The sequence below is a fragment of the Burkholderia sp. IT-111MI5 genome, assembly GCF_949752865.1.
In the GTDB taxonomy this organism is placed as follows: domain Bacteria; phylum Pseudomonadota; class Gammaproteobacteria; order Burkholderiales; family Burkholderiaceae; genus Burkholderia; species Burkholderia pyrrocinia_C.
In genome coordinates this window covers 56,133-170,152 of sequence record NZ_CATKIF010000033.1, presented here as the reverse complement: position 1 = coordinate 170,152, position 114,020 = coordinate 56,133, and the positions used below count along the sequence as shown (strand labels likewise).

General features: G+C 67.0%; 97 protein-coding genes (1 of these 97 only partly in view). 64 read left to right on the top strand and 33 right to left on the bottom strand.

Going from position 1 to position 114,020, the window contains the following annotated elements; genetic code table 11:
* The first annotated feature begins 243 nt into the window (after positions 1 to 243).
* On the top strand, positions 244 to 1,458 hold the full coding sequence (locus tag ACM6JT_RS22620) for a YcaO-like family protein (RefSeq protein WP_414857344.1): 1,215 nt from the start codon (positions 244 to 246) through the stop codon (positions 1,456 to 1,458).
* Between the two features lie 141 nt (positions 1,459 to 1,599).
* Positions 1,600 to 2,322: a hypothetical protein gene (locus tag ACM6JT_RS22615; protein ID WP_175769625.1), complete on the top strand. Its 723-nt coding sequence runs from the start codon at positions 1,600 to 1,602 to the stop codon at positions 2,320 to 2,322.
* Between the two features lie 104 nt (positions 2,323 to 2,426).
* On the opposite strand, the gene ACM6JT_RS22610 is transcribed toward ACM6JT_RS22615, so the two are convergent.
* The 6 genes from ACM6JT_RS22610 to tnpA form a co-directional block, all read right to left on the bottom strand.
* Positions 2,427 to 3,671, bottom strand: a complete 1,245-nt coding sequence (locus ACM6JT_RS22610) for a PAAR domain-containing protein (protein WP_414857343.1) — start codon at positions 3,669 to 3,671, stop codon at positions 2,427 to 2,429.
* Between the two features lie 83 nt (positions 3,672 to 3,754).
* Positions 3,755 to 5,335 carry an AbgT family transporter gene (locus tag ACM6JT_RS22605; protein ID WP_414857342.1) on the bottom strand — a complete coding sequence of 527 codons (1,581 nt, stop codon included), beginning with the start codon at positions 5,333 to 5,335 and terminating at the stop codon, positions 3,755 to 3,757.
* Positions 5,336 to 5,890: 555 nt separating this feature from the next.
* Positions 5,891 to 6,487, bottom strand: a complete 597-nt coding sequence (locus ACM6JT_RS22600; RefSeq protein WP_414857341.1) for a plasmid pRiA4b ORF-3 family protein — start codon at positions 6,485 to 6,487, stop codon at positions 5,891 to 5,893.
* A gap of 39 nt (positions 6,488 to 6,526) precedes the next feature.
* A complete protein-coding gene (tnpC, locus tag ACM6JT_RS22595; protein ID WP_414857340.1) occupies positions 6,527 to 8,089 on the bottom strand; it encodes an IS66 family transposase in 1,563 nt (520 codons plus the stop codon).
* A gap of 29 nt (positions 8,090 to 8,118) precedes the next feature.
* Positions 8,119 to 8,466: an IS66 family insertion sequence element accessory protein TnpB gene (gene tnpB, locus ACM6JT_RS22590; protein ID WP_175769615.1), complete on the bottom strand. Its 348-nt coding sequence runs from the start codon at positions 8,464 to 8,466 to the stop codon at positions 8,119 to 8,121.
* Positions 8,466 to 8,828: an IS66-like element accessory protein TnpA gene (tnpA, locus tag ACM6JT_RS22585; protein WP_200095532.1), complete on the bottom strand. Its 363-nt coding sequence runs from the start codon at positions 8,826 to 8,828 to the stop codon at positions 8,466 to 8,468. Before tnpA ends, tnpB begins: the two co-directional genes overlap by 1 nt.
* A 95-nt stretch (positions 8,829 to 8,923) precedes the next feature.
* On the opposite strand from tnpA, the gene ACM6JT_RS22580 reads away from it, so the two are divergent.
* Together ACM6JT_RS22580 and ACM6JT_RS22575 are read left to right on the top strand one after the other, a co-directional pair.
* Positions 8,924 to 9,487: a GNAT family N-acetyltransferase gene (locus tag ACM6JT_RS22580; protein ID WP_175769613.1), complete on the top strand. Its 564-nt coding sequence runs from the start codon at positions 8,924 to 8,926 to the stop codon at positions 9,485 to 9,487.
* Between the two features lie 246 nt (positions 9,488 to 9,733).
* Positions 9,734 to 10,024, top strand: a complete 291-nt coding sequence (locus ACM6JT_RS22575) for a hypothetical protein (protein ID WP_244099526.1) — start codon at positions 9,734 to 9,736, stop codon at positions 10,022 to 10,024.
* A gap of 201 nt (positions 10,025 to 10,225) precedes the next feature.
* Here the strand turns inward: ACM6JT_RS22575 and ACM6JT_RS22570 are convergent, their stop codons facing one another.
* From ACM6JT_RS22570 to ACM6JT_RS22560, 3 genes are all read right to left on the bottom strand, one after another.
* Complete coding sequence (locus tag ACM6JT_RS22570) at positions 10,226 to 10,990, bottom strand: hypothetical protein (RefSeq protein ID WP_175769612.1); 765 nt, start codon at positions 10,988 to 10,990, stop codon at positions 10,226 to 10,228.
* Between the two features lie 51 nt (positions 10,991 to 11,041).
* Positions 11,042 to 11,650, bottom strand: coding sequence for an acyl-homoserine-lactone synthase (locus tag ACM6JT_RS22565; RefSeq protein WP_131949441.1), 609 nt, complete (start codon positions 11,648 to 11,650; stop codon positions 11,042 to 11,044).
* A gap of 211 nt (positions 11,651 to 11,861) precedes the next feature.
* Positions 11,862 to 12,305 (bottom strand): DUF4902 domain-containing protein, encoded by a 444-nt coding sequence (locus ACM6JT_RS22560; protein ID WP_034180405.1) that lies wholly within the window; start codon positions 12,303 to 12,305, stop codon positions 11,862 to 11,864.
* Between the two features lie 73 nt (positions 12,306 to 12,378).
* Here ACM6JT_RS22560 and ACM6JT_RS22555 point away from each other — a divergent pair, with 73 nt between their 5' ends.
* On the top strand, positions 12,379 to 13,098 hold the full coding sequence (locus ACM6JT_RS22555; protein ID WP_034180404.1) for an autoinducer binding domain-containing protein: 720 nt from the start codon (positions 12,379 to 12,381) through the stop codon (positions 13,096 to 13,098).
* A 45-nt stretch (positions 13,099 to 13,143) separates the two neighbouring features.
* On the opposite strand, the gene ACM6JT_RS22550 is transcribed toward ACM6JT_RS22555, so the two are convergent.
* The 5 genes from ACM6JT_RS22550 to ACM6JT_RS22530 all read right to left on the bottom strand — a co-directional run bounded on the left by ACM6JT_RS22550 (position 13,144) and on the right by ACM6JT_RS22530 (position 19,061).
* Entirely contained in the window at positions 13,144 to 13,851 is a 708-nt protein-coding gene (locus ACM6JT_RS22550; protein WP_034180403.1) for an MgtC/SapB family protein, read from the bottom strand.
* A gap of 307 nt (positions 13,852 to 14,158) precedes the next feature.
* Entirely contained in the window at positions 14,159 to 15,703 is a 1,545-nt protein-coding gene (locus tag ACM6JT_RS22545) for a TolC family protein (protein WP_034180402.1), read from the bottom strand.
* Complete coding sequence (locus ACM6JT_RS22540; protein ID WP_414857339.1) at positions 15,690 to 17,741, bottom strand: FUSC family protein; 2,052 nt, start codon at positions 17,739 to 17,741, stop codon at positions 15,690 to 15,692. Before ACM6JT_RS22540 ends, ACM6JT_RS22545 begins: the two co-directional genes overlap by 14 nt.
* Positions 17,722 to 18,771, bottom strand: a complete 1,050-nt coding sequence (gene mdtN / locus ACM6JT_RS22535; protein ID WP_105392091.1) for a multidrug transporter subunit MdtN — start codon at positions 18,769 to 18,771, stop codon at positions 17,722 to 17,724. The genes ACM6JT_RS22540 and mdtN overlap by 20 nt, the downstream gene beginning before the upstream one ends.
* Entirely contained in the window at positions 18,768 to 19,061 is a 294-nt protein-coding gene (locus ACM6JT_RS22530) for a hypothetical protein (protein ID WP_034180399.1), read from the bottom strand. The genes mdtN and ACM6JT_RS22530 overlap by 4 nt, the downstream gene beginning before the upstream one ends.
* A gap of 508 nt (positions 19,062 to 19,569) precedes the next feature.
* On the opposite strand from ACM6JT_RS22530, the gene ACM6JT_RS22525 reads away from it, so the two are divergent.
* Positions 19,570 to 20,718 carry a metallophosphoesterase gene (locus tag ACM6JT_RS22525; RefSeq protein WP_414857338.1) on the top strand — a complete coding sequence of 383 codons (1,149 nt, stop codon included), beginning with the start codon at positions 19,570 to 19,572 and terminating at the stop codon, positions 20,716 to 20,718.
* 9 nt (positions 20,719 to 20,727) lie between these two features.
* On the opposite strand, the gene ACM6JT_RS22520 is transcribed toward ACM6JT_RS22525, so the two are convergent.
* Positions 20,728 to 21,315 carry a malonic semialdehyde reductase gene (locus ACM6JT_RS22520; protein ID WP_414857337.1) on the bottom strand — a complete coding sequence of 196 codons (588 nt, stop codon included), beginning with the start codon at positions 21,313 to 21,315 and terminating at the stop codon, positions 20,728 to 20,730.
* A gap of 236 nt (positions 21,316 to 21,551) precedes the next feature.
* Here ACM6JT_RS22520 and ACM6JT_RS22515 point away from each other — a divergent pair, with 236 nt between their 5' ends.
* From ACM6JT_RS22515 to ACM6JT_RS22480, 8 genes are all read left to right on the top strand, one after another.
* Positions 21,552 to 22,157 carry an alpha-ketoglutarate-dependent dioxygenase AlkB family protein gene (locus ACM6JT_RS22515; protein ID WP_051983664.1) on the top strand — a complete coding sequence of 202 codons (606 nt, stop codon included), beginning with the start codon at positions 21,552 to 21,554 and terminating at the stop codon, positions 22,155 to 22,157.
* Between the two features lie 342 nt (positions 22,158 to 22,499).
* Positions 22,500 to 22,706 carry a hypothetical protein gene (locus ACM6JT_RS22510; RefSeq protein ID WP_034180396.1) on the top strand — a complete coding sequence of 69 codons (207 nt, stop codon included), beginning with the start codon at positions 22,500 to 22,502 and terminating at the stop codon, positions 22,704 to 22,706.
* 306 nt (positions 22,707 to 23,012) lie between these two features.
* Positions 23,013 to 23,444, top strand: a complete 432-nt coding sequence (gene gspI, locus ACM6JT_RS22505) for a type II secretion system minor pseudopilin GspI (protein ID WP_414857336.1) — start codon at positions 23,013 to 23,015, stop codon at positions 23,442 to 23,444.
* Entirely contained in the window at positions 23,428 to 24,090 is a 663-nt protein-coding gene (locus ACM6JT_RS22500) for a type II secretion system protein J (RefSeq protein ID WP_414857335.1), read from the top strand. The genes gspI and ACM6JT_RS22500 overlap by 17 nt, the downstream gene beginning before the upstream one ends.
* A gap of 175 nt (positions 24,091 to 24,265) precedes the next feature.
* Positions 24,266 to 26,488 (top strand): tetratricopeptide repeat protein, encoded by a 2,223-nt coding sequence (locus tag ACM6JT_RS22495; protein WP_414857334.1) that lies wholly within the window; start codon positions 24,266 to 24,268, stop codon positions 26,486 to 26,488.
* 42 nt (positions 26,489 to 26,530) lie between these two features.
* Positions 26,531 to 28,774: a tetratricopeptide repeat protein gene (locus tag ACM6JT_RS22490; RefSeq protein WP_414857333.1), complete on the top strand. Its 2,244-nt coding sequence runs from the start codon at positions 26,531 to 26,533 to the stop codon at positions 28,772 to 28,774.
* Complete coding sequence (locus ACM6JT_RS22485; protein ID WP_414857332.1) at positions 28,771 to 31,023, top strand: tetratricopeptide repeat protein; 2,253 nt, start codon at positions 28,771 to 28,773, stop codon at positions 31,021 to 31,023. The genes ACM6JT_RS22490 and ACM6JT_RS22485 overlap by 4 nt, the downstream gene beginning before the upstream one ends.
* Positions 31,024 to 31,307: 284 nt before the next feature.
* The gene (locus ACM6JT_RS22480; protein WP_414857491.1) at positions 31,308 to 43,967 is read left to right on the top strand and encodes a filamentous haemagglutinin family protein; all 12,660 of its coding nucleotides are present in this window, start codon (positions 31,308 to 31,310) and stop codon (positions 43,965 to 43,967) included.
* Between the two features lie 337 nt (positions 43,968 to 44,304).
* Here ACM6JT_RS22480 and ACM6JT_RS22475 read toward each other — a convergent pair whose 3' ends face one another.
* Positions 44,305 to 45,630 (bottom strand): substrate-binding domain-containing protein, encoded by a 1,326-nt coding sequence (locus tag ACM6JT_RS22475; protein WP_111019956.1) that lies wholly within the window; start codon positions 45,628 to 45,630, stop codon positions 44,305 to 44,307.
* Between the two features lie 171 nt (positions 45,631 to 45,801).
* Positions 45,802 to 47,127, bottom strand: coding sequence for a substrate-binding domain-containing protein (locus ACM6JT_RS22470; RefSeq protein WP_111019957.1), 1,326 nt, complete (start codon positions 47,125 to 47,127; stop codon positions 45,802 to 45,804).
* Between the two features lie 681 nt (positions 47,128 to 47,808).
* Between ACM6JT_RS22470 and gspF the strand changes: the two genes are divergently transcribed.
* A complete protein-coding gene (gene gspF / locus ACM6JT_RS22465; RefSeq protein WP_414857331.1) occupies positions 47,809 to 49,026 on the top strand; it encodes a type II secretion system inner membrane protein GspF in 1,218 nt (405 codons plus the stop codon).
* 8 nt (positions 49,027 to 49,034) lie between these two features.
* Here the strand turns inward: gspF and ACM6JT_RS22460 are convergent, their stop codons facing one another.
* A complete protein-coding gene (locus tag ACM6JT_RS22460) occupies positions 49,035 to 49,481 on the bottom strand; it encodes a type II secretion system protein N (protein WP_414857330.1) in 447 nt (148 codons plus the stop codon).
* 54 nt (positions 49,482 to 49,535) lie between these two features.
* Here ACM6JT_RS22460 and ACM6JT_RS22455 point away from each other — a divergent pair, with 54 nt between their 5' ends.
* The 5 genes from ACM6JT_RS22455 to ACM6JT_RS22435 all read left to right on the top strand — a co-directional run bounded on the left by ACM6JT_RS22455 (position 49,536) and on the right by ACM6JT_RS22435 (position 53,068).
* Positions 49,536 to 50,063, top strand: a complete 528-nt coding sequence (locus tag ACM6JT_RS22455) for a GspH/FimT family pseudopilin (RefSeq protein ID WP_414857329.1) — start codon at positions 49,536 to 49,538, stop codon at positions 50,061 to 50,063.
* Between the two features lie 174 nt (positions 50,064 to 50,237).
* Positions 50,238 to 50,984 (top strand): secretin and TonB N-terminal domain-containing protein, encoded by a 747-nt coding sequence (locus ACM6JT_RS22450; RefSeq protein ID WP_414857328.1) that lies wholly within the window; start codon positions 50,238 to 50,240, stop codon positions 50,982 to 50,984.
* A 6-nt stretch (positions 50,985 to 50,990) separates the two neighbouring features.
* A complete protein-coding gene (locus tag ACM6JT_RS22445; protein ID WP_034180387.1) occupies positions 50,991 to 51,542 on the top strand; it encodes an RNA polymerase sigma factor in 552 nt (183 codons plus the stop codon).
* 11 nt (positions 51,543 to 51,553) lie between these two features.
* The gene (locus ACM6JT_RS22440; protein WP_414857327.1) at positions 51,554 to 52,549 is read left to right on the top strand and encodes a FecR family protein; all 996 of its coding nucleotides are present in this window, start codon (positions 51,554 to 51,556) and stop codon (positions 52,547 to 52,549) included.
* Positions 52,550 to 52,807: 258 nt separating this feature from the next.
* Positions 52,808 to 53,068, top strand: coding sequence for a FecR/PupR family sigma factor regulator (locus tag ACM6JT_RS22435; protein ID WP_414857326.1), 261 nt, complete (start codon positions 52,808 to 52,810; stop codon positions 53,066 to 53,068).
* A gap of 205 nt (positions 53,069 to 53,273) precedes the next feature.
* On the opposite strand, the gene ACM6JT_RS22430 is transcribed toward ACM6JT_RS22435, so the two are convergent.
* Positions 53,274 to 54,098, bottom strand: a complete 825-nt coding sequence (locus ACM6JT_RS22430) for a hypothetical protein (RefSeq protein ID WP_414857325.1) — start codon at positions 54,096 to 54,098, stop codon at positions 53,274 to 53,276.
* 182 nt (positions 54,099 to 54,280) lie between these two features.
* On the opposite strand from ACM6JT_RS22430, the gene ACM6JT_RS22425 reads away from it, so the two are divergent.
* The gene (locus tag ACM6JT_RS22425; protein WP_414857324.1) at positions 54,281 to 55,924 is read left to right on the top strand and encodes a transposase; all 1,644 of its coding nucleotides are present in this window, start codon (positions 54,281 to 54,283) and stop codon (positions 55,922 to 55,924) included.
* 76 nt (positions 55,925 to 56,000) lie between these two features.
* Here ACM6JT_RS22425 and gspK read toward each other — a convergent pair whose 3' ends face one another.
* Positions 56,001 to 56,996, bottom strand: coding sequence for a type II secretion system minor pseudopilin GspK (gene gspK, locus ACM6JT_RS22420; protein WP_414857323.1), 996 nt, complete (start codon positions 56,994 to 56,996; stop codon positions 56,001 to 56,003).
* A gap of 33 nt (positions 56,997 to 57,029) precedes the next feature.
* Positions 57,030 to 57,593: a hypothetical protein gene (locus ACM6JT_RS22415; RefSeq protein WP_414857322.1), complete on the bottom strand. Its 564-nt coding sequence runs from the start codon at positions 57,591 to 57,593 to the stop codon at positions 57,030 to 57,032.
* 697 nt (positions 57,594 to 58,290) lie between these two features.
* On the opposite strand from ACM6JT_RS22415, the gene ACM6JT_RS22410 reads away from it, so the two are divergent.
* The 17 genes from ACM6JT_RS22410 (at position 58,291) to ACM6JT_RS22330 (ending at position 74,757) form a co-directional block, all read left to right on the top strand.
* The gene (locus ACM6JT_RS22410) at positions 58,291 to 59,466 is read left to right on the top strand and encodes a TIGR03032 family protein (protein ID WP_414857321.1); all 1,176 of its coding nucleotides are present in this window, start codon (positions 58,291 to 58,293) and stop codon (positions 59,464 to 59,466) included.
* Complete coding sequence (cysC, locus tag ACM6JT_RS22405) at positions 59,463 to 60,110, top strand: adenylyl-sulfate kinase (RefSeq protein ID WP_414857320.1); 648 nt, start codon at positions 59,463 to 59,465, stop codon at positions 60,108 to 60,110. The genes ACM6JT_RS22410 and cysC overlap by 4 nt, the downstream gene beginning before the upstream one ends.
* A gap of 151 nt (positions 60,111 to 60,261) precedes the next feature.
* On the top strand, positions 60,262 to 61,914 hold the full coding sequence (locus tag ACM6JT_RS22400; protein ID WP_414857319.1) for a ShlB/FhaC/HecB family hemolysin secretion/activation protein: 1,653 nt from the start codon (positions 60,262 to 60,264) through the stop codon (positions 61,912 to 61,914).
* A gap of 67 nt (positions 61,915 to 61,981) precedes the next feature.
* The gene (locus ACM6JT_RS22395) at positions 61,982 to 63,787 is read left to right on the top strand and encodes a DUF2341 domain-containing protein (protein ID WP_414857318.1); all 1,806 of its coding nucleotides are present in this window, start codon (positions 61,982 to 61,984) and stop codon (positions 63,785 to 63,787) included.
* A gap of 19 nt (positions 63,788 to 63,806) precedes the next feature.
* Positions 63,807 to 64,217, top strand: a complete 411-nt coding sequence (locus ACM6JT_RS22390; RefSeq protein WP_027780971.1) for an ExbD/TolR family protein — start codon at positions 63,807 to 63,809, stop codon at positions 64,215 to 64,217.
* Between the two features lie 4 nt (positions 64,218 to 64,221).
* Positions 64,222 to 64,920, top strand: coding sequence for an energy transducer TonB family protein (locus ACM6JT_RS22385; RefSeq protein ID WP_414857317.1), 699 nt, complete (start codon positions 64,222 to 64,224; stop codon positions 64,918 to 64,920).
* A gap of 92 nt (positions 64,921 to 65,012) precedes the next feature.
* Positions 65,013 to 66,827 carry a putative porin gene (locus ACM6JT_RS22380; RefSeq protein ID WP_414857316.1) on the top strand — a complete coding sequence of 605 codons (1,815 nt, stop codon included), beginning with the start codon at positions 65,013 to 65,015 and terminating at the stop codon, positions 66,825 to 66,827.
* A 12-nt stretch (positions 66,828 to 66,839) separates the two neighbouring features.
* Positions 66,840 to 67,517: a hypothetical protein gene (locus ACM6JT_RS22375; RefSeq protein ID WP_414857315.1), complete on the top strand. Its 678-nt coding sequence runs from the start codon at positions 66,840 to 66,842 to the stop codon at positions 67,515 to 67,517.
* Positions 67,518 to 67,576: 59 nt separating this feature from the next.
* Positions 67,577 to 68,167, top strand: a complete 591-nt coding sequence (locus ACM6JT_RS22370) for a YbjN domain-containing protein (RefSeq protein WP_414857314.1) — start codon at positions 67,577 to 67,579, stop codon at positions 68,165 to 68,167.
* Complete coding sequence (locus tag ACM6JT_RS22365) at positions 68,164 to 68,625, top strand: hypothetical protein (RefSeq protein ID WP_414857313.1); 462 nt, start codon at positions 68,164 to 68,166, stop codon at positions 68,623 to 68,625. Before ACM6JT_RS22370 ends, ACM6JT_RS22365 begins: the two co-directional genes overlap by 4 nt.
* Before the next feature lie 89 nt (positions 68,626 to 68,714).
* Positions 68,715 to 69,605, top strand: a complete 891-nt coding sequence (locus tag ACM6JT_RS22360; protein WP_414857312.1) for a peptidylprolyl isomerase — start codon at positions 68,715 to 68,717, stop codon at positions 69,603 to 69,605.
* A gap of 8 nt (positions 69,606 to 69,613) precedes the next feature.
* Positions 69,614 to 70,474 carry a hypothetical protein gene (locus tag ACM6JT_RS22355; protein ID WP_414857311.1) on the top strand — a complete coding sequence of 287 codons (861 nt, stop codon included), beginning with the start codon at positions 69,614 to 69,616 and terminating at the stop codon, positions 70,472 to 70,474.
* A 46-nt stretch (positions 70,475 to 70,520) separates the two neighbouring features.
* Positions 70,521 to 70,904 (top strand): hypothetical protein, encoded by a 384-nt coding sequence (locus ACM6JT_RS22350; protein WP_034180377.1) that lies wholly within the window; start codon positions 70,521 to 70,523, stop codon positions 70,902 to 70,904.
* A 76-nt stretch (positions 70,905 to 70,980) separates the two neighbouring features.
* A complete protein-coding gene (locus ACM6JT_RS22345) occupies positions 70,981 to 72,396 on the top strand; it encodes a Do family serine endopeptidase (RefSeq protein ID WP_414857310.1) in 1,416 nt (471 codons plus the stop codon).
* A gap of 120 nt (positions 72,397 to 72,516) precedes the next feature.
* Entirely contained in the window at positions 72,517 to 72,999 is a 483-nt protein-coding gene (locus ACM6JT_RS22340; RefSeq protein ID WP_414857309.1) for a YbaB/EbfC family DNA-binding protein, read from the top strand.
* Positions 73,000 to 73,039: 40 nt separating this feature from the next.
* Positions 73,040 to 73,576, top strand: a complete 537-nt coding sequence (tecA, locus tag ACM6JT_RS22335; RefSeq protein WP_243712478.1) for a type 6 secretion system effector deamidase TecA — start codon at positions 73,040 to 73,042, stop codon at positions 73,574 to 73,576.
* 287 nt (positions 73,577 to 73,863) lie between these two features.
* Positions 73,864 to 74,757 carry an IclR family transcriptional regulator gene (locus ACM6JT_RS22330; RefSeq protein ID WP_034180374.1) on the top strand — a complete coding sequence of 298 codons (894 nt, stop codon included), beginning with the start codon at positions 73,864 to 73,866 and terminating at the stop codon, positions 74,755 to 74,757.
* An 84-nt stretch (positions 74,758 to 74,841) separates the two neighbouring features.
* On the opposite strand, the gene ACM6JT_RS22325 is transcribed toward ACM6JT_RS22330, so the two are convergent.
* A complete protein-coding gene (locus ACM6JT_RS22325) occupies positions 74,842 to 75,921 on the bottom strand; it encodes a porin (RefSeq protein ID WP_131949447.1) in 1,080 nt (359 codons plus the stop codon).
* A gap of 448 nt (positions 75,922 to 76,369) precedes the next feature.
* Between ACM6JT_RS22325 and ACM6JT_RS22320 the strand changes: the two genes are divergently transcribed.
* The 18 genes from ACM6JT_RS22320 to ACM6JT_RS22235 all read left to right on the top strand — a co-directional run bounded on the left by ACM6JT_RS22320 (position 76,370) and on the right by ACM6JT_RS22235 (position 93,562).
* Entirely contained in the window at positions 76,370 to 76,687 is a 318-nt protein-coding gene (locus ACM6JT_RS22320; protein ID WP_027789384.1) for a non-heme iron oxygenase ferredoxin subunit, read from the top strand.
* Between the two features lies 1 nt (position 76,688).
* Positions 76,689 to 77,000 (top strand): recombinase-like helix-turn-helix domain-containing protein, encoded by a 312-nt coding sequence (locus ACM6JT_RS22315; protein WP_034180372.1) that lies wholly within the window; start codon positions 76,689 to 76,691, stop codon positions 76,998 to 77,000.
* 55 nt (positions 77,001 to 77,055) lie between these two features.
* Positions 77,056 to 78,126 carry a Rieske 2Fe-2S domain-containing protein gene (locus ACM6JT_RS22310; protein WP_414857308.1) on the top strand — a complete coding sequence of 357 codons (1,071 nt, stop codon included), beginning with the start codon at positions 77,056 to 77,058 and terminating at the stop codon, positions 78,124 to 78,126.
* Complete coding sequence (locus ACM6JT_RS22305; RefSeq protein ID WP_414857307.1) at positions 78,119 to 78,889, top strand: SDR family oxidoreductase; 771 nt, start codon at positions 78,119 to 78,121, stop codon at positions 78,887 to 78,889. Before ACM6JT_RS22310 ends, ACM6JT_RS22305 begins: the two co-directional genes overlap by 8 nt.
* 29 nt (positions 78,890 to 78,918) lie before the next feature.
* Complete coding sequence (locus ACM6JT_RS22300; protein WP_034180369.1) at positions 78,919 to 79,446, top strand: cupin domain-containing protein; 528 nt, start codon at positions 78,919 to 78,921, stop codon at positions 79,444 to 79,446.
* An 18-nt stretch (positions 79,447 to 79,464) separates the two neighbouring features.
* Positions 79,465 to 80,361: an alpha/beta fold hydrolase gene (locus ACM6JT_RS22295; RefSeq protein WP_175747500.1), complete on the top strand. Its 897-nt coding sequence runs from the start codon at positions 79,465 to 79,467 to the stop codon at positions 80,359 to 80,361.
* Entirely contained in the window at positions 80,358 to 81,212 is an 855-nt protein-coding gene (locus ACM6JT_RS22290) for an IclR family transcriptional regulator (protein ID WP_131949451.1), read from the top strand. Before ACM6JT_RS22295 ends, ACM6JT_RS22290 begins: the two co-directional genes overlap by 4 nt.
* Complete coding sequence (locus ACM6JT_RS22285; RefSeq protein WP_414857306.1) at positions 81,209 to 82,006, top strand: SDR family oxidoreductase; 798 nt, start codon at positions 81,209 to 81,211, stop codon at positions 82,004 to 82,006. The genes ACM6JT_RS22290 and ACM6JT_RS22285 overlap by 4 nt, the downstream gene beginning before the upstream one ends.
* Positions 81,999 to 83,666 (top strand): thiamine pyrophosphate-binding protein, encoded by a 1,668-nt coding sequence (locus ACM6JT_RS22280; RefSeq protein WP_407972167.1) that lies wholly within the window; start codon positions 81,999 to 82,001, stop codon positions 83,664 to 83,666. The genes ACM6JT_RS22285 and ACM6JT_RS22280 overlap by 8 nt, the downstream gene beginning before the upstream one ends.
* Positions 83,659 to 84,474, top strand: a complete 816-nt coding sequence (locus ACM6JT_RS22275; protein ID WP_414857305.1) for an aspartate dehydrogenase — start codon at positions 83,659 to 83,661, stop codon at positions 84,472 to 84,474. Before ACM6JT_RS22280 ends, ACM6JT_RS22275 begins: the two co-directional genes overlap by 8 nt.
* Before the next feature lie 89 nt (positions 84,475 to 84,563).
* On the top strand, positions 84,564 to 86,054 hold the full coding sequence (locus ACM6JT_RS22270; protein ID WP_414857304.1) for an aldehyde dehydrogenase: 1,491 nt from the start codon (positions 84,564 to 84,566) through the stop codon (positions 86,052 to 86,054).
* Positions 86,055 to 86,072: 18 nt separating this feature from the next.
* On the top strand, positions 86,073 to 87,035 hold the full coding sequence (locus ACM6JT_RS22265; RefSeq protein ID WP_414857303.1) for a VOC family protein: 963 nt from the start codon (positions 86,073 to 86,075) through the stop codon (positions 87,033 to 87,035).
* Entirely contained in the window at positions 87,032 to 88,276 is a 1,245-nt protein-coding gene (locus ACM6JT_RS22260; RefSeq protein ID WP_414857302.1) for an NAD(P)/FAD-dependent oxidoreductase, read from the top strand. The genes ACM6JT_RS22265 and ACM6JT_RS22260 overlap by 4 nt, the downstream gene beginning before the upstream one ends.
* Before the next feature lie 24 nt (positions 88,277 to 88,300).
* Positions 88,301 to 89,701 carry an MFS transporter gene (locus ACM6JT_RS22255; protein ID WP_414857301.1) on the top strand — a complete coding sequence of 467 codons (1,401 nt, stop codon included), beginning with the start codon at positions 88,301 to 88,303 and terminating at the stop codon, positions 89,699 to 89,701.
* Positions 89,702 to 89,901: 200 nt separating this feature from the next.
* Entirely contained in the window at positions 89,902 to 90,120 is a 219-nt protein-coding gene (locus tag ACM6JT_RS22250) for a DUF3079 domain-containing protein (protein WP_258284007.1), read from the top strand.
* Positions 90,121 to 90,316: 196 nt separating this feature from the next.
* Positions 90,317 to 91,984 (top strand): hydroxylamine reductase, encoded by a 1,668-nt coding sequence (hcp, locus tag ACM6JT_RS22245; protein ID WP_414857300.1) that lies wholly within the window; start codon positions 90,317 to 90,319, stop codon positions 91,982 to 91,984.
* Positions 91,985 to 91,997: 13 nt separating this feature from the next.
* Positions 91,998 to 93,020: a 2Fe-2S iron-sulfur cluster-binding protein gene (locus ACM6JT_RS22240; protein WP_414857299.1), complete on the top strand. Its 1,023-nt coding sequence runs from the start codon at positions 91,998 to 92,000 to the stop codon at positions 93,018 to 93,020.
* Positions 93,021 to 93,148: 128 nt separating this feature from the next.
* The gene (locus tag ACM6JT_RS22235) at positions 93,149 to 93,562 is read left to right on the top strand and encodes a PPC domain-containing DNA-binding protein (protein WP_414857298.1); all 414 of its coding nucleotides are present in this window, start codon (positions 93,149 to 93,151) and stop codon (positions 93,560 to 93,562) included.
* 105 nt (positions 93,563 to 93,667) lie between these two features.
* On the opposite strand, the gene acnB is transcribed toward ACM6JT_RS22235, so the two are convergent.
* A complete protein-coding gene (acnB, locus tag ACM6JT_RS22230; RefSeq protein ID WP_105392112.1) occupies positions 93,668 to 96,253 on the bottom strand; it encodes a bifunctional aconitate hydratase 2/2-methylisocitrate dehydratase in 2,586 nt (861 codons plus the stop codon).
* A gap of 510 nt (positions 96,254 to 96,763) precedes the next feature.
* Positions 96,764 to 97,237 (bottom strand): nuclear transport factor 2 family protein, encoded by a 474-nt coding sequence (locus ACM6JT_RS22225; protein ID WP_414857297.1) that lies wholly within the window; start codon positions 97,235 to 97,237, stop codon positions 96,764 to 96,766.
* A 99-nt stretch (positions 97,238 to 97,336) separates the two neighbouring features.
* Here ACM6JT_RS22225 and ACM6JT_RS22220 point away from each other — a divergent pair, with 99 nt between their 5' ends.
* Positions 97,337 to 97,681 carry a hypothetical protein gene (locus ACM6JT_RS22220; protein WP_105392114.1) on the top strand — a complete coding sequence of 115 codons (345 nt, stop codon included), beginning with the start codon at positions 97,337 to 97,339 and terminating at the stop codon, positions 97,679 to 97,681.
* A 33-nt stretch (positions 97,682 to 97,714) separates the two neighbouring features.
* Here the strand turns inward: ACM6JT_RS22220 and ACM6JT_RS22215 are convergent, their stop codons facing one another.
* Complete coding sequence (locus tag ACM6JT_RS22215) at positions 97,715 to 97,963, bottom strand: adhesin (protein ID WP_069748545.1); 249 nt, start codon at positions 97,961 to 97,963, stop codon at positions 97,715 to 97,717.
* 630 nt (positions 97,964 to 98,593) lie between these two features.
* Positions 98,594 to 99,028 carry a universal stress protein gene (locus tag ACM6JT_RS22210; RefSeq protein WP_034180351.1) on the bottom strand — a complete coding sequence of 145 codons (435 nt, stop codon included), beginning with the start codon at positions 99,026 to 99,028 and terminating at the stop codon, positions 98,594 to 98,596.
* A 369-nt stretch (positions 99,029 to 99,397) separates the two neighbouring features.
* Between ACM6JT_RS22210 and ACM6JT_RS22205 the strand changes: the two genes are divergently transcribed.
* From ACM6JT_RS22205 to ACM6JT_RS22180, 6 genes are all read left to right on the top strand, one after another.
* A complete protein-coding gene (locus ACM6JT_RS22205) occupies positions 99,398 to 100,882 on the top strand; it encodes an amidase (protein ID WP_414857296.1) in 1,485 nt (494 codons plus the stop codon).
* A gap of 262 nt (positions 100,883 to 101,144) precedes the next feature.
* On the top strand, positions 101,145 to 101,831 hold the full coding sequence (locus ACM6JT_RS22200; RefSeq protein WP_034180349.1) for a hypothetical protein: 687 nt from the start codon (positions 101,145 to 101,147) through the stop codon (positions 101,829 to 101,831).
* A 123-nt stretch (positions 101,832 to 101,954) separates the two neighbouring features.
* A complete protein-coding gene (locus tag ACM6JT_RS22195) occupies positions 101,955 to 102,785 on the top strand; it encodes an arylamine N-acetyltransferase family protein (protein WP_414857295.1) in 831 nt (276 codons plus the stop codon).
* Positions 102,786 to 102,904: 119 nt separating this feature from the next.
* Complete coding sequence (locus tag ACM6JT_RS22190; protein WP_089475130.1) at positions 102,905 to 103,081, top strand: ribbon-helix-helix domain-containing protein; 177 nt, start codon at positions 102,905 to 102,907, stop codon at positions 103,079 to 103,081.
* Between the two features lies 1 nt (position 103,082).
* The gene (locus tag ACM6JT_RS22185) at positions 103,083 to 103,433 is read left to right on the top strand and encodes a VOC family protein (RefSeq protein ID WP_414857294.1); all 351 of its coding nucleotides are present in this window, start codon (positions 103,083 to 103,085) and stop codon (positions 103,431 to 103,433) included.
* Positions 103,434 to 103,440: 7 nt separating this feature from the next.
* A complete protein-coding gene (locus ACM6JT_RS22180; protein WP_414857293.1) occupies positions 103,441 to 104,301 on the top strand; it encodes a class I SAM-dependent methyltransferase in 861 nt (286 codons plus the stop codon).
* A 14-nt stretch (positions 104,302 to 104,315) separates the two neighbouring features.
* On the opposite strand, the gene ACM6JT_RS22175 is transcribed toward ACM6JT_RS22180, so the two are convergent.
* The 5 genes from ACM6JT_RS22175 to ACM6JT_RS22155 all read right to left on the bottom strand — a co-directional run bounded on the left by ACM6JT_RS22175 (position 104,316) and on the right by ACM6JT_RS22155 (position 111,521).
* On the bottom strand, positions 104,316 to 109,157 hold the full coding sequence (locus ACM6JT_RS22175) for an NAD-glutamate dehydrogenase (protein WP_414857292.1): 4,842 nt from the start codon (positions 109,155 to 109,157) through the stop codon (positions 104,316 to 104,318).
* A 143-nt stretch (positions 109,158 to 109,300) separates the two neighbouring features.
* A complete protein-coding gene (locus ACM6JT_RS22170) occupies positions 109,301 to 109,522 on the bottom strand; it encodes a hypothetical protein (protein ID WP_414857291.1) in 222 nt (73 codons plus the stop codon).
* A gap of 105 nt (positions 109,523 to 109,627) precedes the next feature.
* Entirely contained in the window at positions 109,628 to 109,816 is a 189-nt protein-coding gene (locus ACM6JT_RS22165; RefSeq protein WP_105392471.1) for a 4-oxalocrotonate tautomerase, read from the bottom strand.
* A gap of 60 nt (positions 109,817 to 109,876) precedes the next feature.
* Positions 109,877 to 110,653: a class II aldolase/adducin family protein gene (locus ACM6JT_RS22160; RefSeq protein ID WP_414857290.1), complete on the bottom strand. Its 777-nt coding sequence runs from the start codon at positions 110,651 to 110,653 to the stop codon at positions 109,877 to 109,879.
* Complete coding sequence (locus tag ACM6JT_RS22155; RefSeq protein WP_414857289.1) at positions 110,628 to 111,521, bottom strand: urea transporter; 894 nt, start codon at positions 111,519 to 111,521, stop codon at positions 110,628 to 110,630. Before ACM6JT_RS22155 ends, ACM6JT_RS22160 begins: the two co-directional genes overlap by 26 nt.
* A gap of 266 nt (positions 111,522 to 111,787) precedes the next feature.
* Here ACM6JT_RS22155 and ACM6JT_RS22150 point away from each other — a divergent pair, with 266 nt between their 5' ends.
* Positions 111,788 to 112,348, top strand: a complete 561-nt coding sequence (locus ACM6JT_RS22150) for a putative glycolipid-binding domain-containing protein (protein ID WP_105392474.1) — start codon at positions 111,788 to 111,790, stop codon at positions 112,346 to 112,348.
* Here ACM6JT_RS22150 and ACM6JT_RS22145 read toward each other — a convergent pair.
* Together ACM6JT_RS22145 and ACM6JT_RS22140 are read right to left on the bottom strand one after the other, a co-directional pair.
* Positions 112,303 to 113,214: an alpha/beta fold hydrolase gene (locus tag ACM6JT_RS22145; RefSeq protein ID WP_414857288.1), complete on the bottom strand. Its 912-nt coding sequence runs from the start codon at positions 113,212 to 113,214 to the stop codon at positions 112,303 to 112,305. The genes ACM6JT_RS22150 and ACM6JT_RS22145 overlap by 46 nt on opposite strands.
* Positions 113,215 to 113,218: 4 nt before the next feature.
* A protein-coding gene (locus tag ACM6JT_RS22140; RefSeq protein WP_175747537.1) for a metal-dependent hydrolase crosses the window boundary here: on the bottom strand, positions 113,219 to 114,020 show its 3' portion. It continues 104 nt past the right edge of the window; 802 of the gene's 906 nt are visible here — the last part of the coding sequence; the start codon falls outside the window, past its right edge; the stop codon is at positions 113,219 to 113,221.

The following is a 114,020-nucleotide window of genomic DNA, read 5'->3' as shown; positions in this document are numbered from 1 at the left end:
TGCATTACGGCTGTATATCACTATTAACCTCTTAATTTTTTTGGAGTTTGAAATGGGATATCTCATGTGCACGTATGCGAACGATTATCGGATGAGCGTTGAGCAAGAAATCAATCCGGAAGGGGTCGACGAGGTTCGCGAGAGCGACCTGACCGATCAGGAACAGGACGCAGTCGGCCAGTAAGGTAGTTCGCCTTCACCTCAGGGGCGGGCTTACCCGCCCCTCTCAACCTTGGTCAAGACATGATAGCCAGCGAACTGGAAAGAAAGGTTTCATTGCAAGATGCGGAGGGGCTGATCGACGAATATTTTAAAGAGAACCGGATCCGTGTAGAACTTTCGAGATTCGGCGACCCGCTGTCGAGTACGGTGGCAACCTTGCATCTCCCCGATGGTTCGACCTGCGTCGGCTGCGGTAAAGGTTACGAAGCAGAAGCTCGAGTCGGCGCGAAATTCGAAGCGTATGAACATCATGTTGGATTGGCAGGTATTCGAGCCCACGGCTCGGTAGTCCATTTTTCGGAAATGGCACGCCAAAGTGTCTGGGAGAACTTCCTGCCGCTCGACATGATAAGGAAGCAAAACCCCGAAAAAATTGCCGCAATTGAATTTGAAGCGAATATCGATGAACGGGGGGCGCTGCTATTTCCTCAATTTCTGATCGATTATTTATATGCAACCAATCGGCGTGGTGAGGACGACGTCGACTACCACGATGCGAAGCGCTACTCTTGCGGAACAGGTCTCGCGGTCGGCGTCGGATTTGAGGAGGCGGCGATTCATGCGTTGAGCGAAGTGATTGAGCGACATGCTGTTGGTCGCTTCCTCGCCGATTTATTTTTCTATCAAATTAGCCCTTCCATCAAGATCGTTTCTCGCGAAACATTTCCCGCTGGGCTTGTGGATCTGGTGGCCCATGCCGAAACATTGATCGGCGGTCGAGTCGATATTATTGATGTCGGGTCCGAGATCCGGGCTCCCGTTTTCGCCGCGTATTGTCAGGACCGAGACATTGCCGGCGTTCACGTCATTGGAGCAGGTTGCTCGCTTTACCCGACGCATGCCGCCGCGCGGGCCGTAAAAGAACTGGTTCAACAGTACAAGATCGCAGACGGCGTCGAGCTGGTTCGCAGAGAATGGGCCCGGCATTACATGCATCTTGAAAAATACCCCAAATTGTTGCGATGCCTGATCGCTGACATGAGCGCCATCCGACGCCAGGAAGTCGCTATGGCATATGATCCTCCGGCGATGAATTTGGCTTCCCATCTAGATCACCTTCTTGCCGCATGCCGTTTCGCAGGAACTTCCGCATGGGTCAAGCAACTGAGACTTGAAATGAATGGCATCTGTCTGGCGTGTGCAGTGATGCCAAAAATGGAAAGATTCTCGACTGTATCTCTCGGTAATTATGTGATTCCCACTTGCAATCCGGCAATGCGTGTCGAGATGGTGTAACGCATGCGGAATCAATTAACTACAACGATTCGCCTGCACAGGTCGAGGCTGCATGACTTGTTTCTGCTGAGGCGCGGCAGCGAGAGATGGATTGGGATCCGGGAAAGAAAATCTCGTGGGAGTCGATACAGCATCGTCGAAATGGATATGCTGCTGGGAAGGCTAATTGACAGCGAACCGGTCGACGAGCACACGATTTTTCATATTGTAGTGCCTCGTAATCAGAATTGGAAAGATGATATATTTCTCGCAATCACGAATTCCGCTGGATGGGATGTTCATTTCCCCTACGCCCCGTTGACCGAAAGTGGAACTGAATTCGTCTGCCCAGCCGGATTCTGGGAGGAATGTGCGAGCGTTCCGTACACGCTGGACGCGGAAGAGGCTCACTTCAGGCGTCACACGAGTGAAGTGCTGGGCTCGCTTGCGCGGCCGGGAGCAACGATCTACGATCCGGCATGCTCTACCGGAGCCTTTCTCGGTCACATCAAGGATCGACACCCCGGGTTCAGCTATATCGCCTCGGATGCCAGCAATAAAATGATCGAATTGGCCCGCGATCGCTTTGAAGACGCATTTGTCAGTGATGTTCTTGCTGCACAGCGATTGGCAGTCGATTGCGACATCATGATTTTCCGCTTTCTGAACCACGAAGTGATGTCATCGAGAGATGCAGAATTCGCCTTTTTGAATATGGCCGCCAACTGCAAGGCAAACGGAAAAATAATAGCCTTTGGCCACACCCCGCTTGCGATTGATCTACCCAAAATTGTGAGCGGAATGAAAGCGGAAGTGGTCGGCTCAATCGGAATTAGCGTCGACCCGGTCGGAATATTTCAATATTATATTGTTAATATTTTATAGGGTGCACCAGCACGCGCGCACCTTTTCCGGGTAAGGACATGTGTCGTGAGTCCCGATGCGAGCGTCTTCTGTGCGCGAATATCCATCGTCGTCAAAGATCGTCGCTATTTCGCGACCCGTGCGGCGCACGGTGTCGAATCGTTGAGTACCGTATCGATCCAATGGATCAGGCGAAGATTCTGTCTCAGTTGAGCATTGTCGATATGAACGACCAAAAGTCTCGCGTTGTTTCCGGGAATCGTTCTCGACCCGTTGCCGAAATTGAAGATGCGCCGTGCGCCAGGGCTATCGATATTGTCTACCAATGCAGCCCCGCGAAGGCGCTGCGCATCGATCCGATAGATATGAAACGGCCCGGTGAAGTAACGGCGGCCGTAAGCCATCGCCGCATGCGGAGTCGTCGACGCAGCTAACACATGGTCGCTCGGGAGCAGGCACGGTACTTCGAGGAACGCCTGTGAACCGGAATCCTGAAAACCGTCGCGCTGAACTGCATCGCGGGGCGTCTGTCTGGCGACGCAAACGGTAGCCCCTACGCCTCCCGATCTATAAATTCTCTCGGAGCTTCTCTGGGGGGGGGCGTCGAAAGCGCAATCCTTGGTGCCGTCATCTGTGGCAACGCAGGTTTGTCCGCGGACAACACTTTCATCCGGATGGCGCACGCCCGCCATGAATTGACTGAGGTCGTTGGAAGGGGGGGGCGGAGGCAGCGTCGGCCGCGTTGGCGATGTCGGCACATCGTTGGTCTCTCCGAACGCGATGGCGATCCTGAGTTCTCGCTGATATCGCGCGTAGTCGCGCTCGTACTGCTGCATTGCCGTCAGATAATCGCGATGCCTTTGTTCGTAGATTCGCGCTTCCAGCACCATCGAAATCTCGTCGGTGCTTCCCGCCAACGGAATGGACGGAGGGCTTTCCAGCGTGATTTCAGTCGTGCGGTTGTGATATGCCGGCGGGGGAAGATTGCGCGGAATGGTTGCGTCTTCGTATGACGGAAGCAGAGGGTCGGCCCGGGGCCTGAGCATCGGAATCGAGGGATCGTCGACGCCCCGTTTTTCCCGGCGGCGTGTGGTTTGCGTGCCGATGAAAACGGAACGTGCGCCCGTGACGGGGTGGTGATGATCGCTTGCAGCATGGGTTGCGCAAACGGCGGCGGGTCTGCCATTGATGAAGACCCCGTGGGAATTGTCGGGGTTCGTCAGTGTGCCGCCGCAATTGCATTTTTCCGTCAGCCGGGCGGCGGGCTCGCCTTCGATGATGACGTCGGTCGATCCGAAGGAAATTCGGGTGTGGCGACAGTGAGGGCAGGTGACGAAATCGCCTTTCCGAACCGCGGCGTAGTGCGACATGGATTGATCGCCTCATGACGGTGTTTTAGTGGAAAGCCTGCAATCGACGTGGTCGTGTACCGCAGTTCTAAAGCCATCCCGGCTCAGTTGGCGCCGGGATAGTAGAGCGGTGCCCCCGGCCCGACCGGCCATTCCAGCATGAACACCCACACGCAGAACATTGTGCTCCACGCCACTAGGAACAGCGCGGAATACGGCAGCATCGTCGACATCAGCGTGCCGACGCCGATATTCTTTCGATAGCGCGACGCGACAGCCACGACCAGCCCGAAATAGCTCATCATCGGCGTCACGAGATTGGTGACCGAATCGCCGATCCGGTAAGCCGCCTGCGTGATTTCCGGCGAAAAGCCGAGCAACATCAGCATGGGCACAAACACGGGCGCTGTCAGCGCCCATTGTGCGGACGCCGATCCGACCGCGAGGTTGGCCAATGCACAGATGGCGATGAAGCAGAAGAACAGCGCAGGCGCGGGGAGGTCGACGGCCTGCAGCAGATCGGCGCCGGTCACGGCGACGATGAGGCCGAGCTGACTTTGGCCGAAGCACGCGATGAATTGCGCGGCGAAGAACACCAGGACGATATAGGTGCCCATCGACGACATGGTTGCCGACATCGCATCGATCACATCACGATCGGAGCGAATGGTGCGGGTCGTCACGCCGTAGACGATTCCGGGCAGAAGGAAGAACAGGAAGATGAGCGCGACGACGGCGCCGTACAGCGGCGCTTTGGGGCCCAGTGCGCCGAGGTCGTCGCGCAGCGGCGAGCCGGGCCACATGACGGCAAAGGCGAGCAGCACCACGCCGGCGAGCATTACACAGCCGGCGTGCAGCAGCGCACGGTTTTCGCGCGGCGATAGTTGCGTCGGCATCGTGGCGGCGACGTCGCGTCCGGGCTGCGCTCCGGTTTCGTCCGGCCGGTAAACGCCAAGCCGCGGTTCGACGATGCGTTCCGTGATGAGCGCGCCGAGGACTGTGATCATGACGGTGCTTGCCGCCATGAAATACCAGTTGGCCGTCGCGCTGACGGCGTAGGTCGGATCAATGAGCCGCGCGGAGGTTTGCGTGATGCCGGCGAGCAACGGATCGGCGGTGCCGAGCAGCAGATTTGCGCTGTATCCGCCCGACACGCCTGCGAATGCGGCTGCGATTCCGGCGAGCGGATGGCGGCCTAGCGACTGAAATACGGTCGCCGCGAGCGGAATTAGAACGACGTAGCCGAGCTCGCCCGCAATGTTGGATATCACGGCGGCGAATACGACCGCATAGGTGACGGTGCGTTGGGGCGCGGCGAAAACCGTTTTCCGTACCGCGGCTGAAATCAGGCCGCTGCGCTCGGCGACGCCTACGCCGAGCAACGAGACCAAGACGGTGCCGAGCGGCGCGAAGCCCGTGAAGTTGCCGACGAGCGAGGTGAGCAGCAGGACGATCCTGTCGGCACTGAGCAGATCGACGGCGGCAATCGTGGCGCCGGATGTGGAAACGCGCGGGTCTGCGGCGTTGATTCCGAGCGCGGCGGCTAGCGAGGAGCCTACGAGCACGATGGCCCACATGCTCGCAAATAGCGTGACAGGGTGAGGCAGGAGATTGCCAAGTCGTTCGACCGTGCCAAGCAAGCTGCTTCGTTTTTTGGCCGGAGTGGGCGTAACGATTTCTTTCATAAGAGGCGGCTCGGCATAGGATGGGGAACGCATGAGCGGTTGGTCGACCCGCAGAATCTGCTTGCCATTGACGTGTGCATGTGAACTGCTCGCAAGTCGTTCGGGACAAGTCGGTGCGCCCGGACATAAAAAACCCCCCGCCTCGAAAAATGAGGCGAGGGAAACGGGGCCACTCCATGCTTGCCTAGTTAAACGCGTCAGGAGAGACGCCGTATCGATGATCGCGTACTGTATGTATTGGGAAAATCGGTTCAGGCTGAAAATTGTCGGCGTCGATATCTGAACCGTTGGCGGGTGCGATCGTCGTCCGCAATTCGTTCCCTTCTGTCTCTGAGGTCGGACGGAATTCTTCGAGGAAAACGAGTAATTACAGCGGGCGCATTGGCGCCCGTTTCTCGCTGCTTGTTCTTCCGATCGTCGTCGGCCGACGCGACGATCTCGATTTCCCCTTCATCCGTTCTGCATCCGGGTTCGTGACGTTACCTGCGTTGCACCGCAACCCGTACGATCCGTATCACCGTAAGCGTGGGGCCGATACCGTCTTGACGGCGTGAGTTACCGGTTTCCCCAACGATTGGATGCCATGCGCAGCAGCGTGGCATTGGCCGCACGCAGATCGAACCGATCGGCATCGAAGCCGGGGCCAACCCAGTTTCGGTAATGTTCTGCCTCTTCGCTATTCGGATCGTTAGATAGCGTGTTCAGGAACGCGTCGTAGCCAGGCGGGCCGCCCACATCTTCTGGCGGGCACGCGCGAGCACCATCGATGACCTGGGCCGCGCCCCACGGTTCGCTTTCAACGATTTCCACTTTCTCAACGACGATGGCGTGATCCCACCCGTCCCCGAAGTCGTACCGGTAGAGGAAGCGTGAGCCAGGTTTCAGGACCTTCTGCAGTCGAACCTTGCGGTCATCGGCGGTCGTGCCCGGATCGGCGAAGTCCAGCACGTCATCGACCTCGAACATGGCGTAGGTCATGCCGTCGATCAGGAAGTCGTGCAGGTGGGAGTCTTCCCAGCCGAAGGCCGCCTGCAGGATATGGTGCAGCTTGCGCAGTGACTCGGTTCCTTCGACCTCGATCCGGCGCCAGATGGGCGGCTCGATGTGTTGAAGCTGCACGTGCAGGGTAAAGCGCTGGAACGATTTCGCCATCTGATCTCCGGGGAACGGGAAGCCAGCGGCATTATCGCCTTACGATGCTGGGGTGGTCATTTTCCAGGGCAGCAGGCCTTCGACCTGGTTGATCGGATGGTCTGCAATGCGCGCAAGCACGGCGCGCAGATACGCCTCGGGATCGATGCCGTTGAGCTTGGCCGTCCCGATCAGGCTGTAGATCGCGGCAGCACGCTCCCCACCTGAGTCCGCGCCGGCGAACAGGTAGTTTCGGCGCCCGATAGCCACTCCGCGCAACGCGCGCTCGACCGGCAGGTTATCGATTTCGAGATGCCCGTCGTCGCAGTAGCGCGTGAGCGCTTCCCACCGATTCAGCGCGTAGAGGATCGCCCGACTCGTGTCGGATTTGCGCGAGAGCGTCTCCAGTGTGGCGCTCAGCCACGCATGGAGTTGATCGAGCAAGGGCCTGGCGCGAGTTTGTCGGTGCGCTCGCCGCTCATCGGGTGGTTTGCCACGGATCTGCTCTTCGACCTTGTAGAGCGCGCCGATACGTTCCAGCGCCTCGGTGTTCAATGCATTTGGGCGAGCCGCATGCAATTCGTAGAACTGCCGCCGTGCATGGGCCCAGCATGCTGCTTCGGCAACGCGTCCCGTTTCGTAAATCGCTTGGTAGCCGCCGTAGGCGTCGGCCTGCAACGTGCCATTGAACGATTCGAGATGCTGCTGCGGATGAATGCTCTTGCGGTCCGGCGTATAGGCAAACCAGACGGCCGGCGGAGTGGCGTCGCTGGACGCCCGATCGTCACGCACATACACCCACAGGCGTCCGGTTTTGGTCTTGCCGTTCCCTGGCGCAAGCACCGGCACTGGCGTATCGTCGGCATGGAGCTTCGTCGCTGCCATGACGTGGCGACGCAGTGCGTCGACGAGCGGTTGCAGCAGCGCCGCAGTGTGACCAACCCACTTCGCCAGCAGCGAGCGATCCAGCTCGACACCTTCCCGCGCATAGATCACCGACTGCCGGTAGAGCGGCAGGTGATCCGCGAACTTCGCGACCAGTACGTGAGCCAGCAGTCCCGGGCCAGCCATGCCTCGCTCGATGGGACGGCTTGGCGCAGCAGCCTGGGCGATGTGATCGCAGCATGAACATGCCAGCTTCGGCCGCACATGGCGGATGACCCGGAAGCTCGCCGGCACATACTCGAGTTGTTCGGCGACGTCCTCGCCAAGCTGCTTCATCGGCGCACCGCACGCCGTGCAGGTTTCACGTGATTCGGGCCAATGGATCTGGATCTCGCGCGGCAGGTGATCCGGCAACGGCTTGCGTTGTACCTGTTCCGGTGCCGTGCGTGGCGTCCTGGGAATCTCGATGGGGGCAGCGCCTTCGTCGGCCTCGAGTTCTTCCAGACGCAGCTCGAGCTGTTCGATCTGGCGGTCCAGTTTCTCCGAGCGGCGGCCGAACTGCATGCGGCGCAGCTTTGCGATCAGCAGCTTGAGATGCTCGATCTCCGCCTTGTCGGTTGCCGTCGCCGCCTTGTGCGATTCGACCACGTCTTCCAGATGCCCGATGCGGACATCGCGCTCGAGCAGTAGAGCCTTGAGCGCTTCGATGTCGTCCGGGTACGGGTTCGCCGTCGTCATGCCCGCAGTCTACGCGTCGGTGGGCGGGTTTACAACGCTGAGGTCGGCGCCGCCGTGCGCACCGGCTGCCGCCAGTCGATGCCTTCCAGCAACATGGACAACTGCGCCTGGCTCAAGCTGACGACGCCCCCATCCGCACGCGGCCAGACAAAGCGGCCGCGTTCAAGCCGTTTCATCAGCAGACACATGCCGTCGCCGCTCCACCACAGCACCTTGATCAGATCGCCGCGTCGGCCGCGGAACACAAACACGTGTCCGCTGAACGGGTCCCGCTCGAGCACGGTCTGCACCTTCGCGGCCAGGCTATTGAAGCCGGAACGCATATCGGTCACACCAGCAGCCAGCCACACCCGCGTCCCAGCGGGAAGGCCCAGCATCACGAACCCACCTCCAGCAAGCTCGTCAGCACAAGCCGCAGGACATCAGACTCCGGCTTGTCTTCGAAACACACGCGTACGCCACGACATTCGATGACCAGCCCGGATGATCTGACCGGTTCCGGTATCGGCGGTGATGCCATCTGAACAGGCAGGAATAATTCAACTGGCGCGGATGCGGACGTCGCCTCTTGCTCCTGATCCCGACGCCACTTCGACACGAGATTCGCGTTCAACCCATGCGCGCGTGCAACTTCCGCCAGTGAACGGGTCGGGTCTCGTGTTTCCGCCACGACCTGCGTGCGAAACTCATTCGTGTAATTCTTGGAGCCTCGTCGGCGGCCCTGCGCCTTGATTTCCATTTTTTCTGGTTCCCACTACATTCTGGTGGGAACCAGATTGCCGCCTATGAACCTTCATGAACAGACGGTGCTGGGGAAGCGCTTACGTATCACCCATGACCACGCCATCGAGGATCGAAACCGAACGCCTGATGCTGCGTCGCTGGCGACCGGCGGACGCGGACGCACTTGCGGCGATGCATGCGCATCCGGACGTGACCGCGTGGCTCGCACGCGGCCCGATGTCCATCGATGAGGCGAACGACGTCATCGCGCGCTTCGAAGCGCATTTCGATGCGCACGGTTTCGGGCTCTGGGCGGTCGAGCGTCGCGCCGACGCGATGCTGATCGGGCTGTGCGGCTTGTCGCACGAAGCGCGCGCAACGCATCCGGTGGCGCCGTGCGTCGAGATCATGTGGCGGCAGGCGCGTCCCGCATGGGGTCATGGTTATATTGCCGAAGCGGCGGCCGCGGCTTTGGTCGACGGATTCGACCGGATCGGACTCGGCGAGATCTTCGCATGGACGGCCGATACCAATCTGCGATCGCAACACGTGATGCAGCGGCTCGGTATGCTGCGCGAACCCGCGCGCGATTTCGATCATCCGGTGTTGCCGGAAGGGCATGCGCTGCGGCGGCACGTCGTGTATGTCGCGTGCCCCGGCGGCGGCGGCGCGTAATGGTTCACGTACATCGAGCCGTTAGCGCCATGCGGCGTTCTGCAGCACGATCCTGTAAATGTGGATCCGTTCCGGCCAAAACGCGCCGCCGAACCTCATCTCACGAAAGAAAACAGCATGATGCTCAGATCGCGTGCGCGAACCCCATCGCTGCAGTTGCTCTTCCGGAAAACTGTCGAATCCCTGCCTTCGACGGAGCCTGTCCGTCGACGTGCGGATACGCGCATGCCGTACGGGAGGTGAGGAATGGGTAAGCCCGACCTTCGTCGGCCGGTTGCCGGACCTTATCGCCAATCCCGATGGGCGGCCGTGCTGGATGCTGCCTTTGGGTGGGTGGCAAAGGGGACGATGGTGCTGGCCGGGCTGGCGATGGTCGCGTTGATGGCCCTGACGGGCGACCTGGGCGGTCTAACAGATCTGCCGACGACCAGAAAGGGTTGGCTGTACCTGCTGCTGATACTTGTCGTAGCGGTCGCGCTGATATTTGCGGTGCGCCATTACTGGTTGCCGCCGGCCAGTGCACGTCCGGCAGGTTAGCCGGAACGGAAGGCGATGCGGCCCCGCAATTCACGCAGGCAAGAAAAAGCCCGCTGCTTGAGCGGGCTGAATCCATGTTTGGAGACATGGAGGAGACAGACATAAATTTAAGGGAAAACCCGAGGGTTGGCAAGCCCCCGTTGTATCGATGCAACTTGCTGCCGTACCGGCCGCCTCGCGTCGATGCAACCGATACCGCACTCACATGCCGCCGGCCCGCGCGTGCGCGGCAAGCGTGCCGAACCGCTCCTGCGCGACAGGCAGCGCGTACTTGTCGCGCATCTCCGTCTCGATCCACGCACAGGCCTCGCGCGCGCAGTCGGTCAGCGCGTGCCGCGTCGCGTGTCCGTCGATGTCGTAGACGAAGCGCACGCCAACCTCGTCGTCGGCAACTTTCCGCTCGAGCTGATTGAGTTGCAGTTGCGGCCCGTGCTGTTGCGACAGCGCGCGCAGCTCGTCGAAGTGATATTCGAGCCAGTCCGCGAAGAACAGCGCGTCGCTGTGGCACGGCAGGCGGAAAGCCGCGCTGCGCGACGGGCGCGGCCCGGCTTCGCCGGCCGCCGCGCGCGGTTCGTTATTCGCGGCGAGGGGCGCGTCGACGGGCGCGAGCGGATGCTGAATTCGCCGGTACGGCGCATGGTCGCGCAGCGCATGCCACAGCAATTCGTCGCCGACGGCGCCGGACGGCTGCATCGTCAGGTCGTGGCGGCCGTCGCCGGCAGGGGCGATGTCGCGGATCACGAGGCGCAGCGAGCACAGCGGCTCGTCCGCGACCAGCAGCGTCGCCGCGCGCGGCAGCCCGCAGACGAGCGGCGCGGCGCCGGCGGCACGAAACACGAGCCCGCGGCGGTCGAGCCGAACGAGCGGCAGCGGCCTGGGAAACGACGGATAGGCGACCGCGATGCGGGCGCCGTTGGCGCTCGTCAACCCGGGCATCATCGCGCGAAAGACCTGAGACTGGTCCACGTTGGTTCTCCTTCGTTACGATGCCGCCCGGACGGAAACGCGCGTTCCGGCTCAGGCGGCGATGGCTTGCCGGGCTGCCTGCCCCGGCTTGATTCCTAATGCCGCAAACGTTTGCGGATCAATATCGATCCAGCATGCGACCACCAGACGTCCGTCCACCTGCTTCGGCGGGCCTGCGCGGTGCGCGTGTATGCCGATCCGGCGGAACAGCCGCTCCATGCTCGCGAACGTCACGCCGATCAGCTGCCGCGCGCCGAGCTGCGCCGCGCATTCGACCACGGCCGCGAGCATCGGCCGCACGGCCCACTCGGCATTGCCCGACCCGCCTTCGTCGTCGGTCGCCGCGAACCTGGACAGCTCCCAGACGGCCGCCGATTGCGGCAGCGGCATGTCTGCGGCAATCAGGTCGGCGAACAGCGACTGCAGCAGATACGGGCGCGTCGTGGGCAGCAGGCGCGCACATCCGCACACGTCGCCGCCGGCATTTCGCGCGAACACGTACACGGTATCGTCGCGATCGAACTGGTCGCGCTCGAAGCTTTCGTTCGCCGACGGGAGCTCCCAACCGAGTTGTTCGACGAACACGCGGCGCCGGTAGCGCCCGAGATCCGCTGCAAGTTCGTGTGGTAACCGCCCTTCTTCGTGAACGAAGGTCCGCATGGTGTCCTCGGATTTGTGCTTTTGTATGCATGCATTACATCGCGCGGCACGAGGGGGCGGTAACTGGTAACTCTTACAGGTTGGGCGGCGCAAAAGCGCCATTTAGGACGTGGTAACGGTTTCTTGATCGACGGGATTGAAAAACCGGGCGCTTTTGCTTATAAAGAGCGCCAGCATCTTGGAAATTGTCAGAGGAATGCGCAGCCGGTTGTCACTGGAGCGTCGGACCGGCATGATAGGCGTCGTTGCAACCGAGCAGGGCAGACGCGACCGCGGCGTGCCAGTCGATGCAGGCGAGCCGCGCGACGAGCGCGGCGGCCGTGCGGAACATGCCGATGTCGGCACCCGTGGCGTCGACGGCCATTACGTTGCTGCGGACGTCGCCGCCGGCGATGACGAACGTGCCCGTTGCGCGTTCGAGGTACCAGTCCCAGCCGACCGTCACGTAAGGGACGCCGGCACGGGCCGTGCGCTGCCATTCGGTATAGCCGGCGAGGCGTGCGTCGATCGCGTTGTCGCGCAGTTCCGCGAGCAGTGATGCGTCGAGGCCGCTTGTGACATGATCGAGTGCAAGCGCGGCCAGTGCGCCTTTTGACAGGCGCACGTAGCCGTCCGGGGACGGGCCGGGAACCGGGTGCAGCAAAGGTAAAGTCATGCGCGGAATGTATCAGCCTCGAACCGGAGCTGGCACCTGACAAGTATGACAGCGTGACGTTGTCGGAGAACGAATGGAACTGCGCTGGCAGGATGCCTATCAACAATTCAGCGCCGCGGAAGACGAGCAGCAGCTCTTCCAGCGGATCGCCACCTATTCCAGGCGGCTGGGATTCGAATATTGCTGTTACGGCATTCGCGTGCCGCTGCCGGTGTCGAAACCGTCGGTCGCGATCTTCGATACCTATCCGGACGGCTGGATGGCGCACTACCAGGCGCGGAACTACATCGAGATCGATTCGACGGTGCGCGACGGCGCGCACAGCACCAACATGATCGTCTGGCCGGATGTCGACCGGATCGATCCGAACCCGCTGTGGCAGGACGCGCGCGAATTCGGGCTGTCGGTGGGTGTCGCGCAGTCGAGCTGGGCGGCCCGCGGTGCGTTCGGGCTGCTGAGCATCGCGCGCCACGCCGACCGGCTCACGCCGGCCGAGATCAACATGCTGACGCTGCAGACGAACTGGCTCGCGAACCTGTCGCATTCGCTGATGAGCCGCTTCATGGTGCCGAAGCTGTCGCCCGCGGCGGGCGTCACGCTGACCGCGCGCGAGCGCGAGGTGCTGTGCTGGACCGCCGAAGGCAAGACCGCATGCGAAATCGGCCAGATCCTCAGCATCTCGGAGCGGACGGTCAACTTCCACGTCAACAACATCCTCGAGAAGCTCGGCGCGACGAACAAGGTCCAGGCGGTCGTCAAGGCGATCTCGGCCGGGCTCATCGAGGCACCCTGACGCAAGCGAGGGCGGCGGCGCCGAATCCGGCGGCCGCCATGCCGCTCACTCCATCAACGGCTCCGCTTCCTTCGCGGTCCAGCTCACGCTGGAAATGCTCTTCTCCATGCTCATCCGGCTCGCGATCTGCTCGAGCTTCTGCTGATCCTTCGGATGCAGCTTCAGCGTCGCGGTCACTTTCAGCCGGTCAGGCTGGTCGGGCACGTCCTCGCTCGTCAGGCTCTGGAACGACAGCGGCTTCGCGTACATCGCGTTCGACAGCAGCGTGCGGATGTGCACCTCGTCGGCGGCGAGGCAGATCACGGTGATCTGGTATTCGCGCACGAGATCGGCATTCGACACGGGCGTTGCGTTGATCGCCTGGCTGACGCCGCGCAGCAGGGTATTGGTGAGCAGCACGACGCCGGTGCCGGCGAGCGCGGGCACGTAATGGCCGGAGCCGGCCAGCACCCCGACGGCGGCCGAACACCACAGCGTCGCGGCCGTGTTGATGCCCTGGATCGAGCCCTTGTCGCGCATGATCACGCCGCCGCCGAGAAAGCCGACGCCCGACACGACGTACGCGGCGATCTGCGTGACGCCCGCGACGCCGTTGCCGGTCAGCACGCCGAGCGTGACGAACAGGCACGCGCCGCTCGCGACGAGCGTGATCGTGCGCAGGCCGGCCGTGCGCTGGCGCATCTGGCGCTCGAGGCCGATGGCGACGCCGCAGGCGAACGCGGTGAAAAGACGGAGTGCGAAATCGAAAGTCATGGTTGTCCTGCCGTGCAAGGCGCGCATAGCGGCTCGCATCGCCGTGGCGCAATGCCGAAGGCGACGCGAAGATAGCCGTCATCGCGCGGTACTGTACCGCGCGTATGCGTCATTCAGTGTGAAACGGTAGGCGTGCGGGCTCGCGGAACGCGAGCCGGGGCAGGAGAACTGCGTCGGACAGGCGTTCAGGCGGCAAGCGGCGCACGCAACGGAGTGCTGCAACTGTCCACGATGGTTCCTGAAGGAAGAATGGGCGGCATTCTAGTGGGCGGCGTGCGCATGCGTCAACCGCCCGGCGGCGGTTGCGCTACTGCGCGGAGCCGATCGTCCCGGTTGCGAGCGCGAGCGCGGCAGCCGCCGACAGCGCGCCGGCGTAGCTGTCGACCTCCGCATTCCGCGCTGCGAGCAGCTGGCTTTGCGCGATCGTCGTATCGGTGACCGAGCCGACGCCGTTCCGGTACGCGGTCAGCGCCGCATCGTAGCTCGTCTGCGCGGCATCGACGAGCGCGGTCGCGGCGTCGTGCGACGCGAGGCTCGTCTGCACCGCGTTCTGCGCGGCGACGACCTGGCGGACGGCTTCCTCCTTGGTCCGCGTGAGGCGCGCGGATGCGCTTTGCGCGTCGTTGCGCGCCTGCATCAGCACGGCCGAACGCAGGCCGCCGTCGTACAGCGGGATCGTCACGCCGAGGAACACGCCGCCGCCGTAGCGGCTGCCGTTCAGGTTGACGGTCGGCGCCTGGTCGCCGATCGCGGGCAGTGCGGTGATGGCCGTGCCGCCGCTCGCATACGACGTCGAAGCGGACAGGAATATCTTCGGCATGAACGCGGCTTCGGCGGCCTTGATCTTCGCGCGATTGGCTTTTTCGAGCGCAAACGCGCCCTGCAGGTCGGGGCGGCGCGCGATCGCGTCCGACACGATCGCGTCGACCGACGAACCGAGCGCGGGCGGCAGCGGCCGCTTCGGCAGCGCGGCGATCGTCGGTTTCGACAGCGGCGAGATGCCGAGCGCGGACACGAGGGCGAGGTAGCTGTCGCTCTCCGTGCCGCTCGCCTGTACGAGCGCGAGGTTCGCCTGCGCACGGTTCTGCGTCGCCTGCGCGAGCTCGACGACCGTGCCGACGCCATGCTTGAGCCGCGCGCGGGACGCCGCGAGGATCGCGTCCGCGTTCGCGAGGCCCTGCTGCGCGCTGAGTGCGCGCGAGCGCGCGGCTTCGTACCGGTAGTACGCGACGGTCACGTCGTGGATCACTTGCTGGTGCACGGCCGTGAACGCGACGTTCGATGCGATCGACGCCTGTTCGGCCGCTTCGACGCGCGCCGCGCGCCCGCCGAAATCGAACAGCAGCCATTGCAGCGACAGCGCCGAGATCGTGCCGTGCGCGGTCGTGTCGCTCGACGAGTCACCGAGTATCGTCGACGTCGAGCCGTGGCTCGCCTGGTACGCGCCCATGGCCGTTGCCGACAGCTTCGGCAGGTAGGCGGCTTTCGCGATGCCGACCGCGAGCGCCGCATTGCGCGCGTCGTTCCATGCGATGCGCGTCAGCGGGTTCGCCGATTCGGCGAGGTCGATCAGCTCGGGCAGCGTGTACGCATGCGCGGCATCGAGCGCGGCAGGCGGCGCTACCGACGCGAGCGCGGGCGTGGCCGGCAGCGTGTAGTCGTGCGCGCCTTGCGCGGTCGCGCGCGGCGGTGCGGGCACGATGTCGCCCGCGGCCGAGGTCTGCGGCTGCCACGGGCGATCGGACGCCTCCGGCGCCAGATCGATCGACGACGTCGCGCAGCCGGCCAGCGCGACGGCGGTCGCGAGGGCGGCGGCGGCGATCGACGCGGCCGGCGGTTCAGGTAGGCGCATGGGGGGCAGGCTCCTTCGGTGTGTCTTGACGGGCGGCGTCGGCGATGTGCGCGAGCCGCGTGTCGATCAGGTTCAGCAGCGCGTCGCGTGCGGGGTCGGTGGGGGCGGCATTCGGCGGTGGGGCCGGTGGCGCGGGGGAATCCGCGCGAGGCGCGGCTTCGTCGTCGTGCAGGTCGACCACGCGTGCGAGCCGCGCGCCGATCGCGGCGTCGCCCGGTGCGCGCTCGGCGAGCAGGAACAGCGGGCCTTCGAGCGCGCCGAGTTCCGCGAGTGCGCGCCGTCGCGCGGCGAGCCACGTGGCGGCCGGCCGCACCCACGACGGTTCGTAATGGATCAGGCCGAGCTCCTGCGCGATCGCGCCGTGGCGTGCGAACGCTTCGGCGGCCAGCGCGCGCCGTTCGGCCGGCTGTGCGATCTGCGCGACGCGCCGCCACTGGTCGAGCAGCGCCGCGAGCGCCGTGTCGATCTGCTTGCCGATGCTGACGGGCCAGATGCGCGTAAACACGAGATACACGACCACGTTGCCGAGCAGGATGCCGATCGTGCGATCGCGCGCGAGCGTCAGGTCGAAGCCGGGGCCCGCGCCCTGGATCACGCACAGGAAGAACGCGAATGCGACCTGGAAGCCAGCGTAGGCGATGCGCGGCGACCCGAACGCGATCCACGCGGCGAGCCATGCGCCGGCGAACACGAGCGCCATCAGCTCGCCGATCGACGACAGCGACGGCACGACGAACACGAGCGCGGCCGTACCGAGCAGCGCGCCGACGATGCAGCCGGCGATGCGCAGCGTGAGCTTCTCGACCGTTTCGGCCGTCGAGCCGAGCGACACCATGTAGCAGGTGATGAAGCAGGTATGGATGCCCGACCAGTCGAGCTGCGAGTACAGCAGGTAGCAGAACATCGCCGCTGCCGTCGTTTTCAGCGCATAGCGGACGTGGTCGGGATTGGTGCGCGCGTCGGGCAGGAAGAAGCCGCCGCCGGGGGCAGGCGGTGCGGCGGGTTCGGCAGGCGTGTCGGCGGCGTGCGCGTGGGCTGTGTCGGTCGAAGCATCGGCCTCGGCCGGTTCCGCGAAGAGTGTGATCGCCGTGTGCAGATCCGTCGCGACGACGCGCGCGAGCGGCGGCAGCGCATCGGCTGCCGGCAGCGTGAGCGTCACGTCGACCGGATAGCCGCCGCGTTCGAGGATGGCGGCCATCTCGTCGAGCGTCGTCGCGATCGGCTTGACAAACGCGTCGGGCAGCCGCGCGTCGGGTTCGCGGTCGGCGAGCGCGACCGCGACGAGCAGCGCGGTGCTCGATGCGATGGCCTGCCGCAGCGCGACGACGTCGGCGGTTGCCGACGAGCCTTCGAGCTTCGACAGCTTGAGCCGCGTGAGCAACTGCTTGTCGCCTTCGCGCAGGCTCGCGTCGAACGCGGTGCGAGAGTCGCCGCTGTCATCGCCGCGCAGCCGCCGCGCGGCGAGCCGCAGCCGTTTCGCGAGCTGCGCGTGTACGAGCTTGCGCGGCGACGGCGCGATCAGCAGGTTGACGACGATCGCGACACCGACCGGGATCGCGACCATCAGCCATGCATAGAGCAGCGCGCGCGTCGCGGCTTCGCCGAACGGCGCCAGTCCGAGCTGGTCGAGCCCGAAGCCGACGATCATCGCGAGGATCGCGCCGACCGGGCGCAGCTTGCTGGCGGATGTCAGGTAGAGCAAGCCGATCGACATCACGGTCATGCAGGCGACCCGCAGGATCGAATAATCGATGCTGAAGATCGCGACGCCCATCACGAGCGCGATCACGACCGTGACGAGCAGCAGCATCGCGACCGCGAGCACGACGCTCGTCACGCGGTCGGCACGGTTCAGGAAGAACACGACATACGCGGAGATCGCGGCTTCCGGCGTGCCGTAGCCGCTCGTCACGAGCACGACCAGCGCGCAGATCAGCGCGACGCGCACGGCGATCGCCGTGCGCCCCGGAAACGGTGCCAGCAGCCGCAGGACTTCGCGCGGGCCCGGCGAGCGGACGTCAGCGGCAGGCAGTGCCATGCCGGACCTCGACGATCGCGCTGGCGCCGACGCGCACGAGCTTGCCGTCGGGTTCGTCGAGCTTCACGCGCACGGGGAAGCGCTGCGCGACGTGCACCCAGTTCACCGAGTTCTGCACGATCGGCAGCGAGCGCGGCAGGTTGATGCGAGCACTGTCCGCGATGCCCGCGCCGATGCCGACGACCTTGCCCGTCATCGGGCGGCTGCGGTCGATCATCGAATAGACGGTCGCGCAGTCGCCGACCTCGATGCGGTTCAGCGACGTTTCGCGGAAATTGCCGACGGCGAACCATTCGCTCGCGTCGATCAGCGTAAAGATCGACTGGTTCGGCGCGAGGGTTTCGCCGGCGAGCACGGTCAGGCCCGTCACGAGCCCGTTGTGCGGCGCACGCACGATCGTATCGTCGAGCGCGTGCTGCGCGCGGGCCAGCGCGGCCTCGCGCGCATGCAGCGTCGCGATCGCGTCGGCTTCGTCGCCGATCGTCTGCGCGGACGCGCGCTGCTGTTCTTGCGCCTGCGCGAGCGACACGGCCGCGTCGCGCTGGCGGACCTTCGCCTGGTCGAACTGCTGCGCGCTGACGTAGCCCTGCGCGGCGAGCGGCGCGAGCCGGTTCACGTCGCGCGTCGCGAGGTCGGCGTTCTGCGTCGCGCGCTTGACCTGCTCGGCGGCGACCGCCGCGTTCGAGCGTTCGCCGATCAGCGAACGGCGGCGCGTGTCGAGCGATGCGCGCGCGAGCTCGAGATCGGCTTGCGCCTGCGCAACCGTCAGCCGGTACGGTACGGGATCGATTTCGTACAGCAGGTCGCCTTTCGCGACGCGCTGGTTTTCATGCACAGCGAGCCGCACGATGCGCCCGCCGACAGGCGATGCGACATGCACGACGTCCGCGTCGATCGATGCGTCGTCGGTGGACGGGTAGGCCGTCGTGCGGTGGTATGCATACGCGAGCGCCGCGATGCCGAGCGCGACGATCGCGAGCGCGATCACGCGGCCTTTGAAGGAGGGGCGGGCGGTTCCGGCGGCCTTCATGCGAACGGCCCCGTGCCGGTGAGCCAGACGATCACGGCGATCACGAGCCCGATCGCGGTGCAGACGGCAAGCTGGTAAGGGACCGTGGCGGCCCAGCCGGTCGCGACGAACACGCGGTGCGCAACGATCGCGCCGACGATGCCGACGATCGCGCTGACGAGCCAGAGCGGGAAATACGCGCCGAACAGCACGTACGACGGTGCGCCGCGCGATGCGCAGCCCGCGAGCGGCAGGGCTGGCGCCAGGACGGCGGCGACGCGCAGGGGCGCGCGCGGCGTTGTTTTTCTCATGGGGTGACGAGCTCGACGATGGGGGTGGATGCCGGGCACGGCGCAATGCGGTTCGTCGCCGCGACGACGATTCCGAGATACGGGGCCGATAATAAAGCAGCGCGATGCGGATCGCCAGCCGTCCGTCTCGAGGGGGGCGGCACGGGCCATGGCCGGTCGCGGTCGCGCTGGCGGTGGTGCCGGCCCGTCCGGCATCGCGTTTCGGCGGCGGGGCGGCCGGATCGCCGTGATTCTGCCAGCGCAAGCTCGTGTAGGGTTGCTAACGGACTGTAAAGGATCGTAAGACGAAAGAGGGCTGGCGAAATTTGCCGCGCCGATGCGGCGGAATCGGCGTGGAAACGGCCGATTACCGCGCGAAGCCGCGCGAGTCACCACCGGCGGCCGCGACCGGTCGTCGCGGCCGGGATCTGTGTACCATCGTGCGTATGGTGCGAAGCGCGGCCCGGGGCGTCACGGCCCCGTACGACGCGCGTCGCGGAAGCCGTATCGCAACGAAGGTGAGCGCTCCATGCGAAGTTTCTTTGTCCGGTTCATTGCAATCGGCGTGCTGTTCCATCTGTATGTCGGGATGCGGATCATTCCCGACGCGTTCGCGTCGCCGGTCGCGCGCACGATCGCGGCGCTCGTGCTGGCGAGCTTCGTCGTGCTGATCCCGGTCGGCATGTTCTCGCGCCGCTTCGACGAAGGCTGGGCCGCGACGCTGGCAGGCTGGACCGGCGCGCTCCTGATGGGTTTCTTTTCGTCGCTGCTGGTGCTGACGTTCCTGCGCGAGTTCGTGCTGCTCGGCGTGTTCGCTTGGCGGCAGCTCGGGCACGACGGCGCGTGGAGCGGCGCCGCGGCCGACACGGCGCTCGGCGTGCTCGCGGCCGCGGTGCTCGTCACCGCGATCGGGTTCGTCGGCGCGCGCCGCACGGCGGCGGTCAAGCGCGTGTCGATTCCGGTCGCCGGGCTGCCGGCCGCGCTCGACGGGCTGACGATCGTGCAACTGTCCGACATCCACGTCGGGCCGACGATCAAGCGGCCCTATATCGAACGGATCGTGCGTGCGGTCAATGCGCTCGATGCCGACCTCGTCGTCGTGACGGGCGACGTGGTCGATGGTTCGGTCAAGCGCCTGCGCGAACACACCGCGCCGCTCGGCCGCATGCAGTCGCGGCACGGCAGCTTTCTCGTGACGGGCAACCACGAGTATTACGCGGGCGCGCACGCGTGGATCGACGAATTCCGGCGCATCGGGCTGACGGTGCTGCTGAACGAGCACGTGCTGATCGAGCACGACGGCGCGCGCGCGGTGCTCGCGGGCGTGACCGACTTCACGGCGGGCGGGTTCGATCCCGCGCATCGGAGCGACCCCGAGCAGGCGCTGGCCGGCGCGCCGCACGACGTCGGCACCAAGATCCTGCTCGCGCACCAGCCGCGCAGCGCGGAAGCGGCGAGCCGCGCGGGTTTTACCGTGCAACTGTCGGGGCACACACACGGCGGCCAGTTCCTGCCGTGGCCGCCGTTCGTGCGGATGCAGCAGCCGGTGATCGGCGGGCTGAGCCGCTTCGGCGATCTGTGGCTCTATACGAGCCGCGGCACCGGATACTGGGGGCCGCCGAACCGCTTCGGCGTGCCGTCCGAGATCACGCTGATCCGGTTGACGAGCGGCGGCTAGCGAGCCCCGTCATTCGATGCGGGCGATATCGTCGAAGTCGAAGCGCGGGCTGCGCGGGAACAGGCCGGCCGGATCGCCGTAGCCGAGATTCACGAGGAAGTTGCTCTTGATCGCGGTGCCCGCGAAGAATTCGGCATCGACCTGCGCGTTGTCGAAGCCCGACATCGGGCCCGCATCGAGGCCGAGCGCGCGTGCGGCGAGGATCAGGTACGCGCCTTGCAGCGACGAATTGCGGAACGCGGTGGCCTCGATCAGCGCATCGTTGCCGGCGAACCAGCTGCGTGCGTCGGCGCGCGGGAACAGGCGCGGCAGGTGATCGAGGAACGCGAAATCCATCGCGACGATCACGGTGACGGGCGCGGCCATCGTCTTCGCGAGATTGCCTTTGGACAACGCGGGCTTCAGGCGCGCCTTCGCTTCGGGCGACTTGACGAACACGAAGCGCGCGGGGCTCGAGTTCGCCGACGTCGGGCCGAATTTAGTCAGGTCGATCAGCCGGTGCAGCAGCGCGTCGTCGACGGGTTTGTCCTGCCACGCGTTGTGCGTGCGCGCGGTGAGGAACAGTTGATCGAGGGCGGAATCGGAGAGCGTCGTCATGATGGGATCCGGAAAGAAAGCGGCCGGGTCGCGCCGGCAGGCATGGCGGAAGCAAGCGGCGCCTTGCGGCAGGGCGCCGCGACACGCCGCGATGATAGTGTGATGCGCGAACGCACAGTGCGGTGCGCGGCGGTTTCCTTGCATCGGCGAATGACAGCGCATGGCGGCGCGCGGCGCCGTTGGCTAGTATGCAGACATGCGCTGTTCGTCCCGCTCATCGCCCGTTTCCTCCCGACATGTCGACGTCCGATCTCTTCGCTGATACGCCCGCGCCAGACGTGGACTGGTACCCGGACTGGCTCGCGCAGCCCGACGCCGACCGCGCGCTGGCCGCGCTGATCGGCGAGGTCGCGTGGCGGCAGGACACGATCCGCACGCCGCGCGGACGCATTCCGTTGCCGAGGCTCACCGCGTGGCAGGGCGAGCCCGATGCCGTCTACGTGTATTCGGGGATCCGCAACGTGCCGGCGCCGTGGACGCCGGCCGTGCTCGACCTGAAGCACGCGGTCGAGGCGACGTGCGGCGCGCACTTCAACAGCGTGCTGCTCAATCGCTACCGCAACGGGCAGGACAGCCTGGGCTGGCACGCGGACAACGAGCCAGAGCTCGGCGATGCGCCGGTGATCGCGTCGGTGAGCCTCGGAGCGATGCGCGTGTTCGATCTTCGTCATCGCGCGACCGGCGTCACGCATGCATATCGCCTCGTGCATGGCAGCCTGCTGGTGATGCGCGGGCGCACGCAGGCCGAATGGCAGCATCGCGTGCCGAAGGCGCCGAGCGTGCAGGGCGAGCGCGTCAACCTGACATTCCGGCGCGTGATGCCCGCCGGTACGGGCCGGTAGCGGCAGGCTGTCACAGCGGTGCCCGGGTGGCCGGGCTATTCGCGCCCCGTTTTTGCGACCCACGAACGGCCGATGCAAGCAATCGGCTGCTCATGCGGCACGTTGCCGCATGAGCGTCGTGTCATGCGGCCTGAAGCGGCTCTGAGGCCCGTCCCATATGGGTTTCAGACATATTCGATCGACCGCCCGGTTCCGATAGATGAGTGAAACCTCTGATGGTGCGTCGCAACAATCATTGACTAGACTGTCGAATGGCTGAAACGCGTCGCATCCCGGCGCGATCTTTTCGACATGCCCCCGTGCGTTGCCGATGCAACGTGCAACGGGGCAGGAGCATAACGCGTGACCGTACTCGACCCTTCCTTCGAACCCTCGCTGCACGTCTTCGAACAAGACGGCGGATGGCAATGGGCGCTGACGGTGAAGCGGGCGACCGGCGTCGGTGTGAAAGTCGTCGCATTCAGCCGGGAAGGCTTTCGCGGCGAAGCCGAGGCGTACGCCGCCGGCCAGCTTGCCCGCGCCGAGTATGACGCCGCCGTGACGGCCTGACGCCGTCGCGTCGATCCCGCCCGAGGATCGCCTTCACCGCCCGCCGCCTGCCGCCGGACGGTTTTTCCCGACCGTTTCCCGTCTTCCGCCTGCCGTGATGCGCGCATAGCGCGATACCGCACGCGGTGCACCGGCGCGCCGGCCCCCCCGCGCTTGCCGTGCCAAATGGTCCGTACCATTCGACACGTGTGTGCCATACGCAACGCTTAACGTCCTCGCACGGCGCCTGTCGCGCCGGCGATGCGGCCTGCGCCGCGGTTTGAGCGCCGGACGGCGGGCGACGACCCATCGACAAGAATGCAGGTCATGTGCGACGACTACACCGACTACAACCGCCATGCGCGCGGCGGATCGCGCACGGCGCGGGCGCCGGAACGGGGATTCACGCTGATCGAGGTGCTGATCGCGCTGGCGATCGTGGCGGTGGCGCTGGGCGCCGTGATGCGCGCGATCGGCGCGCTCGCGTCGGATACCGATACGGCACGCATGCGCCTGCTCGCGTTGTGGAGCGCCGACAACGCGCTCGGCGAGATCCGCATCGCGTCGACCTGGCCGCCCGTCGGCACGAACACGTTTGCATGTCCGCAGGGCCGTTACCGGTTCGTGTGCCGCCAGTCGGTGGCCGCGCTGCCGAGCCCGCTCGTGCGTCGCGTGACGGTGAGCGTGTATCCGTCCGCGTCGAGCCGCAACATGCTCGCCGAAGTCGTCACGGTGGTCCAGAATGAAGCGCGCCGCTGAACCGCGCGCGGCGGCACGTGCCCGCGGCTTCACGTTGATCGAGATGCTGGTCGCGATCGCGCTGCTCGCCGTGATCGCGCTGCTGTCGTGGCGCGGCCTCGACGCGACGATCCGCGGTCGCGACGATATCGCGTCGAATCTGGCGCAAACGCGTCTGCTCGGGCGCTATTTCTCCCAGTTGCAGTTCGACCTGATGAACCTGGTGACGGCCGACGAAGTGTTCGGGCCGCCGCTGCGCATCCGCCCGAACGAACTGGTGATGGTGCGCCATCTGGGTGTCGGCGGCGGGCCGACGCAGATGCAGGTCGTGCGCTACCAGCTCAACGGGCGCGAGCTCGCGCGCAGCGCGTCGCAGCCGCTCGCGTCGCTGACCGAGGTCGAAGACGCGCTGCATCACATGGATGCGTTCGCGCGGGTGGTGGCCAGCAACGATGCACGGTCGATGCAGCTGGCCGTGTGGATTCCGCCGGGTGGCTGGACGACGAGCCAGACCGTCATCGAGCAGACCTACGCGCAGTTTCTCGCGCAGCACGGCATCAGCAACATCACGTCACTCGGGATGCCGCTGCCGCGCGGGGTGCGCTTCGCGGTCACGACGGGCTCGCCGGCGGTCGAATACGTGCGGACGATTCCGATCGGACAATGACGGCGGCGCGTGCCGCCCCGGCCCGAAACGCGTTCCGCCCCCGGGCAAAAAGGTCCGTAACTTTCGTCATACATCTGTTATTGCCCGTCCGTTAGTCTCGTGGCGAGCATGACCGCCGCGACCGGTTCCATCGGTCGGGTCAGCGGCGGCATCGGCAAACGGGAAGGGGGCGAACGTGACGGTCGAGCACCGGCATGATGCACACGCGGGCGCGTCGGGAAACGACGCGCGCGGGCAACAGCAAGCCGCGGCGATCCTGAGCCGCGCACAAAACTGGCACAGCGCCGGACGGTTCGACGACGCTGCGCGCGAATATCTCGCCGTGCTCGCGAAGGAGCCGGACAATCCCCACGCGCTGCACCTGTATGGCTTACTGCAGTTCCAGCGCGGCGCGGCGGACGACGCCGAAGCATTGCTGCGCCAGTCGATCGCGATCGCACCCGGCGCACGCGCGCTGTCGGATCTCGGCGCGATCGCCGGCGAGCGCGGCCGCGTCGACGAGGCGCTCGAGCATTTCGCGGCTGCGCTGCGCGCGACGCCCGACGACGTGCAGACGCTCGTGCGTCACGGCAATACGCTGATCGGGCTGCGCCGCTACGGCGACGCACTCGCATCGTTCGACCGCGCGCTCGCGGTGTCGCCGCTCGTGCTCGATGCGCTCTGCAATCGCGGTAGTGCGTTGCGTGCGCTGGGCCGCTTCGACGAAGCGCTCGACACCTACGATCGCGCACTGATGGTCGACCCGCGTTCGTTCGAATCGTGGTTCAACCGTGGCCTCGTGTTGCGCGAACTGCAGCGGCCGGCCGATGCGCTGCAGTGCTTCGATCGCGCCAACGCGATCCGGCCCGGCGTCGCCGCGATCGTGGCCGAGTGCGGCCGCACGCTGATCGAGCTCGATCGGCCGGGCGAAGCGCTCGCCGCCTTCAACGAAGCGATCGCGTCCGATCCCGCGCGCATCGACGTGCTCTACAACAGCGCGGTGGCGCTCGAACGGCTCGGTCGCGCCGACGAATCGCTCGCCCGCTGCGAGCGCGTGCTGATGCTCGATCCGGAGCATGTCCGCGCTCATGCGACCCGTGGCAATGCGTTGCTGCAGCTCAAGCGCTACGACGATGCGCTGGCCGGTTATGCGCGCGCGCTGGCGCTCGATCCGCACGCGGCTCAGACGTTGTGCAACCGCGGCACCGCGTTGCGTTATCTGAAACGTTACGACGATGCGCTGGCCAGCTACGACGCGGCGCTTGAGCGCGACGCACGGTTCGCCGAGGCGTGGACCAACCGCAGCAGCGTGTTGCAGGACCTGCATCGCTACGACGAAGCGATGGCGTCGCTCGACCGAGCGCTCGCGCTGCGTCCCGATCACGCGACGAACTGGCTCAATCGCGGCAACCTGCATTTCGAAACGGCACGTACGGACGACGCGCTCGCCGCGTACGACCGCGCGATCGCGCTGCGTCCCGACTACGCCGAAGCGCATTTCGCGCGCGCGTCGCTGTATCTGATCGAAGGCGATTTCGCGCGCGGCTGGCCCGAATACGAATGGCGGCTGCGCGATGCGCAGCTTGCGCGGCACTACCGGCCGTTCACGCAGCCGGCGTGGCAGGGCGACACGCCGCTCGACGGCAGGACCGTGCTGATTCATGCGGAACAGGGCTTCGGCGATACGCTGCAATTCTGTCGTTATGTGCCGCTGGTGGCCGCGCGCGGCGCACGGGTCGTGTTCGAGGTGCAGCCGGCGCTGCGCGCGCTGATGGCGTCGTTGCCCGGTACGGCCGACGTGATCGCACGCGGCGAGCTGCTGCCGGCATTCGACTGCCAGGCGCCGCTGTTGAGCCTGCCGCATGCGTTTCGCACCGAAGAAGCCACCATTCCACACGCCGATGCCTACCTGCAGGCGGACCCGCAGCGCACGCGAGAGTGGGATGCGCTGCTCGGCGAACGGCGCCGGCCGCGGATCGGGCTCGCATGGGCCGGCAATCCGGAGCATCGCAACGATCACAACCGGTCGATCGATTTCTCGCGGCTCGCGCCGCTGTTCGATCTCGACATCGACTGGATCAGCCTGCAGAAGCCCGTGCGCGAACCCGACGAGGTGCTGCTCGCGGATGCACCGGTTCGCCGCGTCGACGACGAACTCGGCGACTTCGCGGATACGGCCGCGCTGATCGGCGCGCTGGATCTCGTGATCGCGGTCGATTCCGCGATCGCGCATCTGGCGGGCGCGCTGGGCCGCCCTGTCTGGGTGCTGTTGCCCGATCCGCCGGAGTGGCGCTGGATGCGTACGCGCGGCGACAGCCCGTGGTATCCGTCCGCGCGGCTGTTCCGGCAGCCGGCGCCGGGGGACTGGACGGGCGCGATCGATGCGGTGCGAGCCGCGCTCGAGCCGATGACACGTTAGACACGACACGCGATGCGAACAGCGACCAGTGGGAGCCACACGATGACACCGAACGGGGAAGGGACGACATTCGCGAGCGCGCCGGTCGCGCCGGATCGCCGTCCGCCCGACGCCGCGCAGCTCGAACGGCTGCTCCTGCGTGCGCGCAAGGCGCACCACGACGGCGCGCTGCAGCATGCGGAGAACGCGTATGCCGAATTGCTGACGCTCGATCCCGAGCATCCGGAGGCGCTGCACCTGCTCGGCGCGGTGCGCTTCCAGCAGGGGCGGCTCGACGATGCCGAGCCGCTGATGCGACGCTCGGTCGAGCGCCGGCCGGTGCCGCTCGCGCTCGCGAATTACGCGGCGGTGCTGGCCGGGCTCGGGCGAGCGCACGATGCGCTCGCGCGCCTCGACGAGGCGCTTGCGATCAATCCCGTCCATCAGCGCGTATTGTTTCAGCGCGCCGGGCTGCTCGCGCAACTCGCGCGGCACGACGACGCACGCATGGCCTACGATCGCCTGCTCGAACTGACGCCCGGTTTCGCCGACGGCTATGTGAAGCGCAGCGACATGCTGCGCGCACTCGGCCGCCATGACGAAGCGCTTGCCGACTGCGACCGCTCGATCACGCTCGGCGGGCGTTCGTTCGACGCGATGCGCGCGCGCGGTCTCGCGCTGCGCGAACTCGGCCGTTTCCGCGATGCGGTCGACAGCTATGGCCACGCGCTCGCGCAGACGCCGGGCAGCGCCGAGGTGCTGTTCCTGCGCGGCGTCGCGTATCTGGACCTGCACGATCCCGAACGTGCGCTCGCGGATTTCAATGCGGCGATCGCGACGAGCCCGACCTTCATCGATGCGATCTTCAACAGTTCGATCGCGCTCGAGCAGCTCGGCCGGCACGACGAGGCGCTCGGACGCTGCGACCGCGTGCTCGCGATCGATCCGCGCCATGCGCGGGCGCTCGCGAACCGCGGCAACGCGGCCAGCCACCTGGAGCGCTACCGTGACGCGGTCGACAGCTATGCGCGCGCGCTCGAAGCGGAACCGCGCAGTACCGGCGTGCTGTGCAACTACGCGAGCGCGCTGATGCGCGTCGAACGTCACGACGATGCGCGCGACATGTGCGACCGCGCGCTCGCGCTCGATGCGAGTTTCGTACCCGCATGGTTCACGCGCGGCCGCGTGCAGCTCGAAACGCACCGCTACGAGGCCGCGCTCGACGATTTCGCGGGCGTGCTCGACGCGACGCCGCGCGACAAGCTCGCGCACTTTCACAAAGGCAACGCACTGCGCGCGCTGCGACGTCACGACGCCGCGCGGCAGGCGTATGCGGACGCGATCGAACTCGATCCCGACTATGTGCTCGCGCACTGCATGCGCGCATTCCTGTGCCTGTCGATCGGCGATTTCGAAGCGGGCTGGGCCGAGTACGAATGGCGCTGGCGCGACACGCAGCTCGACGCGAGCCGGCGCGCGTTCGCGCAGCCGCGCTGGACCCACGGGATGCCGCTCGACGGGAAGACGATTCTGCTGTACCCGGAACAGGGGCTCGGCGATACGTTGCAGTTCTGCCGCTATGTACCGCTCGTGAAAGCGCTCGGCGCACGCGTCGTGCTCGAAACGCCGGTCGAACTGAAGGCGCTGTTCGCGACGCTCGACGGCGTCGACACGCTCGTCGCGCGCGGCGAACCGCTGCCGCCGTTCGACCTGCATTGCCCGCTGCTGAGCCTGCCGCTCGAGTTCCGCACGGACCTGGCGTCGATTCCGGCGGACGTGCCGTATCTCGCCGCCGATCCCGCGCGCGTCGCGCGCTGGCGCGAACGGCTCGGCGCATCGACACGACCGCGCATCGGCCTCGTGTGGTCCGGCAACCCGCTGCACCTGAACGACCGCAATCGCTCGATGACGCTTGCGGATCTGCTGCCGCTGTTCGACGACCGCTACGAGTGGATCAGTCTGCAGAAGGTGGTCCGCGACGAGGATCGGCCGGTGCTCGATGCGAGCGCGGTCCGCTTCGTCGGCGACGATCTGGCGGACTTCGCCGACACGGCGGCGCTGACCGCGCTGATGGACGGCATCGTCAGCGTCGATACGTCCGTCGCGCACCTCGCCGGCGCGCTCGGCCGGCCGCTTGCGCTGATGATTCCGCATACGCCCGATTTCCGCTGGCTGCTCGAGCGTGACGACAGCCCGTGGTATCCGTCCGCGCGATTGTTCCGCCAGCCCGAGGGCGGGCAGTGGGCGCCCGTCGTCGAGCGGATCGCGGCCGATTTGCCGACGCTCGTTGGTGGGGGCGCGCGGTGAGTGCGCGCCGTGAAGCTGCGCCGCTCGCCGGATTCGGTGTCGGCGCCGTGCCGTTGAGCGCGGTGCTCGCCGATGCGCTACGCAATGCGCGCACGCGTCTCGAACAGCGCGACTTCGCGGGGGCCGGGCGGCTCTACGAAGGCGTGCTGACGATGGCGCCCGACCACGTCGAGGCATTGCACCTGCTCGGCCTCGTGCACCTGAAACTCGGCGATCCCGCGCGGGCGGAGCCGCTGATTGCGCGGTCGATGCGGTTCGGGCTGAACCAGCCGTGGAATCTCGCGAACCACGCGGCGGCGCTGACCGGCATCGGTCGTCATCGCGACGCGCTCGCGGTTGCCGACCGCGCGCTCGCGGCCGATCCGGACCATGCACCGTCGAATGCGGCGCGCGGCGATGCGCTGCTCGCGCTCGGACAATACGACGCAGCGCTCGCGGCCTACGATCGCGCGCTGGTGCGCGAACCGGCCCACGCCGCGGCGTGGTGCAAGCGAGGCGAGACGCTGAGGCGGCTCGAGCGGCCCGCCGATGCGCTGATCAGCATCGAGCGCGCGCTGCGGATCGATGCGAACGACCCGGCCGCGCATACCGAACGCGGGCATGCGCTGCGCGCGCTGGGTCATCGCGAGCAGGCGCTGCACAGCTATCAGCTCGCGATGGTCGTGCGCGGCAAGACCCCCGATCTCGTCTATGCGTGCGGCGTGGTGATGACCGAGCTCGGTCGGCCGGCCGACGCGCTCGCGTGTCTCGACGAAGGGCTTGCACGGCTACCGAACGACGAACAGTTGCTGTACGCGAGCTGCGTCGCGCTGGATCTGCTGCATGCCCGCGATGAATTGCTGAAGCGCTGCGACCGGCTGCTCGCGCTGAATCGCGGCAACGTCGCCGCATGGGTCGGGCGCGGCAATGCGCTGCTCGGGCTCGAACGCTACGACGAAGCCGCGTACGCGTATCGCGAAGCGCTGGCGCGCAAGCCCGACGACATCGACGCGCGACGCAACAGCGCGGCCGCGCTGCGCGCGCTCGGCCGGTACGACGATGCGCTTGCGGATTACGACGCGGCGCTCGCGCTGACGGGACCGCATGCGGAGCTGCATTACAACCGCGCGCTCGCATTGCAGCAGCTCGGCCGCTACGACGAAGCGCTCGCGAGCCACGCGGCCGCGGCCGCCGCGCCGGCGGAAGCGGCGCAGGCATTGTTTACGCGCGCCGTTGCGCGCCAGCATCTGGGCGACTACGACGCGGCGCTGGCGGACTACGCCGACGCGTGCCGGCGCGATCCGCACCACGGCGCCGCGCGCCGGTCGGAGGCGTTCTGCCGGCTGCTGATGGGCGATTTCGACGCGGGCTGGCGGCAGCACGAGACACGCTGGGACGCGGCCGACGTGATGCTGCGTCGGCGTCATGCGGACCGGCCGCTGTGGACCGGCGACGAACCGCTCGCAGGCCGCACGCTGCTGCTGCACGCGGAACAGGGTTACGGCGACACGCTGCAGTTCTGCCGCTATGCGAGCCTCGCGCACGACGCTGGCGCGACCGTGATCGTCGAAGCGCCGGCCGCGCTCGGCGAACTGCTCGGCACGCTGCGCGGCGTGAGCCGGATCGTCACCGAGGGGCAGCCGACGCCGGCGTTCGACCTGCAGTGTCCGCTGATGAGCCTGCCGTACGCGTTCCGCACGACGCTCGACACGGTGCCGGCCGACGTGCCGTACCTGCGCGCCGATGCGCGGCGGCGCGCTGCGTGGGCGCAGCGCCTCGACGCGCTTGTGCCGCCGGGCCGGCTGCGGGTCGGGCTCGCATGGTCCGGCAATCCGCGTCACGCGAACGACGAGAACCGCTCGATACCGTTCGCCGCGCTCGCGCCGCTCGTCGCATGCGATGCGACGTTTGTGAGCCTGCAGCCGCAGGTGCGTGCGCGCGACGTCGAGGCACTCGCCGCGAGCGGCGTGCTGTCGTTCGCGGACGCGCTGACGGATTTTGCCGAAACGGCCGCGCTGGTCGACACGCTCGATCTCGTGATCAGCGTCGACACGTCGGTCGCGCATCTGGCCGGTGCGCTCGGGCGGCCCGTGTGGGTGCTGCTGCCGCGCGTGCCGGACTGGCGCTGGCTGCTCGATCGCGACGACTGCCCGTGGTATCCGGCCGCGACGCTGTTCCGGCAGGCGCGGCCCGGCGACTGGCCGGCGGTGCTCGAGCGGGTGGCCGGGGCGCTCGACGCGGTGCACCGCACGCACCCCGAACCGGCGTGACCGGCCTTCCATGACAAAAGCTACGGACCTTTTCGCGGGGGCCGGAATGGTCCGTAACAGTCGCCATGTCGCTGCCATTCGCGCTTCGTATGGTCTTCGGATTCCAGCGGCCTGTTTCAGGCGCAACGACATGTGCGGTGCCGGACCGGCGCCGCGCGCAATTTCCTAGCATCGGGGTGGAAAGAATGGCAGCACGCGCACGTACGGATCGGCAAGTTCGCGCAACGGCCTCGCGGTCGGTCTTGAAATCGGAGCTGAGCCCGCTTTACCGGGCGGTCGTGCTGATGCTCGCGGCGGGCGTGTCCGCGCATGCGCATGCGGCGGGCATCATGAACCTCGGGCAGGCTACCGCGCGTGCGGCGGGCGGCGCCGCGGGCGGTGCCGGCGGCGTGCCGGGCATGCCGAATCTCGGCGTGTCGCCGCAGCAGGCGCTGCAGGCGAGCCAGCCGTCGATCCGCAACCTCGGTTATGCCGCGCACGCGATCGCCGCGCAGATCGCCGCGCAGCAGAACGCGGCCGCGGCGGCAGCGAAGCTGCCGTCGACGGTACCGAACGGGCTCGCGCCGGGCGGGCTGCAGGTCGCGGCGGGGGCGACGGGCGATACCAACAATCCGGTGCTGTGGTTCAACGCGAACGCGCCTCAGCAGAACGTCGACGCGAACGGGCACGTGAACGTCGACGTCAAGCAGACCGGGCAGAACGCGGTGCTGACGTGGGAGACGATGAACGTCGGCCGGCAGACGACACTGAACTTCGACCAGTCGGGCGGCACGCAGACGAACGGCGCGAACAACTGGGCGGTGTTGAACCGGATCAACGATCCGAGCGGCAGGCCTAGTCAGATTCTGGGGAACATCACCGCGCAGGGGGCGGTGTATGTGATCAACCGGAATGGCGTGCTGTTCGGGGCCGGGTCGCAGGTGAATGTGCATTCGCTGGTGGCGTCGTCGCTCGACGTGCTGAACATGAACAACTACAACCAGACCCTGCAGAACAAGGTGCCGGTTGTGGCGGACAGTACGCTTGCGCAGGATGCTGCCGGGATCGTCGCGAGCAACAAGCAGTTCCTGAGCCTGCCTGCCGGGACGACGGGCGGGCTCGCGTATCCGGAGTCGGGTAGTTCGACGGGGGTGAATGGCAGCAGCCAGGTTCCGAACGAAGTGCTTGGCCTTGGCAATCAGGTCAACCTTACGTCCGCAAGCCAGTATCAACCGTGGGGCGATGTCACCATCGAACAGGGTGCGTCGATCAGCACGCACGCGAACGGCAATGCGAGCGACGGCGGCTTCGTGATGATCGCGGCACCGAACGTGACGAACGCGGGGCACATCAAGGCGACGGACGGGCAGGTCGTGCTGGCGGCCGGTGTCGGCGTGAGCCTGCGGCCCAATAGTGGCGTCACGGCGAATCCTCAAGTGCTGCTGCCGGAACTGAGCGGGCAGATCATGCTGCTTGGGCCGAATGGCGCGACAACCGACGTCACGCCGGCCGGCACGCTGACCAATACCGGTATCGTCGAGGCCGCACGCGGCAACGTGAACCTGCTCGGCAGCCGCGTCGCGCAGAACGGGGTGGTCGGCGTGACGACGAGTGTCAACGCGCCCGGCACGATCACGATTTCCACGGTCGACGAATACAGTTCGAACAACCCTTCGGGTGCCAAATACTTCGGGCTGGGGCAGGCGACTGGTGGAATCGGCGGCGCGGACGACACGCATCGCGCCGGCCTGCTGAGCTTCGGCCCGGACTCGGTGACGACGGTGATGCCGGACGGCAACGGCCAGACGACGCCGTCGACGCCGGGCGCGACCTTCACGCCGGGCAGCATCGGCATGACGGCCGGCTCGATCTGGTTCCAGGGCGGCTCGCTGATCGAGGCGCCCGGGTCGAAGGTCACCGTCGCGGCGCTGACGCCGTCCACGTCGGGCGCGCAGGCGCCTGCCGGCCAGACTGCCGTACCGGGCCGCATCTATGTCGACAACGGCGCGACGATCGACGTGTCGGGCCTTGCGAACGTCGAAGTGCCGATCTCGCAGACACTGGTGACGGTCGACCGGATCGGACAGAACGAACTCGCGGATTCGCCCCTGCTGCGCAACGGGTTCCTGCTCGGGTACAAGAACCTCGTGTTCGACAGCACGCTGACGGGCACGCGCAGCGACGGCGTGCAGTGGGTCGGCAGCCCGATCCTGAACCTGTCGGGGTACGTGAACCTGATTCCGCGCACGGTCGACCAGTTGCTGACCAATGGCGGGTCGATCACGCTGTCGGGCAACGAGGTGATGACCGCCGCGGGTTCGTCGATGAACCTGAACGGCGGTTACGTCCATTACGACGGCGGGATGGTCAACACGACGCGCCTGGTCGACGCGAACGGCGCGATCGTCCCGATCGGGCGGGCGAGCCCGTACGACACCTACGTCGGTATCGCGGGCCAGTTCGTCGAATCGCATCCGCGCTGGGGCGTGACGAAGTCCTGGTACAACCCGCTGCAGACGGCGGGCGCGTATCAGGGCGACACCATCGTCGGCGGCAATGCGGGCACGCTCGACGTGTATGCGTCCCAGGCGACGGTGCTCGACGGCGACATCAGCGCGCAGGCGTTCGGCGGCGCGAAACAGATGCAGGGCAACAGCCTGCCGAGCGGCGGGACGTTCAACCTCGGGGCCGATCCGAAGCTCGGCAGCACTGCGCTGGTCAATCTGACGTCGAACAACCACGACGCGGGAACCGGCGCCACCGGCCTCGTCGTGCTGCAGGACCACGCGCCGTCGCTCGGCGAGATCGCGCGGGGTTTCTCCATCGATACGCCGCTCGATGCCAACGCCTTGCAGGCGCTGCCCGAGACGGACCCGCGCAACGTGTTGTCGACCACCGTCGTACCGGTCGCGACATTGAACAACGGCGGTTTCGCGAACCTGAACGTGACCGAGGACAAGGTCGGCGGCAAGGGAATCGTGGTGCCGCAAGGCACGCAATTGGAATTGCAGCCGGGAGGCTCCATTTCGCTCGGCAGCGCGCGTCCCGGCGCCGACGTCAATGTGGCAGGCAAGCTGATCGTGCCGTCGGGATCGATTTCGATTGCCAGCGGCGGCAACGTCATCGTAGGGCCGCAGGGGGTAATCAGTGCTGCCGGTCAATGGGTGAACAACGACTTGCAGGCGGCGCCCGGATCGACGCCGGGCAACAGCCAGTTCATCAACGGCGGCACGATCTCGCTGTCGGCAATCCAGAATTCGCTGATTGTGCCCGGCGCCGGTTATGCGGACGCGACCGGCTCGGTCCTGTTGCAGCCCGGCAGCGTGCTGGACGTGTCGAGCGGCGGCGAGATGCTGGCGAACGGCCAGATGCTGATGCAGAACGGCGTGCCGGCCGGGCGTGGCGGCAACGTGTCGTTGCAGACTTATGCGGGACCGCAATCGAAACAGTTTGGTCACACGACCGATGGCGGCGGCGGTGCGTACCTGCCCGCCACGCAGCCGACGGCCGGCACGCTTGCGCTGGGCGGCACGATCCTGAGCGAAGGTTTTTCGGGCGGCGGCACGCTGACGCTTCAGGCGCTCGGATTCCGGATCGGTGGCGATGCGGCGGCAGCGTCGCCGTTCGACGTGTATCTCCCGGAGACCTTCTTCGCGCGGCAAGGGTTCGGCAAGTACGTGCTGAACGCGTATTACGACGCGACCGTCGCGCCGGGCGCCATGGTCGGCGTGACGCAACTGAACCGCATCCCGGATGCGGTCGCGCTTCAACAGGCCGGTACGGGCGCGAACCTGTCGGCGGGCAGCCTGACGTCGATCGGCCAGCTCGATGCGTATCACCGGCAGGCGACGAACCTCGTGTTGACGGGCGGCAATTACACGTCGTGGCTGACTTCAGCCGGCGTGGTGCCAACGTACCCGGGCGGGACCGGCGCGGTCACTGTGTCGGAAGGCGCGTCGATCCATGCGGATGCCGGCGCGAGCGTCGGCCTCGGTTCGCCGACACAGGTCACGGTGCTCGGCTCGATCGTCGCGCCCGGTGGATCGATCACGCTGAGCGCGGACGGCGGCGGCACGTATGCGCCGGCCGGGCAGTTCAACACCGGTTTCCTGAGCGCGAGCCAGTCGGTGTGGCTGGGCGCGGATGCCTTGCTCGACGTATCGGGCACGGCATTGGCCAATCCACTCGCGGCGCCGGTCAAGATCGGCGCGACGACGGTCGTGCCGAACTCGGGCAAGGTGTTGCCCGGCGGCTCGGTGACGATGTCGAGCGACAAGGGCTACGTGGTGGCGCAGGCGGGCTCGAAGATCGACGTGTCCGGTACGTCTGCGAATTTCGACCGGTTGCAGGCCAATGGTACTTACGCGTCGCAGCCGGTCTGGAGCGATGCGGGCTCGATCACGCTGTTGGCGGCGAACGGCCTGTTTGCGGATGCGACGCTGGCGGGGCATCCGGGTGCCGCGCAGGCACGCGGCGGTACGTTGACGATCCTGCCGCATCAAAACGATGGCGCGAGCGGCACGGCATTGGTCGTGCGGCAAGACGGAACGCTCGTGCCCGCGGGACTGGCACCGGGACAGGATTTCACGTCGGCGATCGATCCGACGACCGGACTGCCGATCGGCCAGCCGACCGGGGTCATCCAGTTCGCGGCCGACCGGTTGACCGGGTCCGGCATCGCAAACCTGGTGCTCGGCAGTGCCACGCCGCCGAATCTGTTCGGCGTGTCACCGACACAGATGCTGTTTGCGGGCGACGTGACGCTGTCCTTGCCCGAATCGGTGACCCTGAATGCGGGACGCATTGCAGCCATCGGCATGGGACAGTTGTCGACGCTGCTGTCGACGCCGGTACGCAAGCCGGACGGGACGATTGCGTCGGCGGTCGACGCCGTGCTGGCACAGGCGCCGCAAACGCCGCTCGGCACGACGGTGGAAATCGATGCGCCCTACGTCGCGTTGTCGGGGCCGTTCATCCAGACGCAGGCACCCAAGTTCAAACCGGTCGCGACGCTGTCGGATGCGACGCTGAACGTGAATGCGTCGTTCATCGACCTGAAGAACCAGCTTCAGCTCAACAATTTCAGCCATGCGAACTTCACGAGCGGCGGCGACATCCGGCTGAGTTCGACGAATGCCGGCCAGACCTTGATGCCGGGCATCCTTTATACGCCTGGCGACCTGACGTTCAAGGCGGCTGGCCTGTATCCGGCGACCGGCAGCACGTTCATCGTCGACGCGGTCGGCCCGACCGATCCGGCAACCGGCAAGCCGGCGCCGACGACGGTCACGTTCGCGTCGAACGGCGCGTCGCGCACACCGTTGTCCGCAGGTGGCACGTTGCTCGTCGATGCGACGAACATCGTGCAGGGCGGCACGGTGCGCGCACCGTCCGGCACGCTCGTGTTCGGTATCGGCGATCCGTCGAATGCGGCGACGCAGGCGCAGTTTGCCGGTCTGCTGTTGGTCGCGACGGATTCGGTCAGGCTCGCAAGCGGCAGCGTGACGTCGGTGTCGAACGAAGGCGCAGTCATTCCGTATGGCACGACGGTCGACGGGGTCGAGTGGCAGTTCAATCCGGTCGCCGGCACGACGACGGCAGACCTGACCGCACCGCCCGCGAAATATGTCGGCGTGAACGGCGGCAACGTCGCGCTCGACAAGGGCGCGACGATCGACCTGTCCGGCGGCGGCGACCTGCAGGCGGTCGAATGGGTGCCGGGCACCGGCGGCACGCGCGACGTGCTGTCGCAATACAACGTGAGCTATGCAAGCGGCAAGGGCGCGACGGCAGTGCCGGTCAATGCCGGGGCCGGCAACGTCTATGCGATCCTGCCGGGCAAGCAATCACCGGTCGCGGCTTATGACCCGACCCTCGCGCAGACGGTACAGCCTTCCACCAATGAAAACGGTACGGCAACGACCGCGACGGCGACGATGGGAGTGGGACAGGCGAGCCTGACCGACCCGGTCGGCAAGGCCGTGTATCTGTCGGGCGTGCCGGGGCTGGCGGCCGGCTACTACACGCTGTTGCCGGGCAAGTACGCGACGGTGCCGGGCGCGTATCGCGTGACGGTGTCGAGCACGGCCGGCAACGTCGTACCGGGCGCGAGCCAGGTGCTGCAGGACGGCACGGTCGTGACGGCCGGCTATTTTGCCGACTCGCTGACGGGCAACCGCAGCGCGACGCCGACGTTGTTCAACGTGCAGTCGAACAGCGTGTGGCAGCAATACTCGCAATACACGCTGACGGGGGCGAACGCGTACTTCACGAAACTTGCCGCAAGCAAGGGCAACGTGACGCCGCCGTTGCCGGTGGACGGCGGCCAGCTGGTGCTGGCCGCGACGAAGGCGCTGACGCTCGGCGCGACGCTGAACGCGGCCGCCGGCGCGGGCGGCGCGCCGGCCGAGGTCGACATCGCATCGCAGGACATCCAGATCACCGGCAACGGCAGCGCGGTGCTGCCCGGCTATCTGCAGATCGGCAGCGATGCGCTCGATTCGCTGAACGCGGGCAGCCTGCTGATCGGCGGCACGCGTGCGGCGACGACGCGCGGCGTTACGATCACGCCGATTGCGAACAGCGTCGTCCTGTCGAACGACGGGAACACGACACTGAAGGGCCCCGAGATCCTGCTCGTCACGAAGACCGATGGCAGCGGCACCGATCCGAACGCGGCGAACGGTTTGCGTGTCGATGCGGGCGCATCGATTACCGCGCAGGGCGATTATCCGGCCGCGAAGGACCAGCCGATCTCGATCGCCGGCGACGGCGCGCTGCTGCGCGTGTCGAACGGCGCAATGGCACCGCTCACGCGCACGGGCGGCACGGGCACCGGTTTGCTGACGGTCGGCGCGGGTGCAACGCTCGCGGGTGGCCAGGCGCTGCTGCTCGATTCGTCCGGCGACCTGAAGGTCGATCCGTCTGCGGCGCTGTCGGCCAAGGCGATCACGGCGGACGGTGCCGCGATCACGTTCACGAACGCGAGCGGCGGCGCGGCCGCGAGCCTGCCGGGTTTCGTGATCGATCCGGCCGGCCTTGCGCAGTTCGCGAACGCGCAGCAGGTGGCGCTGCGTAGCTACGGCGCGATCGGCTTCGTCGGCGACGTGAACGCGACGTTCGGCAACAACGTCGATCTGAGCGCGGGCACCTTCACGAGCGACGGCGGCCACGTGACGCTGAACGCACAGCAGATCGCGTTCACGAACGAGATGGGCGCAACGCCCGGCACGGCGACGGCCGGCGGCGGCACGCTGACGGTCAACGCGAAGGAAATCGACTTCGGCACGGGTACGAAGAGCGCGAGCGGCTTCGGCTCGGCCGTGATGAATGCGACGGGCGGCATCGTGGGGCAGGGCACCGGGACGTTCGACTTCGGCGCGTTGCCGGTGACGCTCAATGCACCGGTTTATCTGGCCGATACGAGCTCGGCCGCTACCGTGAAGACCACGGGCGCACTGACGCTGAACGGTGCGTCGGGTGCCGCGTTGAAACGCGATGCGGTTGGCGGTGCATGGACCTTCATCGGCGGCACCGTGGCCGACAACGGCGCGACGATCAGCGCGCCGGCGGGCAACGTCACGCTCGAAGCGACGAGCGGCAACCTGACGATCGGCGGCGGCTCGACGGTCAGCTCGGCGGGCGTGTCGAAGCAGTTCTTCGACGTGACGCGTTACGCGCCGGCCGGGTCGATCACGCTGACGGCCGATGCGGGCACCGTCGACGTACAGGCAGGATCGACGCTCGATTTTTCCGGGGCGAGCGGCGGCGGTGCGGCGGGCAGCCTTGCGCTGTCGGCGCCGCAACAGGTCGTGAACCTGAACGGCACGCTCAAGGGCGGCGCGGCGAGCGGTTATGCGGGCGGCTCGTTCTCGTTGAATACGGGCGGCGCGGCCGATCTCGACGCGCTGTCGAAGACGCTTGCATCGAGCGGCGTGAACCAGGCGATCACGGTCCACACGAAGACGGGCAACCTGACGCTGTCGCAAGGCAACACGCTGACCGCGCATTCGGTGCTGCTCACGGCCGACGGCGGTTCGGGCAGTGCGGCGGATACGGCGAACGGCAACGTGAACGTGCTCGGAACGATCGACGCGTCGGGCAAGGCGGGCGGCGAGATCGACCTGTACGGCCGCAACGGCGTGGACATCGAAGGTACGCTGCTCGCGCGCGGCTCCGATCCGAACCAGCGCGGCGGCAAGGTCAACATCGGCACGACCGCGCTGTTCGATCCGACGATCGTCGATGCGAATGGCAACTCGATCGCGTACAACGCGACCTATGGTTACGAGAACATCCTGAGCGCGAATTCGGGCGCCATCACGCTCGGCGCGAATGCGCTGATCGACGTGTCGGGCGGGACGGCGGGAGGATTGTCGGGCGGCACGGTGAATTTCCGCGCACCGCTGCTGATCGACAACGGCGTGAATCTCAATCTGCCGGATACGTTCAACAACGGCAAGGGGATCGTCGGTTCGCGAGCGACGACGCTGGAAGCGTATGCGGTGTGGAGCACGACGGATGCGACGACGGGCGCGAAGCACTTCGACGGCGTCATCGATCCGGCGGGATGGTATGACAAGAGCGGGCATCTGCTGGGCGGCACGTTCACGGCGCAAGGCACATCCGGCACGCCGGCGACGTTCTCGTTCACGCCGGACGGATCGGGCGGCGGCACGCTGACGAATCAGGCGACCGGTGCATCGGCGAGCGTCACGCAGGCACAGCTTCAGAGCGGTAGTTCCGCGATCGGGTTCGGCGGGCTGAACAACATGTATTTCGCGCCTGCGAGCGGCGGCACGAATGCGGATCACCAGACCTTCTACGGATATCAGAACGGCGATGCGTCGACGACGGCGCCGGGCACGCTGATGGGGTTTGTACAGCACGGGCTCGATACGCTGGTCGATCCGTTCGCAGGAAAGAACATCGCGAATGCGCGCATCGTGCCGGGGATCGAGCTAGACAACCCGAGTGCGGCGATCAATGGCGGCGATATCCAGGTGCTGACGAACTGGAACCTCGGTGCGGGTGTGTCGCCGACGAATCTCGCGTTCCGGTTCGACGGGGAGGCGCCCGTCGTGACACTGCGCGCCGAGAACAATGTGAAGGTGAAGGCGAGCCTGTCGGACGGGTTCTTTCAGATTGCGAACCCGCTGGGTGGAGGCGGGACGATTCCGGTGCCGCCGTTGTCGACGCTGAATGCAGTACAGACAATTTTCAACGCGCCCGCGGGCTTTTTCGGGATTGCGTATGGCTATGGACTCTCGTATTTCGCGGGGAGCGGCCTGGCGTCCGGTCCGGGGCAACCGACCGGCGGCACGCCGGACGAGATTGCAGAGTACTACGCACTATATTCGGCGTATGCGAATTTTCTGGATCAGACCGCGACAAGCCTTTCGTCAGCGTTGACAGGTGTGCCGTTGACCAGTAGCAATATGGAGATCGTCTACAGACTACACGCGCAAAACTCTACGACGATGCTGCCCGGTCAGCCAGTGGCTCCGATTGCGCCGAGCACAGCCGAGCAGGCTTCGAATCCCGGCTCCTATCTGATCTATCTGAATCAATATCAGAAGTATCTGTCCGATTCAGTCCAGTTTGTGGTCCAGCATCAGCAGCAATGGCCGCTCGTGACTACTGTCACGGCGCCAAGCGTTCAACCGGTTTCGGTCATCGCGACCACGACGATCAGCTTGCCTGCCGTGACGGACAATTCGCCGGCCCCTACCTCCGTTGCGACCGTCCCGATTCCGCTTGTGTCTGCTTCACTGACGGGCGGATCGAGCAGTTCCTTCCGCGTCGTGGCTGGGGCGGATCTGAACAGCACGAACCCGCTGGCGCTTCAGGCGCCGACCGCAGGAGGCGGATCGAACGGCAAGAGCGTGATTTTCGACGGGCATACGACGTTCGTGGACGGCAATGGCCTGGCGTTGCTGGCCCCGACGATGATTCGCACGGGTACGGGTGCGATCGATATAGCGGCCGGCAACGACATTGCGTTGTTCGATGTCGATTCGATCCAGCCGGGCAACCCGGACGTGCTGGTTCCCGGCGTGATTTACACGGGCGGCGCGCCTGCCGCGGGGGCGCCAGCCCCGGGCACCGGCCTTTCGATCATTCATGGCGGGAGCGGCAATCCGGATATTCTGGTTACGTCCCCCGTCAATCCGGATTCGGCCGGCGATATCACGATTCACGCACAGGGAGATATCACCGGCGCGGAGTATTTGACCGATGTGAACGGCACGGTGACCGGAAAGAAGGGCGCCAACATCAGTCAATTCTGGTGGCAGTGGATGCAGATCGGCAATCCGACCGGGATGGTCGGGGCGACCAATCCCGCGACGCAGACCGTGCAGACGTCGATCAACTTCGGTGCGTTCGATCAAGGCGTGTTGAGCGCGGGCGGAAACGTCTCCGTGTCGGCGGGCGGGAATATTTCCGACCTGTCGGTGTCGTTGCCGACGACGTGGTATCTGACCGGCGCCAATACCGATAGCCCGACGGTCAATACCGTTGGAGGCGGCAATCTGACAGTACGGGCAAGCGGAGACATTCTGAGCGGCGGCTATTTCGTCGCGAAAGGATCGGGCACGATCACGGCGGGCGGGAAGATCGGGTCGGATATTGTGGTGCCCCCGAATTTCGACGGTGCGCGGACCGTGACGATGGATACGTTGCTGGCTATGCAGGATGGCGTACTCGACGTCAACGCGCGACAAGGCGCCAGCATCGGACGCGTGTTCGATCCGTCGTATGTGCAGGGCAATGCGCTGTTGTCCGCGTACAAGCAACAAGCCGACATGAAGGGCTATTCGTCGACATCCGCCGTCAATATCACGTCCACGACGGGCGATGTTGCAATCGGCACGCTTTCCAACGTCGGGTTGATCGGTGGCGGCAATTTCAGCCCGATGACGCCGGGTCAACTCGACCTGTCGTCCATTCTGCCGTCGTCGGTAGACCTGACCGCGTTCACTGGCGGCATTACGGTTGCGGCGAGCGGCGAGCTTTACCCGTCGGCATCGGGCAATCTGAATCTGATTGCCGACCAGACCATCGGTCTGTCGACCATCAACGGCATGGGGCCGCCCGTCGGGACGCCGTCATTCGGCATGCTCGATGTCGACCCGTCCGCGATGCCGTCACCGGCGAGGCCGAATGTATTCGTCGCGGATCCCACGGTTGCATCTGCGGCGGCACACGATTCCGCTGCGTTGCATGGCGATGATGCCGTACCGGCGCGAATCTACAGTTTGAATGGCGATATTGTCGATGGCGTTCTGCAGACAACCGGTGCTCGCGCAGGCTTGTTCGATTATCTTGTCCCTGTCGTGATTGACAAGCCTGCATTGATCCAGGCCGGGCGCGACATCGTCAATCTGTCGTTCCTGGGGCAAAACCTGCGCAAGTCGGATGTGACTCGTATCGTGGCTGGACGCGACATTTACGATACGCAGGGATTGATAGTGGGGCAGGGAACGGTTGCGCCGGTACTTGCGCTTGGCGGTCCGGGCACGTTCGATATCGAGGCGGGCAGGAATATCGGACCGCTGACGAATCAGCTGACCGTGAAGAATTCGAAAACGCTAACGGGTATCGACGCGATCGGCAACGCGAACAATCCGTACCTGCCGCACGAAAGCGCAGACGTCAATGTTCTTTTCGGCATTGGGCCGGGCATCGACACGTCATCGTTCGTCTCGACTTATATCGACCCCGCGGGTTCGGTGCCCGGTGTCGCAAGCAGTGCAGGCACGCTCGTCGCGTTCATGGAGCAATACGAGGCGGGTCTTTCGGTCGATACGGGCCTCGTCAACGATCAGCCGACGATCAAGCCGTTGACCTCGGACGAGGCATGGTCGAAATTCAAGGCGCTGCCGCAGTATGTCCAGCAGCTCTTTGCCGAACAGGTACTGTTCAAGGTGCTGACCAGCGTCGGCGAGGATTACAACAACCCCGGCAGTCCGTACTATCAGAAATATGCACGCGGATATGAGGCGCTCAATACGATGTTCCCAGCCGCGCTGGGCTACACGGCCAACAATCTCGGCGGGGGCAGCAACGGTGCGAACAGGTTGATCGATACGGGTGACCTGGACATTCGCAGCACGACCATCCAGACCCAGCAGGGCGGCAACGTATCGATTCTCGGCCCGGGAGGTCAGGCGCTGATCGGCAGTACATCCGCACCGCCGCAGATCGTCGATCCCACCACCGGCAAGGTGATTGCGGGGCCGGGGACGATGGGGATTCTCACGCTCGAGAAAGGGGATATCGACATCTTTACGGATCGCAGTGTCCTGCTGGCGCAGAGCCGGATCTTCACCGAGCAGGGCGGCGACATGACGATCTGGAGTTCAAACGGCGACATCAACGCGGGCAAGGGTGCGAAATCGTCGGCCGATACGCCTGCGCCGCAGTATGTGTGCGATGCGAACCACTACTGTACGGTCGACGCGCGTGGGCAGGTCACCGGAGCGGGCATCGCGACGCTGCAGAGCGTACCTGGCGTGCCGATTGGGACAATCAACCTGATCGCGCCGCGCGGCACGGTTGATGCGGGAGACGCCGGTATTCGCGCGGGGAACCTGAACGTCGCGGCGCTGCGCGTGGTGAATGCCGACAACATTCAGGTGACGGGAAAGGCGTCCGGTATCCCGCTCGTGCAGGCGGTGAATACCGGTGCGTTGACGGCCGCGAGCGCAGCTGCATCGGCCGCGACACAAGTCGCGCAGGATATCGCGAAGAACAACGCATCCGGCGGGTCAGTCCGTCGCTGGACGATTTCGGTGCAGGTCGAAGGTTTTGGCGACGCAGGCGGCGATGGCATGAAGAAACACAAGCAGCAAGTTGGCTACGATTCGTCGAACGCGGTGTCGATTCTTGGCTTCGGTCAAGCAGGCGCAACGCAACGGGCCACGTTGACGTCGGAGGAGCGCGCCAGGTTAGGCAAGATCTGATTCGGACGAACGTAAGGTGTGACGCGGGGCGCCGGTTGGATCGGTGACCCGCATTTTATTTTTCGTGCATGCATACATGCGTCGTGCGGGTCGTTCGACGAGCGGAGCGGAACGGAACGATTCCGACGCGAACGTAAGTTGTGCTGCCTACCAGTCCACCCGGAGTTCTTGTATGTCGTAAGACCGCGTGGACATTCCGACTGCAATACGGGATGTTCGGAGTTGTTGCGGCTTGCCTGACGGATACGTTGAAGACGACCGAATAAAACTGAGCCCCTGATAACCCAGGGGCTCAGTCGTTTAGAACTCGGAAGTCAGCTTGCTGGCGACTTAGGACTTAGCGGCCGACCACCGTGCCCGTGCAGACGCTCGTGTTGCCGATGTCGAGGTTGAAGCCGCTCGTGTTGCTCAGGAAGTCGGCCGAAATCGCGGTCTGATAGTTCGACGGGACCGTGTCGAAGCCATTGCCATGAACGATCGACGCGAAGCTGGCGTTCGTGTAATGCGCGTTCAGGAAGTCATGCGTGGCCGCCTTGACGTCCGGATTGGCGTAGCACTGGCTCAGGATAATGTAGCTCATGCCGGAGACCGGATAGCCAGAGTTCGGGTTGTTGGTATTTGGGGCCCAGTTTGTCTGGTTGGCGGCGAAGAACCTGTTTGCTGGTGGCGCAATCGTACCAAGCGCTGCCGTAGCGTTCGCATACGTTGGCGCGTAATACTGGCCGTTCTTCAAGTTCACGAGGCTCGCCACCGGCAGTTGGATCGCATTGGCCGAGGTCACGACGGAGCTTGATGGCGCGAGATACGTATTGGTATGACCCGGTCCCAGGTACGCAACCGCAGCGATGCCGGTGCTGGCGAGCGAGGTCAATGTGTTTCGCACGTGGCCATCTGTCGAGCCCGGAATGAAGTTCGGCGGTGCGATGCCACCCGGGAACGACGCCGTGAACGTCAGCGAGTCGATGAACGTCACGCCCGTGGCCGTATTGACAGTCGTACAGACAGCGGCTAGATGGCGGGTCAGCAGTTCGGTCGTGCCGCTGCCGTCCGAGCGATAAACCACCTTGATCGGCATGCTGGTCGTCGTGTACGCCGAGCCCGTTTGCGGGTTGATGACGGGATTGGCACCGCTCACGCCAGCCCAATCGGTGATACGACCCGAGAAGATGCCGCACAGATCGTCGTCGTTCAGCGCGATGCTATGCGCTTGACTCGGCGTCGTTTGCGGCGTCGTCGTGCTCGTCACGGCCGGGCCGTTGACGACTGGAACCGTGATCGGCGTGACGATGTACGGGATCTGGATCAGCGGGCCGTTGGTCGCGCCGAGGCCTACCTTGTACGACATGAGTTGTGAGGGTGTGAGTGCCGCGTCGCTGTTCGCGAAGTGGACCGTGCCCGTGACCGTCGAACCGAAGAACGTCGGCTGGTTGTTCAGGAACGCGTTCTGGCCGGCACCCGAGCCGACAGAGAAGTACGTGAACGAGCCTTCGGCGGTGCCAAACAGACCGATTTCGGTTGTGCTGTTGTCGATTGTGCCGATAGCCGGAGCGAAGAGCGACGAACCACCGCCTTGCACGTTCGGCGAAGCCACCGTTGCCGTGGCACCTGCGCCGGACAAGAAAAGAGCGATGATCTGGCAGAGTTTGCGTTGTTGGTGTTTCATAAGATTTTCTCCCGTCGTGTTGACCGGATATTCAAAGTGCATCGTATGTTCGAAAGCGATGCTCGACTTGGCAGCGAAGAGAAACGCGCAATTGCATACGCAAACAAACACTGCGCCCTTGGTTTCCCAAGGGCGCAGTCGCGTCGGGCAAAAAATCAGCCTGAAGAACGCTTAACGACCGGTAACCGTGCCTGCGCAGACGCCCGTGTTGCCGATGTCGAGGTTGAAGCCGCTCGTGTTGCTCAGGAAGTCGGCCGAAATCGCGGTCTGATAGTTCGACGGGACCGTGTCGAAGCCATTGCCATGAACGATCGACGCGAAGCTGGCGTTCGTGTAGTGGCTGTTCAGGAAGTCGTGCACCGCCGTTTTGACAGTTGCATCCTTATAGCACTGGCTCAGGATGATCTGGCTCGTGCCGGAAACCGGATAGCCGGAAGCCGGGTTGCCTGCATTCGGCACCCAGTTTGCTTGGTTGGCGGCCTGCGCCTTGAGTGTCGGCGGGGTTACAGAACCCAATGCCGTAGACGCGTTCGTGTAGTTCGGTGCGTAGTACACGCCATTCGTCTTGTTCACGAGGCTGGCCACCGGCAGTTGCAGCGCGCCGGCCGACGTCACGACCGTGCTCGACGGGGCGAGGAACGTATTCGTGTAATCCGGGCTCAGGTACGCGAAGGCTGCCGTACCGGCCGACGAGAAGCTCGCCACCGCATTACGCACGCCACCGCTGCCCGATGCTGCAACGAAGTTCGCCGGCACGACGCCGCCCGGGAACGACGCCGTGAACGTCAGCGAGTCGACAAACGTGACACCGGCTTGCGTGTTGGTCGTCGTACAAACAGCGGCCAGGTGGCGCGTCAGCAGTTCGGTCGTGCCGCTGCCGTCTGCACGATAGACCACCTTGATCGGCGTGCTGGTCGTCGTGTACGCCGAACCCGTTTGCGGGTTGATGACGGGGTTGGCGCCGCTCACGCCGGCCCAGTCGGTGATACGACCCGAGAAGATCCCGCACAGATCGTCGTCGTTCAGCGCGATGCTATGCGCCTGACCCGGCGTCGTTTGCGGCGTCGTCGTGCTCGTCACGGCCGGGCCGTTGACGACCGGCACCGTGATCGGCGTGACGATGTACGGGATCTGGATCAGCGGGCCGTTGGTCGCGCCGAGGCCGGCCTTGTACGACGTGAGCTGGGCGGTCGACAGTGCCGCATCGCTGTTCGCGAAGTGGACCGTGCCCGTGACGCCTGCGCCGAAGAACGTCGGCTGGTTGTTCAGGAATGCGTTCTGGCCTGCGCCCGAACCCACCGAGAAATACGTGAACGAGCCTTCGGCGGTGCCGAACAGGCCGATTTCGGTCGCGCTGTTGCCGATCGCACCGATGGTCGGGGCGACGAGCGACGAACCGCCGCCTTGCACGTTCGGCGAGGCCATCGCGGCCGTGGCGCCCAGACCGGAAACGACGAGAGCGAGGACTTGACAGATCTTGCGCTTGCTGGATTTCATGAGAAATTTCCTTGAACGAAGATAAACGGGAACCCCTGCTGTTGCGGTTGGAATGCTTATGGACCGCCGGATAAATGTAGGGGGAAATCCGTATGACGCGTGTGAATTTTTCATAACGAATGGTGCGTAACATTTTCGTCGAATTAGTCATTTCGTTATTCGGATTGATAAAGCGGAGATTTGGCCGGTATTCGATGTGTGCCGGGATTTCGCAGATGTTGAGATTGCGCGATGAAGCGTTGATGTGCGCCTTCGAGCAGGCTTGGGAGCGGATGCTGGAGTGCGTTTGCGCGCGTCGCGTGGACGCATCCCTGCATGCGATGCCGCGCTATAGCAACTCCAAGTCAGTTTCGTGGCGGATGCTACGGAACATTTCTTCCAGAGGCGAACGAGTCATCTGTTGAGATATTGAGGAAATTAATTGAATGATTTCGATAAAAAACGTGGATTATGGTGCACCCGATCGTTAATGTCTGAATGACAGTCGACGCGATCCGGTATGAAATCGTTCTTCCGATATAAGAATAACGACCGAAAGTAATAAAGCCCGCCCAAAAAGATAGCCCAACATCCGTCACAAATTTGCGCTGGTTCGCTCCTTAGTCTTCTTCGGCGACTCCGTCCGGCGCGTTGCGCGACGTCGTCGGAAAAAAGTCCTATGCGTGACTCGAGGGCACAGACATGTCGGCATTCCGCTACGAAGCGATCGATCCCACCGGCCGCACGCTGAAAGGCGTGCTCGAAGCCGACAGCGCACGCGCCGGGCGCAGCCATCTGCGCACGCAGGGGCTCACGCCGCTCGTCGTCGAACTCGCCGCGCAACGCCAGCACGGCGAGCGTCAGCAACGTCTGTCGCTCGGCCGCAAGCTGTCGCAGCGCGAGCAGGCGATCATCACGCGCCAGCTCGCGAGCCTGCTGGTCGCGGGGCTGCCGCTCGACGAATCGCTGTCGGTGCTGAGCGAGCAGGCCGAACGCGAATACCTGCGCGAGCTGATGGCGTCGATTCGCGCGGAAGTCGTTGGCGGTCATTCGTTCGCGAATGCGCTCGGCCAGCATCCGCGCGATTTTCCCGACATCTATCGCGCGCTCGTGGCGGCGGGCGAGCATACGGGCAAGCTCGGCGTCGTGCTGTCGCGTCTCGCGGACTACATCGAGCAGAGCAACGCGCTGAAGCAGAAGATCCTGCTCGCGTTTACATATCCGGGCATCGTCACGCTGATCGCGTTCGGCATCGTCACGTTTCTGCTGAGCTACGTGGTGCCGCAGGTGGCAAACGTGTTCACCAGCACGAAGCAGCAATTGCCGACGCTGACGGTCGTGATGATGGCGTTGTCCGATTTCGTGCGGCACTGGTGGTGGGCGTCGCTCATGGCGACGGTCGCGATCGTGTTCGCGATCCGCAAGGTGCTGTCGCAGGAAGGGCCGCGGCTCAGGTTCGATCACTGGCTGCTGACCGCGCCGCTCGCGGGCAAGCTCGTGCGCGGCTACAACACAGTGCGCTTCGCGAGCACGCTCGGCATCCTGACGGCCGCCGGCGTGCCGATCCTGCGCGCATTGCAGGCGGCCGGCGAGACGCTGTCGAACCGCGCGATGAGCGCGAATGTCGACGACGCAATCGTGCGCGTTCGCGAAGGTTCGGCGCTGTCGCGCGCGCTGGCGCATACGAAGACGTTCCCGCCGGTGCTCGTGCACCTGATCCGCTCGGGCGAGGCGACGGGCGACGTGACGACGATGCTCGATCGCGCATCCGAAGGCGAATCGCGCGAACTTGAGCGTCGCACGATGTTCCTGACGAGCCTGCTCGAACCGCTGCTGATCCTCGCGATGGGCGGCGTCGTGCTCGTGATCGTGCTCGCGGTGATGATGCCGATCATCGAGTTGAACAACATGGTGCAGTGAGACGCGGCTCAGCGCACGAACACCTTCACCTTCTCCGCGGCAGGCAGCGCGATCTCGCGTTGAAGGCCGTTGCGGTCGACGACGATCGAGCGCGCTCGAACCTCGGCGAGCTTCGCGGCTTCGCCGATCGCGGCGCCGAGCGACACGACGCGCGACGCTTCGCCGCCGATGCTGACGATCGCGGCCGCGCGGCGCGCGTCGAATGCGAGTACGCCGAGCAACTGGATCGCATCGCGGCCGTTGTCGGGCTTCGCGCCGAAGAGCTGCGCGCTCGCGGTGACGTCGAACGGCGCGGGCGGTGCGACAGGCGGCGGAGCAGGCGCGTCGGACACGGTCAGCAAACGCACGGCCCACAGCGATACAGCGACGAGCGCTGCGCCGGAAGCAAGCGTGGCGACAAGCGGCAGCAGATCGGCGCTGGACGGAACGATACGGAGCAGGGCGAACGGTTTCATGGCAGCAGGTCGGTGCGATGGACGATTTCCATTCTTTGATGAAAGGGTGAATGCATGATGACGGGCCACGACGAAACCCGAACGTCGCGCGCAGGCGAGTCGCATAAAAACGCACGCCGCCGCATGCAACGCGGCTTTACGCTGCTGGAGATGCTCGTCGTGCTCCTGATCGTCGGGCTGCTGGTCGCGGTCGTGACGCTTGCGCCGTCGCGCAATCGCCGCACGGATCTGGCAGAGGAGGCGCAGCGCCTGGCGAACCTGCTCGAATCGGCCGGCGACGAAGCGCAGGTGCGATCGATGCCGATCGCTTGGCAGCCGGTCGGCGGCGGCTATCGCTTCGTGCAGCGCACCGACAGCGGCGGCTGGGCGCCGATGACCGACGACCTCTATCGTGCACGCCGCTGGGGCACCGCGGTGACGGGCGTGTCGGTGCGCTACACCGGCGGCGGAGAAGTGCCGTCGCGCGTGGTGCTCGGCAGCGAAAGCATCGACGTGCCGGTGACGATCACGCTGTGGTCCGGCGACGTGCGGATGGCTGTCGTCGGCACGGGCATCGGCAACTTCGTCGTGCGCCGGCCTTGAACCGCATGCGGCGCCCGCCACGCGCGTGACGCGCGAAAGTGGTGCGCGCAGCTACACGGTTCACCGGACTGTCACAGTGCCCGCTCACAATCTGTCGTTCGCTTGCGACGGAACCGCTCACGGGGGAGCGCGTTCCGGCATGCAACGTGCAACTCCACTTCCGTCCAGGGATTCATGACTCGTTCACGGGCGCCGACCGGTGTCCTGGCGCTCGTCGCGTGGCTCGCGTTCGTCGTGCTTTGCATGCGCGGCGTACAGGCTCAGGAGACCGGTTCCATCGGCCGTCAGCCGGGCAGCGCGGTGCAGTTCGATCTGCCCGCGCAGCCGCTCGCGAAGGCCTTGCAGGATTTTGCGCGGATGACCGAGCTGATCGTGCTGGCGCCGGCGCCGCTGCTCGACGGGCGCACGAGTGCGCCGGTCCGGGGCGAATTCGCACCGCGCGACGCGCTCGAGCGGATGCTGGCCGGAACGGGGTTGCGTGCGGAATTCTCGCGTCCGGACGAAGCGATCATCGTCGCGCAGCCGGCCGCCGAGACGGCGCCCGCGACGGCCGACACGCCGGCGGATGCGGCCTTGCCGATCGACGGGATCGGCGATTCCGGCGAGCGGCGCGCGTTCGCGGGCTCGCTGCAGGCGCATCTGATCGATGCGCTGTGCGCGCAGCCGGCGGCCGTGCCGGGCAGCTATCGACTCGTCGCGCAGGTGCGCATCGACAACAGGGGGGCGGTGGTGGCGGTCAACATGGTGGCATCGAGCGGTTCGGCCGCCCGCGACGCGGCGGTGATGCGCGCGCTGCGCGCGCTGAAGCTGGACGACGCGCCGCCGGCGGACTTGCCGCAGCCGGTCACGATCCTGTTGCGGCCGGCCGGCAATGGCGTGCATTTCCGCTGTCCGGCGCCGCAGCCGGCCGTTCGGGGCTAGGCCGCCATGTCCGACAGCAACCGCTCCGGGCTCCGGAATCTGCTGGCGACGCGCTACGCGTACCTGGTCAGGCGCCTCGAGCGCGTGACGGGGTCGAAGGACGGCGCCGCCGACGCTCTGCACGAAACCTGGCTGCGCCTCGAAAATGCGAACGTCTCCACGCAGGTGACGAATGCGGACGCGTATATCCTCGGGATGGCGAACAATGTCGCGATCGACCAGCATCGCCGCGAACGGCGCCATCTGCACGACGACGATGTCGAGACGCTGCTCGAGATGCCCGACGAACTGGCCGATCCCGAGCGCATCGTCGCGGCGCGCCGCAAGGTCGATACATTGAAGGACGTGCTGCGCGGCCTGCCGCCGCGGCGCCGCGCGATCCTGCTGGCCGCGCGCGTGGACGGCCTGCTGAACCGCGAGATCGCCGAGCATTTCGGCATTTCGCTGCGTCTGGTCGAAAGCGAGCTGAGCGCGGCAATGAAGTACTGCCTGCAGCGCATGCAGGAAGAAGACGGTGATTCGTACACGGGTTCGCGAGGCGGCCCGCGCAAATTTTGAGCATCCGGACGATGACGAAAGCCCAGGCCGAACCTGCCCACGACGAACTCGACGAAGCGAGTGCGTGGCTGCTGCGTCTGCGCTCGGGGAGCGCGAGCCAGGCCGAAGCCGACGCGTTCGAGCGCTGGTGCGCCGATCGTCCGCAGGCCGCCGATCTGCTGCGCGACACGTGGAGCTCGCTGCGCACGGCCGCGACCGAACTCGCGCACGAGGAGCGCACGGCCGCTGCCTGGGCAGACGTCGCGAAGCGCGAGCGCACGATGCGCACCGGGCGGCGCGCATTCCTCGGCTTCGCGGTCGCGGCCGGCGCGTCGTGGCTCGCGTTGCGCCCGCCGATGGAATTGTGGCCGTCGCTCGGCGATCTCGCGGCCGATTACCACACGGGCACCGGCGAGCAGCGCAGCGTCGCGCTGTCGTCGCGCGTGACGGTCGCGCTGAATACGCAGACGCGCGTCGACGTGCTGCCGGCGAGCGATGCCGCGCACGGCGTCGAAGTCGTCGCGGGCGAAGCGGAGATCGACGCGGCCGTTCCGCCGGCCGGCCGTGCGACGCCGATCCAGCCCGTCACCGTGGTCGCGGGCGGCGGCCGCATGCAGGCAATCGTCGCGCGCTTCAACGTGCGGCGCACGGGCACGCAGGTCTGCGTGACCTGCCTGTCGGGCACGGTTGCACTCGAGCATCCGCGCGGCGCGCGCACGTTGAACGCCGACGATCAGGTGGTCTACGACGATCGCGGCGTGCAGCCCGTGTCGCGGATCGATCCGGGCGCGGTCAGTGCGTGGCGGCGCGGCATGCTGGTGTTCAACGGCGTGCCGCTCGCGGATGTCGTCGACGAGATCAATCGCTACCGGCGCGGCAAGGTGATCCTGCGCAGCGCGTCGCTCGGCGCGAACCGGATGCAGGCGCAGTTCCCGATCACGCGGCTCGACGACGTGATCGACATGGTCGGCCGCCTGTATGGCGCACACATCACTCGCTTGCCCGGCAACATCGTACTGCTGAGCTGACGCGGTTTCCCGCGTTTCAATTCCCCGTATTCCTTCCGCGGGCGATTCGTTCGCCTCCTTTCCGGCCGTCCGCACGCTGCGGGTTACGGCCGTCCGATACGACCTGATCAATGAGGGCCGGCAAACGCCGGGCTGTCTTTCGTGGCAGACCGGCGGGGCGTCGTCGGACCCGAGGCGTGGGTGGCAAGCGCCCCGGCCGCGCAGCGATGCGCGGTGCGGGGGATGTGTGTCGAGGGAGCTTCGGGCGGTGGCGTGATCATGAACGAATCGCAACGGGATGAGGATTCCGGCGACGCGAACACGCGCGCCGATGCGATCCGCGAGGGCGCGGTGCGCTGGCTGCTGTGGCTGCGCGCCGGCGACACGACGGAACACGAACTCGACGCTTTCGGGCGCTGGCGCACGCAGAGCGACGAGCATGCGCGCACGGTCCGCGAGCTGATCTGGATGTGGGCCGTGCTGGAGACGGTCGGTCGCCAGGAGCCGGGTGAGCCGGGCGGCTCGCCGCGCACGCATTGATTCGGCGAGCGGGCGCAGGAAGAAAGTCTGCGGGTTACGCGGGCTCGCTTCGACCTTGTATATGAGAGAGCGAGGGGGCCGTGAAGAGGGGCTGTAGAGGGGACCGTAGAGCGGGACCGGGGGCCGGATCGGCCCCCGGATCACCGTTCGTGCCGCGGGGCGGCGTGCGGCGAGGTCTTGCCGGCCGGACCTCGGAAGCCCCGATTCAGGATGGCGACCCGCGCTGCATGCCGGCACGTGCGCCGCTCCACGCGGCGTCGAGCGGATCGCCGGCGTCGCGCAGCGGCTCGCGCAGAAAGGGAAAGCGTTCGACGAACGGTGCGGATTCTTGCAGGGCCACGATATGGTTGACCATCCATTGCAGCAGTTCGCCGCCGTGCCGGACCTGTTCCGGGCGCCAGTCCGGCATCGTCGAGAAGAGGGCCGAGAAGCCGCTCCAGCGCGACGGGCGGTCGTTGTCGCCGGGCCGGAAATAGGTGTTCATCGCGACGTCGTGCGCGTTGGTCAGCGTGCCGACGAACAGCCCGTGCGGCGTCGGCACGCCGATCTGCTGCCAGCCTTCCGCGAGGGCGAGCGAGCGCATCACGCGCGCCGCGACGAACGCGATGCGCGTTTCATGCTCGATTTCCGCGAGCGACATCACGCCGTTGCGCTGCATGCAGCGCGCGACCGCATGCGGCCGGATCGCGTTCGACGCGAAGCTGCGCAGCACGAGGTCGGGCACCGTCAATTGAAGCTGGAATTCGCGCAGGCCGTGCTCGGCGCTCATCGTCGAGAAATTGACGAACAGTCCTTCGGCGTGGCCGAGCGCGCCGACGTACGGCTCGAGCCCGAGGCGTGCGAGCTTCGGCGCGATCTGGCGTTCGAGCAGCCGCATCAGGTTGCGGCGGTTGCGCACGCCCGCGAAATCGTCGATGCCGCGCGTGACGACGTCGCTGATTTCCCAGCGGCGCTCGTCGGCGACGAGCCGCGGCGAGCTGCTCAGGTCGAACCGGGCGCGGCCGTGCGCCACGCGTGGATCTACGTACATGCCGGTGCCTCGTGCATCGATTGCGGGCGGACCGCCGCGACGGCGCGTCGTCGCGCGGATCCGGTCGCCCACGATGCTGCGGCGCCGAAAGCGCTCCGTCAAGTGCGATCGCGTCGCGCCGCACGCGCGCGCATGCCGCTGCGGCGGCCCGCGCACTCAACCAGACAGTGTGGGGTAACCCGATGATGCGCACGATCGTGGAACGCTTTGTCGAGCAGAGCCCGATGACGATCATGACGCGGCTCGTGCTGCAGTGCGCGCTGCACGACGACTGGATCGGCGCCGCGGCCGACGCTGGCGACGAACCCGACGACGAGTCGACCCGCGAGGCGCTGTTCGCACTCGCCGTCGACGCGATCGCGGCGATTGCCGCGTGGCAGCGGATGCCGGATGCAGCCGGCGCGGCTGCGCCGGGGTCGGGCGCTGCCGTGACGGCGCTGCACGATCGCATGAGCCGGTGGCGGTCCGGCTGGGGGCGTGCGCTGGCGAAGGACAGCGTCGAACTGCTGCTGCCCGTCGCGTCGGTGCGCACCGTCGACGGCGCGCGCGCGGTCGACGGGATGCGGCTGCGCGTGCTGGACGGTGCCGGCGATGCATGCGCACCGCGGGCCGACGGTTGCGGCTGCGGACGCGCGTGCGACGGCCCCGCGCGCGATGCCGCCGCGGACGGGCCGCGCGTGCTGCCGGTCTACGATCCGGAACTCGGGATGATCGTCGACCTGCTGCCTTACGAGCGCGGCCGCTCGCATGAGCGCGCCTTCGTCGGCGCGCTGCTCGAAACGGTCAGGCCGGGCGAGCTGTGGATCGTCGACGGGCGCTTCGACACGGACGCGATCCTGTCCGGCTGGCCGCGCCGCGGCGGCGCGTTCGTCGTGCGCGAATACGGCCGCGCGGCCGCGTGCCGTCCGCTGGGCGACTGGCAGGAAGCCGGCGGGTTCGGCGACGGGCGCGTGTACGAACAGTCGGTCGGGATGGCAGGAGACGGCGGGGTGTCGGCCGCGTTTCGGCGGCTCGAATGGCGCCGTGCCGCCGCGCACGGCGAAACCGGCGAAATCGTCACGCTGCTGACCGATCTGCCGGCCGAGCGGTTCGACGCGCCGCAGGTCGTGCAACTGTCGTGCCGCCGCTGGCGCGATGCGTTGCCGCTGCCGCTCGGGCCCGTGACGGGCGGCGCGCCGTTCGGCGGCGTGCCCGCGCGCGCGGCGCTGCTGGCGAGCGGGATTGCGGCGTTCGCGTACAACGCGTTCAGCGTGATGACGCGCGTCGTCGGCGGTGCGCTCGTGCTCGACACGCGCGACGTCGAGCGCCTGCCGTCGCTGATCGCCGACGGCGTGACGGCCACCTATGCGGGGATGATGATCGCGCTGCCGCCCGAGTGGTGGGAGCGTTACGACCAGTTGCCCGCGACGGCGCTCGGTCAGATCGTGCGCATGCTCGCCGTGCACGTCGATCCGCGCAGCGAACGGCGCCGGCGTCGCGACAACCGGCTGTCCGCGAAGTCGCAGGCGCTGTTGCGTGCGGCGACGCTCGAGCGCCTGATGCACGACGACGGCGACGATCCGGCCGCGAACGTGTTCAGCCTGCGCACGATCGCGATGGCGACGCGCGACTTCAGCAGCAATCCGTCGAAGGCGCTGCGGCACGCGGGCGAGGCGCTCGTGATGGTCACCAAGTACAACCGGCCGATCGCGCTGCTCGTGTCGATCGACGACTGGAACCGGCTGCTCGGCGAAGTGCGCGAGACGAGCCTCACGCGGCTGTCGTTCGATGCGGCGGCGTCGCAGGGCTTGCGTCCGGTCGCGTTGAGCGAATCGTCGTTGAACTAGTGGGCGTGGATGCGCAATGCGGGCCGATGACCGTGCGTTGCCGGCCCGCCACGCGACGCGCACACCGCTTCCAGCCTCAGCTCGCGAGCCGCCGCACCCAGATGACCGACGTCCACGCGAAATTGCCGCTGCCGTAGCGCGCGACCAGCGTGTCGACGCGCGCGTTGATACGTGCCGAATGCACGCGGCAGTGCACGATGAAATAACCGCTGGTCACGCCGACGGACGAGCCGTCCGGCAGCGTCGGGTTGCCGCCCTGCGCGGGCAGCAGGTATTCGGCGATGTCGCCGGTGCTGACGAAATACGCGGTGTTTCGCCGGTCGACGAGCCGCTTTGCCTGGCTGGGCGACAGCGTCGGAATCGCGGCGACGAGCACGGGCTCGGCCGCGGTGTTCGCATTGACGACGGTCAGGTCGGGCAGGATCGTCACGAACGGTGCGAGCGTTTCGATCGCATGCGCGTCGTAGCCGGGGATGCGGGCGAGATCGTCGACGGACACGAGCTGCAGCGGCCAGCCGCCGGGGCCGTTCGCGTCACGCAGCGAGCGCAGCATGTAGTCGGCCGTCTGTTGCGCGAGCGCGGGTTCGAGCGATAGCTGGCCGAGCAGCCGCCGGTACGCTAGCACACCTTCGCCGTTGGACTGCCACGGCTTGCCGGGCGCGGCGCGCGATACGAGGTTCATCAGGTTGAAGCGGGCCTGCGCATCCTCGACGCTGCCCGAGATCCACGCGCGCGACAGCTCGGCGTTGACCGCCAGCGCGTCGGACGGCAGCAGGTCCGAAAGCTGCACGTCGGCGACCGGCGCGGACCACGGCTGGCCGACGAACGTGACGTTCGACGTCGCGCTTTGCGCGCGCAGCGTCGCGCGCGCCCATTCGACCGCGGCGCGCTCGACCCACGTCGTCTGCGTCGCGAGCCGCTGGTTCTCGACGTCGCGCGTCGCGACCTGCTGGCGCCACAGCACGCTGGCCGCGAGCGTGGCCGCCAGCGCGACGACGAGCAGCACCGTCACGATCGCGATGCCGCGTTCGCGGCGCACGTGCGCGGCCGTTCCTGTCCCGTATCGATGCATCCGCGTGCCCCCGGCAGTGTCGGCGCGGCGCGCTCAGATCTCGAACGCCAGCCACGCATGCGCGATGCTCGCATGCGCAGATGACGTGACGCCGAACAGCGCGGCGAGCCCCGCCACCCAGCATGCGAGCGTCGCGGTGCGCATGCCGTCGGCCGCCAGCGGGCCGACGAGGCTGGCGATCGCGTGCGAACGCCACAGCAGCAGCACGAACAGCGTGCAGCCGACGGTCATCGCGATGCCGAACATGTGCAGCGCGACCGCCGGGCGTCGCGTGAACGGCGCGCGGTGATGCCGCTGGTTCGTCGCGACGATCGCGACCCCGTTCGCGACGGGGACGATCGCCATCGCAAGCGCCCAGAACAAGGGCTGGTCGCTCGACGGATTGATCAGCAGCAGCGTGCCGATCGTCCAGATCGGCGGAGCGAGCAGCGTGAGTGCGGTCCACGACAGCAGTTGCCATGCGAGCCAGGGCATGCGCCAGCGCAGCGGCGGATTCTGCGCTGCATGAGCGGCAGGCGGAAGCAGCCGGCCCGGTGTTCCGACGGCGCCGGACAATCGCCCGGCGAGCCACCGTACGAGCATCGTCGCGAATGACATGGATCGTCCTGTCGTTGATGTTGTCCGTTCTCAATAGCTAGGACGAAGCGGGCGGGCGCAAGCCGCAGGATTTCGTGCGTGCCGGTGGTTTGCCGTGGGGCGCATCGGGAGTCAGCGGTGCGTACACGGTATCGGCGCGGAATCGGCGCGGCCCCCCTGCCGGGCTCTGCGTGCGTTTCGTGAATATCTTCAGTGGAATGTCACAAAAACTTCCCGGTTGAAACCGGAGGATGGTGCCGGCCGCACGCTGGCGCGTTGCGTTTTCGCATGTCGGCCAGCAGGACGGCAACACGTTTGCCGGCGGTCCGTGCGGAAGTGCGGGCCGCTGAAGAGCCGGAGATCGGCCGGGCAACGGCACGCACACGAAGCGGGGGCCACGCAAGGTCTTGCGCCGCGTCTCGCGAGCATCGCGCGAGGGGCTGGCTGCGCGCGCATTGCAGTCCGCGCCTTGTCGGTTGCACGGCATGGCACACGCGGGCCGCTTGTGTCGACCGTTTGCCCGTGGCGGCAGATCGGTCGACGTCACGCAAAAAAATTGCGGCAATGCGCGCTTCGTTCCGTCTAGGTAGGTGGGAGCTGCGACTTGGTGCGCCGTACGCGGCCCCGTTCGCGACCGATGCACATGCGTCGTGTCGGCGGGCGGGACGACGCGGACGCGCGCATTTTTCTCATCACGCGGCGTGAAGCCGACAGGTGCATGACAGTGGAACAGTTCGAGGAAACCCGGCCGGCCGGCGCTAGCGGCGCGGCGCCGGACCACGTATCGGCGCGGGAAGCGGAAGCGCTCGCGCCGGTCATCAACCTGCGCGACACGGGGCGCTTCCTGCAGGTGCTCGACGCGCTCAAGTGCTCGCTGGCCGTGAGCCGGCGCCCGTCCGGCGTCGCGGTGATCGGCGTCGACGGCGGCGTGCCCACGCTGTCCGCGTGCCTGTTGCCGCGCTCGATGGGAATGGCCGTGTCGGGCAACCGGCTCGCGGTCGCGACGATGCACGAGCTGATGGTGTTTGCCAACGTGTCGACGCTCGCGCCGCTTTATCCGGGCCGCCCGGATCATTACGACGCGATGTTCGTGCCACGTATGTCCTACTACACCGGCGATCTCGACCTGCACGACATGGCGTTCGACAAGCACGTCCTGCTCGCGGTCAACACGCGCTATTCGTGCATCAGCGTGATCGACGGCTATTTCAACTTCACGCCGATCTGGCAGCCGCCGTTCGTGACGGCGACGGTGCCCGACGATCGCTGCCACCTGAACGGCATGGCGTTCGCCGACGGCAAGGTGCGGTTCGCGACCGCGCTCGGGATGAGCGACGAGCCGTTCGGCTGGCGAAGCGGGATGGCCGGCGGCGGGATCGTGATGGAGGTGCCGTCCGGCCGGGTCGTCGCATCGGGGCTGTCGATGCCGCATTCGCCGCGCGTGATCGGCGGGCGTCTGCACGTGCTCGAAGGCGGTCGCGGCCACGTGCTGCAGATCGATCCGCAATCGGGCGCGCGACGGGTGCTCGCGAAGCTGCCGGGCTTTACGCACGGCCTTGCGGAATACGGCGGCGTGCTGTTCGTCGGACTGTCGAAGCTGCGCGACAAGCGCGGCCCGCAGGGGTTGCCGATCGAAAGCGAATCGGATGGGCTGGTCGCGGGGGTCGCCGCGCTCGACGCGAACAGCGGCGACGTGCTCGGCATCCTTCAGTTCTTCAATGGCGTCGACGAGATCTTCGACGTGCAGGTGCTGCCGAACGTGCGGCGTGCCGAAATCCTGAGCCCGCATCAATGGGCGGAAACGCCGTCGATCGTGACGATGCAGGGCGGCTTCTGGCAAACGCGTCCGCGCGAGGACGACGAGCCCGCGAACACCGGCGGGCGAGCGCGATGAAGAGCGATCGTTGCGGGTTTTCCGGCGTCGTTTCGTCCTTATCGGTAGACGCGACGCATGCGGTGCGCGGTGCGTCGTCGCAACGGGCGGGCGGGGTGCTGTGGCTCACGGGGTTGTCGGGCGCGGGCAAGACGACGCTGGCCGACGCGCTGGCGGCGCGGCTGCGCGAATGCTGCGTGCATCCGGTGGTGCTCGACGGCGACCGGTTGCGGGCGGGACTGAATCGGGATCTCGGCTTTACGGTGCACGATCGCTTCGAGAACGTGCGGCGCATCGCCGAAGTCGCGGCGCTGTCGAGCGAATCGGGCGCGCTTGCGATCGTCTCGGTCATTTCGCCGCTCGCGGCGATGCGCGACGAAGCGCGATCGATCGTGGGGCAGGCATTTCGCGAAGTGTATGTGAGCACGCCGCTGGCCTGCTGCGAGGCGCGTGATCCGAAAGGGCTGTATGCGAAGGCGCGGTGCGGCGCGCTGCCGGAATTCACGGGCGTCTCGTCGCCGTACGAGCCGCCGGTGAAAGCCGATCTCACGATCGACACCGGCCGCGCATCGCTCGCGGCGTGTGTCGATACGCTGATGCGATTCGCGCACGCGCAGTTCGGTTTTCCGGCGGATGCGCGGGCGGTGCAGATGCGTTGCAGCTGAGTTCGAATCGAAGCGTGTGAAAAGCATCGTGCAGATCATGATAAGGATGACGAATAAATCGTCATCAAAGTGAAACAGGCATTTGATAGCGAAGCGGGCGACGGGTGCCGGGCACTTCGCTGCGATCCGGAACAACAAAGGGGAATGGCGCATGCCGCCGAGAGTAGACCGCAAGTCACGCGAACGATGGCGGCTGAACTGCCGATGCCTGGCCGGCGCCGCGCTGGTCGGAGGGCTGGGCCTCGCGCCGGGCGTTCATGCGCAGGAAGCCGCCGCGCCGGCCGCGAAAGCGGCACCGTCGGCGCCGCAGACGTTCGACGTGAACGCCTTCGTGGTGCGCGGCAACACGACGCTGCCGCCGATCGAGATCGAGAAGGCCGTGTACCCGTTCGAAGGGCCGGGCCGGACGCTCGCCGACGTGAACGCGGCACGCGACGCGTTGCAGAAGGCGTACCAGGAGCGCGGCTATCAATCGGTCGTCGTCGAGCTGCCGCAGCAGCAGGTGAAGAACGGCGTGATCCTGCTGCAGGTGACCGAAGCGAAGGTCGGGCGCCTGCGCGTCGACGGCGCGAAATACAACTCGCCCCAGAACATCCGCGATGCGGTGCCCGCGCTGGCCGAAGGCCAGGTGCCCGATTTCAACCAGGCGCAGCAGCAGCTCACCGACCTGAACCGCTCGGCGGACCGGCAGGTGATCCCGGTACTCAAGCCGGGCGCGCTGCCGCAGACGGTCGACGTCGACCTGAAGGTCGACGATTACAGCCCGCTGCACGGCACGCTCGAACTGAACAACGACAACAGCCCCGGCACGTCGACGTTGCGCACGAGCGCGAGCCTCAGTTACTCGAATCTGTGGCAGCTCGGTCACGTGATTTCCGGCACCTATGTGATCGCGCCGCAGCATCCGAACGATGCGCGCGTCTACGCGTTCTCGTATCTCGCGCCGATCAGGGACTCGCGCTGGAGTTTCCTCGCGACGGTCGTGCACTCGGACAGCAACGTCGCGTCGGTCGGCGGCACGAACGTGCTCGGCAAGGGCACGACCTACGGCTTCACCGCGATCTACGCGTTGCCGGCGACGGAGACCTATGCGCATTCGGTCAGCATCGAGATCGACCGCAAGCATTACGACGAGAACGTGAGCCTGGTGGGCCAGACGTCCACGGCGCCGCTGACCTATGTGCCGGTGACGTTCTCGTACAACGGCCAGCTCAGCCTGAAGAACTCGCAGACGTCGTTCTCCGCGTCGTTGACGACGAACATCCGCGGCCTCGGCAGCGACTGGGGCGCGTGGGACAACAAGCGCTACAACGCGACGCCCGATTTCGTGTACGGCAAGTTCGACGTCAACCACACGCAGCGCTTCGCGAACGACATGCAGGCCAACGGGCACGTCAGCGCGCAGATCTCGAACTCGCCGCTCGTGTCGAGCGAGCAGTTCGCCGCGGGCGGGATGAACAGCGTGCGCGGCTATATGCAGGCAGAAAACACGGCCGACAGCGGCGTGATCGCGTCGCTCGAACTGCGCAGCCCGTCGCTCGCGAAGTGGCTCGGCGGCGCGGTCGGCAGCCGCCTGAACGAGTGGCGCTTCCACGCATTCTTCGACGCCGCGCATCTGTGGCTGCTGAGTCCGCTGCCGGAGCAGACGTCGCGCTTCAACCTGATGAGCGTCGGCGTCGGCACGCGGCTGCAGATCATGAAGTACGCGAGCGCGGATTTCGAGGCCGGCTGGCCGTTGAAGGCGGGCGTCTATACGCGGCAATACAGCCCGCGGTTCGATTTCTACGTACGGCTGGGGTTCTGACGGAATTTTTTTGATCGTGCCGGGGCAATGCGACGAACGCGGCGCCCGCACATTCGGGGAGTGGATCGTGAAGCGAGTCTTGTTTTTCCTGTTGGCGGTGATGCTCGGCGTGCTGCCCGGCATCGCGAACGCATGGTGGCAGAACGACTGGTCGTACCGGAAGACGATCACGATCGACGCGAGCGCAAAGGGCGCCAATCTCGCCGATTCGGCCGGCCGCGTGCCACTGCTGATCCGTCTGCATTCGGGCAACTTCCAGTTCGACGGGCTGGCCGACAACGGCGCCGATATCCGCTTCGTCGCCGCCGACGACAAGACGCCGCTGAATTACCACATCGAGCAATACGACCCGGTGCTCGGCGTCGCGCTGGTCTGGGTCGACGTGCCGAAGATGCCGGCCGGCGCCGCGGAGTCGATCTGGATGTACTACGGCAACAAGAAGGCGCCGGACGGCGGCAAGCCGGCCGAGACGTTCGATGCCGACTACACGCTGGTTTATCACTTCAACGGTGCGGCGGGTGCGCCGCCGAAGGATGCGACCGCATACGGCAACAACGCGCAGAACGCGTCGTTCCGCACGGTCGAGGACGGCATCGTCGGCAAGGGCGCGCGATTCGACGGCAGCGGGTCGCTGACGCTGCCGGCGAGCCCGTCGCTGAACCTGGCCGCTGGCGGCAGCTTCACGTTCAGCGCGTGGGTGAAGCCGTCGGCGCTGGCGCCGAACACGGTGCTGTACAGCCGCCGCGACGGCGCGAACGCGCTGCTGATCGGTCTCGACAACGGCGTGCCGTTCGCGGAAGTCGACGGCGCGTCCAGCAGCCCGGCGCCGGTGCGCACGCCGGCCGCTGCGCCGGTTGCAGCGAACCAGTGGACGTATCTCGCCGTCACGGCCGACGGCAGGAACCTGACCGTCTACGTGAACGGCAAGCAGGCCGCGCAGGTCGCGGCGACGCTGCCCGCGCTGAACGGCACGGCGACGATCGGCGCGGACGCGACCGGCGCGCCGGCCGGCCTGGCTGCCTACGCGGGCGCGCTCGACGAACTGCGCTTGTCGAAGGTCGCGCGCCCGCCGGCCGCACTCGCTGTCGACGCGCTCGCGCAGGGCTCGGAATCGAAGCTCGTCGCGTATGGCGCCGACGAGAAGCAGTCGGGTTTCGGCTTCGGCTACTTCGGCGTGATCGTGCAGTCGGTGACCGTCGACGCATGGGTCGTGATCGCGATCCTGCTCGGCATGGCGTTCGTGTCGTGGATCGTGATGTGGACGAAGGCGCGCTACGTCGGCACCGTCGACAAGGCGAACCAGTATTTCGTGCAGCGCTTTCGCGAAGTGGCCGGGCGACACCTGGTCGGTCTCGCGCATGTCGACGAAGCGAGCGACGACGGCCGCCGGCTGTACCAGTCGTCGCTGTACCGGCTGTACAAGGCCGGCGTGCATGAAATCCACAGCCGCGTGGACGGCAACGGCCGAACGGTGATCACGTCCGAATCGATCGAGGCGATCCGCGCGTCGATGGACGCGACGCTCGTGCGCGAAAACCAGCGGCTGTCGAAATCGATGGTGCTGCTGACGATCGCAATCTCGGGCGGCCCGTTCCTCGGGCTGCTCGGCACGGTGGTCGGCGTGATGATCACGTTCGCGGCGATCGCGGCGGCCGGCGACGTCAACGTGAACGCGATCGCACCGGGTATCGCGGCCGCGCTGCTCGCTACCGTCACGGGCCTGTTCGTCGCGATTCCCGCGCTGTTCGGCTACAACTACCTGCTGATCCGCAACAAGAACGTGACCGCGAACATGCAGGTGTTCGTCGACGAATTCGTCACGCGACTCGCCGAAGCGCACCGCACGCCCGATCACGCGGTGCTGGCCGACTGAACGCACGCAGGAGACCACCATGCAGGTTCAGGACGACGACAAGCCGTACGACGACATCAACATCACGCCGATGCTCGACCTCGCGTACGTGCTGCTGATCATCTTCATCATCATGACGACCGCGTCGGTGCAGGGCATCAAGGTCGATCTGCCGAAGGCGAGCTCGTCAGCGAGTCTCGCGAAGCCGAAGACGAAGGCGATCACGGTCGCCGATTCGGGGCAGGTCTTCCTCGACGCATACCCGGTGACGATGGACGAGCTCGAGAGCCGGCTGCGCACCGAGAAGGCGACCAACCCGGAATTCCCGATCGTGCTGAAGGGCGATGCGGCCGTGCAGTACCAGAAGGTCATGGACGTGCTCGACCTGCTGCGCCGTCTCGACCTGTCGCAGGTCGGGCTCGTGACCGGCAAGGCGAAGCAGGGCGGCTAGCGCGATGGAAATGACCTATAACGGCGGCCCGCCGCAGAAAGGCCCCGGCCGCTTCGTGAAGCCGGTTGCGATCGCGCTCGTGCTCGCGGGGCTGGCCGCGCTGATCTGGCATTTCGCGGGCGATACTGCGGGCGTGAAGCGCGTGAGCGCGCCGCAGGTGACGACGGTGATTCCGCTGCCGCCGCCCCCGCCGCCGCCGAAACAGAAGCCGCCGCCCGAGAAGGTGAAGGAAGAGGTCAAGACGCCGGTCGAGCGGCCGACGATCGCGCCGAAGCCGTCCGAGGCGCCGAAGCCGTCGGACAACCAGCCGAAGCAGATGACGATGAATGCGCCCGCGCAGGCCGGCACCGACAGCTTCAACATCGGCGCGGGCGACGGCTCGGGGATGATCGGCAGCGGCGGGGGCGGCAAGTTCGGCAATGCGAGCTACCCGCAATACATGGTGTACGTGCTGCAGCGCGCGATCGAACAGGACAAGGGCGTGCAGGAGGCTGGCGGTGCGCGCTTCGCGGGCAGCCTGAACCTGTGGATGGATGCATCCGGGCGAATCACGAAGGTGACGGTCGCGCAGTCGACCGGCGACGCGAAGATCGACGCGGCCGTGATCGCGGCGGTCGAGGCGCTCGGCAGGGTCGACGAGGTGCCGCCGCCCGCGACCGCGTATCCGGTGCTCGTCAGGCTCCAGGGGCGCAAGCCGGCATGACGACGCGTGCGCGACACGGCGAATCAATCATGGGGCGGCGCCGTTGCACGGAAGCCGCCGGAAAAGAAACGAAAATTGTTCGGAGTGCTTCGATGATTCGGAAGATGAACGGATGGGGTGCGGTGCCCCGCAACGGCGTGCTGCCCGCGCGCCTGTCGCGCGTCGGCGCGGCGGTGCTGACGCTCGGGCTGACGTGCGCGTCCGCCGCGCACGGGCAATCGCTCGAGGCGCAGGCGGCATCGGGGAAGGCCGCGCCGACGGAGAGCGTGGTGATCAACCTGATCAATCTGCTCGTCAAGCGCGGCGTGCTGACGCAGCAGAACGCGAACGAGCTGATCAGCGAGGCGCGCACGGAAGCCGTGCAGGCGAGGGCCGCGCGTGGGTCCGGCGCGCCGGTGGTAGCCGGTGCCGCCGTGGTCAACCCGCCGACGCAGCCGGGCGACGTCGCGGTGCCGTACGTGCCGCAGCTCGTGCGCGACCAAATCCGCGACCAGGTGAAGCAGGAAGTGATCGCGCAGGCGAAGGCCGAGAACTGGGCGCAGCCGAACACGTTCCCCGACTGGGTGTCGCGCATCAAGCTCGACGGCGACCTGCGCGTGCGTGACGAATACCACTTCTACGGCAGCCGCAACGCGAACAACGTGACGAACTTCGCGGCGATCAACCAGGGCGGCGGATTCGACATCAACCCGAACACCAACACCACGCAGCTGCCGACGCAGAACACCACGCAGAACCGCAACAACCTGCTGCGCTACCGCGCGCGGCTCGGCGTGACGGCGACGCTGTCCGACGAAATGATCGCCGGGATCCAGCTCGCGAGCGGCAACGACAACGGGCCCGTGTCGACGACGGCCACCGCCGGCGGCGGCTTCGCGAAGAAGAACATCTGGCTGAACAAGGCGTTCTTCGCGTACCGGCCGACGCCGTGGCTGAACCTGACGGCCGGCCGCTTCGACAATCCGTTCTTCAAGTCGGACCTGGTGTTCTCCGACGACCTGATGATGGACGGGCTCGCCGCGAACCTGCGCCATGCGCTGCCGTGGAATCCCGACGTCACGCTGTTCGGCACGCTCGGCGTGTTCCCGATCCAGTACACGAGCGAGAACTTCCCGTCGAACAGCACCGACAAGGCTGGCAGCGACACGAAATGGATGTTCGGCGCGCAGTTCGGTGCGGACTGGAAGATCGATGCGAAGAACCGGCTGCGCGGCGCGGTCGCGTATTACGACTTCCAGAACATGCGCGGCACGCTGTCGTCGCCGTGCGCGCTGTATCTCGGTGCGACAAGCTGCAACACGGACAACGAGGCACCCGCGTTCATGCAGGGCGGCAACACGCTGATCGCGCTGCGCAACATCGTGCAGAACCCGAACCTCGCGCCGGGGATGACACCTCAGCCGCAGCTCTTCGGGCTCGCGTACAACTACCGGCTGCTCGACCTGAAGGCGCAGTGGGATACGGTGGTGGCCGACCGCTTCAAGCTGCGCCTGGACGGCGAATACGTGCGCAACCTCGCGTACAACGACAACAAGGCGTTCGCGGCGGCGTCGCTGCCGGTCAACAACTACGAATCGACGTCGGTGAACGCGACGCGTGCCGACTATCGCAGCGGCCCGAACGGCTTCCTCGCGAAGGCGACGATCGGCGAGCCGGAGCCGCGCGAGAAGGGCCAGTGGAATTTCTCGATCGCGTACAAGTACCTGCAGCCGGACGCGGTGCTCGACGCGTTCAACGATCCCGACTTCCATCTCGGCGGCACCAATGCGCGCGGCTACGTGATCGGCGCCGCATACGCGGTCGCACGCGACACGTGGGTGTCGGCCCGCTACCTGAGCTCGAAGGAAGTGTACGGGCCGCCGGTATCGATCGACGTGCTGCAGATCGAGCTCAATGCTCGCTTCTGACCGGAGCCGCGAATGAACACGACCTATCGCACGATGCTCGCGGCCGGTGCGGCCGCCGTGCTGCTGCTGGCGGCCGGCGGCGCGCACGCGCAGAGCATCGAGGACAAGCTGCGCAGCCAGTTGCGCTCGACCGTGCAGGAGCTGCGCCAGTTGCAGGACAGTCAGGCGCAATTGCAAAGCGACAAGGCGGCGGCCGAGAAGCAGCGCGACGACGCGCTCGCGCAACTGAAGGCGTTGCAGGGGCAGCTGGCGGCGGCGCGCGGCAATTCGGGCGCCGAGGCGGCCGCGAAGCGCGCGCTCGCGCAGGAGCGTGCGGGCCGCGAGCAGGATGCGAAGTCGCTGGCGAAATACAAGTCGTCCTACGAGGACCTGCTCGCCGTGTCGCGCGCCCGCGATGCGCAGCACACGCAGCTGCAGAAAGACATTGCTGCGCGTGACACGCAACTGAAAACCTGCCAGGCACACAATGCCGAGCTATATCGCGTGGGGCACGAGATTCTCGATGCATACGAGCACGTCGGGATCGGCACGTTCTTCTCGTCGCGGCAGCCGTTCGCGCAGTCGGCGCGCGTGAAGTATGACGATCTCGCGCAACGCTACGGCGATGCGCTGTATGCGGGCAAGTACGACCCGGCCGCACGTCCGGCCGCTGCGGCACCGGCGTCGGCCGCGCCGGCGAGCGCGCAGTGAGTGCACGGCCCGAAGCCGCGCTTGAACCGACCGATTCGTTGAACACGGAGAAGACAGACATGCAAGACCAGCAACCGAACGCCGGCGACGAACGCGCGGCACACGATGCGCCGATCGAGGCGATCAGCGCCGAACGTCTTGCCGACGTGCTGCGCCGCGCGGGCTACCGCGTGACGGCCGCCGAGCAGAACGGCACGGTGCAACTGATGAGCGCGAGCCAGGGCATCGGTTTCGCGGTGCGCTTCGGCAACCCGGTCACGGCGCTCGTGCCGCAAGGCGTCGGTGCACAGGCTGCGGCGCTTCCGTATATCGACTACACGCTGTCGTGCGTGCTGCAGGTGCAGGGCGAATTGCCGGCCGAACTCGTCGCGGACTGGAACCGCACCAAGCGCTTTGCGCGTCTCGCGAGCCACGGGGCGTTTCTCGCGCTGGAGATGGACGTCGTCGTCGCGGGCGGCGTGTCCGAGCGCTACCTGCGCTCGACGATCGAGCTGTGGGACCGGTTGATCCAGGAATTCCTGCTGCACCTGCGCAACCGGCCCGCGATGGCCGAGCAGGAAGCGGCGGCGCGTGCGGCGGCCGGCGAACCGGCGGCGGCTCCGTCCGAGGCTCCGGCTACGGCTGCACGCGAGGCCGCCGCGCAGTCATGAACACCGCGAGCGGGAGCGCCGGCCGCCGTAGCGTCGGCCGCCGGATCGCCGCCGCGCTGCGCGCGCTGCTCCCGGATGGCCGGCCCCCGGATGGCCGGCCGGGGCCGACGTCCGCCGCCGACGCCCCCGTCGCGTGGGTGATGTATGCGGAAGGCGTAGCACAAGCGCTGCGGGCGGTGCTCGACGGCGACGAGGCAGCCGTGTGCCGGTTGCGCGCCGACCTCGGGCGCTGGGCCGACCGGCTCGCCGATACCGGCGACGACGTGCCCGTGCTGCCGGTGCGCGCATGGCTCGACCGGCGTGGGCGCGTGACGCGGGTCGACAGCGCGCCGGCCAGCGATCCTGCGGTCGACGCGGCGCTGCGCGACGCGCTGGTGGGCCGCGTGGTCGGCACGGCGCCGCCGCACGGGATGACGCAGCCGATCGTGATGCGCGTGACGCTGACCGGCATGCGCTAGCGCGGGCCGGCGAGGAACGGAACGACGCGGACATCGCGCGACGGACGGTGTGCGCAATTCAAAAAAGTAATCGAGAGGGCTGTCGAATCATGATGACGAAAGTGAAGACGCTGGCAATGCTGGCGGGCAGTCTCGCGCTGAGCGCGCCGCTCGTCGCGCACGCACAGGACGACGTGATCGCGAACGCCGCGCAGGCGTCGGTCACGCAGGCCGATATCGCGGGGCTGTTGAAGGCGGTGAGCGCCGAAGGGCGCGAGCGCCTCGCAGCCGACCCCGCGGCGCTGGACCAGGTCGTGCGTTCGACGCTGGCACAGAAGGCGGTGCTGGCCGAGGCGAAATCGAAGGGCTGGGACAAGCAGGCGCAGGTGCAGGCGGCCGTCGAGCAGGCGCAGCGCGACATCGTCGTGCGCAGCTATCTGACGTCGGTGAGTGCGCCGCCGGCCGACTATCCGTCGGACGCGGAGATCCAGTCCGCGTATGACGGGAACCGTGCCGCGTTCACCGTACCGCGCGCGCTGCACGTCGCGCAGATCTACATCGCGGTGCCGCCGAACGCGGATGCCGCGACGCTCGACAAGGCGCGCAAGCAGGCGGCCGATCTCGCGAACCGCGCGCGCAGCGGCGATTTCGCGGCGCTCGCGAAGGCGAATTCGCAGGACAAGGCGAGCGCCGCGAACGGCGGCGATCTCGGTTTCGTGCCCGACCAGTCGATGCTGCCGGCCGTCCGGCAGGCGGCCGACGCGCTGAAGCCGGGCCAGGTTTCAGCACCGATCCAGACGCCGGCCGGCTTTCACGTCGTGAAGCTGATCGACGTGCGTGCGGCCGCGCCGCGTCCGCTGGCCGACGTGAAGGAGCAGTTGCGCGCGATGCTGCGCGCGCAGCGCACGCAGCAGAATGCGCAGGCGTATCTGGCGAAGCTGGCCGCGAACGCGCCGATCAACGAAGACGCGCTGAAGAAAGCGCTCGCGTCGGCCCGGTAGGCACACTCATGGCACCTGTCCGTTCGACGCCGCGCGTCGCGGCCCCCGACGCGCGCACGCCGGCGCGGCGCCGCCCGGCCGCCGCGTCCGACCGTCCGCGCATGCCGAAGGCGAACCCGTGGCCGGGCCGGCCCGGCGAATGGCCGACGCATTGTCCGCTTTGCTTCGGCGCGTTGGAGCCGTTGCCCGGCGCGGGAGGCTATGCGCGGCACCGCAGCGCGCGGTGCTCCGCGCAGTGCGTGCTCACGACGCGCCAGTATCAGCCGGATGAGCCGACGATACGCGGCGCGCGCGACGCGCAGGTCGCCGCGCTCCATCGCGAGCGCTTCATTGCGCAGTGGCCGCGTCATTACGCGCTGATGCGGCGCGTGTGGCCCGCGCTCACGATCGGCCGCTTCATCGCGGTGATCGCCTGCGTGGACGTCGCGGATCTCTGGTCGTACCGGATGCTGCGCGACGACGATCTCGCGGCCGTGCTGCTCGTGCTGGCCGGCTTCCTGCGCGTGCCGGATGCGCCGGGCGTCGACACGTCGGGCGTCGCTACGCCGGGCGCCGACGCGTCGACCGGCGATGCGTGCGCGCCCACGGTGCGCTGGGTGCGGTTCTGGTTCGACGCGAGCGTGCGCGACGTCGGCGATCTGTGGGCGGCCGGCAGCGACGCGCCGCCGCTGTTTCGCGTCGACTATCGCGAGCCGCTCGTCACGCCGTATCCGACCGGCGCGCAGGTGCATGCATGGCGGCCGGTCGACGGCATGCGCGATGCATGGGCGCAGCACGCCGATGCGCATGAAGCGACCGTCGACGTGTCCGATCGCGCGGCGTTCGAGCGCTTTCTGGCGCGTGCGCAAGCGTCGGGTGCGAGCGTGTGAGCTCGGCACCGCGAGCGCGATGAAGCCATCGCTGAAGGAGCCGCGGATGAAGATGCGACGAAACGGAATCGCGACGATCGTCTGCCTGCTGCTGGCGGCCGGCGTGCACGCGCAGGGCAGCCGCGCGGCGGCGAGTGCGGTCATGCCCGCGCCGGCCGGTCCGGGTTCGGCCGCGAAGCCGGTATGCGTCGATGCGGAAGTCGACGGCAAGCGCGCGCTGTCGTACGACTGCCTGAGCCAGCAACTGAAGCCGAAGGCCGAACCGCAGGCGGGCGCATCGCAGGCGGATTCGGAGCGGCTGTCGAAGCAGCCGTCGAACCGTCTCGGCACGTTCAACCTGTCGACCGAGCGGAACCGCTTCGGCTCGAACTGGGGCCGGTCGGTGACGCCGCAGCGGCCCGATGCGCCGGTCGCGGTGCCGCCGAAGTGAGGCATACGGCTGGTGGCGCGGCGCGGGCATCGACGGGCCGGCGGCGTTGTGGCGCGAACCGACGAGGAACTGCGACATGAAAGCGGGCAAGCACACGGGCCGGGCGGTGGTGTTGCGGGCGATCGCGGGTGTGCTCGCGTTCGCGTGCGCATGCTCGACGGCGCAGGCCGCGGAGCGTTCCGCGCAGGCGGGTGCCGCACCGCCGACCGTCGCGCTGCCGAACTTCGCCGCGCTGGTCCGGCGTGTCGGCCCGGCCGTCGTCAACATCAGCGTCACGCGCGAGGTCACGCAGATGGGCATCCAGTTGCCGCCGGGCATCGCGCCCGATCATCCGCTCGCGCCGTTTCTCGCGCGGCGCGTGATCGGGAACCGCGAGGAAGTGAGCCTCGGCTCCGGTTTCATCGTCAGCGCGGACGGCGTGATCCTGACCAACCGGCACGTGGTCGGCGACGCGACCAACATCGACGTGAAGCTGACCGACAAGCGCCAGTTCAAGGGCCGCGTGATCGGCAGCGATCCCGTGTCCGACGTCGCGGTGATCCGCATCGATGCGCACAACCTGCCGGTCGTCGAGACCGGCGACCCCGCGCGCACGGAGGTCGGCGACTGGGTAATGGCGATCGGTTCGCCATACGGGTTCGCGAACACGGTCACGCAGGGCATCGTCAGCGCGAAATCGCGCTCGCTGCCCGGCGAGCGCGCGATTCCGTTCATCCAGACCGACGTGCCGATCAACCCCGGCAATTCGGGCGGCCCATTGTTCGACCTCGGCGGCCGCGTGATCGCAATCAACTCGATGATCTTCTCGAAGACGGGCGGTTATCAGGGGCTCGCGTTCGCGATTCCGATCGACATCGCGCTCGACGTGAAGGACCAGTTGCTGCGGACCGGCAAGGTCACGCGCGGCCGGCTCGGCGTGGCCGTGCAGGAAGTGAGCCAGGCGCTCGCGCGTTCGTTCGGCCTTGCGAGCCCGGACGGCGCGCTGATCACGATGGTCGAGCCGGACGGCCCGGCCGCGCACGCGGGCCTGCAGGCGGGCGACGTCTTGCTCGCGGTCGACGGCAAGCCGGTCGCCGAATCGGCGGACCTGCTCGGCACGGTCGCGGGCATGCGTGCCGGACGGCAGGCCGACCTGCTCGTGTGGCGCGCGGGCCGGGCGATGCACGTGGTCACGACGGTCGGCGCATTCGACAGCGGCACGGCGTCGGCCGGTGGCGAGCAAGGGCCCGCGCGGTTCGGGCTCGCACTGCGCGCGGCGACGGAGCAGGAGCGCCGGCGGCTCGGCGTCGGCGAGGCGCTCGTCGTCGAGCAGGCGAGCGGCCAGGCGGCCCGCGCGGGTTTGCAGCCGGGCGACGTCGTGCTGTCGGTGAATGGCACGCCGGTCGCGAGCATCGGCGCGCTGATGACCGAGATCGACGCCGCGCACGGTAACGTCGCGCTGCTGGTCCAGCGCGGCGGCACGCGGCTGTATGTGCCGATCGAGATCGGGTGAGCGGGTACAGCCGGGCAGCACGAAGGCAATGCGAACGCAGTGCGAATGACTGCGGGAATGACCGCGCGAGGGCCGCGCATGAAACGGTGCGCAGGGCGATTCGTCGAAACGGGAGGCGGGATGAAGCGAATGCAGGAGTGGGGCGCATCCGGATGGCTGCGGGCAATCGTCGTCGCATTTGCGCTGGCCGCGTGTGCCGCGCCGGGCGCCGCGCAAACGGCCGACGTGCCGCAGGCATGGATCCGTTACGGGCAGCTCGCCGGGCAGCAGTTCCAGGCGTGGCTCGAAGCGGACGGCGACGCGGCCGACCGGCTGCATCGCTATCTCGAAGCGCGTGTGCTGAACGCGAGTGCCGATGCGCCGCCGCCCGCGATCGTCGTGCGCGCGTGGATCGGCGCGAACGGTGCCGTCACGCGCGTCGAATTCGCGTCGCTGGGCGATCCCGACGCGGACGCGACGCTGCGGCAACTGCTCACGGCCGGCGGCCCGCTGGCCGAGCCGCCGCCGCCCGACATGCTGCAGCCGTTGCGCGTGCGCCTGCGGCTCGCGCCGAATCCCGACGCGGCCGCCGCCGCACCGGCGTCGGCGGCGCGTGCGCCGTGACGCCCGGGCCGGCCGCCGTCGGCGGATATCGTAATAAGATATGAGGTTATTGCGTTGGCGGGACGACGATGCCTTTCTTCCTCAAAAGGACCTACCCATGCAACTGACCCAGTTAGGCGGCCATGTCGCCCAATCCGGCTTCGCCGAAAAGCAGAAACATGCGCAAGCGCTGATGTACGGCATGGCCGACATCAACGAGTATGTGTCCGGCGGCGTCTGCTACGACGCCGCGGCCTATGTCCGGTACCTGCTGCGCGGCGACGCGATGATCGCGCCCGATACGCTGCTCGACACGATCGGTCAGCACTGGAGGACGCGGTTCAACTTCGAGACCGGCGATCAGTGGGACGGGCGCGCCAGCATTCCGGCGGGAACCGCGGTCGGTTTCTCCCGCGGCGGCAATGTCTTTCATGCCGCGATCGCGGTCGGCGGCAGCCGGATCCGGGCCGTGAACGGCGGCCGTCTGGGCAGCGGCTGGATGTATGCGGTCGACCTTGCACGGGTGCTCGAGCAGGATGCGGCCGGCGGCTTCACGTTCGATCGCGCGAACCTCCGGGTCCACCTGTCGCGCCTGTAGGCGACGCGGCGTCGGATGCCGCGCCGTTTGTCGTCTTTCAGCCGCCCGAAGCGGGCAACGGCCGGGCGGCGGTCTTCCCACCGTTCGGCGATTTCCGCATGGCGTCGCGCTGTCCATCGCTGCTATCCTCTCGACCGTGAATGACTCTGCATGGGTCGCGGATGCGCATGCTGCGTCGCGGCGAAGCGCGCGGGTGCGAGCCTGCGCGCGCGCTGGAGTAGCATGACTGAATATCCACGACGATCCATGACCTGTTTCGTGACTGATTTCCTTCCGTCCATGTCCACATGGTCAAGACAACGATGAGCGACGCCCCCGATCCTGCCGCTGCCGGCGACGACGAATCGTCCGGCGGCGCTTCGTCCTATCTGGTGCCGGGGCTCGAGCGCGGGCTGCGGATTCTCGCCGAATTCTCGGCGCGCGAGCCCGTGCTCGGCGCGCCCGAGCTGTCGAAGCGCATCGGCATTCCGCGCACGACCACGTTCCGCCTGCTGCAGACGCTCGAGGCGCTCGGGTTTCTCGAACGCGTGAACGGCGACCGCCACTTCCGGCTCGGCGTCGGCGTGCTGCGGCTCGGCTTCGAATACCTGAACTCGCTCGAGCTGACCGATCTCGGCGCGCCGGTGCTCGAACGGCTGCGCGATTCCACCGGCTTCTCGACGCACCTGCTGATCCGCGACCAGCGCGACGTCGTGTTCGTCGCGAAGGCGCAGAGCAACGCATCGATGTTCGGTTCGGTGAAGGTGCACGTCGGTACGCGCCTGCCCGCGCATGCGACCGTGCACGGCCACGTGCTGATGGGCGACCTGACGCGCGACGCGCTGCGCCAGCTCTATCCGGAAAAGCGGCTCGAGCAGTTCACCGAGCGCACGCCGGGCACCGTCGACGAACTGTACGAACGCGTGCGGCAGTACGCGCGGCTCGGCTATGCGGTCAGCGAGGCGGCGTTCGAAAGCGGCATCTCGGCCGTGACCGCGCCCGTGCGCGATCATTCGGGCTCGATCGTCGCGGCGATCACCGCGACGGTGCCGCGCTCGGAGATCGGCGAGGCCGGCGAGAAGGAGCGGCTCGTCGAAGCCGTATGCGGTGCGGCGGTCGACCTGTCGCAGCGCCTGAACTATCGTCCGCTCGAAAGCGACCCGACGTTCGCGCACGCGCGCCACAAGGTCGCGATGTTCTGACTCGCGACGCGCCCGGCATCGCAAAAAGCAAGAGCGGCCCGCGGGCCGCTCTTGTCGTTTCTGACGCCGAACGCGTGAAACCGCTCAGAACGAGTGGTGGATCCCGGTGAGCACGATCACCTGGTTCGCGGTGCTCGACACGCCGGCCGTGAAGAACGCGGCTTTCGCGCCACCCGACCCGTGTTCATACAACACGTTCGCATAGAGCTGCGTACGCTTCGACAGCGCATAGATGTCGCCGAGCTCGACCTGCGTCCAGCGGCGGCCGGCCAGCGTCGTGGTCGCCGCGCCGCCCGCGATAGTGTTGAACGCGCTGCTGCGGTAGTTCACGCCCGCGTCATAGCTCTGGAACGTATCCGAAAAGCCGTTCGACTGCATCTTCGTGCGCGTGTAGAGGCCGTGCACGAGGAAGTCGCCGAACTGGTACGACGCGCCCGCGCCGATGTTCTCGACCTTGTTCGCTATGTAGCCGTTCGCGGTGTTCTGCCCCTGGAATGACGCGATACCCGTCTGGCCGATCAGGATCGAGCGGTCGTGTTCGTTCGAGTAGACGGCCGACGCCTTGAACGGCCCGTTCGCATAGTTCAGCGCGACGCCGACCGACTTGCCGGTCGAGAAGTTCGTCGTATTGCCGAGCGCCAGCGTCGCCGCGGCCGAGAAGCCCGCATAGGTCGGCGAGCGGTATTTCACAGAATTGTTGTACGGCACGTTGCCGGTCGCGGCGAGCCCGTCGATGTTGCCGGGGTGGAACGCGTACCAGCTCAGCGCCAGGTAGGCCGTGCTGAGCGGATCGAGATAGTCGAACGACAGCGGCGTCTGGCGGCCGAGCGTCAGCGTGCCGTAGCGGTCCGAACTCAGGCCGACGAACGCCGCGCGGTTCCAGATCGTGTTCGCGGTCGCGAACTGGCCGTTGTTCGTATAGAAGCCGTTTTCGAGCTGGAAGATCGCCGACAGGCCATCGCCGAGGTCTTCCTTGCCTTTCAGGCCCCACCGATCGGGCTGCGTGTTGCCCTGGATCATCGCCCACTTCGCATGGCCGCCGACGTTGTTCACGTACGCGACGCCCGCATCCAGGCTGCCGTACAGCACCACGCTGCTCTGCGCCCACGCGCCCGACGCGGCGCCCATCCCGATGACTGCTGCTGCTACCGCATGCTTGACCATTTGATCTCCTGACTCTCCAACCTGATGAAAACGTGCCGTGGCGGCATGCGCGGAGACGGCCGGCCGTCTCGCGTGTTCCACCGCCGGATGGGCATTTCGTGGGTTCCATATAAGGAACGATGTGCCTCTGATGGAATGGAGTATAGGGGTGTCAAGCGCGTGATCAAAAATAAATTTTTCGGGACGGATGGGATCGAAAGCGCTGCGCCGCAGCGATGCGTGGAGCTTTCAAAAAGGGCATAACTCCCCGTCACAAAAACAAAAAATCACATTTGATAGGGTAGGCGGCGACGATCGCCGACCCAACGGTCAGTGTTTTCCCTAGGGCGTGCAGCTTTTTGTTTTACTCGTGGAAAGTCGCTCCTATAATCACCATCCATAAACTGATGTTCCTAATATGGAACAAACAAGAAGCAAACCGAGAGTCGATCAGAAGGAAGGGTGTGAGATGTCTGAACAATGGATTTGCGCCGGGCACGCCGGCGCGCTGTCGGAAGACACGCCGATCGAGTTCAAGCGGACCGACGGCGTCGAAATCGGGATCTATCGCGTCGGCGACGACGTGTATGCGCTCGAGAACGTGTGCCCGCATGCGTACGCGCTGCTGACGCAGGGGTTCGTCGACGAAGGCACGGTCGAATGCCCGCTGCACGAGGCCGTGTTCGACATCAGGACGGGCGAATGCCTGAAGGGTCCGGGCGGACGCGCGCTGAAGCAGTACGCGGTGCGCCTGGCCGGCGAGGAAATCCAGATCAAGGTGGAATGACATGAAAGAAGCGACCGTCAACTTCAATCCCTTCCTGAAGCCGTGGGTGGCGCCGCAGCCGAACAACGTCGCCGGCAAGGGGCAGATCGAGATCCCCGGTCAGGTCGAGAACCGGATCTGGCAGAACCGCAAGGCCGAGCCGACCCAGTACGAGAACGATCTCGGCGATGCGCTCGAACGCGTGTTCGAAGCCGGCGCGACCGAGCTGGACGACGTCGTCGCGGGCCTGAACCGCATCGGCTTCCGCGCACCGGACGGCACGCCGTGGACACCGGAGCGCTTCCGCGCCGAAATGGCCGCGCTCGCGGAATGACCGCGCCGAGCGCGCGATCCGCCGACCCGACGACAACCGCATCCGGAGCACACTGATGACGCCCCCCGCACAACACGCTTCCCAACACGACCCGGTCCGTGACTATCTCGACCGCGGCATCAAGAACTACTGGTATCCCGTCGCGCCGAGCTGGCAGGTGTCGAACGCACCCGTCGGCCTGACGCGCCTGTCCGAGCAGATCGTGCTGTGGCGCGATCACGAGGGCAAGGTTCACGCGCTCGAGGATCGCTGCCCGCACCGCGGCGCTCGGCTGTCGCTCGGCTGGAACCTCGGCGGCAGCATCGCGTGCTGGTATCACGGCATCGAAGTCGACGGCGGCGGCACGGTCAACCGTGTGCCGGCCGTGTCGAACTGTCCGCTCGAAGGCATGAAGTGCGTGAAGTCCTATCCGGTCGAAGAGAAGGCCGGCGCGATCTTCCTGTGGTTCGGCGACGAAGCGCACGGCGAGCCGGCGCCGCTGAACCTGCCCGAGGAACTGGTCGCCGACGAATACGGCCACTTCCTGTGCGTGTCGAACTGGAAGTGCAATTACCAGTACGCGATCGACAACGTGATGGACCCGATGCACGGCGCGTACCTGCACGCGACGTCGCACTCGATGGCCGAAGGCGACAAGCAGGCCGACATGCGCGTGCGCAAGACGGAAACCGGCCTGATGTTCGAGAAGATCGGCCAGCGCGACGTGAACTTCGACTGGGTCGAGCTCGGCGAAACCGGCTGCCTGTGGATGCGCCTCGCGATTCCGTACAAGCAGAAGTTCGGCCCGGGCGGCAACTTCGGGATCATCGGCTTCGCGACGCCGGTCGACGGCGACAACTGCCAGGTCTACTTCTGGCGCACGCGCAAGGTCAGCGGCTGGCAGCGCGACGTGTGGCGCTTCATGTACCGCAACCGCCTTGAAGGGCTGCACTGGGACGTGCTCGAGCAGGACCGCTACGTCCTCGAAAGCCTCGCGCCGCAGGCCCGCGATCACGAATACCTGTACCAGCACGACGTCGGCATCACGCGCGTGCGCCGGATGCTGCGCCAGCGTGCGCAGGAACACCTGTCCGCGCTCGACGCGCATCGCGCGGCGCAAGCCGCTTCGGAGCCCGCGAATGGCTGAGCTCGCACCGGTCGTGTCGCTCGCGGGGCGCCGCGTGCTCGTCACGGGCGGCGCGCGCGGCCTCGGCGCGGCGTTCGTGAAGGCGCTCGTCGCCGCGGGCGCGCAGGTCGCGTTCGGCGACGTGCTGGCCGACGAAGGCCGTGCGCTTGCCGCGCAACTGTCGGCAGCCGGCCACGTTGCGCATTTCTTCGCGCTCGACCTGGCCGACCCGGCGAGCGTCGACGCATTCGTCGCGCAGGGCGCGGCGGCGCTCGGCGGCATCGACGCGCTGATCAACAACGCGGCGATCACGAACTCGGGCGGCAAGCTGTCGACGGAGCTCGACGTCGCGACCTGGGACGCCGTGATGAACGTGAACGTGCGCGGCGTGTGGCTCGTCAGCAATGCGGCGCTGCCGCACCTCGCGAAGTCGGGCCGCGGCGCGATCGTGAACCTCGCATCGGACACCGCGCTGTGGGGCGCGCCGAAGCTGCTCGCGTACGTCGCGAGCAAGGGCGCGGTGATCGCGATGACGCATGCGCAGGCGCGCGAATTCGGCGTGCACGGCGTGACGGTCAACGCGATCGCGCCGGGGCTGACCGAAGTCGAGGCGACCGCCTACGTGCCGGCCGAGCGTCACGCGTTCTACATGCAGGGCCGCGCGCTGACGCGCGCGCAGGTGCCCGACGACGTGACGGGCCCCGTGCTGTTCCTGCTGTCGGACGGCGCGCGCTTCGTGACGGGCCAACTGCTGCCGGTGAACGGCGGCTTCGTAATGAATTGATGTTTTCACTCTGAATGAAGGAGAGGACGATGGCGGACGCCGATCTCGAACGCAAGTCGTGGGACCAGCCGGAAGGCGCAAGCTTCAACGACTGGATGGAAGGGCGCGTGGCGCGCTATGCGACGCGGCGCTACGACTGGGACGCACTGAAGTTCCAGGCCGACTACGACCCGAAGTACCGCCGTGCGCAGATGCGCTATGTCGGCACCGGCGGCACGGGCGTCGCGAAGGACGTCAACACGGTGCCGGCCGGCAACTTCACGTTCTCGACGATGGTGATCCCGGCCGGCAACATCGGCCCAAGCCACATCCACATCGACGTGGAAGAAATCTTCTTCGTGCTGCGCGGCAAGATGAAGGTGATCTGCGAACGCGACGGCGAGACGTGGGAAGCGATCCTCGGCGAGCGCGACCTGATCTCGGTGCCGCCCGGCGTGTATCGCACGGAAATCAACATCGGCGAGGAAGACGCGCTGATGTGCGTGATGCTCGGTTCGCCGAAGCCCATCACGCCGACGTATCCGCCCGATTCGCCGCTCGCGAAGATCAAGCGTTGAGACGGAGCCGGTGAAGCAATGAGTGTCATCGACAAACGTGAACGCGACCGCACCGCGGCATTCGCAGCGCTGCTCGGGCAGTTTCCCGAGCAGCGCTGCGCGGCCGGCGCGGCGGGCACGATCGGCTATCGCGAGGCCGGCGCGCAGCATGCGGGCCGCGCGCTGCCCGTCGTGCTGCTGCACGGGATCGGCTCGGGTGCCGCATCGTGGGTGCGCCAGCTCGACACGCTCGGCGCATCGCGGCGCGTGCTCGCGTGGGATGCGCCCGGTTATGGCGCGTCGACGCCCGTGCACGGCGCGTCGCCGGCCGCCGCCGATTACGCGGCGTCGCTGAACGCGTGGCTCGAGGCACTCGGCATCGAACGCTGCGTGCTGGTCGGGCATTCGCTCGGCGCGATCGTCGCGGGCGGTCTCGCCCGCGTGATGCCCGCGCGGATCGCCGGCCTGCTGCTGGTGTCGCCTGCCGGCGGCTACGGCAGCGCGCCCGCCGAAACGCGCGAATCGCGCCGCGACGCGCGGCTCGCGATGCTCGCGGAACTCGGCCCGGCCGGGCTCGCCGAGCAGCGCAGCGGCAACATGCTGTCCGGTTTCGCGAGCGAGGATGCGCGTGCGTGGGTGCGCTGGAACATGGCGCGCATCGTGCCGGCAGGCTACGCGCAGGCCACGCATCTGCTCGCGAACGCCGATCTCGCGGCCGATCTCGCCGGTTTTCGCGGCCGCACGGCCGTGGCCGTCGGCGCGAACGACGCGATCACGCCGCCCGCCGCATGCGAGCGGATCGCCGCGGCCGCGCACGTCGGGCTGCAGGTGATTCCGCAAGCCGGTCATGCCGGGTACGTGGAAGCGCCGGCCGTTTATTCCGCACTGATCGACACGTTCTGCCGTCAGTGCGATACGCAGTGGGGGCTGGTATGAGCGAGCCGCTGCAACAAGAACCCGAAAACGGGAAGGCCGAAGCCAGCTACGTGGTGCCGGGCCTCGAACGCGGGCTGCGGATTCTCGCCGAATTCTCGCCGCGCGAGCCCGTGCTCGGCGCGCCGGAGTTGTCGAAGCGGCTCGGCATTCCGCGCACGACGGTGTTCCGTCTGCTGCAGACGCTCGAATCGCTCGGCTTCCTCGAGCGTGCGGACAAGGATCGCAACTACAAGCTCGGCATCGCCGTGCTGCGGCTCGGCTTCGAATACCTGAGCTCGCTGGAGCTGACCGATCTCGGCCTGCCGGTGATCGAGAGCCTGCGCGACGCGACCGGCTTCACGACGCACATCGTGATCCGCGACGGCCGCGACGTCGTGTTCGTCGCGAAGGCGCAGAGCCAGTCGCCGGTGTTCAGCTCGATCCGCGTGAACGTCGGCACCCGCTTGCCCGCCTATGCGACGACGCACGGCCACGTGCTGATGGGCGATCTGTCGCTGAAGGAGCTGCGCTCGCTGTATCCGGAAGGCACGCTGAACCGGATGACGAGCGCGACGCCGGAGACGGTCGATGCGTTGTACGAAGTGATCCGCGAGGATGCGCTGCGCGGCTACGGCGTCAGCAATTCGTCGTTCGAGCGCGGCATCTCGGTGGTCACGGCGCCGGTGCGCAACGAGACGCAGAAGATCGTCGCGTGCATCACGGTGACGGTGCCACGGCCGGAGATCGACGCGGCGCTGATCGCGGACGGGTTGATCGACAAGGTGCAGCGCGCGGCGGCGGAGTTGTCGCGGCGGCTCAATTACCGCTCGGATGACGAGCACACGTTTATGAAGGCGTTAGGACTCCGATGATTCAGATCGATCTGACCGGGCAGGTTGCGGTGGTGACGGGCGGTTCGTCCGGCATCGGCCTCGCGACGGCCGAACGGTTCCTGCAGGCCGGTTCGTCGGTCGCGATTTGCGGCCGTGACAGCGACCGACTCGCACGCGCCGCGGCGATGCTCGGCGAAAAATATCCGGGCGCGCAACTGCTCGCCGAGCGCTGCAACGTGCTCGACGAAGCCGACGTGGCCGCGTTCGCGCAAGCGGTGTCCGCACGCTTCGGCCGTGCCGACATGCTGGTGAACAACGCGGGCCAGGGCCGCGTGTCGACCTTCGCCGATACGACCGACGACGCGTGGTGCGAAGAGCTCGAACTGAAGTACTTCAGCATCATCCGCCCGACGCGCGCGTTCCTGCCGCTGCTGCGCGATGCGGCCGCGCCGACGATCACCTGCGTGAACTCGCTGCTCGCGCTGCAGCCCGAGCCGCACATGGTCGCGACGTCGTCGGCGCGGGCGGGCGTGCTGAGCCTCGTGAAGTCGCTCGCGACCGAACTGGCGCCGCAGCGCATCCGCGTGAACTCGATCCTGATCGGCATCGTCGAGTCGGGCCAGTGGCGCCGCCGCTACGAAGCGCAGGCACGAGCCGGCGAAAGCTGGGAAGACTGGACGGGTGCGCTCGCACGCAAGAAGAACATTCCGCTGAATCGCTTCGGCAAGCCCGACGAGGCCGCCTGGGCACTTTTTTATCTCGCAACGCATCTGTCGTCCTACACGACGGGCAGCCATATCGACGTTTCTGGAGGCTTTGCACGCCATGTCTAAAAAAACCACGGTTGGCGAGCTGATTGCCGCCTTTCTCGAGCAGTGCGGCGTGAAAACCGCATTCGGTGTCATCTCGATCCACAACATGCCGATCCTCGACGCGATCAACTCGCGCGGCAACATCCGCTATGTCGGCGCGCGCGGCGAAGCGGGCGCTGTGAACATGGCCGACGGCCTGGCCCGCGTGTCGGGCGGCCTCGGCGTCGCATTCACAAGCACCGGCACGGCGGCGGGCAACGCGGCCGGCGCGATGGTCGAGGCGCTGACGGCCGGCACCGCGATGCTGCACATCACCGGGCAGATCGAGACGCCGTACCTCGACCAGGATCTCGCCTATATCCACGAAGCGCCCGACCAGTTGACGATGCTGGATGCGATCTCGAAGGCCGCGTTCCGCGTGCGCACGGTCGAGACCGTGCTGCCGACGATCCGCGAAGCCGTGCGCATCGCGCAGACCGCGCCGACGGGCCCCGTGTCGGTCGAAATTCCGATCGATATCCAGGCTGCAGAAATCGAATGGCCGGAAGACCTCGCACCGGCGCACGTCGCGGTGCGCGAGCACGACGCCGCACGCGTCGCGAAGCTCGCCGATGCACTCGCGGCCAAGCGCCGCCCGCTGCTGTGGCTCGGCGGCGGCGCGCGCCACGCCCGCGACGAAGTCGAACGCCTCGTGAAGCTCGGTTTCGGCGTCGTGACGAGTGTGCAGGGCCGCGGCGTGCTGCCCGAGGATCATCCGGCGACGCTCGGCGCGTTCAACGTGCATGCGTCCGTCGAAGCGTTCTACAAGACCTGCGACGCACTCGTCGTGGTCGGCTCGCGCCTGCGCGGCAACGAGACGCTGAAGTACAAGCTCGCGCTGCCGCAGCCGCTGTTCCGCGTCGATGCCGACGCGCTCGCCGACAACCGCGGCTATCGCAACGAGCTGTTCGTGCACGGCGATTCGAAGCGCGTGCTGGCCGAGCTGGCCGATCGCCTCGAAGGCCGCCTGTCGGTCGATCCGCAGTTCGCATCCGATCTCGCGGCGGCCCGCGAGCAGGCGGTCGCCGATGTGGCGAAGGGCCTCGGGCCGTACAAGCAGCTCGTCGATACGCTGCAAGGCGCGGTCGGCCGCGACTACAACTGGGTGCGCGACGTGACGATCTCGAACAGCACGTGGGGCAACCGCCTGCTGAAGATCTTCGAACCGCGCGCGGGCGTGCATGCGCTCGGCGGCGGCATCGGCCAGGGCATTCAGATGGGCATCGGCGCGGCGCTGGCGGGCGCCGCCGCGAAGACGGTCTGCCTCGTCGGCGACGGCGGCCTGATGGTCAACGTCGGCGAGCTGGTGACGGCCGTGCAGGAGAACGCGAACGTGATGATCGTGTTGATGAACGACCAGTGCTACGGCGTGATTCGCAACATCCAGGATGCGCACTACGGCGGCCGCCGCTGCTTCGTGCAGTTGCACCAGCCAGATTTCGCGCAGTTCTGCGCGAGCTTCGGCCTCACGCACTACCGAATCACGTCGCTCGACCAGGCCGAAGCGATCGTGCGCGACGGGATGGCGAAGGAAGGGCCGGTGATGGTCGAAGTCGACATGCTGTCGGTCGGCTCGTTTGCGTCGCAGTTCGCGGGCCCGCCGGTGAAGAAGGAAGCGCCCACGGAGCGCCAGTATGCGTAACGCGCACGCACCCGTCGACGTCGCGATGATCGGCTTCGGTGCGATCGGCGCGGCCGTGTACCACGCGGTCGAGCACGATGCGGCGCTGCGCATCGCGCACGTGATCGTGCCCGACCACCAGCGCGCCGCGGTGCAGGGCGTGCTGGGCGGCGCGGTGGAGGTCGTGTCGTCGGTCGACGCACTGGCCCGCCGCCCCGAGTTCGCGCTCGAATGCGCAGGCCACAGTGCGCTCGTCGATCACGTCGTGCCGCTCTTGAAGGCCGGCACCGACTGCGCGGTCGCATCGATCGGCGCGCTGTCCGATCTCGCGCTGCTCGACGTGCTGTCGCAGGCTGCCGACGAAGGCGACGCGACGCTGACGCTGCTGTCGGGCGCGATCGGCGGCATCGACGCGCTGGCATCCGCGAAGCAGGGCGGCCTCGACGAAGTGCTGTACGTCGGCCGCAAGCCGCCGCTCGGCTGGCTCGGCACGCCGGCCGAGGAACTGTGCGACCTGCGCACGATGGCCGAAGAGAAGGTGATCTTCGAAGGCACCGCGCGCGACGCCGCGCGGCTGTATCCGAAGAACGCGAACGTCGCGGCGACCGTCGCGCTCGCGGGCCTCGGCCTCGATGCGACGCGCGTGCGCCTGATCGCCGATCCGGCCGTCGCGCGCAACGTGCACCGCTTCACCGCGCGCGGCGCATTCGGCGAGATGTCGCTGGAAATGAGCGGCAGGCCGCTGCCCGACAACCCGAAGACGTCCGCGCTGACGGCGTTTTGCGCGATTCGCGCGCTGCGCAACCGCGCGGCCCGCTGCGTGATCTGAGCGGCGCTTCGAGAGATTCGGACTATTGAACGTCTGCCCGCGCCACGGCGAGGGCGGGTGCGCAGAGACAGATTTGTGGGACTTGTGACATGACATCTTTCGATACGAGCCTGGTACCCGACGGCAACATCCTGATCGGCGGCGAGTGGCGCCGCGGCCGTGGCGCGCCTTACGCCAGCATCTATCCTGCCGACCAGTCGGTGAACATGGAAGTGTCGACGGCTAACGCGGAAGACGCGGCAGAAGCCGTCGAAGCCGCCGATGCCGCATGGCGCCGCGCCGACTGGGCCGGGCTGAAGCCGCACCAGCGCGCGCAGGTGCTGTACCGCATCGCGGATCTGATCATGCAGCGCCACGAGGCGCTCGCGAACCTGCAGCGCCGCGACAACGGCAAGCCGATCGGCGAGACGCGCGTGCTGGTGGCCAGCGCCGCGAACACGTTCCGCTATTTTGCGGCCTGCCTCGAAACGCTCGACGAAGAGCTGACGCCGTCGCGCGGCGACTACCTGACGATGAGCGTGTACGAGCCGGTCGGCGCGATCGCCGCGATCACGCCGTGGAACTCGCCGATCGCATCCGACGCGCAGAAGCTCGCGCCGGCACTTGCCGGCGGCAACGCGGTGGTGCTCAAGCCGGCGGAAGTCACGCCGCTCGTGTCGCTCGCGCTCGCGCGCATCTGCGAGGAAGCCGGCGTGCCGAAGGGCGTGCTGAGCGTGCTGCCGGGCAAGGGCTCGGTGATCGGCGACGTGCTCGTGCGCCATCCGCTGGTGAAGAAGGTGTCGTTCACGGGCGGCACCGAAGTGGGCCGCGGCATCGCGCGCATCGCGGCCGAGAAGCTGATGCCCGTGTCGCTCGAACTCGGCGGCAAGTCGCCGACGATCGTGTGCGACGACGCCGATCTCGATCATGCGGTCAACGGCGTGCTGTACGGCATTTTCAGCTCGTCGGGCGAAGCGTGCATCGCGGGTTCGCGGCTGTTCGTGCAGCGCGCGGTGTACGACGAATTCATGAAGCGCCTGGTTGCGGGCGCACGCAAGCTGCGCGTGGGCGACCCGACGCGGCCCGATACGCAGATGGGGCCGCTGATCACCGCGAAGCACCGCGAATCGGTGGAGCGCTACGTCGCGCTCGGCCTGGAAGAAGGCGGCCGCCTGCTGTGCGGCGGCGAGCGGCCGTCGGGCGACGGGCGCGAGCACGGCTTCTTCTACCAGCCGACGATACTCGAAGGCTTGCCGAACAGCGCGCGCATCTGCCAGGAGGAAATCTTCGGGCCTGTGCTCGTCGCGATGCCGTTCGACGACGAAGCGTCGCTGATCGCGCAGGCGAACGACAGCGTGTTCGGCCTTGCCGCCGGCATCTGGACGCGCGACTACAAGCGTGCCTGGCGCATCGCGCGCGCGCTCGAAACGGGCACCGTCTGGATCAATACGTACAAGCTGTTTTCGATCTCCACGCCGTTCTCCGGCTGGAAGGAGAGCGGGATGGGGCGCGAGAAGGGGCGCCTCGGCATCCGTGAGTACATGCAGCAGAAGAGCCTCTACTGGGGTTTGAACGACGCGCCGCTGCCGTGGGCGAACTGAGCGAAGGGGAATGACGCAATGAGCATTTTGGGAATCGAGCAGATCACATACGGCGTCGACGATCTCGCGACCTGCCGGCGCTTTTTCGCCGACTGGGGGCTGAAGGAAGTCGCGCACGACGACACGCACGCGCGCTTCGAGACGATGAACGGCTGCACCGTGCTGGCCGTCAACGCCGACGATCCGGCGCTGCCGCCCGCGTTCGAAGCGGGCCCGACGCTGCGCGAAGTGACGTGGGGAGTCGCGACGCAGGGCGAACTCGACGCGCTGCGCACGAAGCTCGCCGGCCAGCCAGGTTATTACTCGCATGACGATGCGGTCGGCTGTATCGACCCGAACGGAATGGCGATCCGCGTCGAAGTCACGCGCAAGCGCGAACTCGACATCACCGGCTCGCCGTCGAACGTGTGGGGCCAGACGCTGCGCGTCGACCAGCCGAGCCCGATCTATGCACGCGCGGAGCCGGTCGAGGTCGGGCATGTCGTGTTCTTCACGAACTGCCTCGACGAACAGGTGAAGTTCTATCACGAACTGCTCGGCTTCGAGACGTCCGATCGCTACCCGGGCCGCGGCGCGTTCATGCGCTGCGCGCCGCACGGCGGCCATCACGACCTGTTCCTGCTCGCGCTGCCGAATGGCAAGCGCGGCCTGAACCACGTCGCGTTCACCGTGCGCGACATCCACGAAGTGTTCGGCGGCGGCATGCATATCGACCGCTGCGGCTGGGAAACGCAACTCGGCCCGGGCCGTCACCCGGTGTCGTCCGCGTACTTCTGGTACTTCCAGAATCCGGCCGGCGCGCTGATCGAGTACTACGCGGACGAGGACGTGCTGACGCCCGACTGGCAGCCGCGCGAATTCGAGCCAGGCCCGACCGTGTTCGCCGAATGGGCCGTCGACGGCGGCCTCGACGGCAACACGCGCCGGCAGAAAAACGCGAAGGCGCCGGAAGGCAAGTTCATGACGGAGCGAAAATCATGACCGAAGCGAATACGCCCGCGCAGCCCGCGCCCGGTACGGTCGTCGTGATCGGCGGCGGCCAGGCCGCCGGCTGGGTGCTGAAGACGTTGCGCGCGGAAGGTTACACGGGCCGCCTCGTGATGATCGCCGACGAGCCGCACCTGCCGTACGAGCGTCCGCCGTTGTCGAAGGCCGTGCTGGCCGGCGACGCCGATATTAAAACCGTACGCGTCGTGCGCCCGGACGAATTCGACGCGCTCGATATCGAAGCATGGCAGCCGGAACGCGCTACATCGATCGACCGCGCGCGCCGCGTGGTGACGACCGCCAGCGGCCGCGAGATCGAATACGACCGGCTCGTGATCGCGACCGGCGGCACGTCGCGCCGCCTGCCGGACGCAATCGTGAGGACGCCGAACCTGCACTACCTGCGCACGCTCGACGAAGCGGCCGCGCTTGGCGAGAAGCTGCGCGCGAGCCAACGCGTGCTCGTGATCGGCGGCGGCTGGATCGGCCTCGAAGTCGCGGCCACCGCGCGCAAGCTCGGCGTCGAGGCGGTCGTGGTCGAAGGCGCGCCGCGGCTGTGCGGGCGTTCGGTGCCGCAGATCGTGTCGGATTTCCTGCTCGACCTGCATCGCGCGAACGGCGTCGACGTGCGTGTCGGCGCGGCGCTAGCGTCGCTCGATGCGCAGCCGGACGACGCATCGAAGGTGCGCGCGACGCTCGCCGACGGCACGACGATCGACGCCGATTTCGCGGTGGCCGGCATCGGCCTCGCGCTGAATGCGTCGCTCGCGAGCGATGCGGGGCTGGCCGTCGACGACGGCATCGTCGTCGACGAATTCGGCGCGACGAGCGACCCGGCGATCTTCGCGTGCGGCGACGTCGCGAACCATCACAACGGCTGGCTGAAGCGGCGCGTGCGGCTCGAATCGTGGGCCAACGCGCAGAACCAGGCGATCGCGGCCGCGAAGGCCGTGCTCGGCGTGCGCGCGCCGTACGCGGAGATTCCGTGGTTCTGGTCCGATCAGTACGACGTGAACCTGCAGATCCTCGGCGATCTGCCGGCCGATGCGCAGCTCGTCGTGCGCGGCGATCTCGCCGCGCGTCGCGCGACGCTGTTTTTCCTTGGCGACGGGCATGTGAGAGGTGTCATCGCCGTGAACAACGCACGCGAGCTGAAGCTCGCGCGCAAGTGGATGAACCAGGGCCGGGCAGTGGATACGGAAGCCCTGGCAGACACGACCAAAGCGCTTGCCTGACCGGCAGACCAGGAGACACCCCGCATGAGCACTTTCGACAACGTCGTGGCCGGTCGCGCCACGATGGAAGCTGCCGCCTCCACGCCCGGCGCGATCATCGCGCGGCTCGAGCGGCTTCCCGGCAACGCGATGCAGATCCGCGCACGCGTGCTGATCGGCACCGCGACGTTCTTCGACGGCTTCGACGTGATCACGATCGCGGCGACGCTGCCGCTGCTGATTCACAAATGGGGGCTGTCGCCGACGCAGATCGGCATGCTGATCGCGTCCGGCGCGATCGGCCAGCTGATCGGCGCATTCCTGTTTCCCGCGCTGGCCGAGAAGCACGGCCGCGTGAAGGCGATTGCATGGAGCTCGGCCGTGATCGGCATCACGAGCATCGCGTGCGGCTTCGCGCCGACCTTCGAGGTGTTCGTGCTGCTGCGGATCCTGCAGGGGCTCGGGCTCGGCGGCGAGCTGCCGGTCGCCGCGACGTACATCAACGAGATCACGCGCGCGCATGGCCGCGGCCGTTTCGTGCTGCTGTACGAGATCGTGTTCCCGATCGGCCTGCTCGTGTCGATGGCGCTCGGCGCGTGGCTCGTGCCGCGGTTCGGCTGGGAAATCATGTACTTCGTCGGTGGGCTGCCGCTGATCCTGTCGTTCGTGCTCACGCGCCTCGTGCCGGAATCGCCGCGCTGGCTCGCATCGCGCGGGCGGCTCGCGGAAGCCGGGCGCGCGGTCGGCGTGTTCGAGGCGTCGGTGCGCGGCGAGCTGCCGCCGGTCACGCAGGTGGCCGCGTTCGACGAGATGGTGCGCCAGCATCCGAAGCGCAGGATGAGCGACCTGTTCAGCGCCGCGTATCGCAAGCGCACGCTCGCGGTGGCGACGTTGTGGGCGACCTGCGGGTTCATCCAGTACGGGCTGTCGACGTGGCTGCCGACGATCTACAAGAACTTCTATCACGCGCCGCTGCAACTCGCGCTGAACCTCGCGGTGATTGGTTCGGTGATGGGCGTGCTCGGGTCGCTGGCGTCGGCGCTGCTCGTCGACAAGCTCGGCCGCAAGCCGGTGATCGTGTGGTCGTTCGTGCTGTGCGCGCTGTCGCTGGCGTTCGCGGGCATCTATCACGCATCGTCGGTGTATGTCGTCGCGGTCTTCTGCTCGCTGTCGCTCGGGTTGATGGCGTCGGGGTTCATTACCGCGTACGTCTATACGCCGGAACAGTATCCGACGAGCATCCGCGCGTCGGGCTGCGGGCTCGGCAGCGCGTGGCTGAAGATCGCGTCGTTCGTCGCGCCGATGGTCGTGCCGCACGCGATCATCGGCGGGAACCTCGCGCCCGCGTTCTACCTGATCGGCATCGTGCCGCTGATCGCGGCGGTGACCGTGCACTTCGTCGGGATCGAGACGAAGGGGAAGGTGCTGGAGGCGCTCGAAGCGTAAGCGCGGCCGGCGGTAACGGACGATGTGCACAGGCCCGGGCGATGTCCGGGCTTTTTTGTTTGAGGCGATCCAATTGCGTTGCGCGGCGTGCTTGGCCGATGCACTGCCGCCACTGCGAAAGAATGCCGCATTGCCGGTGTGCATCGGTGCACTAGAGTCGAACGGTAGCGAACGAAACGACACCGGGAGGGCAACGCGCGATGGCCAGGAAATTTCCGCTGCACCCCGTGCATCCGGAGAGGATCTGCTGGGGATGCGACAACTACTGCGCGGCGCACGCGATGCGTTGCGGCAACGGTTCCAGCCGCACGCAGCACCCGAGCGAACTGCTCGGCGACGACTGGTATCGATACGGCGACTGGGGCATCGAATGCGCGGATACCGAAAACGAACACACGACCGAAGCCGGAGGGCAGTGACAGCGACAAGTTGCCTCACCGGCGAGCGTCCCGTTTCTTGATCTGCATCACGGTGGCGAAACGCGTGCCGAAACATCATGAAAAAGATGCATAAGAAACGCATCTTGAAGCGGGCGGGATGCCCGGCGGCAAGGAACCTGCGTTCCGCCGCCGTTCGCGCCGACCCGCGCCCCCATGATCGAGAAAGGAGAGCACCGTGTTTTGCTATCAATGCGAACAGACCGACCGGACCGGCGCGCGGCCCGGCTGCGCATCGGCGAAAGGCAACTGCGGCAAGGATGCAACGACGGCCGACCTGCAGGACCTGCTGGTCCATGCGGTGAAGGGCATTGCGCAATACGGCGCAGTCGCGCGCGCACTGGGCGCCCCCGATCGCGACGCCGACCGGTTCGTGCTGTACGCGATGTTCACGACGCTGACCAACGTGAACTTCCATGCGGCGCGCTTCGTCGCGTTGCTGCGTGACGCGGCACAGACGCGCGACCGCGTGAAGGCCGCATGTGAAGCGAAGGCGCGGGCCATGGGAGCGGTCCTCCCCATGCTGCACGGGCCCGCGATGTGGCAGCCGGCGGGCGATCTCGCCGGCCTGCTGGAACAGGCCGCCGCCGTCGGCATCGACGCGGGGCTCGACAAGGTGGGCGCGGACATCGTCGGCCTGCGTGCGCTGGTGCTGTACGGGCTGAAGGGCGTGTGCGCCTACGCGCATCATGCGCGGGTGCTCGGCTACGAGCGCGACGACATCTACGAGGGCGTCGAAGCGGCGCTCGCGTTTCTCGCGCGCGACCCCGACGACGTCGACGCGCTGCTCGCGCAGGCGCTCGAACTCGGCCGGCTGAACCTGACGGTGATGGAACTGCTCGACAGCGCGAACACCGGCCGTTTCGGCGCGCAGCAGCCGACCGCCGTGCGCGTGTCGCCGGTGGCGGGCAAGGCGATCCTCGTGTCGGGACACGATCTCGGCGATCTGCACGCGCTGCTCGAACAGACGGCCGGCACGGGCATCCATGTGTACACGCACGGCGAAATGCTGCCGGCCCACGCGTACCCGGCGCTCAACGCATTTCCTCATCTCGTCGGCAACTACGGCGGTGCGTGGCAGGACCAGCAGAGCGACTTCGCGCATTTCCCCGGGCCGATCCTGATGACGTCCAACTGCATCATCGAGCCGATGCCGCAATACCGGCAGCGGATCTTCACGACGGGGCCGGTCGGCTGGCCGGGCGTGCGCCATCTCGAGCATCACGATTTCTCGACGCTGATCCGCGCCGCACAGGCACTGCCCGGTTTCCCGGCCACAGCGCCGGAGCTGACGATCACGGTCGGGTTCGGCCGCCATGCGGTGCTCGGCGTCGCGGACAAAGTCATCGACGCGGTCAAGGCCGGACAGATCCGCCACTTCTTCCTGATCGGCGGCTGCGACGGCGCGGCGCCGGGCCGCAACTACTACACGGAGTTCGCGGAGCAGGCGCCCGACGATACGGTCGTGATGACGCTCGGCTGCAACAAGTACCGGTTCAACCGGCATGCGTTCGGCGATATCGGCGGCATTCCGCGCCTGCTCGACGTCGGGCAGTGCAACGACAGCTATTCGGCGATCCGGATCGCGACGGCGCTCGCCGACGCATTCGAGTGCGGCGTGAACGATTTGCCGCTGTCGCTCGTGATCTCGTGGTTCGAACAGAAGGCGGCGGCCGTACTGCTGACGCTGCTCGCGCTCGGCCTGCGCAACATCCGCCTCGGACCGACGCTGCCGGCGTTCGCCACGCCGGGCGTTCTCGCGGTGCTGGTCGAGCAATTCGGCATCCAGCCGATCGGCGACGCCGGCGCGGACCTTGCCGCTTCGCTGGCGCGCAAGGCCGCTTGAGCGGGATCGTTCGATGACCTATCGAATCGAGATCACGACGCGCGACGGTGAGCAGTTCGGCTTCGGATGCGACGCCGAACAGGATCTGCTCACCGCAGCGGCGGACGCCGGCATCACGCTGCCGTCGCAATGCCGGCGCGGAAGCTGCGGCGCGTGCCAGGCGACCGTCGTCGACGGCGCGTACGAGATGCAGGCCGACAGCGCCGGCGTGCTGCCGGCCGGCCAGCAGGGTGCGGTCCTGCTGTGCCGGACCACGCCGCGCGGCGATCTGCGGGTCGCCGCGCCGTACGACCGGACCAAGGTGCTGCTGCAGCCAGTGCCCGTGCGCATCGCGCGAATCGCGGCGCTCGATACGATCGCGGCCGACACGATGCGCGTCGAGTTGCAAGTCGAGCCCGACGACGCGTTCGGCTCGGCCGTCGAGTTCGAGCCCGGCCAGTTCGCCGAGCTGGAGGTGCCGGGCAGCGGCTTGCGCCGGCCGTATTCGCTCGCGAACACGAGCAATTGGGACGGCCGCCTCGAGTTCCTGATCCGGCTGCGGCCGGACGGCTGGTTCTCGACGTACCTGCGCGAGCGCGCACGGCCGGGCGATCCGCTGACCGTGCGCGTTCCGATGGGCGGCTTCGGGCTGTTCGCGGACAGCCTGCGGCCGCGCTGGTTCGTCGCGGGCGGCACGGGGCTCGCGCCGATCCTGTCGATGCTGCGGCGCATGGCCGAGTATCAGGAGATGGCCGATGCGCGGCTGTTCTTCGGTGTCAATCAGGAAACCGAACTGTTCATGCTCGACGAGCTTGCGCGATTGCAGGCCGATCTGCCGCAGTTGCAGGTCGATCTCTGCGTATGGCGGCCCGGCGGGGAGTGGGCCGGGTTGCGAGGCACGCCGGTCGACGCGTTGCGTGCGGCGCTTGCACAGGCCGGCGCGCTGCCGGACATCTACGTGTGCGGGCCGCCGCCGCTCGTGCAGGGTGTGCGGGACGTGGCCGTTGCGGCAGGCGTGCCGGATGCGCAGTTTGCGAGCGAGCGCTTTACCGGGTGATGCCTGCGGGGCTTGCCTGCGCGTTGCCGCGACGCGAGGGCGGTTTTGTCGGGCGAGGGTGACTTGCCGGATTCACGGGCCGAACGTACTCTTTGTCGACACCACGATCCACCAGCGGGTTCTCGACCATGCAAGCCCATCCTCTGCGTCTGTCCCCCGGCGACGATCTGCGCGCGTCCATCGAGGAAGCGTTGCGTTCGCACGGTGCGCACGCGGCATTCGTGATCCAGGGCATCGGCAGCCTGAGCGTCGCGCAGTTGCGCTTTGCCGGCGCCGACCTGCCGACCGAACTGCGCGACGACCTCGAAATCCTGACGCTGGCCGGTTCGGTATCGCCGGACGGCGCGCACCTGCACATGTCCGTTTCCGATGCGGGCGGCCGCGTGTCGGGCGGCCATGTGGCGAGCGGCTGCGTGGTGCGCACGACTGCCGAAATCCTGCTCGCGCTGCTTCCCGGGCATCGTTTCTCTCGCGAACCCGATGCGGATACCGGTTTCAACGAGCTGGTGATCCGTCGCGAGCCGGGCGGCAATGCCGGGTGAACGTCGCCGGAGCCGAATAAAAGAATGGCGCCGCGGGCATGCAGCCTGCGGCGCCATTTGCGTGTCGCTGCGACGGGAAAGACCCGCCGCAGCCCGACAGCGTGCTTACATCTGCACGGTGTCGGCCACTTCCTTGAAGTCTTCGATCTGGTCGAAGTTCATGTACTTGTAGATCTTGTCGCCGTTGGCGCTGAGCACGCCCATGTCGGCCATGTACTCGTCCTTGGTCGGGATCTTGCCCAGGCGCGAGCAGATTGCCGCCAGTTCCGCCGAGCCGAGGTACACATTCGTGTTCTTGCCCAGGCGGTTCGGGAAGTTGCGGGTCGACGTCGACATGACCGTCGCGCCTTCGCGCACCTGTGCCTGGTTACCCATGCACAGCGAGCAGCCCGGCATTTCGGTACGCGCACCGGCCGTGCCGAACACGCCGTAGTGACCTTCTTCCGTCAGCTGCTTCTGGTCCATCTTGGTCGGCGGGGCGACCCACAGCTTGACCGGGATGTCGCGCTTGCCTTCGAGCAGCTTCGACGCCGCACGGAAGTGGCCGATGTTGGTCATGCACGAGCCGATGAACACTTCGTCGATCTTCGCGCCCGCGACGTCGGACAGCGTCTTCACGTCGTCCGGGTCGTTCGGGCAGGCGACGATCGGCTCATGGATATCGGCGAGATCGATCTCGATGACGGCCGCGTAGTCGGCGTCGGCGTCCGGCGACAGCAGTTGCGGGTCGGCCAGCCACTGCTCCATTGCCGCGATACGACGCTGCAGGCTGCGCGGATCCTGGTAGCCCTGCGCGATCATCCACTTCAGCAGCGTGACGTTGCTGTTCAGGTATTCGATGATCGGTTCCTTGTTCAGGTGGACCGTGCAACCGGCGGCCGAACGTTCGGCGGACGCATCCGACAGTTCGAACGCTTGCTCGACCTTCAGGTCGGGCAGGCCTTCGATTTCGAGAATGCGGCCCGAGAAGATGTTCTTCTTGCCTTGCTTGGCGACCGTCAGCATGCCTTGCTTGATCGCGTACAGCGGAATCGCGTTGACGAGGTCACGCAGCGTGACGCCCGGCTGCATCTTGCCCTTGAAGCGGACCAGCACCGATTCCGGCATGTCCAGCGGCATCGTGCCGGTGGCGGCCGCGAAGGCCACCAGGCCCGAGCCTGCCGGGAAGCTGATGCCGATCGGGAAGCGCGTGTGCGAATCGCCGCCGGTGCCGACGGTGTCGGGCAGCAGCATGCGGTTCAGCCACGAGTGGATCACGCCGTCGCCCGGACGCAGCGCGATACCGCCGCGCGTGCTGATGAAGTTCGGCAGCGTCTGGTGCGTCTTGACGTCGACCGGCTTCGGATAAGCGGCGGTGTGGCAGAACGACTGCATCACGAGGTCGGCCGAGAAGCCGAGGCAGGCGAGATCCTTCAGTTCGTCGCGGGTCATCGGGCCCGTGGTGTCCTGCGAGCCGACCGAGGTCATCTTCGGTTCGCAGTACGTGCCCGGGCGGACACCCTGACCTTCCGGCAAACCGCATGCACGGCCGACCATCTTCTGCGCGAGCGAGAAGCCCTTGCCGCTGTCGGCCGGCTGGTGCGGCAGGCGGAACAGCGTCGACGGCGCGAGGCCCAGCGCTTCGCGTGCCTTCGCGGTCAGCCCGCGGCCGATGATCAGCGGAATGCGGCCGCCGGCGCGCACTTCGTCGAACAGTACGTCGGACTTGACCTGGAATTCGGCGATCACTTCGCCGTTCTTCAGCGCCTTGCCGTCATACGGGCGCAGTTCGACCACGTCGCCCATTTCCATCTGCGACACGTCGAGTTCGATCGGCAGCGCGCCTGCATCTTCCATCGTGTTGTAGAAGATCGGGGCGATCTTGCCGCCGAGGCACACGCCGCCGAAGCGCTTGTTCGGAACGAACGGGATGTCTTCGCCGGTGAACCACAGCACCGAGTTGGTGGCCGACTTGCGCGAGGAGCCGGTGCCGACCACGTCGCCCACGTATGCGACCAGGTGACCCTTTTCCTTCAGCGACTCGATGAACTTGACCGGGCCGCGCTTGCCGTCTTCTTCCGGCGTGATGCCCGGGCGCGCGTTCTTCAGCATCGCCAGCGCGTGCATCGGGATGTCCGGGCGGGTGGTGGCGTCCGGCGCCGGCGACAGGTCGTCGGTGTTGGTTTCGCCCGTCACCTTGAAGACGGTGACGGTCAGGCTTTGCGGCACTTCCGGACGGCTGGTGAACCATTCGGCGTCGGCCCAGCTTTGCAGCACGGCCTTCGCGTGCGCGTTGCCCTTGTCGGCGAGTTCCTTCACGTCATGGAACTGGTCGAACATCAGCAGGGTTTTCTTCAGCGCGTCGGCGGCCACGGCCGCGACTGCGTCGTCGGACAGCAGTTCGATCAGCGGCTGGATGTTGTAGCCGCCCAGCATCGTGCCGAGCAGTTCGGTGGCGCGTTCGCGCGAGATCAGCGGGCAGGCGGTCTCGCCCTTGGCCACGGCGGCCAGGAAGCCGGCCTTCACGCGGGCGGCTTCGTCGACGCCGGCCGGCACGCGGTAGGTGATCAGTTCGAGCAGCGTCTGCTCTTCGCCGGCGGGCGGGTTCGTCAGCAGTTCCACCAGTTCGGCGGTTTGCTGAGCCGTCAGCGGCAGGGGGGGAATACCGAGCGCGGCGCGGGCGGCCACGTGAGCACGAAAGTTTTCAAGCATGGGGAGACCTGCTGATATGGCGTTTGAGGGGAAGGCCTTTCCGGCACTCCGGGGCTGTTCCAGGCACTGCTTTGAGCGGGATTCTAATCTCAATGAACTGTAACGTCAAATGTCTTATGTCTTATATAAGAGTTGGCGGGCAAGATGCGGGGGAGCGTGGCGGCGCGGGGGAGACGGCGTTTCCGTGCGTGCTCCGGAGGGTGGGCTGGGAGCCTTTGCGGGCGAGGTATTTCGTGTGGTTCTTGCGGTTGTCGGCAGGAGGGGAGGCGATTTGCGGCGGGCTGCTCGGCTGCGGTTGGGGGCGTCCGCTGGCGGTAGATTGGCCCTGTCGGCGCTGGCTTTCGTGATGTGGAACAGAGGCGGGCCTTGCAAGGCTGCGCCGGACGACTACATGCCCCAGCCAGAGAAGCCCTTGCGCTCGATTCGGGTTTCAGGTGCAGCACATATCTGCACAAGCACGCAAGAAGCTGTACACGCCAACGCCACGATGACGCAGTAGCGGCACGTGTCCTAGCCCCGCCTTGCCCGATACGCGTCGAGATTCTTCCGCGCCTGCGCGCGGATCGCGCGTTGCACGAACGGCGTCCAGCCGAGCAGGGCGCCCTTCAGCCCAAGCGCCTGACGTGCCCAGCGCCACAGGTCGAAACTGTCGCGATGTTCGGCGATGAGCCCGTCGCGGAACCGGAAACGCGCGTCGATCCGGTTGACCACCGTGCGGCCGGTCGCGCCGAACCGGTAGTGCGCGACCCACTGCGCGCGCCCGGTCTGTTCGTCCGCGTCGACCTCGCCGAACGTCAACGAAAATTCCTGCGCACGCGCCACCAGCATGCGCCACATGTCGCGCGCGAGCTCGCCGCGCAACTCGCCGAACGCAGGATCGCTGAAGACGATGTCGTCGGCATAGCAGGCGAGCATCGCGTCGATGTCGCGCTGCTGAAAGGCCGTGTAAAAACGCTGGATCAAATCGGTGTTGGGATGACTCATCTTTTGATTGACTGTTGTTGTAGATGAAGCGGCGTCTCGACGCGATGGCCCGATAGCGGGCTAGCCACTGTATCGGAAATCGAACAGGCGCTGCGCAACGTGAGCGACAGCACCGCGCGCGACGCCGGCTCCGACATGCCGCTGTGTCCGGTTCCGCCTTCGGTGCAAGGCGACGATCGCAGCGAGTACATGAGCTATGGGCCCGGCCACTACGCGTACGAGATTGTCGGCGACATGCCGGTTCATGTCGGCGGCACGTGCTACATCGGCAGGCTGGTCGACTGGTTTGGCGCTTACGGCAAGGATGGCCTGATGGCGCAGATGTCGATGCGTCTTCCCCGCGACGACACGGGCCACGAGCAGACGTTCAGCGTGAACGGCGTCCGGAGCGTGACATCCGTCGCGACATCGATCGAGAAAATGACGGCAAACAGCGGGAATTGACTCGAACGAGCCCGGAACGTCACCGGATTCGCGTCAACGGTTCGCCATCGCGACGTCCTGATTGCCTCGCCCGGTCACGAGGCAACCCGACATGAACGCCTCGCTCTGGCTGCCGGCGGCCGCCTCGCCGAAGCCGCGGCCGAGCGCGTCGGCCTTTACCTGCGCGGCGCCCTGTTCGCATGCAAGCGGGCTGGCGTCGCGGCCCTGCGCATGCAGGATCGCGCGATCGGCAATGAGATACGCCAGCAGCGCGAAAACAGCGATATGTACGGCTCGTCTCATGGTTCGTCTCCTCGTCGCTCAAGCGTAACGCGGACACGTTCGACGAAGCACTTGGGGGTTCCCCCGGTAAACGTCTGCTGAATCGGTGGCGGGGCGGCGTGATCCCGTCACGTTTTTCGTGGTTTCGCGGGCAAAAGGAACGGGCTTTCAGGCTGGCGGCCGGCAGACGAGGATGGGCACGCAGCGCGGCAATCGCGCGACGGATTTCGGCGCGACAGACGCGTGAATCGCGCGAGTTTGACGAATGTCAGGGTACGGGCGGGAGGGGACGGTCGTGCCGCCGCTCAAAGCGATAGCATGAATGCATGATTTGACGGAACGCGATGACGGATGAATGCATCGGTTCCGGCAAGCAGGTGCGTGTTGAACATCGCTGTCGAAATAGTGAGGAATCCAAATGCTTAACGTCTCTTCCGTGCTGATCAGTCTCGCTCCGATGTGGGCAATCCTGCTGGTTGCGTCTTCGGCGGCCGCCTATTTCGTGTTCTGGCGCAAGGTCATCAAATAAGCGCTGTGTGACGGGCAGTACACGTGCGGCGCGCAACGCGCACACGTACTGCGCCGCTCATTCGTCCGTCGCCGGTGCAAGCCTGCGGCCTGTCATGAGACTGTCGCCGCACATCATTGCTGTCATTGCACCGCAGTCACCGGCACATTCGAAATCCGCACCAGCCGGCCCATCACGCTGCGGCGAAACACCGACATCAGTGCATGAAGCGGGTCGTGCCTCGGCGCGACGACCACGATCTCGTCGCATCCGGTCTCGGCCGCCACGGCCGCGATCGTATCGGCCACTGGCCCGACCTTCTTCACGACGCTGTACTTGACGCCGGCGTCCTGCAGAATCCGCTCCGCCATGGCCAGATCGTCGGACGCGAACTTTTCCTCGATCGAGCGCAGCCGCGACAGCGGGTGGTAGGCCTCGAGCCGCGTCGATTCGAGCGGCGCCTGAACGTTGATCAGCACGATCTCCGACGCGCACCGCTCGCGATACAGGAATGTCGCGTGGCGAACCGCCTGCAGCGAGCGGGGCGAGTGACCGACCGGAACCAGCAGCTTGAGCATGAACGATGTCCAGGGAACGAGATGCTTCCAGCGTAGCGCGCCGCCGGAACGAACCATCTAAAGAGATCGGGCGGTCGCGTAAAAATGTCGTTAACGCGCGCCGTCTCGTGTCGCGCCTATTAGAAATATAAGAAATTTTAGTTTATGCGCATAAACGATTTCATCGATCGGGCCGGCGCGGGCGGCCCGGCACGCGTCGCCCCGATTCAGTCGGATCCGCAATGAATCGCGACGGAAAATATCGAAGGTCGCCGAATCGGCGTCGCGTAGAGTAGAGCGTCGGCCGCGGCGCGGCCCCTCCCGGCCGGTTCGGGGGCGACCGCCGCCGCCACGCGGCCTGCCATTCCATTCCGATTTCAGGAGACTCGCATGCCGCACGGCGCCCCGCAGCTTCTCGCTCCCGCCTCCATCCCCGTCGACCCGATCGTGCGCCTGTCGGCCGGCGAGCTCGCGTCGGCGATCCGCGGCAAGGCGGTCTCGTGCGTCGAGACGATGCGCGCGTATCTCGACCACGTCGAGCGCGTGAACGGCGCGGTCAATGCGATCGTCGCGCTGCGTGAGCGCGATGCGCTGCTCGCCGAAGCCGCGGAAAAGGATGCCGCGCTGGCGCGCGGCGAGTACCACGGCTGGATGCACGGGATGCCGCAGGCGCCGAAGGATCTGGCGATGACGAAGGGGCTGCGGACCACCTACGGCTCGCCGATCTTCCGCGAGAACGTGCCGCAGGCCGATTCCGTCGGCGTCGCGCGGATGCGCGCGGCCGGCGCGATCTTCATCGGCAAGACCAATACGCCGGAATTCGGGCTCGGTTCGCACACGTTCAACGAGGTTTATGGTGCGACGCGCAATCCGTACGACCTGACGAAGAGTGCGGGCGGCAGCAGCGGCGGCACGGCGGCGGCGCTCGCGTCGCGGATGCTGCCGGTGGCGGACGGCAGCGATTTCGGCGGCTCGCTGCGCAATCCGGCCGCGTTCTGCAACATCTACGGCTTCCGCCCGTCGCAGGGGCGCGTACCGCGCTGGCCGGCCGTCGACGTGTTCGTGCAGCAGCTCGGCATCGAAGGGCCGATGGGCCGCACGGTCGGCGACGTCGCGCAGCTGCTCGCGATCCAGGCCGGCTACGACCGCAACGATCCGCTGTCGCGCGCGGAAGATCCGGCCGTGTTCGCGCAGCCGCTCGACGCGGACCTGCGCGGCAAGCGCATCGCGTGGGTCGGCGACTGGAACGGTTATCTCGCGACCGAGGCCGGCGTGCTCGCGCAGTGCGAACAGGGGCTGGCAACGCTGCGCGAGATCGGCTGCGATGTCGATGCCGCGCTGCCGGCATTCGCGCCCGAGCGGATCTGGCGCCTGTGGCTCGTGCATCGGCACCTGCTGTCCGGCGGCGGGCTGCTCGCGCACTATCGCGATCCGGCGCGCCGCGCGCTGCTGAAGCCCGAGGCGATCTACGAGGTAGAAGGGCTGCTCGCGATGCAGGGCGCGGCCGTGTTCGATGCGAGCGTCGAGCGCACCGCGTGGCACCAGGCCGTGCTGAGCTTCTTCGATCGCTACGACTTCATCGCGGCGCCGACCGCGCAGGTGTTTCCGTTCGATGTCGACCAGCGCTGGCCGAAGGAAATCGCGGGCCGCGCGATGGATACCTATCACCGCTGGATGGAAACGGTCGTGCCGTGGACGCTGGCCGGCTGCCCGGTGATCAACGTGCCGGTCGGCTTCAACGACGCGGGGCTGCCGATGGGGATGCAGCTGATCGGGCGCCCGCGCGCCGATCTCGCGGTGCTGCAGCTCGCGCGCGGCTACGAGCAGGCGGCCGACTGGGTCGGCCGGCGGCTGCCGGCGTGGATGGCTGCGTAACGTTTCCCGGCCGCGATACGTTTTGCGGTACCACCCGCAAAGCCCGAAACCCGCCGTCATTCATGCAACCGGAGAACGAATTCCGGCACACGCGTGATTTCGCGCATCAACCGCGGACGAATCCACTCGACCGTGTCCGTCGGTCGCGGAATTGCAAGCGGCCGCACACCGTGATTTCGTTTCGATGTGTTTCAGTCGTTGCGGCGGCGCGCGACGCGCTTCGACAATATCGGCCTCAATCATTCCGGCACGAGGGAAACACATGAAGCACATTCGCGCGACGGGCAGGCATCTGGCCTCGGCAGGCATCGCATTCGGCATCCTGGTGAGCGGCGCCGCGCACGCGCAGCTCGACCTGCAGTCGCTCGGCGCGTCGCTGCTCGGCGGTGGCCAGCAGCAGGCTGCGCCCGCACAAGGCGGCCTCGCGCAGTTGCTGCAGGCCTACGTCGGTGCGAATCAGCAAGTGCTGTCCGGCCAGTCGTCGCTCGCGTCGGCGATGGGGCTGACCGGCGCGGCCGGGCAGGCGCAGCAGGCCGCGAGCCAGTTGACAGGCGGCGATGCGCTGACGCCGGCCGCGCTGTCGCAGATGGGCGGCGCGCAGCAGTCGGTGTCGCAGGCGCTCGGCCAGGCTTTCGCGAGCGGCGGCGCGTCGCACGGCCCGATCGACAAGCAGGCGTTCAGCAACGGCCTCGCGTCGCTCGGCCAGGGGCTCACGCAGTATTCGCAACTGCAGTCGGGGCTCGGCAATCTCGGTTCGACCAGTGCCGCGTCGCTGCTGCAGTCGGGCCTGAATCCGCAGAACATGCAGGCCGCGTCGTATATCGCGCAAAGCGCGCCGGGCCAGTTGCAGTCGCTCGCGGCGACGCTCAGCCAGGCCGTGCAGTTCGCGACGAGCCAGGGCATTTCGGTGCCGTCGGTCGCGTCGTCGGCGCTGAAGCTGCTGCCGTAACGTTGCGCGGGGCTGCGCGCGGTGCGGTGCCGGCATCGCGCGCGATGACGGACAATCGCCCCGCACAACATGGGGATTTCGCGCGATGCTATCGTGGCGTGTCCCTTTTATCGGTGCAGGTTCATGACTGACTCGTTCGACCTCTCGCGCTATTTCTCCCGCATCGGCTACGACGGCCCGGCCGAGCCGACGCTCGACGTGCTGCGCCGGCTTCATCTGCTGCACCCGCAGGCGATTCCGTTCGAAAACCTCAATCCGCTGACCGGCGCGCGCGTCGCGCTCGACCTGCCCGCGATCGTCGACAAGGTGATCGGGCGCCGCCGCGGCGGCTACTGCTTCGAACTCAACAAGCTGTTCTATACCGCGCTCACGACGATCGGTTTTCGCGTGACGCCGCTGATCGCGCGCGTGCGCTGGATGCGGCCGCCCGAGATCGTCACCGCGCAGACGCACATGCTGCTGCGCATCGATCTCGACGATGCGGTCTGGCTCGCGGACATCGGCTTCGGCAGCGCGACGCTGACCGCGCCGCTGCGCTTCGTGCCGGGAGAGCGGCAACTGACGACGCATGGCGCGTTTCGCGTGATCGACGCGCCGGTCGACGGCGAATTCGACATGCAGTTCGAGATCCCCGACGGCTGGCAGACCACTTACCGTTTCTCGCTGAAGCCGGCCGAGTGGATCGATTACGACGCCGCGAACTGGTTTACGTCGACGTATCCGGAATCGATCTTCGTGAACGACCTGATCGCGTGCCGCGTGCTGCCGGACGGTCGCGCGGCGCTGCTCAACACCGCGCTGACGCTGCGCGACGCGGCGGGGGCCGGGCGCACCGTCACGTTCGACGACGCGGCCGCGTGGGGTGCATGCCTGCGCGACACGATCGGCATCGATACGGCAGGGTTCGATCTCGACGCGCTGTTTGCGCGGCTGGCGGCGCGCGCCGCGAAGTAACGACGCGAACCCACGGGGTTCGAGCCGACGGCCCGCGCGGCGGGCCGCGCCCGATCAAGACATCCCGCTCTCCACCGCCCGCATTTGACAATTGCTATTTTGCTAGCATACTAGCTTCCATGACCGACGAAGAAGTGAAGCAATTCAACGTGTACCTGCCGCTTGGCCTGATCCGGCAGGTCAAGCATCGCGCCATCGAAACGGAGCAATCGCTGTCCGCGCTGGTGGCCGACGCGTTGCGCGCGTACCTGGCCGCGCCGCCGCCGGGCGCGGGGCCGTCCACCAAGGAGGAGTGACATGTCATCCGAGCGAATCGAAGCCGTGTACCTGACGACGCACAACTGGGGCAAGTCCGCGAAATTCTTCCAGGCGCTGGGCTTCACGCTGGAATTCGAAACCGATCACAACTCTGGCCGGCTTCGCAGCGGCGACGGCCCGTTTCTGTTCATCGCCGAAGTGCCGCCGGGCGAGGCGCCCGACATGCAAGTGGTGCTCAAGGTGCCGGACGAGCAGGCGGTGAGGCCGCAGCCGATCGTCGATGTCGTCACGCCGTTCGAGGATACGCACTGGGGCACGCGCGACATGACCGTGCGCGACCCGGACGGCCGCGTGTGGCGGCTGCAGGCGCCGGGCAAGCAGCGCGCGTGAGGCCGCTATGACCGATACCCGCGAAGACGCGCCCGACAGCACCGCCGCGCGCGTCGCGCTGTGGCGCGCGCTGCACGTCGAACTCGACGCGCCGCCGCACGTGCTCGCCGACGAAGTCGGGCTTCGACTGCTCGCGCCGGCGCCGGGCTGGCAGCAGCGCGGCGACATGGACCCGCAGTTCACGCGGCCGTTTCGTGCGTCGATCGTCGCGCGGGCGCGCTTCATCGAGGATCTCGTGGCCGAGCAGGCCGCGCTCGGTGTGAGCCAGTACGTGATTCTCGGCGCTGGCCTCGACAGCTTCGTGCAGCGCCGGCCCGACATGGCGTCGCGCGTGACCGTCTTCGAAGTCGACCCGCCGGCGCCGCAGGCATGGAAGCAGCGCCGCCTGACCGAACTCGGCTTCGGCGTGCCCGACTGGCTGCGCTTCGTGCCGGTCGATTTCGAGGCGAAGCAGTCGTGGCGCGATGCGCTCGTCGGCGCGGGCTTCGATGCCGGCAAGCCGGCGGTCGTGGTGTCCACCGGCGTCAGCATGTACCTGACGCGCGAAGCGAACGCGGCCGCGCTGCGCGAAGTCGCGTCGCTTGCGCCGGGCTCGACGCTCGCGATGACGTTCCTGCTGCCGCTGGAGAACGCGGATCCGGACGTGCGCCCGGGGCTGGAAATGGCCGCGAAGGGCGCACGCGCGAGCGGCACGCCGTTCATCAGCTTCTTCATGCCGGCGCAGATCCAGGCGCTCGCGCTGGAGGCCGGCTTCGCGACTGCCACGCACGTATCGGCCGCGGAGCTGGCGCACCGCTATTTCGCCGATCGCACGGACGGCCTGCGGCCGCCGAACAACGCGGAAGAGCTGCTGGTCGCGACGGTCTGACCCTGCCCGAACCGTCACGCGCGTTCGAGCACGGCCATCTCGCGCACGATCACGAGCAGCACCGCGAGGCTGGCGCCGCCCGACGCGCGCAGGTCCGCGAGCAGGTGCTCGTAGCGCGCGAGCGCGGCGTCGCGGCGCTCGCGCCACGCGCCGACGATCGTCTCCGGCGTGGTCGAATCCGCCGATTCGGCGAGCGCGCTCGTCGCGAGCGTGCGCTTCAGCCGCGCGACTTCCGCGAGCGCGGCCGCGCGCGCGAGCATGTCCCAGTGCGTCGGCGTCGGCAGCGTCGCCGCGCGTTCGCCGATCCATCCGTAATTGAGCAGCGTGCCGAGCGAGAAATAGACGCCCGCGACGAGTTCGAGGCTGCGGTTGCAGGTCGCGGCCACTTCGGCGATGTCGAGCAGCGTGGCCGAGATGTCGCCGCTCGCGACACGCACCGCGAGCGCGCTGTCGACGCCGGCTTCAACGAGCACGCGCTGCCGCTCGGACAGCGCTTCGAGTGCGTCGGCCGGCAGCAGCGACGGCAGTTGCGGCGCGAGCCGCTGCGCCGCGTCGCGGCAGCGCGCGATCAGCTCGGCAACGCCGCCGTCGGCCACCGCGCCGGACTGCAGATGACGCAGGAACCACAGCGCCGCGCGCTCCAGCAGCCGCGCGACGTCGACGAACATGCGCGCCTGCACGTCGTCGGCGACGCGGTTGTCGAGCGCGTCGATGTCGCGCCACACCGCATCGAGGTCGAACACGTCGCGCGCCATGATGCACGCACGCACGATGTCGCCGGGCTTCGCGTCGGTTTCCTCCATTAGCCGATGCACGAACGCGCAGCCGACGCGATTGACGAGCGCATTGGTCAGATGTGTCGCGAGAATCTCGCGGCGCAGCGGATGGCGATGCATCGGCTCGCTGAAGCGTTGCTGCAGCGGCGTCGGGAAGTAGTCGACGAGCATCGCGGCGACGAGCGGGTCCTCGGGTACGTCGGATTCGAGCAGCGCGTCGTAGAGCCACATCTTGCTGTACGCGAGCAGCACCGCGCGCTCCGGCGACGTGAGGCCGAGCTTCGCGGCTTGCCGTTCGGCGACTTCGTCGTCGGTCGGCAGGAATTCGATCACGCGGTTCAGGCGGCCCGCGCGTTCGAGCCAGCGCATCAGGCGCGCCTCGGCGTCGAGCTGCTCGACGCCGTAGCGGCCCGCGATCGACAGCGCCTGCGTCTGGTAGTAGTTGTCGCGCAGCACGAGCAGCCCGACTTCGTCGGTCATCTCCGCGAGCAGCGCGTTGCGCTGCTTCCCGGTCATCTCGCCGTCGGAGACGACGAGCCCGAGCAGGATCTTGATGTTGACTTCGTGATCCGAACAATCGACGCCGGCCGAGTTGTCGATCGCATCGGTGTTGATGCGGCCGCCGCGCTGCGCGAACTCGATGCGGCCGAACTGCGTGCAGCCGAGGTTGCCGCCTTCGCCGACCACCTTGCAGCGCAGGTCCGCGCCGTTCACGCGCACCGCGTCGTTCGCGCGGTCGCCGACCTGCAGGTGGGTTTCGCGCGCGGCCTTCACGTAGGTGCCGATGCCGCCGTTGTACAGCAGATCGACCGGCGCCTGCAGGATCGCGCGGATCAGCTCGGTCGGCGGCAGCGCGTGCGCGTCGATGCCGAGCGCGGCCTGCACGGCCGGCGACAACGGGATCGTCTTCGCGGTGCGCGGATAGACGCCGCCGCCCGCCGAAATCGCGGCCGGGTCGTAGTCGGCCCAGCTCGACCGTTCGAGCGCGAACATGCGCTGGCGCTCCGCGAAGCTGACCGCCGGATCGGGGTTCGGGTCGAGGAATACGTGCCGGTGATCGAACGCGGCGACGAGCCGGATATGCGGCGACAGCAGCATGCCGTTGCCGAACACGTCGCCGGACATGTCGCCGACGCCGACTACCGTGAAGTCGGTCGTCTGCGTATCGACGCCCATTTCGCGGAAGTGCCGCTTCACCGATTCCCACGCGCCGCGCGCGGTGATCGCCATCTTCTTGTGGTCGTAGCCGACCGAGCCGCCGGACGCGAACGCGTCGTCGAGCCAGAAGCCGTATTCGTGCGAGATCGCGTTCGCGTAGTCGGAGAAGGTGGCTGTGCCCTTGTCGGCGGCGACGACCAGATACGGATCGTCGGGGTCGTGGCGCACGACGTCGGGCGGCGGCACGATCGCGTTGCCGACCAGGTTGTCGGTCAGGTCGAGCAGGCCGCGCAGGAACGTCTGGTAGCACGCGATGCCTTCGCGCATCCACGCTTCGCGATCGCTCTGCGGCGGCGGGTTCTTCACGACGAAGCCGCCTTTCGAGCCGACCGGCACGATCACGACGTTCTTCACCATCTGCGCCTTCATCAGCCCGAGCACCTCGGTACGGAAATCCTCGCGGCGATCCGACCAGCGCAGGCCACCGCGCGCGACGCGCCCGCCGCGCAGGTGCACGCCCTCGACGCGCGGCGAATACACCCAGATCTCGAACATCGGCTTCGGTTCGGGCAGGCCCGGCACTTTCGCCGGATTGAACTTGAACGACAGGTAGGGTTTCGATTCGCCGTTCGCGTCGAGCAGGAAGTAGTTGGTGCGCTCGGTCGCGTTGATCACGCCGAGGAACTGGCGCAGGATGCGGTCCTCGTCGAGGTTGGGCACCTGGTCGAGTGCACCTTCGATCGCCTTCAGCAGCCGTTCGGCCTGCACGTCGCGCGTGTCGCCGGTGCGCGGGTCGAAGCGCAGCAGGAACAGCTCGACGAACTGGCGCGCGATCGCCGGATTGCCGGTCAGCGCGCGTTCGATATATGCGTCGCTGAACGTCGAGCCGACCTGCCGCAGGTATTTCGCATACGCGCGCAGGATCGTCACTTCGCGCGCGCTCAGGTGCGCGCGCAGCACGAGGCGGTTGAAATCGTCGTTCTCGATCCGGCCGCTCCAGATCCGGTCGAACGCATCCTCGAACAGGCCTTTCACGCGCTCGATGTCGAACTCGGTATCGTCGGCGAGTTCGAGCCCGAAGTCGTGCACCCATGCGTGCGCGGCGTCCTGCGTCTGGATCCGGTACGGCCGTTCCTCGTCGACGCGCACGCCGAGATGCTCGAGCATCGGCAGGCTGCGCGACAGCGCGATCGGGTCGCCGGTGCGATAGACCTTGAAGCGGAACGCGCGCGGCCCGGCCTCGATCGGCCGGTACAGGTTCATCGCGAGCTGGCCCGAATCCTTCACGCGCTCGATCAGCTCGATGTCGCGCACGGCCGTGCGCGCCGGATAGTCGTCGCGATAGCCGGCCGGGAACGAGTCTGCATAGCGCTGCAGCAGGCGGTTGCCTTGCTCTTCGCCGAACGCGTCGAGCAGCGCGTCGGCGAGATCGTCCTGCCAGCGGCGCGCCACCTGCACGAGCCGCGTCTCGAGCTCGCGCGTGTCGACGTCGGGCATCGTGCCCGGCTCCGCATGCACGACGAAATGAATGCGCGCGATCGCTGATTCCGACAGCAGCGGCGTGAATTCGACGTTCACGCCGTTGTACGCGTCGACGAGCAGTTTCGCGATGCGCCGGCGCAGGTCGGTGTTGTACTTGTCGCGCGGCACGAACACGAGGCACGACACGAAGCGGTCGAACCGGTCGCGGCGCACGAACAGGCGCGTGCGCTGGTGTTCCTGCAGCCGCAGGATCCCGAGCGCGATGTCGTAGAGCTGGTCTTCGTCGGCCTGGAACAGTTCGTCGCGCGGGTAGGTTTCGAGCACCGTCACGAGCGTCTTGCCGAGATGCCCCTTCGGCAGGAAGCCCGCGCGCCGCACGATGTTCGCGCACTTGCGGCGCACGATCGGGATCTCGGTATACGAACCGAAATAGGAGGTCGACGTGTAGAGCCCGATGAAGCGGCGTTCGCCGGTGATCTTGCCGTCGGCGCCGACGAGCTTGACGCCCACGTAGTCGAGATAGCCGGGCCGGTGCACGGTCGCGCGCGAATTCGCCTTGGTCAGGAAGATCGGCCAGGAGCCGGTGATGATGTCGGCGGCGGCCTTCGGCAGCGGCGTCACGTCTGACGCGCCCGACGTGCGCAGCGATTCGCGCAGGATGCCGAGGCCCGTGCCCTCGATGCCGCGCAGGCCGAAGCCGGTGCCGTCCGACACCAGCGCGTAGTCGCGGTGGCCGAGGAACGTGAAGTGATCGGCGGCCATCCATTCGAGGAACGCGCGCGCCTCGATGTCTTCCGCGGTCGATTCGCGCGTCTTCATCTCCTTGATCGTCGCGCGCGCGATGTCGACGATCTTCGGCCAGTCCTCGACCGATGCGCGCACGTCGCCGAGCACGCGCGCGATGTCCTCGCGCAGCGTGTCGAGCAGCGCGGCGTCGCCGCAGCGATCGACTTCGAAATGGATGAACGACGCGAGTTGCGACTGGCCGTCGCCGGGTGTTGCGCCGCCCGCGTCGACGCGCTCGATGCCGCCGTTGGCGCCGCGCCAGAGGCGGAACACGGGATGCAGCGCCGAATGCAGCGCGAGCCCGAGGCGGTTGACGGCCATCGTCACCGAGTCGACGAGGAACGGCATGTCGTCGTTGACGATCTCGATGACCGTGTGATCGGAGTGCCAGCCGTGCTGTTCGAGGATCGGGTTGTATACGCGCAGCCGTTCGCTGCCGGGCACGTATTTCTGGGCGGTCTGCCAGTGCGCCATCGCGGCGCCGTACAGGTCGGCGATGCTGCGGTCCTGGAGATCGTCGGCGTCGACGAAATCGTAGTAATGATGCAGGAAAGGTTCGACGATCCGGAACGTGGCTTCGGGCAGGCGCTCGCGCGCGAATTCGACGACGTCGGAGAGCAGGTGTGCGACGACTTCCTCGTTCTTCGCTTCCATGGCGGTCTCCCGGGTGGCCATTGGCTGCTGCGTCTGTCCGGCATTATGCGCCGATTGCGCGACAAAGCGATGTGCGGGCGCACAACGGGAGGGGCGGGAGGAGGCCGCGGGCAGCGCCCGTTGCAGGGCGCTGCAGAGGCGGGTCAGGTCAGTTCCGGCGGCTTCAGGTCGGGATGCCTTGCGTAGAGCGGATTCATGAAGTCGGCCAGCATCGTGGTCAGCACCTGCGACACGAATTCGCGGTAGGCGACGAATTCGTGCTCGGGGCACGTCGCTTTGACCTGATGGAGCGACTGATCCAGTTTCGCGCCCATCGACAGGATCATTTCGTTGAGCGTCGTGGCGATGTGCTTGTCTTCGATCATGCGGTCTCCATCGAGTGCCGTTTGGTGCGGCGCGTTCGTTCGGGTGTCACCGCAGTTCGAGCGCATATTGCCCGGCAGGTTCCGCCGGGGCGGAGGCGGCGTTTGTCAGCCCTCGTCGCTCCACAGCTTCCCGGCCGTCGCCCAGTTCTCCTTCTTCACGTCGGTGAGAATAATGTCGACCGAGCCCGGCGCGCAGCCGAGCGTCTCGCACGTGACGCGCGTGATTGCTTCGACGAATTCGCGCTTCTGTTCGACGGTGCGGCCTTCGAACAGCTGGATATTGAAAGTCGGCATGACAGGTGCTCCGGTTGGGTTTGAACGATTCGGCCGCGGGTGGCGGCCATGGTTGCGGCGTCAGTCGCGATACGACGGATCGATCCGGTCGAGGCGGCGCAGCAGCGCCGGCCATTCCAGTTCGCCTTCGATCGCGCCGCCGTCGCGCAGTTGTGCGGCGGTGCGGTCGGCGACGGCCGGGTCGGGCAGCACGAGCGGCCCGCCGCCTGCCTGTGCGCGGATCTGGATGTCGCACGCCTTGATCAGCGTATCCATCAGCACATAGGCTTCGCCAACGGTGCGGCCGACCGTCAGCGTGCCGTGATTGCGCAGCAGCATCGCGGATTTCGTTCCGAGGCTCGCGGTCAGCCGCGCGCCTTCGGCCGGCGAGAACGCGAGTGCCTCGTAGTCGTGGTACGCGAGGTCGCCATGAAAGCGCAGTGCGTGCTGCGATGCGGGCAACAGCCCGTCGCGCTGGATCGACACGGCAATGCCGGCCGTATTGTGCAGATGCATTACGCACACCGCGTCGGCGCGCGCGGCATGCACGGCCGCATGCAGCGCGAAGCCCGTCACGTTGACCGCGTGTTCGCTGTCGCCGATCCGGTTGCCGGCCAGGTCGATCTTCACGAGGTTCGATGCGCGGACCTCGTCGAACGCGAGGCCGAACGGGTTGATCAGGAAATGGCCGGGCTCGCCGGGCACGGTCGCGGAAAGGTGCGTGTAGATCAGGTCGTCCCAGCCGTTCAGCGCGACGAGCCGATACGCGGCGGCGAGATCGACGCGCAGCCGGCGTTCGGCGTCCGAGATCGGGGCGCCGGGTTTCACGGCATCAGGACGGTGTGCGAATGACGACATCGTGTTCTCCGAGGGTGAAGCGGCGCGCGACAGCCACCGTGACCCACGACGCGAGCACGAACGGGGCCGTGAACGCGGGGATGCCCGCGCATGTCGCGAGCCACTGGATCAGTGCGGCGAGGGCGGCCGCCGCGAATGCCGCGCGCGGGCCGCGCGGCGCCAACGCGAGCGCGGCGAGCGCGCCGTTGAAGCCGAGCAGGCCGTCGGCGAACGACGTGCCGTTCGCGCCGAGCGCGAGCAGCAGCGCGGCCGACACGATGGCGCCGCCGAGCGCGAACGTGGCCGCGCGGCGCGACGCGGCGGCGATGCCTGCGACGATCAGTGCGCCGGCCCACGCGCCTTGCGCGAAGGTGGTCTGCGCGATACCCGAGAGCAGCGCGTCGGCGATGGAAGACAGCGTCAGGGTTGCGCCAGCCGTTGCGCCGCTCGCATGTGGCGGCGCAACAAACGACATCCACAGCGCGGTAACGGCGAGGCACGGGCTCGAATACGGACACTGGCGCCAGCGGGCCAGCGGCGCGCGCATCGCGCGTTGCACGAGCGCCGAGCCGATTGCGACCAGCGGCACCAGCGCGAGCGCGGCGAGCGGATGGGGCGCGAACAGCACGGCGATCAGCGCGGCGAGCGCGCCGTTGAAGCCGTGCCGCCCCAGTTCGACGTCGCGCCGCTCGGCGCCCGTCAGCACGGCGGTCATGCTCGCTGCGGCCGAGCCGACCAGCGCCGCGCACGCGAGCCGCACGTCGGTCAGCGCCAGCGCGGCGAGCAGCAGCGCGCCGGTGAATGCATTCGCCTGCAGCACGATCTGCCCGATGCCGCGCAGCAGGATGCGCAGGTCGATCGACGGCGAGGCGGAGCGGGCGGTAGGCATGGTGGCGGCGGGACAGGACGAGCCGCGAGCATAGGACACAATTCCATGCACCGGAATAGGGAATCCTGGATAGTCAGGATTTGTGGTTGATGCTCGGAATTGGGGCGTGCCAGCCGGCCTGCGTTAACGTTTTTGGGCGATTTGTCGGTTTCGGTAGCGAATTTGGGCAATCGCTAGCCTTTCCGCGCAAGTACGCGTTTGTTGGCGTCTTCGTTCGGGAATTTGTGCGACGATCCCCCGCATTGAGTAAACCGGGAGGCGGAACGATGCGCGAAGTGCGTTGGGCGTCGCTCGAAGGCGACGGGGTCGAACATCTGACGTTCGACCGGAGCGGCGGCGGGATCGTCGTCGAAAGCGCGGTGGTCGGCCAGCGGTACGGTCGCGCATACGGGCTCGCGTATCGCGTCGAGTGCGATTCGCACTGGCGCGTGACGTATGCGGTGCTCAAGGTGATGGGCGGCGGCACGCTCGAACTGCGCGGCGACGGCGCAGGCCACTGGCACGACGGCGCGGGCCGAGCGCTGCACGAGCTCGACGGCTGCATCGACATCGACATTGCGGCGACGCCGTTCACGAATTCGCTGCCGATCGGCCGCCTCGGGCTCGCGCGCGGCGAGCGGCGGCCGATCGACGTCGCGTACATCTCGACGCCGGACCTGAAGGTCACGCCGGTCAAGCAGGCCTACGCGTGCATCGAGCCGGGCCGGCGCTACCGCTACGAAGGCATCTTCCGGAATTTCACGGCCGAGATGGACATCGACGACGACGGGCTCGTCGTCGACTACGAGACGCTGTTCAGGCGCCTACCGGCGCCGGCGGGGCGCTGAACCGCGGCATTCGTGATCGCCGGCCGCTCCTGCGCGGACGCGAAGCGGTCGATCCGCGACGCGATCATGTCCGGGTGACGCAGCACGATCCAGTGCGTGCCGTCGATTTCCTCGCGCACGTGGTCGCCGAGCCAGCGATCGAGGTCGACCGACATCTCGGGCGTCACGTAGCGGTCGCGCACGGGCACCAGGATCTGCACCGGCGCCTGCGCATACCGTTCGCGCGGCTTGCGTGCCCGTGCGAGGAAGTTCGCACGGTAAAGCTGCAGGCCGTTCAGCGCGTTCTTCAGTTGCACGGGATCGCGCTCGGCGCGCACGCGTTCGGTGAGCTGCAGCCAGCGCGGCCACAGCGCCGCGCCGCCGAGCCGCCACACCAGCGACGGCACGAGCGGCAGGTGGAAGAACGCGATGTACCACGACTTCAGGCTCTGCTTGAGCCGCAGCTTCGCGCGGAACACGTGATCGAGGCACGGGCCCGAGATCGATGTGTACGACGCGATCCGGCCGCGGAACGCGGGGTCGGTCACGGCCTCCCAGCACTGGATCGAGCCCCAGTCGTGGCCGACGAGATGGAACGGCCGGCCGCCGCAGGTCGCGTCGGCCACCGCCTTCAGGTCGTCGGCAAGCCGCGCGAGCGTGTAGTCGGCACGGCGGCGCGGCGCATCGGACGCGCCGGCGCCGCGCACGTCGTACGCGATCACGCGGTAGCGCTTCGCGAGCCGTGCGCGGATCGGCGCCCACACGGCCGCCGAATCGGGGTAGCCGTGCACGAGGATCAGCGGCGGCGCGCGACGCGATCCGCTCACGTAGACGGCGAGTTTCACGTCGCCGGACTGGACGGTCAGCATCTCGTGCGCGCGCGCCATCGCGTCATGCCTGCGCAACCGGATGCAGCGGCACGCGGCGCGGGGCGGCCTGCGCCGCGTAGCGCGCGTTGGTCGCGTCGATGTTCTCGAGCAGCGTGTCGAGCCCCTGCAGGTACTGGTGGTTGTCGTGGTCCCACGGGTGGAAGCCCGGGCGGAAGTAGTCGAGCCATTCGCGCGCGATGCTCGGGAACACGCCGTGCTTCGGGCCGTACAGGTACTTCACGAGGCGCCACATGCCGCCGAACTTGCCGTGTTCGCGACGGTGCGCGCGCATCAGGCGCACGTGGAAGTCGAACACGATCGTCCAGAAGAACACGGTCGTCGTCAGCATCGTGCCCGTGCGCAGCAGGTAGCTGCCGAGGCCCGGCTTCATCACGGTGGTCCATACGTCGTACGACACCGCCTTGTGCTCGGTTTCCTCCATCGCATGCCACATCCACATCTGCTGGTAGCCTTCGACCGAGCCGTCGATGCGGTGCTCGTGGCCCGACAGCAGCTGGTTCGCGAGGATCGCCGTGTAGTGCTCGAGCGCGATCGTGATCGCGAGCTGCATCGAATGCGGCAGCGCCTTCTTGAACCAGCCGAGGATCGTCCACAGCCGCTTGTCGAGCTTGTGCGCGGGCAGGCCCGACGCCTGCAGCAGGTCGTTGTATTCGATGTGCTCGCGCGTGTGCATCGCTTCCTGGCCGATGAAGCCGAGCACCTGCTTCTTCAGCTCGGGATCCTCGATCCGGTCGCGGTAGTTGCGCACCGAATCCATGAAGAAGCGTTCGCCGGCCGGGAACAGCAGCGACAGCGCGTTCATG

What these genes read in the sequence shown, in the direction of transcription:
- ACM6JT_RS22620 (WP_414857344.1), top strand. Translation starts at nt 244, where the DNA reads ATGATAGCCAGCGAACTGGAAAGAAAGGTTTCATTGCAAGATGCGGAG.
- ACM6JT_RS22615 (WP_175769625.1), top strand. Translation starts at nt 1,600, where the DNA reads ATGGATATGCTGCTGGGAAGGCTAATTGACAGCGAACCGGTCGACGAG.
- ACM6JT_RS22610 (WP_414857343.1), bottom strand. Translation starts at nt 3,671, where the DNA reads ATGTCGCACTACGCCGCGGTTCGGAAAGGCGATTTCGTCACCTGCCCT.
- ACM6JT_RS22605 (WP_414857342.1), bottom strand. Translation starts at nt 5,335, where the DNA reads ATGAAAGAAATCGTTACGCCCACTCCGGCCAAAAAACGAAGCAGCTTG.
- ACM6JT_RS22600 (WP_414857341.1), bottom strand. Translation starts at nt 6,487, where the DNA reads ATGGCGAAATCGTTCCAGCGCTTTACCCTGCACGTGCAGCTTCAACAC.
- tnpC (WP_414857340.1), bottom strand. Translation starts at nt 8,089, where the DNA reads ATGACGACGGCGAACCCGTACCCGGACGACATCGAAGCGCTCAAGGCT.
- tnpB (WP_175769615.1), bottom strand. Translation starts at nt 8,466, where the DNA reads ATGCTGGGCCTTCCCGCTGGGACGCGGGTGTGGCTGGCTGCTGGTGTG.
- tnpA (WP_200095532.1), bottom strand. Translation starts at nt 8,828, where the DNA reads ATGGAAATCAAGGCGCAGGGCCGCCGACGAGGCTCCAAGAATTACACG.
- ACM6JT_RS22580 (WP_175769613.1), top strand. Translation starts at nt 8,924, where the DNA reads ATGACCACGCCATCGAGGATCGAAACCGAACGCCTGATGCTGCGTCGC.
- ACM6JT_RS22575 (WP_244099526.1), top strand. Translation starts at nt 9,734, where the DNA reads ATGGGTAAGCCCGACCTTCGTCGGCCGGTTGCCGGACCTTATCGCCAA.
- ACM6JT_RS22565 (WP_131949441.1), bottom strand. Translation starts at nt 11,650, where the DNA reads ATGCGGACCTTCGTTCACGAAGAAGGGCGGTTACCACACGAACTTGCA.
- ACM6JT_RS22560 (WP_034180405.1), bottom strand. Translation starts at nt 12,305, where the DNA reads ATGACTTTACCTTTGCTGCACCCGGTTCCCGGCCCGTCCCCGGACGGC.
- ACM6JT_RS22555 (WP_034180404.1), top strand. Translation starts at nt 12,379, where the DNA reads ATGGAACTGCGCTGGCAGGATGCCTATCAACAATTCAGCGCCGCGGAA.
- ACM6JT_RS22550 (WP_034180403.1), bottom strand. Translation starts at nt 13,851, where the DNA reads ATGACTTTCGATTTCGCACTCCGTCTTTTCACCGCGTTCGCCTGCGGC.
- ACM6JT_RS22545 (WP_034180402.1), bottom strand. Translation starts at nt 15,703, where the DNA reads ATGCGCCTACCTGAACCGCCGGCCGCGTCGATCGCCGCCGCCGCCCTC.
- ACM6JT_RS22540 (WP_414857339.1), bottom strand. Translation starts at nt 17,741, where the DNA reads ATGGCACTGCCTGCCGCTGACGTCCGCTCGCCGGGCCCGCGCGAAGTC.
- mdtN (WP_105392091.1), bottom strand. Translation starts at nt 18,771, where the DNA reads ATGAAGGCCGCCGGAACCGCCCGCCCCTCCTTCAAAGGCCGCGTGATC.
- ACM6JT_RS22530 (WP_034180399.1), bottom strand. Translation starts at nt 19,061, where the DNA reads ATGAGAAAAACAACGCCGCGCGCGCCCCTGCGCGTCGCCGCCGTCCTG.
- ACM6JT_RS22525 (WP_414857338.1), top strand. Translation starts at nt 19,570, where the DNA reads ATGCGAAGTTTCTTTGTCCGGTTCATTGCAATCGGCGTGCTGTTCCAT.
- ACM6JT_RS22520 (WP_414857337.1), bottom strand. Translation starts at nt 21,315, where the DNA reads ATGACGACGCTCTCCGATTCCGCCCTCGATCAACTGTTCCTCACCGCG.
- ACM6JT_RS22515 (WP_051983664.1), top strand. Translation starts at nt 21,552, where the DNA reads ATGTCGACGTCCGATCTCTTCGCTGATACGCCCGCGCCAGACGTGGAC.
- gspI (WP_414857336.1), top strand. Translation starts at nt 23,013, where the DNA reads ATGTGCGACGACTACACCGACTACAACCGCCATGCGCGCGGCGGATCG.
- ACM6JT_RS22500 (WP_414857335.1), top strand. Translation starts at nt 23,428, where the DNA reads ATGAAGCGCGCCGCTGAACCGCGCGCGGCGGCACGTGCCCGCGGCTTC.
- ACM6JT_RS22490 (WP_414857333.1), top strand. Translation starts at nt 26,531, where the DNA reads ATGACACCGAACGGGGAAGGGACGACATTCGCGAGCGCGCCGGTCGCG.
- ACM6JT_RS22480 (WP_414857491.1), top strand. Translation starts at nt 31,308, where the DNA reads ATGCTCGCGGCGGGCGTGTCCGCGCATGCGCATGCGGCGGGCATCATG.
- ACM6JT_RS22475 (WP_111019956.1), bottom strand. Translation starts at nt 45,630, where the DNA reads ATGAAACACCAACAACGCAAACTCTGCCAGATCATCGCTCTTTTCTTG.
- ACM6JT_RS22470 (WP_111019957.1), bottom strand. Translation starts at nt 47,127, where the DNA reads ATGAAATCCAGCAAGCGCAAGATCTGTCAAGTCCTCGCTCTCGTCGTT.
- gspF (WP_414857331.1), top strand. Translation starts at nt 47,809, where the DNA reads ATGTCGGCATTCCGCTACGAAGCGATCGATCCCACCGGCCGCACGCTG.
- ACM6JT_RS22460 (WP_414857330.1), bottom strand. Translation starts at nt 49,481, where the DNA reads ATGAAACCGTTCGCCCTGCTCCGTATCGTTCCGTCCAGCGCCGATCTG.
- ACM6JT_RS22455 (WP_414857329.1), top strand. Translation starts at nt 49,536, where the DNA reads ATGATGACGGGCCACGACGAAACCCGAACGTCGCGCGCAGGCGAGTCG.
- ACM6JT_RS22450 (WP_414857328.1), top strand. Translation starts at nt 50,238, where the DNA reads ATGACTCGTTCACGGGCGCCGACCGGTGTCCTGGCGCTCGTCGCGTGG.
- ACM6JT_RS22445 (WP_034180387.1), top strand. Translation starts at nt 50,991, where the DNA reads ATGTCCGACAGCAACCGCTCCGGGCTCCGGAATCTGCTGGCGACGCGC.
- ACM6JT_RS22440 (WP_414857327.1), top strand. Translation starts at nt 51,554, where the DNA reads ATGACGAAAGCCCAGGCCGAACCTGCCCACGACGAACTCGACGAAGCG.
- ACM6JT_RS22435 (WP_414857326.1), top strand. Translation starts at nt 52,808, where the DNA reads ATGAACGAATCGCAACGGGATGAGGATTCCGGCGACGCGAACACGCGC.
- ACM6JT_RS22430 (WP_414857325.1), bottom strand. Translation starts at nt 54,098, where the DNA reads ATGTACGTAGATCCACGCGTGGCGCACGGCCGCGCCCGGTTCGACCTG.
- ACM6JT_RS22425 (WP_414857324.1), top strand. Translation starts at nt 54,281, where the DNA reads ATGATGCGCACGATCGTGGAACGCTTTGTCGAGCAGAGCCCGATGACG.
- gspK (WP_414857323.1), bottom strand. Translation starts at nt 56,996, where the DNA reads ATGCATCGATACGGGACAGGAACGGCCGCGCACGTGCGCCGCGAACGC.
- ACM6JT_RS22415 (WP_414857322.1), bottom strand. Translation starts at nt 57,593, where the DNA reads ATGTCATTCGCGACGATGCTCGTACGGTGGCTCGCCGGGCGATTGTCC.
- ACM6JT_RS22410 (WP_414857321.1), top strand. Translation starts at nt 58,291, where the DNA reads ATGACAGTGGAACAGTTCGAGGAAACCCGGCCGGCCGGCGCTAGCGGC.
- cysC (WP_414857320.1), top strand. Translation starts at nt 59,463, where the DNA reads ATGAAGAGCGATCGTTGCGGGTTTTCCGGCGTCGTTTCGTCCTTATCG.
- ACM6JT_RS22400 (WP_414857319.1), top strand. Translation starts at nt 60,262, where the DNA reads ATGCCGCCGAGAGTAGACCGCAAGTCACGCGAACGATGGCGGCTGAAC.
- ACM6JT_RS22390 (WP_027780971.1), top strand. Translation starts at nt 63,807, where the DNA reads ATGCAGGTTCAGGACGACGACAAGCCGTACGACGACATCAACATCACG.
- ACM6JT_RS22385 (WP_414857317.1), top strand. Translation starts at nt 64,222, where the DNA reads ATGGAAATGACCTATAACGGCGGCCCGCCGCAGAAAGGCCCCGGCCGC.
- ACM6JT_RS22380 (WP_414857316.1), top strand. Translation starts at nt 65,013, where the DNA reads ATGATTCGGAAGATGAACGGATGGGGTGCGGTGCCCCGCAACGGCGTG.
- ACM6JT_RS22375 (WP_414857315.1), top strand. Translation starts at nt 66,840, where the DNA reads ATGAACACGACCTATCGCACGATGCTCGCGGCCGGTGCGGCCGCCGTG.
- ACM6JT_RS22370 (WP_414857314.1), top strand. Translation starts at nt 67,577, where the DNA reads ATGCAAGACCAGCAACCGAACGCCGGCGACGAACGCGCGGCACACGAT.
- ACM6JT_RS22365 (WP_414857313.1), top strand. Translation starts at nt 68,164, where the DNA reads ATGAACACCGCGAGCGGGAGCGCCGGCCGCCGTAGCGTCGGCCGCCGG.
- ACM6JT_RS22360 (WP_414857312.1), top strand. Translation starts at nt 68,715, where the DNA reads ATGATGACGAAAGTGAAGACGCTGGCAATGCTGGCGGGCAGTCTCGCG.
- ACM6JT_RS22355 (WP_414857311.1), top strand. Translation starts at nt 69,614, where the DNA reads ATGGCACCTGTCCGTTCGACGCCGCGCGTCGCGGCCCCCGACGCGCGC.
- ACM6JT_RS22350 (WP_034180377.1), top strand. Translation starts at nt 70,521, where the DNA reads ATGAAGATGCGACGAAACGGAATCGCGACGATCGTCTGCCTGCTGCTG.
- ACM6JT_RS22345 (WP_414857310.1), top strand. Translation starts at nt 70,981, where the DNA reads ATGAAAGCGGGCAAGCACACGGGCCGGGCGGTGGTGTTGCGGGCGATC.
- ACM6JT_RS22340 (WP_414857309.1), top strand. Translation starts at nt 72,517, where the DNA reads ATGAAGCGAATGCAGGAGTGGGGCGCATCCGGATGGCTGCGGGCAATC.
- tecA (WP_243712478.1), top strand. Translation starts at nt 73,040, where the DNA reads ATGAGGTTATTGCGTTGGCGGGACGACGATGCCTTTCTTCCTCAAAAG.
- ACM6JT_RS22330 (WP_034180374.1), top strand. Translation starts at nt 73,864, where the DNA reads ATGGTCAAGACAACGATGAGCGACGCCCCCGATCCTGCCGCTGCCGGC.
- ACM6JT_RS22325 (WP_131949447.1), bottom strand. Translation starts at nt 75,921, where the DNA reads ATGGTCAAGCATGCGGTAGCAGCAGCAGTCATCGGGATGGGCGCCGCG.
- ACM6JT_RS22320 (WP_027789384.1), top strand. Translation starts at nt 76,370, where the DNA reads ATGTCTGAACAATGGATTTGCGCCGGGCACGCCGGCGCGCTGTCGGAA.
- ACM6JT_RS22315 (WP_034180372.1), top strand. Translation starts at nt 76,689, where the DNA reads ATGAAAGAAGCGACCGTCAACTTCAATCCCTTCCTGAAGCCGTGGGTG.
- ACM6JT_RS22310 (WP_414857308.1), top strand. Translation starts at nt 77,056, where the DNA reads ATGACGCCCCCCGCACAACACGCTTCCCAACACGACCCGGTCCGTGAC.
- ACM6JT_RS22305 (WP_414857307.1), top strand. Translation starts at nt 78,119, where the DNA reads ATGGCTGAGCTCGCACCGGTCGTGTCGCTCGCGGGGCGCCGCGTGCTC.
- ACM6JT_RS22300 (WP_034180369.1), top strand. Translation starts at nt 78,919, where the DNA reads ATGGCGGACGCCGATCTCGAACGCAAGTCGTGGGACCAGCCGGAAGGC.
- ACM6JT_RS22295 (WP_175747500.1), top strand. Translation starts at nt 79,465, where the DNA reads ATGAGTGTCATCGACAAACGTGAACGCGACCGCACCGCGGCATTCGCA.
- ACM6JT_RS22290 (WP_131949451.1), top strand. Translation starts at nt 80,358, where the DNA reads ATGAGCGAGCCGCTGCAACAAGAACCCGAAAACGGGAAGGCCGAAGCC.
- ACM6JT_RS22285 (WP_414857306.1), top strand. Translation starts at nt 81,209, where the DNA reads ATGATTCAGATCGATCTGACCGGGCAGGTTGCGGTGGTGACGGGCGGT.
- ACM6JT_RS22280 (WP_407972167.1), top strand. Translation starts at nt 81,999, where the DNA reads ATGTCTAAAAAAACCACGGTTGGCGAGCTGATTGCCGCCTTTCTCGAG.
- ACM6JT_RS22275 (WP_414857305.1), top strand. Translation starts at nt 83,659, where the DNA reads ATGCGTAACGCGCACGCACCCGTCGACGTCGCGATGATCGGCTTCGGT.
- ACM6JT_RS22270 (WP_414857304.1), top strand. Translation starts at nt 84,564, where the DNA reads ATGACATCTTTCGATACGAGCCTGGTACCCGACGGCAACATCCTGATC.
- ACM6JT_RS22265 (WP_414857303.1), top strand. Translation starts at nt 86,073, where the DNA reads ATGAGCATTTTGGGAATCGAGCAGATCACATACGGCGTCGACGATCTC.
- ACM6JT_RS22260 (WP_414857302.1), top strand. Translation starts at nt 87,032, where the DNA reads ATGACCGAAGCGAATACGCCCGCGCAGCCCGCGCCCGGTACGGTCGTC.
- ACM6JT_RS22255 (WP_414857301.1), top strand. Translation starts at nt 88,301, where the DNA reads ATGAGCACTTTCGACAACGTCGTGGCCGGTCGCGCCACGATGGAAGCT.
- ACM6JT_RS22250 (WP_258284007.1), top strand. Translation starts at nt 89,902, where the DNA reads ATGGCCAGGAAATTTCCGCTGCACCCCGTGCATCCGGAGAGGATCTGC.
- ACM6JT_RS22240 (WP_414857299.1), top strand. Translation starts at nt 91,998, where the DNA reads ATGACCTATCGAATCGAGATCACGACGCGCGACGGTGAGCAGTTCGGC.
- ACM6JT_RS22235 (WP_414857298.1), top strand. Translation starts at nt 93,149, where the DNA reads ATGCAAGCCCATCCTCTGCGTCTGTCCCCCGGCGACGATCTGCGCGCG.
- acnB (WP_105392112.1), bottom strand. Translation starts at nt 96,253, where the DNA reads ATGCTTGAAAACTTTCGTGCTCACGTGGCCGCCCGCGCCGCGCTCGGT.
- ACM6JT_RS22225 (WP_414857297.1), bottom strand. Translation starts at nt 97,237, where the DNA reads ATGAGTCATCCCAACACCGATTTGATCCAGCGTTTTTACACGGCCTTT.
- ACM6JT_RS22215 (WP_069748545.1), bottom strand. Translation starts at nt 97,963, where the DNA reads ATGAGACGAGCCGTACATATCGCTGTTTTCGCGCTGCTGGCGTATCTC.
- ACM6JT_RS22210 (WP_034180351.1), bottom strand. Translation starts at nt 99,028, where the DNA reads ATGCTCAAGCTGCTGGTTCCGGTCGGTCACTCGCCCCGCTCGCTGCAG.
- ACM6JT_RS22205 (WP_414857296.1), top strand. Translation starts at nt 99,398, where the DNA reads ATGCCGCACGGCGCCCCGCAGCTTCTCGCTCCCGCCTCCATCCCCGTC.
- ACM6JT_RS22200 (WP_034180349.1), top strand. Translation starts at nt 101,145, where the DNA reads ATGAAGCACATTCGCGCGACGGGCAGGCATCTGGCCTCGGCAGGCATC.
- ACM6JT_RS22195 (WP_414857295.1), top strand. Translation starts at nt 101,955, where the DNA reads ATGACTGACTCGTTCGACCTCTCGCGCTATTTCTCCCGCATCGGCTAC.
- ACM6JT_RS22190 (WP_089475130.1), top strand. Translation starts at nt 102,905, where the DNA reads ATGACCGACGAAGAAGTGAAGCAATTCAACGTGTACCTGCCGCTTGGC.
- ACM6JT_RS22185 (WP_414857294.1), top strand. Translation starts at nt 103,083, where the DNA reads ATGTCATCCGAGCGAATCGAAGCCGTGTACCTGACGACGCACAACTGG.
- ACM6JT_RS22180 (WP_414857293.1), top strand. Translation starts at nt 103,441, where the DNA reads ATGACCGATACCCGCGAAGACGCGCCCGACAGCACCGCCGCGCGCGTC.
- ACM6JT_RS22175 (WP_414857292.1), bottom strand. Translation starts at nt 109,157, where the DNA reads ATGGAAGCGAAGAACGAGGAAGTCGTCGCACACCTGCTCTCCGACGTC.
- ACM6JT_RS22170 (WP_414857291.1), bottom strand. Translation starts at nt 109,522, where the DNA reads ATGATCGAAGACAAGCACATCGCCACGACGCTCAACGAAATGATCCTG.
- ACM6JT_RS22165 (WP_105392471.1), bottom strand. Translation starts at nt 109,816, where the DNA reads ATGCCGACTTTCAATATCCAGCTGTTCGAAGGCCGCACCGTCGAACAG.
- ACM6JT_RS22160 (WP_414857290.1), bottom strand. Translation starts at nt 110,653, where the DNA reads ATGTCGTCATTCGCACACCGTCCTGATGCCGTGAAACCCGGCGCCCCG.
- ACM6JT_RS22155 (WP_414857289.1), bottom strand. Translation starts at nt 111,521, where the DNA reads ATGCCTACCGCCCGCTCCGCCTCGCCGTCGATCGACCTGCGCATCCTG.
- ACM6JT_RS22150 (WP_105392474.1), top strand. Translation starts at nt 111,788, where the DNA reads ATGCGCGAAGTGCGTTGGGCGTCGCTCGAAGGCGACGGGGTCGAACAT.
- ACM6JT_RS22145 (WP_414857288.1), bottom strand. Translation starts at nt 113,214, where the DNA reads ATGGCGCGCGCGCACGAGATGCTGACCGTCCAGTCCGGCGACGTGAAA.